Consider the following 112,903-nt stretch of genomic DNA (forward strand, 5'->3'; position numbering starts at 1 on the left):
GGTTGCGGAACGACCGCGCACCCTCGACCAGCGCCGGGTCGGGCGACACGACGGCGCCGCCCTCGGCCGTCGTCAGGTTCTTGGTCGGGAAGAAGCTCAGCGTCGTCAGGTCGGCGAGCGCCCCGACCGGGCGGCCCTGCCAGGTGCCGCCGACGGAGTGCGCGGCGTCCTCCAGCAGCAGCGCGCCCGCGTCGTGGGCGAGCGTGCGCAGCGGGTCGGCGTCGATCGGGTGCCCGGCGTAGTCCACCCCGGCGACGACGGTCGTGTGCGGGGTCAGCGCCATCTCCACCGCGGCCGGATCGAGGTTGCCGGTGTCGGCGTCGACGTCGGCGAAGATCACCCGGGCGCCGTGCAGCGCGGCCGCCGACGCGGTCGCGACGAACGTCAGCGGGGACACCACGACGTCCTGACCGGGGCCGACGCCGGCCGCGGCGTAGGCGACGTGCAGCGCCGCGGTCCCGCTGGTGACCGCCACGGCGGGGTTTCCGCCGCAGACGGCGGACAGGTCCTCCTCGAAGCGGGTCACCGCGGGACCGGTGGTCAGCCAGTCCGTGCCCAGTACCGCGGTGACGGCCTCGACGTCGGCGTCGGAGATCGACTGACGGCCGTACGGGAGCATCAGGGCAGCGCCTCGACCATCTCGCGCAGCTGCTGCGGGGACAGCCACAGGTCGTTGGTGTCGGAGCGGTAGGCCTCGCCGTCCGGGACCGGCTCGCCGTCGGCGGGCGAGGTGTAGCCCCAGCCGGCGATGTAGGGCTCGACGACGTAGCGGTCGGGCAGCTTGAGGGTCCGCCGCGAGTCGTCCCCGGCGATCATCTCCTCGTGCAGTTTCTCGCCCGGCCGGATCCCGATCTCGTGGGTCGCGGCACCGGGCGCGATCGCCTCGGCCAGGTCGGTCATCCGCATCGACGGGATGCGCGGCACGTACAGCTCGCCGCCCTGCATCATGTCGAAGGAGTCGATCACGAACTGCACGGCGTCGGGCAGCGTGATCCAGAACCGGGTCATGCGCTTGTCGGTGATCGGCAGCGACTCGCCCTCGGCGGCCAGCCGCTTGAACAGCGGCACGACCGAGCCGCGGCTGCCCAGCACGTTGCCGTAGCGGACCACGGCGAAGCGGGTCTCGTAGGCGGCCGCGTAGTGGTTGGCCGAGACGAACAGCCGGTCCGCGCACAGCTTGGTGGCGCCGTAGAGGTTGATCGGGCTCGACGCCTTGTCCGTGGACAGCGCGACGACCTTCTTCACCCCGGAGTCGATGGCGGCCTCGACGACGTTCTGCGAGCCCTCCACGTTGGTCCGGATGAACTCGAACGGGTTGTACTCGGCCGTGTCGACCTGCTTCAGCGCCGCGGCGTGCACGACGTAGTCGACGCCGTGCATGGCGCGCTTGAGCCGGTCACGATCCCGCACGTCACCGAGGAACCAGCGCAGCCGCGGGTCGTTGTCGAACAGCTGACGGCACTCGTACTGCTTCAGCTCGTCCCGGGACAGGATCACCAGACGGCGGGGGTTGTAGCGGTCCAGCATGGCGCGCACGAACGCCTTGCCGAAGGACCCCGTCCCACCCGTGACCAGGACCGACGAGCCCTCGAGTACCGACATCACGCCTCCATATCAGCGGGTGTTCTCCCGCCCGGCATGATGGCACGCGTCGCTCCGGATGAAGGGAAGCAGGTGCGCGTCAACGCGGTGATCCAGGCCCGGACGGGGTCGACGAGGCTGCCCGGCAAGGTCCTGCGGGATCTCGGCGGGCGTCCTGTGCTGGACCGGGTGGTCGACGCGGCGCGTGCCGCGGACGGTGTGGACCGGGTGGTCGTGGCGACCTCGGTCGCCCCCGGGGACGACGCCGTGGCCGAGCGCGCGGCGTCGCTCGGCGTCGACGTGGTCCGGGGTTCGGAGGACGACGTGCTGGCCCGCTTCGTGCAGGCGGCCGACGAGTTCCCCTGCGACGCCGTCGTCCGGCTCACCGCGGACTGCCCGCTGCTCGACCCGGCGCTGATCACGCTGGTCGCGGCGACCTGGCGGTCCGCCCCCGAGCACGACTACGTCGCGACGACGCTGATCCGGACGCTGCCGCGCGGTCTCGACGTCGAGCTGGCGACGGTGGCGGCGCTGCGCGAGCTGGCGACGACGGCGGCCGGGCACGACCGCATCCACGTCACCTCCGGGCTCTACGGCGACCCGGACCGCTTCCACTGCCTCGGCCTCGTCGTCGCGCCGGCGGCGAACGACCTGCGGGTCACCCTCGACACCGCCGAGGACCTCGCCGCGCTGCAGGACCTGGTGGCGCTGCTCGACGGCCGCACCGGCTGGCGGGCGGTCGTGTCGACGCTGCGCGAGCACCCGGAGGTCGTGGCGCGCAACGCCCACGTCCGCCAGAAGTCGCTGTCGGAGGGCTGAGGGGTGCGGCTTCTCCTGCGCTGTGACGCCGGGCCCGCGACCGGCGTCGGGCACGCCGTCCGGTGTGCGGCGGTGGCCGAGGCGGCCGCGGCGGCCGGTCACGACGTCCTGTGGTCCGGCACCCTGGACGGTCTCGGCTGGCTGTGGGCGGGGCTGGACCTGCCCGGGCCGCCGTCGCCGCTGCCGCCCGCCGGTACCGCCGCCGATCTGGTGGCGCTGTGCCGCGAGCACCGGATCGACGCGGTACACGCCGACCACTACCTGCTCGACGACGACCTGCGCCCCGCGCTGAACGCCGCCGGGGTCGTGCTGTGCACCGTCGAGGACTTCGCCACCGGGCGGCGGCCGGGGGACGTCGTCGTCGACCCGAACCTGGGCGCGGACACCCACCCGCGGCCGGACGACGGCTCCGGGCTCCTGCTGCGCGGCCCGGCCTACGCGCCGCTGCGCGCCACCGCCCGCCGGGCCCGCACGGCGCGCGCCGCCCGGGGCGCAACCGGGGACGTGCCGCGGGTGCTGGTCGTGATGGGCGGGACCGACGCAGCCGGGTTGCTCGACCGGGTCGTCGCCGCGCTCGACGCCGCCCGTGCGCCCGCCGAGGTCGACGTCGTCGTCCCAGCCGGACGCGACCTCGACCTGCCCACCGATGGCCCGGCGTGGTTCCGGGCGATCGCGCCGCTGCCGGACCTGCCCGCGGCGATGGCCGGGGCGGACCTCGTGGTCAGCGCGGCCGGGACGACGGTCTGGGAGCTGTGCTGCGTCGGTGTCCCGATGGCGCTGGTGCGGGCCGCGGACAACCAGACCGAGGGGTACCGGACGGTCGTCGAGGCCGGGGCAGCGGCCGGGCTCGGCGACGCCGGTGAACTGGCCGATCCCGAGCTCGCCGCGCCGCTGCTGCGGGCGCTGCTCACCGAGCCGGAGCAGCGGGAGGCGCTCGCCGACCGTGCCCGGACGGTCGTCGACGGGGGCGGGGCCGCACGGATCGTGGCCGCGGTCGCCGGTGCCGCCGGACCGGCACTGCGCTCCCGCCCGGTGGTGCTCGGCGACGCCGAACGCCTCCTGGCCTGGCGCAACGACCCAGAGACCCGTCGCTGGTCACGGTCGGCCGACGAGATCGACCTGGCCTCGCACCGCCGCTGGCTGGCCGGGTCGCTGGAGCGCGACGACCGCCTGCTGCTCGTGGTCTCCGACGACGACGGCGACGTCGGCACCGTCCGCTGGGACCGCGAGCGCACCGGCTGGGAGGTGTCGATCACCGTCGCACCCGAGCGGCGCGGCGCCGGGCTCGCGGCGCCCCTGCTGCGGGCCGGCGAGGACGCCCTGCGGGAGCACCTCGGGGCGGGCACACCGCTGGTCGCCGTGGTGCACCGGGACAACACGGCCTCGGCCCGGCTGTTCGCCCGCGCCGGGTACGCCGAGGGCGGCACCGGCCCCGACGCCGACGGGTTCCGGACCCTGCGCCGGACCCTGTAATCGCACGTCACGGCCCCCGCACAGGCACCGGTTCCGGCGTGGAACCGGCCTCCCGGATCGCCCGGCCACGCGCACCGTGACCTAACCTTCGGCGGTGCCCGAGTCCCGACCAGCGCTGCCCGCCGCCGACCTCGCACGGATCGTGGTGTTCGCCGCGTTCATCGCCGTCCTCGGCCTGTTCCCCGGGTTCGGGGGCGTCGCCGGTGTCCCGATCGTCCTGCAGAACGGCGCCCCGATCCTCGGGGGCGCGCTGCTCGGTGCGCGGCGCGGGTTCCTGTCGGTCGCGCTGTTCCTGTTCCTGACCGCGCTGGGCCTCCCGCTGCTGTCCGGCGGCCGGGGCGGGCTCGCACCGTTCGTCGGGCCGAGCGCCGGGTTCGTCGTCGGCTGGCTGCTGTGCGCGACGCTGACCGGCCTGATCGTGCAGCACGCGCGGCGCCGGAACCTGCCGGTCCTGCTGCTGGCCTGCTTCGTCGGGCTGCTCGGCCAGTACGCGATCGGGATGCCGGTCGTCGGGCTGTTCGTCGGGGACCTCGGTGCGGGGATCGTCCAGTCGCTGGTCTTCCTGCCCGGCGACCTGATCAAGGTCGTGCTGTCGGCGGTGATCGCCGGGCTGGTGCATCGTGCGCTGCCGGATCTGCTGCCCCCGCGGGCATCCGTCGCCCGGTGAGCACCCTCGACACCACCGTGGAGACGCCGGTCGTCGCCCCGGAGCGCCTCCCGGCCGGCCTCGCCGCGGCGATCGGGCAGGTCCCGCGGGGATCCGGCGCCCGGGTCGTGCTCGACCCGCACCGCACCCGCTGGGACGTGCTGCCGGATCTGCTGGCCGCCGACCGGCGCGGCGCGGCGTGCCTGGTCGCGGATCCGGGCTGGTCGGCCCGCGAGCGCGCCGCGGTCCTCGCCGACGTCGGCGACCTCACCGAGCCGCTTCCGGGCCGCCCGTTCCTGCTCCCGACGACGTCGGGCAGCACCGGCCGTCCGGGCGTCCTGGCCCGTACCCGGGCGTCGTGGTGGCTGGGGTTCGCCGCGCTGGGCCCGTTGCCGGGTCCGGTACTCGTGCCGGGGCCGCCGTCGTCGACGTTGTACCTGTTCGGGGCCCTGCACGCGCTGCACCACGGCCTGGAGCTGCGCACCGCGGACCGGCTCGACCCGGCCGAGATTCCCGGCGGCGGGACCGTCCATCTGGTGCCCGCGCTGCTGTCGACGCTGCTCGACCACCGCGAGCGGCACCCCGGCGGCCCGGCCCCCGCGGTGATCGTCTGCGGTGGTGCGCACGTCGCCCCCGCTCTGCGCGAGCGCTGCGCGCGGCTGCTGCCCGGCACGACGCTGCTGGAGTACTACGGCTCCGCCGAGCACTCGCTGATCGCGATCCGCCGCGACGGCGGCCCGCTGTACCCGGTCGACGGCGTCGAGCCGGTGCTGCGCGACGGGCTGCTGTGGGTGCGCAGCCCGCAGTCCGTACTCGGCCGGCTGAGCGGCGGTGTCCTGGAGCCCGCCGGGCCCGGGGCGACGTCGGTCGGCGACCGCGCCGAGCTGCACGCCGACGGGTCGCTGACCGTGCTCGGCCGCGACTCCGCGACGATCTCCACCGGCGGCACGCTCGTCGCCGCGGAGGAGGTCGAGCAGGTGCTGCGCGCGGTGCCCGGGGTCGCCGACGTGGTGGTCGCGGGGACGCCGCACCCGTCGCTGGGGGCGCTGGTCACCGCGGTCGTCGAGGTCTCCGGCGGCGGGCCCGGCCGTGCCGCACTGCGTGCCGCCGCCCGCACCGGGCTCTCCCCCGCCAAGCGTCCGCGCCGCTGGCTGGGCGTGACCGCGCTGCCGCGGCTCGGCTCCGGCAAGCCCGCCCGGGCCGCCGTCGCCGACGGGCTCCGCGACGGCACGCTGGAGGCGGAGACTCTGTGACCGGCGAGAACACTCCGGTGGTGATCGCCGCCCGGCGTACCCCGATCGGCACCGCGGGCGGTGGGCTGCGCGCGTACACCGTCGACGCACTGGCCGCGCCGGTGCTCGCCGCGCTCGCCGCGCAGGCCCCCGGCCCGATCGACGACGTGCTGCTCGGCAACGTCATGGGGCCCGGCGGCAACCCGGCCCGGGTGGCCGCGCTGCGCGCCGGGCTCGGCGACGCGATCCCGGGGATGACCCTGGACCGGCAGTGCGCGAGCGGGCTGTCCGCGGTCGTCGCCGCGGCGTCGGCGATCCGCGCCGGTGACGCGCAGGTGCTGCTCGCCGGGGGCGCCGAGTCGCCGTCGACCGCGCCGGCCCGCACGTGGCCGGACGGCACCGTCTACACCCGCGCACCGTTCGCCCCAGCCGGCAGCCCGGACCCGGACATGGGGCCTGCCGCCGACGTCGTCGCGGCGCGGGCCCGAATCTCCCGGCCGCGCCAGGACGCCTTCGCCGCCCGCAGCCACGCCCGCGCGATCGCCGCACAGCGCGCCGGCACGTTCGACGCCGAGTTGGTCCCGCTCGGGCACGTGGCCGCGGACGAGCGCCCGCGGGACCGGTTCACCGTCGAGCGGCTCGCACGGTTCCGGCCCGCATTCGGCATCGGCGGCACCGCGACCGCCGCGAACTCCTGCGGGGTGAACGACGGCGCCGCGGCCGTGCTGGTGGTGTCCGAGCGGCGCCGCCGCGAGCTGGGCGTGCCGGGACTGGCGCTGGAGGCCGCCGCCACCCGCGGCTGTGCCCCGGAGCTGCTGGGGCTCGGCGCCGTGGACGCGATCGACGCCGTCGCGCACGGCACCCCGGACGCCGTCGAGTTCACCGAGGCGTTCGCCGGTCAGGTGCTCGCCTGCCTGGACGCCACCGGGATCGACGAGAAGACCGTGAGCCCGGACGGCGGCGCCATCGCACTCGGGCATCCGTGGGGCGCCTCCGGTGCCGTGCTGGTCACGCGGCTGTTCCACCGGCTCGTCGTGCAGGGGCGCGGGGAGACCGGGCTGGCGGCGCTGTCGTCGGGCGGCGGGATCGGTGTGGCGACCCGGTGGCGGGTGGTCCGGTGATCGAGTTCGACGGCGTCGGGCACCGCTACGGCGAGCGCGTCGTGCTCGACGGGGTGTCGCTGCGCCTCCCGGAGCGCCGCGTCGCGCTGCTGGGCGCGAACGGCTCCGGCAAGTCGACGCTGGCCCGCACGGTCAACGGCCTGGTCGCACCGACCACGGGCACCGTGCGCGTCGACGGCCGCGACCCGGCCCCCCATGGCGCAGCGGTGCGCCGCCGGGTCGGGTTCGTGTTCTCCGATCCGGACTCCCAGATCGTCATGCCGACGGCGGTCGAGGACGTCGCGTTCTCGTTGCGCCGCACCGTCCGCGACAAGACCGAACGGAACCGGCTGGCCGCAGCGACGCTCACGGAGTACGGCCTCGGGGACCACGTCGAGCACCCGGCGCACCAGCTCTCCGGTGGGCAGAAGCAGCTGCTGGCGCTGTGCGCGGTACTGGTGCTCGACCCGGACGTCCTGGTCTGCGACGAACCGACCACCCTGCTCGACCTGCGCAACAAACGCGCGTTCGCCGAGCGGCTCGCCGGGCTGCGCCAACAGGTGCTGCTGGCGACCCACGACCTGGACCTGCTCGACGGCTTCGACCGGGCAATCGTGCTCGACGGCGGCCGCGTCGTCGCCGACGACGAGCCGGGCCCCGCGGTCGCGCACTACCGGAAGCTGTGCGGGGCGTGACCCCGCTCGGCCTCTACGCCCCCGGGACCAGCCCGCTGCACCGGATCCCGGCGGGGCCGTCGCTGCTGGTCGTGCTGACGTTCACCACGACCACCGTCCTGCTCGACGACCCGTGGTGGCTCGGCGGGGCGTGCCTGCTCGTCGCGCTCGGGTTCGTGCTCGCCCGGCCGCCTGCCGACCGGGTGTGGCCGCTGCTGCGCACCCTGCTGGTGCTGCTGGTGTTCGTCGGCGGGATCCAGTGGTGGCTGCTCGGCCCGGACCGGGCGTCGGTGATCGCGCTGCGGCTGGTCGCGGCGATCTCCGCGGCCAACCTGTTCACCCTCACCACCCGGATCGACGACCTCGTCTCCGCCGTCGAGCGGGCACTGTCTCCGCTGTGCCGGTTCGGAGTGGATCCGCAGCGTACGGGGCTTCTCGTCGGGCTGACGATCCAGTCGATCGGGACGTTGTCGGCGGTCGCGGGGCAGGTCCGGGAGGCCGCGCGGGCCCGGGGCGCCGGGGGGTCGGTCGTCGCCTTCGCTGTGCCGTTCACGGTGCGGACGATGCGGCACGCGGACTCACTCGGGGAGGCGCTGGCCGCCCGCGGCTGGGGCGATCCGGTGGACCCCGACGACCCGGTCAGCGCCGCACCGGCTCCACCGACACCACCCGCACCCGATTCGTGAACAACGACGTCAGCTCTCCGCCCGGCGTCCCTGCGGGCGCCAGCCTCGTCGTGATCCGGTAGTCCAGCGGCGCCGCCGCGGGGCGGTCGAAGCGGGCGTAGTTCAGCTCCAGCAGCGCCCGCCCGACCGGCCCCGACGACGCCAGCTTCCGGTCCAGCAACGGCACCAGCCGTCCGCGGTCGGCGAACTGGTCGACGACGCGGCAGTCGCAGTACCAGGCCAGCGTCCCGATCTCGCCCGGTGACAGGACGGTCGCGCGGCGCGGGAGCCGGGCGGCCAGCACGGCGTACTGCGCGGGGGTCGCCCAGTTGAAGGAGACGGGTGCGAACCGGTCGCGGGGCAGGCCGTCGTTCATCCCGGTCCAGGCCGTGCCGAGCAGGTAGATCCCGGCCAGGACCGCGACCAGCCCGGCGACGCCGCGACCGGACACGAGCACCCGCGCGGTCGCCGCCGCGCCGAGCAGGCCCAGGCCACCGAGCCAGAACGTCGAGTGCCAGAAGAACGGCCCCGGGTGCAGCAGCGACATCGTCACGTAGTGCACGACGGCGGCCCCGGCCCACACCCACGCCAGGCGCTCACGCCACCACCACGGCAGTGCCAGGACCCCGGCGAGCGCTGGGAGGACCGAGAGCGCCGTCGGCCCGGGGAGGACCGAGTAGTAGTGCGGCACCGAGTTCCAGAACGACGTGCCGCCCCACGACTCCGCACCCTTGATCACGACGGTGTCCGGCACGGCGGAGCCGAGGAACCACCAGGAGACCGCGAACCACGGCACCGTCACCGCGACGGCGGCACCGAGCGCCCGGAGCCGCCCCGCGGTGAGGGCGGCGACCGCGACGAGCGCGGCCGGTCCCAGGTCCGGGCGGGTGAGGACGAGCAGCCCGGCGAGCGCACCCGCCGCGACCGGTCGCCGGGTCACGACAGCCCATCCGGCCCCGGCCAGCAGCGTCAGCGCGAGCTGGCTCTCCAGCCCGTAGGAGGACATGAGCAGCGGGTTCACCGCGAGCATCGCCAGTGCGAGCGGCGCGAACAGCCACCGGCCGAGCCCGAGCCGGACGGCGACGCCGTGCAGCCAGTACCCGGCGATCCCGAACTGCGCGGTGGTCGCCACCGCGACCGCGAGCGGCGCCGAGCGCAGCACCGCGGTCAGGCCACCCAGCAGCAGCACCGAGAGCGGGCTGGTGGCGGTGTTCGACGGCAGCCCGTCGACCATCCCCCAGTTGCCGTGCAGCCCGAACTGGCGGGCGAAGTCGAGGGTGATGAAGGCGTCGTCGACCGGGACCCGGTGCATCAGCCAGGACACCCACGCGCCGAGCAGCAGCCCGGCGAGCACCGCGGCGACCGGCGCGAACCGGTCCGGCACCCGCGGGCGGGCGGGTGCGGAGGGCCAGACGACCGTGGTCACGGGCCGACCTCCGGGAACCGCTGCCTCAGACCAGGTCCCAGGTGAGCGGAGTGCCCCGCTCGACGTCACGGGTGAAGGTCCGCCCCACGACGGTGCCGATCGTGTCGGTCGGCAGCCCGCCGGCCGGGCGGATCGAGCGGACGTTGTCCTCGGTGACCTTGTCCCCGGCGCGGACGTCGGCGACGACCCACAGCGAGCGTCGCAGCGCCAGCGTGTCCTGCTCGGAGTCCCGCGGGCCGAACCGGGCGGGGCCGAGCGCGCGGCGGGCGACGTCGGTCTCGGTGACCAGCGCGGCCAGCTCGGCGGGCTCGAGGGAGAAGTCGGAGTCGACGCCGCCGTCGTCGCGGGCCAGGGTCACGTGCTTCTCGATCGCGACGGCGCCGAGCGCGACCGCGGCGACCGGCACCCCGATGCCCGGGGTGTGGTCGGAGAGCCCGACCGGGACACCGAACGCCTCGCGCAGCGCCGGGACCGTCTGCAGGTTGGCGTCCACCGGGTCCGCCGGGTACGACGCCGTGCAGGCCAGCAGCACGATCGCGGTCGCGCCGCCCTCGCGGGCCGCGGTGACGGCCGCGTCGATCTCGCCGAGCGTCGCCATGCCCGTCGACATGATCATCGGCTTGCCGGTGGCCGCGACCCGCCGGATCAGCGGCAGATCCACCAGCTCCGCCGACGCGATCTTGTACGCGGCGGCGTCCAGCGACTCGAGCAGCTCGACCGCCGTCGGGTCGAACGGGCTGGAGAACGGCACGAGACCGTGCTCGCGGGCCCGGGCGAACAGCGGTTCGTGCCACTCCCACGGCGTGTGGGCCTGCTCGTAGAGCTGGTAGAGGTTCCGGCCGCCCCACAGCCCGTGGTCGTCACGGATGCGGAAGGCCGGGCCGTCGGCGTCGATGGTGATCGTGTCGGCGCGGTAGGTCTGCAGCTTGACGGCCTGGGCTCCGGTCCCGGCGATCGCGTCGACGATCTCCAGGGCCCGGTCCAGCGAGCCGTTGTGGTTGCCCGACATCTCCGCGATGACGAACGGCCGCTCCCCCGGCCCGATCCGGTGGCCGGCGATCTCGATCGGGTCCGGTGCGCGCATGGGGCCCAGCCTACGAGCGGCGGGCGAGGACCATCACCTCGGACACGGTGCCTTCGGAGTCCTGTCCGTAGAGACCCGCGTCGCAGTCGACGAGCTCGTAGGCGTCGAAGAAGTCCAGGTAGTACTGGCGCAGCATGGGTTCGCGGACGTTCGGCTTGCCGGTCGGGGAGTTGCGCAGCAGCAGCCAGCGCGCACCGAGGTCGGTGACGAGCTTCGCGTAGTTGCGCACGACGTCGGGCTCCATCTCCTGGAAGGAGATGAAGTTGGCGAACAGGTCGACACTGCCGGTGAGCTGCGGGAGCTGCCAGGAGCACAGCATGGTCGCCGGGGTGTCGAGGTCGGCGATCCGGATCTCGTCGCGATCGCGGGTGTCGGCGTAGTCGGTGACCCCGTCGGCGCCGAAGACCTGCTTCAGGTAGTGCGTGGCGACGGCTGCGACCGGCGGGATGTCGACGTCGATGTAGCGCAGGCCCGGGTTGCCGCCCGCGAGGATCTCGCCGAGCGTGCCGTAGCCGCCGCCGATCTCCAGCACCGTCGACACGTCGAGGTCGGGCACCGCGCGCTTGAGCATGACGAGCCCGCGCAGGTAGTTGAGCGCCGACCGGCTGAACCGGTTGCCGTCGAACACCAGCTGCTCGGTCGGTGCGCCCGCGGCCGACTCGGAGAACTCGTGCAGGTAGGGCCTGCGGTCACGCGGGTCGAGCGCCCGGACTGCCGCGTGGTGGCCGCGCGCGACCGGCACCTGGTCGATGCGCTCGGCGAGCAGCCTGCCCGGGGTGCCCGCCTTGGCGAACGCCTGCGACAGCAGCGCCGCGGGCCGCGAGACCGGGGCGTAGCGCGGTGCGTAGAAGAACGTCGCCGACGGGTGCCGGCGGAAGTCCTCGAAGCCCCGCTCCCGCAGGTCTGCGACGACCTTCTCCAGGCCGGTCTTCCAGAAGTCGGTCGGCCGGTACAGCTCCGGAGCCGACTCGAGGTCGGACAGCATCAACTCGAGCAACGCAGGCGATTCCACGACCCAGGACGCTACCGAGAGTTCCCACCGGACCGGGATCCAGGCGCGACACGGCCGTGACGCGATCGTGTCGCGGGGCCCTCCCGCGGCGGCGAGTCCCGCGCGGTGCCGGGTGTCGTCACCGGATAGCCTGTACCGCGGATCGACCGGCGACGAGGGAGTGACCGTGCCCGACACCGGGACGTGGGTGGTGATCCCCGTGTTCAACGAGCAGACCGTGATCGCCGACGTCGTCACCGAGGTCCGCACCGTCTTCCCGAACGTCGTCTGTGTCGACGACGGCAGCCGCGACGACTCCGCCGGATGCATCGCCACCACCCCGGCGCACCTCGTGCGGCACCCGATCAACCTGGGCCAGGGCGCGTCCCTGCAGACCGGCATCGACTACGCGCTGCGCCGCGGCGCCGAACGGATCTGCACCTTCGACGCCGACGGCCAGCACGACGTGCAGGACGCCGCGCGGATGGCGCAGATCGTGCGCGACGGGCAGGCCGACGTCGTCCTCGGCTCGCGGTTCCTGGAGTCGACCGAGCCGGTCCCGCCGCTGAAGCGCCTGGTGCTGCGCACGGTGGCGGCGCTGTCGCCGGCCAGCCGCAAGCTCGAGCTCACCGACGCGCACAACGGCCTGCGGGTGCTGTCCCGCGCCGCCGCCGAGCAGCTGACGATCACCATGAACGGGATGGCGCACGCCTCGGAGATCGTGGCCGCGCTGGCCCGGTCGTCGCTGAAGGTCGTCGAGGTCCCCGTGACCATCCGCTACACCGAGTACTCCCGATCCAAGGGCCAGTCGCTGTTCAACGGGGTGAACATCCTGTTCGACCTGTCGGTCCGCCAGAGGTGACCCCGTGACGTTGCAGATCATCCTGGTCCTCGCCGCACTCGGCGCGCTCGCCTACTTCGTGCGCAGCGGCCAGACCGTCGGTGTCCGGGCCAGCAAGCGGCTCGCGTTCTTCGGGTTCGTGCTGCTCAACATCTACGCGGTGCTGCGCCCGGACGACGTCACGATGGTGGCGCGCCTGCTGGGCATCGGCCGCGGTACCGACCTGATCGTCTACCTGCTGGTCGTGGCGCTGCTGTTCGCGACGCTGAACTCCTACCTGCGGGACCGCGAGATCAGCCAGCACCTGACGAACCTGGCCCGCCAGGTCGCCGTGCGCGACGCGGAGCTGGACCGCCGGGAGCAGGAGCTGGCGGAGCGGCTGGAGGCCGTGGAGCGCCGGCTGCACGACGGTGGTTCGGTGCCGGTGACCGACGTGCGGCAGAACGGCAGCCCGGTGGCTGCGCCGGTGGACCCGAACGGGTCATCGCACTCCTGATCGCTCACGCGGAGCGCAGAATCGTCGCTGGTCGGGACCTCCTGATCTGGTGACGCAAAGGGGGCGCTAGTCTTCGCCGGGTGCAGCTGAGGTGCAAGGAAGCTCCCCACGACGACACCGGCCGCTCGATCACTCGCCTCGCGATACGAGCACGGCGATGACCTGGGCGGTCGCGGTACCGGTCGCGCTCGTCGCGGCGATGTGGACGGTGCTCCCCGGCCTGATCGTGACCCGTGCGCTGGGGTGGCGAGGCATCGCCGGCTGGGGCACGGCACCGCTGTTCTCGGTCGCGCTCATCGCGACAACGGCGGTCGTAGCCGGAAAGCTAGGCGTCGCCTGGGGTCCGTGGCCGGTCGTCGTCGCGACAGCACTCGCGACCGGTGCGGTGTGTGCCGGCCGGATCGCGATCGGGCGGCCACCGTCGCTCCGGTGCTGGTCTCCGCGGGCGACCGGGCGGACGCTCTTGCGCGGCGACGGGCCGGACGGTCGCTACGGAGGACTCGCACTCGTCGTCGGCACGGCGGTGACCGTCATGCTCGGCGGGGTGACCCTGGTCCTCGCGTTGGGCCGGCCGGACGCGATCTCGCCGACCTACGACGCGGTGCACCACTACAGTGCGGTCGCCCGGATCCTCGACGTCGGCGACGGCTCCACGCTCACGCTCGGTGAGCTGACCGCCCCCGGCCGTCCAGCGGTCTACCCTGCGGCGTGGCACGACGTCGTCGCGCTCGTGGTGACAACCGTCGGGACCTCGATACCCGCCGCGTCCAACCTGGTCGCGTTCGTCGTGGCGGCGGTCGTCTGGCCACTGTCCTGCGTGCTCCTGGTCCGCCAGCTGGTCGGTAGGCGCCCGGGCACCTTCGTGGCCGCCCCGGTGCTGTCCACGGCGTTCACTGCGATGCCGTGGATGCTGATGACCTGGGGGGTGCTCTGGCCGAACCTGCTCGGCCTCGCGCTGCTCCCGGCCGGGCTGGCCGCCGTGGTGACCCTGCTGAAGCTGACTCGAGAGCCCGCGTTCGGACCACGGGGCGCACTGCTGCTCGGCGCCGTCGCACTGCCCGCACTCGGTCTCGCCCACCCGAACGCCGCCGTGAGCCTGCTGGTGCTCGGGGTGTCACCCGTCGTGTGGGCCGCCGGCGCCGCCGCGGCCGGGTTGGTCCGCAGTCGACGGTGGCGGTGGGTGCCGGTGCCGGTGCTCGCCGCGCTCGCGACGGCGTCGGCGGTGCTATGGCTGCTCGCCTGGTCGCCGTTCCTGGCGGCCGTCCGGTCCTACGACTGGCCGGCGTCGCGGTCACCGGGTACCGCGGTCGTCGAGCTGGCGGGGAACGGGACGAACGGACGGCCCGCTCTCGTCGTCGTGTCCGCACTGGTCGTCGTGGGCGCCGTTGTCGCACTGCGTCGCGCGCGGACCGGCTGGCTCGTTCCGGCCCAGCTGACCTCGGGATTCCTCTATGTGCTCGCGGTGGCCACCGAGGGCCGGCTCACCGAGGCTCTGACCGGCGCCTGGTACAACGACTCCTACCGGCTCGCCGCGATGGTGCCGGTCACCGCGGTTCCGCTGGCCACGCTCGGTGTTGTCGGGCCCGTCGCCGCTCTGACTCGTGCGCTCGTGCGGGTACGCGCACCGGAGATGCCGGTCGAGCGCCGCAGGCTGGTCGCGACGGCGACTGTCGCCACGACCGCCGCCGTCCTGGTGCTCGCCACCGACGGTTTCCGGATCGGCGTGCACGCCATCACCGTGGCGAAGACCTACCAGCACGAGGCCACGTGGATGCTGCAGCCGGGACAGCGCGAGTTCCTCGAGGCCGCGGGTCGGGCTCTCCCGGACGGAGCGGTCGTGGCCACCAACCCGTGGGCCGGGAACTCCCTGCTCTATCCGCTGACCGGGCACCGCGTGATGTTTCCGCACATGAGCGGTAGCTGGACCCCCGCGCAGCAGGTCGTCCGGAACCGGCTGCGCGACGCCGCAAGCGACCCGGCAGTCTGCCCGGCCGTGCGCGAGACCGGCCTCGAGTACGTGATCGACGGCCCGGTCTCCTACTGGCCGTCGCATGCGAGCGCGCACAGCTACCCGGGGATCACCGGCATCGGCACGCGGGCCGGGTTCGAACCTGTGCTCTCCGGCGGCGGCAGCACGCTCTACCGCGTCACCGCCTGCGGACCGCTGGGCGATGGGGCCACGCCGTAAGGCCGACATGGTCGGAGCCGGGGCGGCGGGGTACCGCCGTCCCGGGTCGGCGGCCGACCGAGGACGATGACACCAGCCGCCATCGCACCGACCGGAAGGCACTCATGCGCGCGCTCGTCACCGGCGGAGCCGGTTTCATCGGCTCCACCCTGGTCGATTCCCTGCTGGCCCGCGGCGACGACGTCCTCGTCGTCGACGACCTCTCGACCGGGAAGCGGGAGAACCTGGACCCCGCGGCCGAGCTCGTCGTGCAGGACATCCGGGACGGCGAGGCCCTCACGAAGATCGTCACCGACTTCCGGCCGGACGCGGTGTTCCACCTGGCCGCGCAGATCGACGTCCGCACCTCGATGGCCGACCCGGTGCACGACGCGTCGGTGAACGTCCTCGGCACCCTGTCGGTGCTGCAGGCGGCCCGCGCCGCGGACGTGCGGGCGGTCGTCGTGTGCTCCACCGGCGGCGCGATCTACGGCGACGACGCCCCGCTCCCGACCACCGAGGCCCAGCCGGCCGCGCCGGAGTCGCCGTACGGGCTGAGCAAGCTGGCCTCGGAGCAGTACACGCGGTTCTTCGTCCGGGCCCACGGGCTGCCCGCGCTGGTGCTGCGTTTCGCCAACGTCTACGGGCCGCGCCAGCACCCGGCGGGCGGCGCCGGCGTCGTCTCGCTGTTCTGCGACCGCGCCCGGGCCGGGATCCGCCCGACCGTGTTCGGCGACGGCGGCCAGACCCGCGACTTCCTCTACGTCGGCGACGTCGCCCGGGCCGCGCTGGCGGCCGCGGACCGGCTGGCCGCGGGCGACCTGGCCGGGGAGACGTTCAACGTCGGCACCGGGACGGAGTCCTCGATCGTCGAGCTGGCCGCGGAGATCGGCCGGATCGCCGGGCTCACCCCGGAGGAGTTCGCGCCGGTGTTCGAGGCGGCTCGGGCCGGAGAGATCCGGCGCAGCTGCCTGGATCCGTCGTACGGGATCGCCTCGCTCGGCCTGCCCGCCCCGACGACGCTGGCCGACGGCCTGGCCGAGACCTGGGCCTGGCACACCTCGCGCTGATCCAGGGCGCTGATCCAGGGCGCTGATCCGGAGGGCCGATCCGGGGCGCAGCCGTGGACACCACCGGCCCGGGACACACGTCGGGCCCGGCCCCACGCGGGGAACCGGGCCCGAGGGGCGGAGCGTGGTCAGCTGTAGACGGCCAGCGTCAGCATCGCGATCCACGCCACCGCGAGGACCTGCAGCGCACGGTCGCCCAGCGCGATCTCCTCGGGCGCGCCGCCGGTGCCCCGGTCGACGTCCACCGAGTAGCGCAGCACGGCGATCACGAACGGCACGATCGACAGCACCGACCAGACGGTGTTGTGGTGCGCCTCGCGGATCTCGAACGCCCACAGGCTGTACGTCATGATCATGACGGTGGCCGAGAGCGACCAGATGTAGCGCAGGTAGGACGCGGAGTAGGCCTCCAGCGCCTTGCGGATCTTGGCGCCGGTCTCCTCGGCGATGCGCATCTCCGCGTAGCGCTTGCCGGCCACCATGAACAGCGAGCCGAAGCCGGTGACCAGCAGGAACCACTGGGACAGCGGGATCGCGGTGGCCACACCACCGGCGATCGAGCGCATCAGGAACCCGGACGCGACGATGCAGATGTCGAGCACCGGCTGGTGCTTGAGCCACAGGCAGTACGACAGCTGCACCGCGACGTAGACGGCCAGCACCACGATCAGCTGCCAGGTCACCGCCACCGAGATGGCGATGGCCCCGGCGAACAGGACCGCGGCCGTCACGAACGCCAGCGGCACCGGCACGATCCCGGCCGCGATCGGGCGGAAGCGCTTCTTCGGGTGCACCCGGTCGGCCTCGACGTCGAGCGCGTCGTTGACCAGGTAGACACCGGACGCGGCCAGCGAGAACGCGGCGAACGCCAGCAGACAGTCGATCAGGACGGGCAGGCCGAACAGCCCGCCGCCGACGAACGGTGCGGCGAACACCAGCACGTTCTTGACCCACTGGCGCGGGCGCATCGTCTTGAGCAGGCCGCGGGCGGTGCGGGCCGGGGTGCGCTCGGCCGCGGGGACCGGCGCGGCCTCGGCCTCGGGTGCGGCGGCGTCGCCGAGGTCGTCGGGGGCGCCGACGTCGTCCGGCTCGAGCGGCTCGACGGACGGCTCGTCCGCCTGCGCCACCTTCACCGGCTCCTTGTCGGCCTCGGTGCGGTCGGTCCTGGTCATGCGCTCACCCTTCGGGGTCGGGGTGCGAGGAGATGATCCGGCGGGCACCCAGGGCCACGGCGGCGCCGAGCGCGGAGCCGGTGGCGACGTCGCTGGGGTAGTGGACGCCGAGTACGAGTCGGGACAGTGCCATCAGTCCGGCGGTCGCGGTGCCCGCGACACGGGCCGGCCTGCGGCCGACGAGACCGCCGTAGAGCACGGCCGCCGCGGTCGTCGAGGTGGCGTGCGAGGACGGGAAGCTCAGCCGGCTCGGCGTCCCGACCAGCACCCGTACCGACGGGTGCTCGGGGCGACGGCGCCGGACGACGCGCTTCACGCCGATCGAGGCGCCGTGCGCCAGCGCGACCGCGCCTGCCGAGTACAGCCACTCACGACGGCGCTTCCGGTCGACGAGCGCGCCGATGGCGCCGATCGCGAGCCAACCGGCCGCGTGCTCGCCGAACAGCGACATGCCGCGCGCCACCCGGACGGTCTCCGGGGTCGCGAGGGCGTCCTGCACGGTCGCGAGGACGACGACCTCGCCGGTCGCCGGCAGCGTGACGGTCGGGCCGGCGTCGCTGCCGGAACCGCCGGAACCCGCCGGCGGGGTCGGACCGGATCGGTCCAGAGTGTCTCGATTGTCGGCCACGGGGGGTGGAGCCTCCAGGCGTGCCGCTGGCACCCGGCTCGTCCCGGGCGATGACAGCCCGTCATGGTACGCGCGGCCCCCGTGACACCCGGTCCCGGGGCAGCCGTGTCGCGCCCCTGTGAGCTGCCGGTGAACGGGCGTCGAACCCCGCTCGACCAGGAGCTTCGATCTTCGTTCCGCAGCGGTGCCCCGCCGCGGCGCGTGCCGGCTCAGAGCCAGCGTTCGAGAACCTCGGCGAGACCGTCGTGCGTGTGCGGGGTGGTGACCTCGTCGGCGATCCCGGCGAGCTCGGGGTGCGCGTTGCCCATCGCGACGCCGAGCCCGGCCCAGCGCAGCATCTCCCGGTCGTTGGGCATGTCGCCGAACGCGACGGTCTCCGCGGCGGTGACCCCGAGGCGCCGGGCGACCTCGGCCAGCCCGGTCGCCTTGGTGACGCCGGGGGCGGACGCCTCGATCAGGCCGGACGGGTGCGAGAACGTCAGGTCGGCGAGCCCCTCGACCTCGGGCCCGAGACGGCTCATCATCTGCTCGCTGGTCAGCTCCGGGGAGCGGACCAGCAGCTTCGTCGCCGGCCGGGACAGCAGCTCCTCGCGGGAGGCCGCGCCGCCGTCGTGGGCACCCCAGGCGTGGACGTAGCCGGGTTCGGTGCGGAACTCGTCGGCGCCGCCCTCCGACGCGGTCCCGACCCGTTCGACGCCGAGGCCGCAGCCGGGGAACAGGTCGGTCGCGAGCCCGGCGAGGCGGCGCACCGCGTCCGGTGACAGGGTGTGCGCGTCGAGCACGACGTCGTCGGCGGCGTCGTAGAGGACGGCGCCGTTGGCGCACACGCAGAGCTGCACCAGGCCGTCGGGCAGGGCGGCGGCGACCGGCGGGATCCAGCGCGGCGGACGGCCGGTGACCAGGACGAACGACGCCCCGGCCTCGACGAGACGGGTGATGGCCGCGACGGTGCGCGGGGAGACGGCGTCGCGGTCGTCGAGCAGCGTGCCGTCGACGTCGGTCGCGACCAGCCGGGGCGGTTTCCGGTCGATCACGACCGAAAGCCTACGTGGCCCCCCGACGGCGCTCCGGCGGCTACGCTCTCGGGGTGCGCGTTCTGGTGGTCGCCGCTCCGTTGCCGGGGCATCTGACCCCGCTGTTGCCGCTCGCGCACGCCCTCTGGGACTCCGGCCACGAGGTGCTGCTCGCCGCGGGCGCGGAGTCCGTCAGCCCCGGTACCGCCGGGCCGCTTCCGTTCATCGACGTCGCCCGCAACGTGCGCGTCGGCCGGGCCGCCGCACGTTCGGTACTGACCCATCCGGTCGCCGCGCGGGCCGAGCTGGCCGGGCAGGGTTCCGACTCCGGGCTGCGGTCGCTGTTCGGGCCGGTCAACGAGGAGCTGTCCGACGCGGTGGTGACCGTCGCCGAGCAGTGGGACCCCGACGTCGTGGTGCACGAGCCGCTGGCCGTCGCCGGGGCGATCGCCGCAGCACGGGCCGGTGTGCCCGCGGTGCTGCACGAGAACGGCCTGCACGACGGCGCGGCACTGTTCCGGGCGGTACTGGACTCGCGCCCGATGGACCGGGCGCGGCGCCGGCTCGGGGTGACCACGGTGCCGCCACCCGCGGTGATGCTGACGATCGCACCGTCGAGCCTGGTCGGGATCCGCGACGGGCTGCCGGTGCGTCCGGTGCCGGCCGCGGTCGTGCCGGGTGGCGAGGAGGTGCCCGGCTGGCTGCAGGCGCCGTCCGAGCGGCCCCGGGTCCTGGTGACGCCGGCGGGCGGTCCGGTGCGCGGGAACCTGCAGTTCTCGGCGTTGCGGGCCGCGGCGGAGCTGGACTGCGAGCTGGTGCTGGTCCGGCCGCATCCGCGGATCGCGCGACGGGCCGGCCCCGGCGTGAAGATCGTCGGGCGGATCCCGGCGGAGGACCTGCTGGCGACGTGCGCGGCCGTCGCACACGGGGGCAGTGCGCGCAGCGTGCTGGGCGCGCTCGCGGCCGGGATCCCGCAGCTGGTGCTGCCCGGGCCGGGCGACCGGCGACTCAACGCGCAGCTGGTGGAGGCGCGTGGCGCCGGTATCGCCGGGCCGGTCACCGCCGAGTCGCTGGACCGGTTGCTGCACGACGGCGAGCTGGCCGCCGCGGCACGTGAGGTACGTGGGGAGATCGCCGCCATGCCGCCGCCGCAGTCGCGGGTGGAGGTCGTGACCACGCTGGCGTGACGGGGCCGCGGCCGTTACTGATCGGATGCCCGGTCTGTCCGGTGCCCGGCGCGTCGGGTCCTCGGTCCGTCCGGTGCCCGGTCTGTCGGGTGCCCGGCTCGGCGAGGGCCCATGATCGGCGTTCTGCCGGTCTCGCCAGCTGCAGGGCAGCGCGCGTGCCAGTCCGCCTCTGTGTGAGCACGGCAGAGGACGCGGTCGAGGCCGCGAACCCGACCCAGTAGCCCCTCACGTCCCCGTCATCGTCCGCGCCTGCCCCGTTCAACGGTCGGATCCCTGCGCCGAATGACCGCAACTTTTACTGGAGAACTGACTGCACACTCCGGTAGAATCGAACACGTGGTCGACACAACGGTCGAAGAGGCACTCGCCGCGCAGATGCTGCCCGGCGGTGCCCTCGCCGCGCTGTGCGAGGCCACCGCCGCCGTACCCGGCGAGCTGTCGGATCGTGAGTTGCTGAAGACGGTCGAGGCTGCGGTGCAGCTGGAACGCTGGGCCGGTGCGGTCCGCACCCGCCTGCTCGGCGCCCTGGTCGAACGACACCCACCGGGCAGCACCGCACCCGTCCCCGACGCCACCGGCAAGACACCGGTACCGGTGGCCCGCTGGCTACCGTCGCAGGTCGCGATCGCCACCCATCTGACCGAGGAGCAGGCCCGCGGCGAGCTCGGCATGGCCGAACGCCTCTACCGGGTCCTGCCCGAGACCCTCGCCGAGTGGGAGGCGGGCCGGATCGGGGAACGTGCCGCGGAGGCGATTGCGGAGTCCACCCAGGTCCTCGACGACGATGCCGCCCGTGCGGTGCAGGCCGCGATCCTTCCAGGTGCCTCCACGATCACCCAGACCCGGCTCCGGGCGCGGTTGCGCACGGCGATCCACCGCGCCGACCCCGACGGCGCCGCTCGCCGTCATCAGCGGGCGTTCGACGACCGCGAAGTGACGATCAGCCGCAGCGACAACGGCATGGGCTCACTGTGGTTGTCCGGGTCCGCGGCGCAGACCGAGGCGTCCTGGAACTCTCTGGATCGTCTCGCTCGCTCGTTGGGTACCGAGGATCCGCGGACGTTGGCGCAGCGCCGCTGCGATCTGGCCCACGAACTGCTGCAGGGCACGGTGACGATCACCGACCTGACCTCGGTGATGACCGCGGTGAGCACTGTGGCCAACAGCCGCCCCGCGGCCGGCACCGCGACGAGCGCCGGCACCGCGCAGGCCGCCGAGGCAACAACCGGCACGGAGACCACCGCAGCGACCGGCACACAGGCCGGCACAGCGACCAACGCAACAACCGGCGTAGCGCTCGACGAGCCGACCCGCGTGGACGCCGAGGTCATCGCCACCGCCGTCGCCGAGATCCTGGCGTGTAAGCCCGACCCCAACGCCACGATCGGCCGCAAGCCCTTGATCCAGGTCGTGGTCAGCCTCGACACCCTGCTCGGCGGTAGCCGGCCCGGGGAGATCACCGGCCACGGCCCCATCTCCGCGACCACCGCCCGCGCCCTCGCCGCCGGTGGTGACTGGAAACGCCTGGTCACCGACCCCGCCACCGGGCAACTCCTCGACTACGGACGCAACACCTACCGGCCCCCGGCGAACCTGCACGACCACGTCCACGGCCGCGACGGCACCTGTCGTGGTCCGGACTGCGAACGCCGCATCCGCGACCTCGATCACCACCAGGACTGGGGCAAGGACGGCCACACCGTCGAGGACAACCTGTTCGGGTTGTGCCAGCGCCATCACAAGCTCAAGGACGTCACCGGCTGGCACGCACTGGTGCGCCCCGACGGTGGACTGACCTGGATCAGCCCCGACGGGTACCAGTCGACGACGTATCCGAAGGACTACCGCGTCTTCACCGAGGACACCGTGGTCACCGAGGGCGTCGCGGACCGGCGAGTGATCAAACCCGACACCGATACCGGCACCGACGTGTCCAGCGTGCGGACCAGGTTCACTCGCCTCGCGGGCGAAGGGGAGCTCGCGATCCCGGAACCCCGCGACGGCGACGACGACACCCCCGCACCGTTCTGACGATCACCGCACGTCATCCGGCCCCCGCCACGTCCGAGGCGGCCACGCGGGGTGGATACGGGCCGCACGCCCGCTGCGCCCGTCGATGCGGGAGGGCCGGCGGACCCGGCCGGCACCTCGCTGCCCGGCGGGACCAGCTCGCGGGACCACCCCGGCGGGCGCCCGGCGGGACTCAGCCAGCGGTGCCAAACCCGACAGGCCCAGGCCGGCGGGACCGGTCCAGTGGTGCCAACCCGGCAGGACCAGCCCGGCAGGACCGGTCCAGCGGGACCAACTCGGCGGGACGAGCCCAGCGGGACCAGCGCAGTAGGAGTAGGACCGAACGCGCGAGATCAGCACGGCGGGACCGGCCAGGTGCGGCCGGCCGGTGGGACCAGGCAGGCCGGTCGGACCAGACGGGTGGCCAGGCGGGTGGGACCAGGCGGGTGGGACCAGGCGGTCCGGGTAGTCCCGTGCCGATGAGTACCGAGGACACCGGCAACGCCCGGAACATCGTCGCCGCGTTGCTCGACCGCGCCGGAACCACCTACGCCACGGAAGCCGGTATCACGCTGCGTGACACACCGGCCCCGCTGTACCGGGTCCTGGTGCTCGGCACGCTGCTCTCGACGCGAGTACAGGCGTCCCTGGCCGTCGCGGCAGCGCACGCCCTGGTCGAGGACGGAATGGGCACACCGGAGAAGATGCGGGACGCGCCCTGGCAGCACCGCGTCGACGCCCTGGACCGGGCGCACTACACCCGCGTCGACGAGCAGATGGCGACCGCTCTCGGTGACGGAGCGCAACAGCTCCTCGACACCTACGACGGCGACCTCCGCCGCCTCCGCACCGCGGCCGGCGACGACGCGGCCCGGATCCGCGACCTGCTCACCGCGTTCCCGCGGGTCGGTCCGACCGGGGCGTCGATCATCACTCGTGAGCTGCAGGCGGTGTGGCCCGAGCTGCGTCCGGCGCTGGACGGCAAGGCGCTGCAGGGCGCGGAGCGCCTCGGGCTGCCGACCGATCCGGACAAGCTCGCCGGCCTCGTCGACGGCGACGATCTCGCCCGCTTCGCCGCCGCGCTGACCCGAGTCGGCCTGGACCGTTCCCTGGCCGAGGAGATCGCACCATGATCCACCACGCCGCGGAAGGCCCGGCCGCGACCTTGAGCGAGCCGCTCCTCGGACCGTGAAAGTCGGGTGCCCTCCCCCGCGTCCTGGGCAACCATGAACGTCCGCTGATGAAGGAGGCGATCATGCAGACCCTGGGCGGTACCCGGGCGCCGATCCGCATGTGGACGGATCCGGACACGGTCGAGCCCGGAGCGCTCACCCAGCTGCGCAACTGTGCGGAGCTGCCGTGGACGCACGGCGTCGCCGTGATGCCCGACGTGCACCAGGGCTACGGCGCGACGGTCGGATCGGTGATCGCGATGCGCGATGCGGTGTCGCCGGGCGCTGTCGGTGTGGACATCGGCTGCGGCATGTCCGCGGTGCGCACCGACCTCGTGGCGGCCGACCTGCCGGACTCGCTGGCGCGGGTCCGGTCGCAGGTCGAGCGCGACGTCCCGGTCGGCCGGGCCGGGCACCGGGACGGACCGGACCTGGCCCGCATCGGGCTGGCGGCCGGGCAGGGCTGGGACACGTTCTGGGACGGGTTCGAGAACCTGCACCAGCTGTCCGACGCGTCCTGGACGACGGCGGACAAGCTGCGGGCCAAGGCACACGAGCAGCTCGGCTCGCTGGGCTCGGGCAACCACTTCCTGGAACTGTGCCTCGACGGCGACGACCGGGTCTGGCTGATGCTGCACTCCGGCTCGCGCGGGATCGGCAACATCCTCGCGAACCTGCACATCGAGCGGGCGAAGGAGCTGCCGCACAACGCCGAGCTGCCCGACCGCGACCTGGCCGTGTTCCTGTCCGGGACGCCGCAGATGGACGCCTACCGGGCCGACCTGTACTGGGCCCAGGACTACGCGCGGCGCAACCGGCAGGTGATGATGGAGCTGTTCAAGCAGGCCCTGTCCCGGGCGCTCGGTCGCACTGTCGGCTTCGACCCCGAGGTCAGCTGCCACCACAACTACGTGTCCGAGGAGACCTACGACGACGTCGACCTGATCGTGACCCGTAAGGGCGCGATCTCCACCGCCGACGGCCGCCGGGGCATCATCCCCGGCTCGATGGGCACCGGGTCGTTCATCGTCTCCGGGCTCGCGAACCCGGACAGCTACTGCTCGGCCTCGCACGGAGCCGGACGGAGGATGTCCCGGTCGCGGGCACGCAAGCAGTTCTCGGTCGCCGACCTGCAGGCCCAGACCGAGGGCGTCGAGTGCCGGAAGGACGCCGGGGTGATCGACGAGATCCCGGGTGCCTACAAGGACCTGGACACCGTCATGGCGCAGCAGACCGACCTGGTGCAGGTCGACCACCGGCTGCGCACGATCCTCTGTGTGAAGGGCTGACCCCGCCGGGCTACGCTGACCGCTCCGTATCCCGGACCTCGGAGGAAGCCGTGGTGCGACTGCCCGTGCGGTGCCGGTTGCTTCTCGCGACCGCCGGTGCCGCCGTCGCGCTGACGGCCGGCTGCGGTGCCGAAGCCGCTGCCCCGGCATCGAGTGGGCCGTTCCCGCCTCGGCCGACGTCGATCGACGTGTCCCGCCTCGATCCCTGCTCCGGGGTGACGCCGGCGGAGGCGGAGCGGTTGCAGCTGCCCGAGCCGTTGCGGCGAACTGCCGATGTCGGTGGCGCGCCTTCGCCGACGTGCTCCTGGGATGGGTTGAGCGAGGGACGCTACTCGTATGCAGCGCAGTTCATCCCGGTCAGCGCCGCCGAGGCGGCACAGGACCGGGGTTCCGAACTCGACGTCATCGACGGGTACGGCGCAGTTCGCGGCTCCCCCGCGAGCATTCACAACGTGGAGAACGGACCGGCCGGCTGCCAGTTCGCGGTAGATGTCGCCGACGGGTATACCCTGCGAATCCAGGTCTCCAGCGGCGCCCTGAGAACAGGAAACGATCCGAAGGAATTCCGCAAGGTCTGCGCCGAGGCACGGCGCTTCGCCTCCGCCTACCTCGTCACGGTGCGGGGCTGAGATCAGCTGTGTTCACACACGCGAAGAAGTCATCGCGATCGTCTTCGGGGTCCGACGGCACCTTCTAGCGTCAGGCCCATGAGCACACCCGCCCATCTCCCACGTGGCACCGAGTCCGACTCGCTGCTCATTCAAGTGAACATCGACAACGTGCTGCAGATTCACAACGTCCTGCATCGCCAGGAACTCGACGTGACGGCGATTCTCTTACGGGCAAGGGAGGAGACCACTCTCCGGCAGTGCGGTGAGGACCTGATCTCCATCGACGTCACGCCGATGTTCCAGGCCAAGATCGATGAGATCATCAACATCCATTGGGCACACGTTGCCGAGCTCCAGGAAGCGACGAAGAGGCTGCGGGAAGCCGCACGGCACTACGGCTTCACCGACGATGACGTCCAGAACTCGTTCGTTGCGCACGACGAGGCCACCCCGGCGATCGTGGACCGCGCCGCCTGGCGACGGTCGCTTCCGCTGGGCGGTACGTCGGTCTGAACCCTCAGATCACCGCGACGGCGACGATCAACCCCAGCGCCACGTGCACCGCGGCGACCACCTTCGCGGCCGGCCTGGGCTCGGTGTCCTGGATGACGTCACCGATCTCGATGCCGGTCACCCATTCCAGCAGCCGCACCGCGCCGACCTGGGCGACGATCCCGACCAGGCCGAACACCAGGGACGAGACCACCCCCTGCAGCAGCGACCCCGACGACGACCAGATCGCCAGCACGATGATGAACGCCATCGAGAGCATCCCGGCGGCGGTGATGACGACCGCGTTGGGCAGGCCGGCACGGACGAGCTGCGGGAGCTTCCCGGGCGTCGTCAGGTCGATCGCCCAGAAGCCGACCAGCATCATCAGGGTGCCGATCACGGCGTAGAGCAGGATCGCGCCGACGCCGCGGCCGAGATAGCCCCAGTACGTCGCGTCGAGTGCCTGGGCGAGGATCACGAAAGGCCTCCGTGCACGGTTCGGGGAGCGGGCGGTGCCGGGTGGGAGAGCAGGTCAGGACTCGGGGATGCGGTGCGGGACGAAGGCGGCGCCGTCGTCGGTGATCAGGCCTGCGGTCTCGCGGATGCCCATCCCGGCGGCCGTGTCACCGACGACCCAGGCCCCGAGGCAGGGCCGGTAGCCGTCGAACTCGGGCAGCGGGTCGAACATCTGGTAGACGAAGCCCTCGTCGCCGTAGACACCCCCGGTGGAGGTCTCGTAGCCCGGCGCCACGATCTGGATGTTGGAGCCCTCGCGGCCGAGCAGCGGCTTGCGGACGTACTCGGTGAGCAGACCGGGGTTGCCGAGCGAGGCCGGCAGCAGGTTCGGGTGCCCGGGGTACATCTCCCACAGCACCGCGAGCAGCGCCTTGTTCGACAGCAGCGTCTTCCACAGCGGCTCGAGCCACAGCGTCTCGGGCAGGCTCTGCACCACGTGCTTGCCGAACTCGTCGCTCAGCACCCACTCCCACGGGTAGAGCTTGAACACCGCCGCCATCGGGGACTCCTCGAGATCCACGAAGCGGTCCAGCGCGGAGTCCCAGCCGATGTCCTCGATGGCCAGCCCGACGGTGTCGAGCCCGGCCTCCGCAGCGGTCTCCTGCAGGTAGCCGACGGTGATGTGGTCCTCGCCGCTCGAGTCGGCCCCCGACCAGGTGAAGTGGATCTCCGGCGACGGCAGGCTCGCCCGGATCCCACCCCACCGCTCGACGAGCTTCTCGTGCAGCGAGTTCCACTGGTCGTCGCCGGGACTGGTGTCCTGCAGCCAGTACCACTGCAGGATCGACGCCTCGAGCAGCGACGTGGGGGTGTCCGCGTTGTACTCGAGCAGCTTCGCCGGGCCGGAGCCGTCGTAGCGCAGGTCGAAGCGGCCGTAGATGTGTGGGTCGGACCGCTTCCAGGAGTCGGCGACGGCCTGCCAGGACCACTCGGGCAGCCCGAAGTCGCGGAACCGCTCGGTGGTCACCACCTGCTCGACCGCGGCCAGGCACATCGAGTGGAGGACCTCGACGTCGGCCTCCAGCGAGAGGATCTCGTCCATCTCGAACGTGTAGTGCACCGACTCGTCCCAGTACGGCCGGGCGCCGCCGGAGCCGTCACGGCCCGGGGTGCCGAAGACCAGCCCCTGCTCGGCGACGATCTTCTCCCAGCCGGGCCGGGGGGTGCCGTGCTCGCGCTTCACCCGCTCAGCTCCCCGAGGACGAGCCGAAGCCGCCCTTGGACGACGACGAACCGCCACCCACCCCGAGGCCACCTCGCGAGATCGTGCTGCCCGACGTCCCGCTCTTCACGGTGGTGCCGGACGACGGCGGCTGTACGCCACCCCCGGTCGCGACCTGCCCGACGCTGCCGGTACCGCCGTAGTTGTAGTGGTACTGGCGCCCACCGCCGCCGAGGAAGATCGGGACGAACATGAAGCCGCCGTGGCCGTCACTGACCTGGGCCATGCCCTGCTCGCTACGGCACTGGTCGTCGGGGGCGACGACGCCCCGATCGTCGACGCAACGGGCCTCGACCTCGTCCGGGGAGGACGCGGCGTAGACCGCGGCGATCAGCGCGACGACGCCGATGGTGGCGCCGGCTCCGATGAGGACCCGCTTGGTCGTCCTGGACCGGGCCTCCTTGAGACGCACGGCCTCCCGGTCGCGGGCGAGCTTCTGCTCCCGGGCCCGCTTCTCGGCGAGGCTGGGCTCGCGGGGGGCGGTGCTGCCGTCCTGCTGCCGCATACGGCCGCGGGGCGCGGCACCGGGCTGCTGCGCCGGGTCGTTCGCACCGGGGTGCGGGTACTGCGGCGGCACGGGCGCCGGGGTGGTCGCGGGGTCTGCGCCGTGCCCCGCAGCAGGTTCCGAGGAGCGGGGTTCCGGGGCGGAGTGCGCACCGGGACCGCCGGCGCCCGGGGTGCCGCTCGGCGGCGTGGCTCCGTCCTGCGGAACTGCCCCGTCCTGCGGAACTGCGCCGGGCCGGGCTTCCGGCCCGCGGGACCCGTCGTCACCCACGGGCTGCGCGCCTGCGCCGGACGGCTCCGCAGCCGGATCACCTCGGTGCCTGCCGGTCGCGTCTCCGCCACCGGGCATCCCGTCGGGACCCTCGCGGTTCTCGCCGGTCATCGCCGACCCTCCATGGCCGGAACCCCCTTGCCGTACGTGCCGTTCCCCCACCGCAGCGTAGCGGTCGTGACGGTCGTTCCGGGCGTTTCCGGCGTGACGATTCGGCACCGGATCCGGGACGGCGCCGGGCTCCGGCGCCCCGGGCGGCGAGTGGGACGAACGGTCGTCCAACACCCCCGGACCCGCCGTCACCTGCGCGTTCACAGCACATCGGCGACCGACCGGCGCGTCGTCGGGGGACGCCAGGTGAGTCGTCGTGCGGTGTCGCTGCATGATGGTCCCGCCATGGATGCCAGCTCCCCCGCTCCCCGGCCCCGCCGGCACGCCGCTCCCGAGACCGGCGCCGCAGACGCGGCGCACGGTGCTCCGAACGACGCCGCGGCAGGCCACGCGCCGGACGCGGGTGCGGCCACCTCGGTGCTGACGCGTCCCCGGCCGCCCGCCGACGACGCCACAGCCGCCGCCCCGGTGCAGCCGCGGCGCAGGCGCGCGCCGGGCCCGGGAGGGTCGGGCGCCCGGCGCGTCGGGATCGGCATCCTCGTCGGCGCCGCGGTGATGCTGCTGGTGGCGACGCTGGACTCGGTGCTCGGCACCCCGGTCCCCGTGCTCGGCTCGTTCGCCGCACCGCCCGGGTCCCCCTCGGCCACCCGCGAGCAGGCCGAGCCCGCCCCGGCGCCGCCGCCGGACACCGCGGGCACCTGTCTGACCTGGAGCCGCGACGACGCCGCGGACACCGCCGCGATCGACTGCGCCCGGCCGCACCTGTTCGAGCAGGCCGGACGCGTCCAGCTCGCCGACCAGCCCGCCTTCCCCACCGACGACGGCTGGCAGAAGCTCGTCACCGAGCGCTGCACCCCGCTGGTCACCAAGTACCTCAACGGCCGCTACGACCCCGACGGCCGGTTCCGCGTCGGCGCGCTCAAGCCGTCGCAGTCCCGCTGGGACGACGGCGACCGCGGCATGCGCTGCGGCCTGCAGAGCGCCTCGCGCAGCGGCGCGATGCTCCCGATCAGCGGCAAGGTCGCCCAGCAGGACCAGTCGGCCGTGCAGCCCGCGGGCACCTGCCTGGGCATCGACGGCCGGGCCGTCGGCGACCCCACCGACTGCAGCGGGCCGCACGCGGTCGAGACCGTCGGCGTCGTCGACCTGGGTGCGAAGTTCAAGGACGACTTCCCGTCCGTCGAGGACCAGGACGGCTTCCTGCAGCCGGCCTGCCAGAACGTCGCGAATACCTACGCCGGCAACCCGCAGACGATCGGGTCGAAGGGCCTGACCGTCTACTGGAACAACCTGTCCGAGGCGTCCTGGAAGGCCGGCAGCCACCGGGTGAACTGCAACGTCGGCACCCTGCTGCCCGACGGCAGCGGCTTCGCCGCGATCACCGGCTCGCTCAAGGGGCAGGTCTCCGTGGCGGGCAGGCCGGGTGGCGCGGCACCGTCGACCGGCCAGGCCCCGGACGGGGGCGGCGACTCCGGTGGCTCCGGCACCTCCGGGGACTCCGGCGACAACGGCGGCTCCGGCGACAGCGGGGCGACCGGGCAGGCGCCCGCGCCGCAGACCCCGGCCGCACCCCGGCCGCCGGCGCCGTCCAGCCAGGACGGTGACTCCGAGGCCCCGGTACCGCAGCCGGCGCCGCAGCAGCCCGCCGCTCCCGACGCGGGGGCCGGCGGAGCACCGAACGTCCCGAGCCCGCTGCGGATCAACCCGGCCCTGCCGGGGCTGGGCAACTGAGCCCGCCGATGCCGGTCGAGATGCCGCACGACCGGTTCGACGACCTCGTCGGTGAGGCCCTGGACCTGGTCCCGGACGAGCTGGCGCAGGCGATGGACAACGTCGTCGTGCTCGTCGAGCCGCGCAACGGCGAGGAGCCGGACCTGCTCGGGCTCTACGAGGGTGTCGCGCTGACCGAACGCACGTCCGACTACGCCGGCGAGCTCCCGGACCGGATCACGATCTACCGCGACGCCGTCCTGGAGTTCTGCGAGGACGAGGACATGGTCGTCGACGAGGTCGCGATCACCGTGGTGCACGAGGTCGCGCACCACTTCGGCGTCTCCGAGGAGCGCCTGCACGAGCTCGGCTGGGGCTGAGCGGCCGACCTCAGGAGCGCTTGCGCGGCAACGGGTCCCACAGCTCGACGGTCCAGCCGTCCGGGTCCCGTCGGAGCACCACGCGTCCGGAGTTGGGGATCGGGTGGTCCTTGCCCGCGGCCGCGTCCGGCCGCTCGGTCCCGGAGCCGTCCACCCCGCTGAGCAGGGCCATGGCGGCCAGCCGGATCGCCGCGCCGTGGCTGACGACGACCACCGCACCGGTCCGGCCGGACTCCGCGCCCGCGGTGACCCGCGCCAGGTCGGGCAGGAACCGCGCCCAGACGTCGCGACCGGACTCGCCGCCGGGCATCGCCCGGCCGGGGTCACCGGTGAACCAGGCCGCGAAGGTCTCGTCGAAGACCGCCCGCGACGCCTCGTCGGTGGCCATGTCCAGCTCACCGGCGAACACCTCGTGCGCGCCGGTCAGCAGCTCGACGTCGAGACCGAGCGCCGCTGCGACCGGCGCCGCGGTCTGCTGCGCCCGCGCGGCGCGCGAGGAGTAGACGGCGTGCACCGGCCAGCCGGTGAGCAGACCGGCGACATCGTCGGCCTGGGCCAGGCCGCGGTCGTCGAGGGGCGCACCGGGCAGCGCGGTGTCCAGGGCGTGCCGCACGTTGGAGTCGGTACGGCCGTGGCGCACCAGGACGAGGCGGAACCGGCCGTCGTCGGGCGGGACGGCGGCGCCGCGTTCCCCGCTCCCGACCGCGGAGAACGCCGTGGCCCCGTGCTCGGCGGTGTCCCCGTGCCCGGCGTCCCTCTGCTCGGCGCCGGTCCCGTGCTCGTCGGCAGCGGAGTCGAGGTCCTGTCCACCTGCGCTCACGTCGCCGCTCCGTCCCGGACCGCGGCCAGCCAGCGCAGGGACTCCGCGTGGCTCTCCAGCTCCGGCGGGACGACCGAGCTGCCCGCGCCGTCCGGGCGGCCGTCGGGGCGCTCGTCGGAGCGGGGGAAGGAACCGAGGAACCGCAGCCGGTCGCAGCGCCGGTGCAGCGCGGCCAGCGCCTCACCCATCGCCGGGTCGGCGGCGTGCCCGGAGCAGTCCAGGTGGAACCAGTAGTCGGCGTGCCGGTCCTTCATCGGGCGGGACTCGATCCGGGTCAGGTCGATCCCGCGCACGGACAGCTCGGTGAGCAGGCCGAGCAGGGTGCCGGGCCGGTTCGTCGTGGTCGCGGCGAGGGTGGTGCGGTCCCAGCCGGTCGGCTCCGGCAGCGGCCCGGGCGGGGTGACCAGTACGAACCGGGTCACCGCACCCGGGTTGTCGGCGATGTCGTCGGCCAGCACGGCGAGCCCGTGCTGCTCGGCGGCGAGCGGTGCGGCGACGGCCGCGTCGACCTCGCCGCGGGCGACCTGCGCGGCGGCCTCGGCGGTCGAGGAACTGACGCGGATCTCGGCGCCGGGCAGGTCGGCGGCGAGCCGGCCACGGACCTGGGCGATGCCGTGGCCGTGCGAGGCGACCGACCGGACGTCGGCGAGATCGGTACCGGGCCGGCCCAGCAGGCAGAACCGGACCGCGATGCGGGCCTCCCGGACGATCACCAACGGCGGCTCGGCGACCAGCCCGTCGAGCACCGGCGGCACCGCGCCCTCGACGGTGTTCTCGATCGGGACGCAGCCTGCGTCGACCGACCCGTCGCGGACGGCGGCGAGCACAGCCGGTGCGCCCGGCAGGGGCACCAGCTCCGCGCCCGCGCTCTCGGGCAGGGTCCACAGCGCCTGCTCGGTGAAGGTGGCGTGCGGGCCGAGGAACCCGATCCGGCGCGGCTGGTCCACGGTCAGTCCAGCAGCCCGAGGGCGACGAGGTCGGCGATCGGCACCGGGTCCGGGTCCACGCCGCAGCGGGGCAGGACCGTCCGGACCTGGTCGACGGCGGCGTCGGGCAGCTCGTCGAGCTCGCGGGCCAGCGACTCGCCGTCGGTGCTCTCCAGCGCGTCCTCGACCGGGTCCGGCGACGCCGACACCCCGGCCATCCGCGCGACGGCGACGATCAGGTTGAGCAGCCCGTGCCGCCCGGTGCCGTCCTCGGTGCGCGGCGCCTCGCGGACGATCCGGTCGAGGCCCTGCGCGCTCATCGCGCCCTTGCCGCTGCCGAGACCGGCCTGCAGGAAGCGGTGCACGTCGGCGATGGTCGGGACGTCGGAGGCGCGCGGGCCGCCCATCCGCAGCTTCGGGGTGCAGCCGTGCTCGGCGACCTTGCGGACCGCGGCCAGCCAGGCCTCGGTGCCCTCGTCGTCGCCGGCGACCGGGCGCCGCGGCTCGACCACCGGGGTCACCTCGTCCGGCACGAACTCCGAGACACGCTCCAGCCAGATCCCGTCGACGTCCGGCGGGGCGGCGCACTCGACGGTGCTCGGCACGAGCAGGCTCGAGCGGGAGAACACGGTGGACAACGCCTTGGGCACCGCGCCGAGGCCGGTGTCGACGACGAGCGCGAGGTCGGCCGGGCGCGACGGCGCCGACCGGGCCAGTTCGGTGACCACGGCGGGGAGCTGGGACGCGGGGCAGACCAGCCGTCCGACCAGGCCTCCGTAGTGGCCGTCACGAGCGGCGAGGAAGCGCGACACGACGGCGTCCACACCCGGTGCGACGGTCCGGGGCTGCAGCAGGCTGGTGTCGTCCACCAGTCCGGCCAGCAGCGGTCGGATCGGCCACGGGTCGGCTGCGGAACCCGAGGGCACGGTCATCACGACCAGGAACGCTAACGGTCCGGTCACGGCGCCCCGACAAGGGGGCCGGTCACACCCGGACGACGACTATGGACAGGACCACCCCACCTTTGCTTAGGTAAGGGTTACCTAATGGAGGTGAGAGTGGGAACCACCCGGATGCGCCGCCCCCCGACGCCCGCCGTCGCCGAGCGAGCTCGCAGTCTCGTCACCCGTGGCGGCTCCGCCGCGCTCGTCGGTACCGGTCAGCCGGAACCGGTGACGCCGCTGATGCACCACACGTGGCCCGACGGCACCACCGACCTGCTGCTCGGTGACGACCACCCGGTCCGGACGGGCACGCGCCGCGTCCTGGGCGGGATACCCGTGATGCTGGAGCTGACCGGCACCACGCCGGTGCCGCTGCAGGAACCCGTCCGCGAGCTGTTGTGGCTGCTCGGACGCCTGCACGAGGCCGACCCGGTGACCCGCCGGGACCGCGCGCTGCGGCTCGCGGAGGTCGCCCCGCACCCCAACCTGCTCGACGCCGGGCGGGGCGCGACGCTGCTGCGCCTGCACCCCGCGTCGGCGGTCTACTCCGACGCCGAGGGCTGCGCGTCGGTGTCGCCGTCCGAGCTGGCCGCCGCGGACCCGGACCCGTTCTGCCGGGTGGAGCACGCCTGGCTGGAGCACCTGGACCAGGCGCACCCGGAGATGCTGTGTGCGCTGCGCCGGCACCTGCCCGAGGCCCTGCGCGGCGCGGAGGGCCGGATCCGGCCGATCGGCGTCGACCGGTGCGGGCTGCGGGTCCGGGTGCCGGACGCGACCGGGAGCCGCGACGTGCGGCTGCCGTTCTCCGCGGAGGCGACCACCCCCGCGGAGCTGCAGGCACGGTTCGGCGAGCTGGTGGGCCGTCCGGAGACGGCGAGCCGGCCGGTGCCGCCCGCCGCCTGAGCGGCGACACCGGACGTCGGGGTCACCCGGCGGAGAGGTCCGGCAGGCCCGTGGAGCGGGAGCGGCACCCGCTCCACGGGCGCGCTCCCGGGCCAGGGCGTTCCGGGCCGCGACGACCCGTTCCCGCAGCTCAGGCGCTCGGCGTCAGGTGTTCGGCGACGACCTTGTGCGTCACCTTGCGCTCGGCGACGAACGACGCGATCGGGATGGTGCCCGCGGCCAGGATCAGCACCGCGAACACCGGCTTCCACCGGCACCGCTCGGCCAGGATCAGCGTGCACACGATGTAGATCATGTACAGGAAGCCGTGCACCATGCCGATGACGGCGACGGGCCGCGGGTCGCCGAACAGGTACTTCGCCGGCATCGCGTAGAAGGTCAGCAGCAGCAGGCCGACACCGGTGACCCAGGCCGCGATCCGGTAGGCCGTGAGTGCTCGGGCGACGGTCACGTCGTCTCCTCCCGGTCCCGCTCGGCGAGCCGGGCCAGTTCGTCGTTGTAGGCGCGCAGCTGCGGGTCGCTGTGCCGGGCCATCTCCACCCCCGCGGGCCGCGGGGTGAACGGCGAGCGGCGCGCGGGCCGGGACGCCGCGCCCACGGATGCGGTGCCCTCCGGCGACGCGGGCTCGGACTCGGAGGACTCCGGCCGGGCGGACTCCGGCTCGACCTGCACCGGCCGTCGCGCCTCGGGGACCTCCGCCGTTCCGTCCTGCGGGGCCTGCTGCGGCGCAACCGGTTCCGCCTGCTTCTCCGGCAGCGTGGCGATCTCCATCCTCAGGAACCGCCACCACATGTAACCGAAGAACACCGCGAACAGCGGCCACTGCAGGCCGTAGCCGACGTTCACCGCCGACCCCATCGCGGAGCCGGCGCGGCCCCACTGCCACGCGGCCAGGAAACCGCAGGTGACCATCGCGCCGAGCGTGCAGACGTGCCAGGTCAGCCACTTCGGGGAGAGCAGCAGCCGCAGCACGGCGTCCAGGGTACGCACGCGGCGGGGCCCGCGTCCGCCGCTCCCGGCCGGGCCGGCCGTCCCTGCGGCGGGGCCCTGCCATGATCGGGGCGTGACGACCCTGCGCGACTGGCTGGCACCGCCGCGTCCGGCGTCGCCGGAGCCCCTCACCGACCCCCGCGAACGACGGCTGGCCGGGCTCGAGATCGCCGTCGTCCTGACCGTGACGCTGGGACTCTCGGCGCTGCGCAGCGCGTTGTCGCTGGTCCAGGCACTACTCGCGCCCCGCCCGCTGGCCGATCAGCAGGTCACCCTCAACGCGCCGGCGTCCACCGACGCCTGGCTGGACCTGGCGTTCCAGCTGGTCCGGGCGCTGCAGCTGGCCGGCTGGGGCGCGCTCGGCGCGTACCTGCTGCTGCGTGCCGGGTTCGCGCTGCGCCGGGTCGGGCTGGACGGGCGCCGCCCGTGGCGGGACGCGGCGTCGTCGGCGGGGCTGGCCGCCCTGATCGGGATCCCGGGCCTGGCGCTCTACCTGGCCGGGCGCGCGCTGGGCATCACTCCGGAGGTGCAGCCCAGCACCCTCACCGACGTCTGGTGGCGGGTCCCGATGCTGGTCGTCTCGGCCGCGGCGAACGCGTGGGCCGAGGAGGTCGTGATGATCGGCTACCTGCTCACCCGGTTCCGCCAGCTCGGGTGGTCGGAGAACCGTTCTGCGCTGGCCGCCGGGGTGCTCCGCGGGAGCTACCACCTTTACCAGGGGGTCGGCGCGTTCGTCGGCAACCTGGCCATGGGGCTGGTGTTCGCGCGGTACTGGCAGCGCGGCAACCGGCTGTGGCCGCTGGTCGGCGCGCACCTGCTGATCGACGTCGTCGCGTTCGTCGGCTACGCCGTCGCGGGCCCTCTCCTGGGGTTTGCGTGAGGGTATGCCAGAGGGTCTCCCCTGGACCTCCTGGGCGCGCATGAATCGGCCCTCACCTGGGGAAAGGCAAACCTGACCAACTGAGACGGACGCCAAATCTGGAACGGGTCCAGAAAGCGCCGGGAGCCGGTACAGTGGATGCCATGACCGACGAGACCAAGTACCAGAAGCTGCTCCGCGAGCAGATCCGCAACGAGTTCACCTCGAGCCAGCAGTACACCGCTGTCGCGGTGTGGCTGGACGACGCCGACCTGCCTCAGCTGGCCGCGCACTTCTACGCGCAGGCCGTCGAGGAGCGCAACCACGCCATGATGATGGTCCAGTACCTGCTGGACAACGACCTCAAGGCGACCATCCCCGGCATCGGCGACGTGCAGACCGAGTTCGAGTCCGTCGAGGAGGTCGTGCAGCTCGCGCTGACCCAGGAGAAGCAGGTCACCGAGCAGATCGTCACCCTCGCCCGCACCGCCCGCGACGAGGGCGACTACCGCGGCGAGCAGTTCATGCAGTGGTTCCTGAAGGAGCAGGTCGAGGAGGAGTCCTCCATGACCACGCTGCTGACGATCGTCCGCCGCGCCGGCGACGACCTGTTCCACGTCGAGGACTTCGTGGCCCGCGAGATGGCCCCCGAGGCTGCCGACCCGACCGCCCCGAAGGCCGCCGGCGGCGCTCTCTGAGGGACCTCCCCCAGCTCGTCCGGTCCTGACGGCACCCGGGCGCGCACCATCCGGTGTGCGCCCGGGGCCCGACCGGCTAGCGGAGGGTGATCTGCTTGCCCGCGAGCACGTCGCGGGCCCGGCGCTCGGCGTCGGTGAGCGGGGTGGCGTCCAGGCTCGCGACGGCGTCGTCGAGACGCTTCGCGAAGGCCTCGACCCCCGCCGACCACTCCGACGAGTGCATCTCCCGGTCCACGTCCCAGACCGGCACCAGCAGCCCGTGCGCCCGGAACGACCCGGCGTAGCGGGACCCTTCACCGAGCTCCAGGCCGTCCTGCTCGGACAGCCGGGCGAGCGCGGCCATCAGCGTCGTCTCGTCCTCGGTCCGCACCCAGCGGATGTGCGCCTTCGAGCCGGTGTCCACCCAGTACGCGCCGCGCACGCCCGGTGCGGTGACCGCCTCGGTCGGCATGATGACCGCGTTCGCGCGCTCCAGCATCGCCGCCGTCTCGGCGTCGTCGTTCCCACCGGGCACCCACCACGCGAAGTCGGCGTGCACCTCGGGCTCCAGCGGGACGTCCGGGTCGAGCACGTCCTGCAGCCGCTCCCCCGTGCGCCGCTCCGGCCCGACGACCGGCAGCGCCGAGCCCGGCTCGGCCTCACGAGCCCAGGCCAGGGCACCGGCGAGGTCGGCGGAGAGATCTCCGGATCGGGTCTGGACCTGCATGCCCAGCAGGATCGTGCCGTCGTCGCGGACCAGGGCCGCGGACGCGCCGGGCAGCACCGACGCGAGCGTGACCGGGGCACCGGAGCGCACCGGCAACGCCGCCGTCGCCGACGGGAGGAACTCCCGCATGGCGACGAGGTCCGGCTCGGCGGCGAGCCCCTCGAACGGCCGGACGACGATCACGTCGTCGCCGGACCCGTGACAGACCTTGTACCGCTTGCCGGACCCGCACGGGCACGGCCGCTTCGGGTTGTCCCCGGCGGTCGCGGTGGCGGCGGCTCGATTGCGCGTCTTCTTCCCCATCACCTGGCAAGGTAGCGGGTCGTGCATGCGTTCGACCCGGCCGACCCCGCGTTCCTCGCCGACCCCTACCCCGCCTACGCGGCGTTGCGGGCCGCCGGGCCGGTGCACTCCCACCCCGGCCTGGGCCTGCCGGTGGCGGTGACCCAGGCGGCCTGCTCGCAGGTGCTGCGCGACCGCGGGCTCGGCCGGATCTGGGCCGACGTGCCCCCGGAGCACGAGTTCACCGCGTTCAACCTGCTGCACCGCAACTCGCTGCTCGAGCGCGAGGGCGAACCGCACACCCGGCTACGACGGCTGGTGGCCTCGGCCTTCGCCCGCGGGCACACCGAACGGCTCGCCCCGCTGGTCGCCGACCGTGCCGACCGTCTGGTCGGCGACCTGGTCGCCCGGATCCGGGACGGTGCCCCGGCCGATCTGGTCGCCGACGTGGCCGAGCCGCTGCCGGTGCAGGTCATCGCCGACCTGCTCGGGGTGCCCGGGTCGATGCACGGCCCGCTGCGCGCCTGGTCGGACGCGATCGTCCGGATGTACGAGCCCGACCCCGGCGACGACGGCCGACGCGCCGCCGAGGCCGCGGCCGCGGACCTGGTGGCGATGCTGCGCGACCTGGCCGACGGGCACACCGGCGGCGGGCTGGTCGCGGACCTGCTGTCGGTGCGCGACTCCGGGGACCGGATCTCCGCCGACGAGCTCGTCGGGACCGCAGCACTGCTGCTGATGGCCGGGCACGAGGCGACGGTGAACGTCATCGGCAACGCGGTCCACGCCCTGCTCGCCCACCCGGACCAGTGGTCCCGGCTGCGAGCCGACCCCGCGCTGCTCGGTACGGCGGTCGAGGAGCTGATCCGGTTCGACGCGCCGCTGCAGCTGTTCGAGCGCACCGCGCTCTCCGACACCACCGTCGCCGGGCACCCGGTCCCGGCCGGCACCCGGATCGGGGCGCTGCTCGGCTCCGCGGGGCGCGACCCGGCCGCGTTCGGCGACGACGCCGACCGGCTCGACCTGGGCCGCTCCCCCAACCCGCACCTGGGTTTCGGCGCCGGAGTGCACTACTGCCTCGGCGCGCCACTGGCCCGGGTGGAGATCGCCGCGGTGCTGCGGGCGCTGGCCCGCGAGCTGCCGGACGCCGCCGTCGCCGGGCCCCCGGTGCGCCGGGAGCGGTTCGTGATGCGCGGCTGGGCGGAACTGCGACTCACGACGGCGCCGTGACGGCCACACCATTCCGCCGAAAAGAGCAATCGAAGGTCCCGTAACCGACTCGCGTGCATTCCTGTCCCGTCATTTCCGTTCCGGAGAGAATTGTCGGCGGGGTGGGTGCGACGGAGCCGCCGGGCCGTGCTGAAATCCTCGGCAATGGATTCCTGGCCGGATGCTCTCGCCCGGGTGCTCGACGTGCCCGGCGCCCGCTGGGCGTGCGTGGACGGCCCCGGCGCGGTCGCCGCGGGACCCGGCGCCCCGGACCGCGCTACCGTCGACGCCCTCGTCGCCTGGGCCCGCGCGGAGCACGGGCGGCGGCCAGGCTTCGAGGACGCGATGATCACCACGGAGCGGTCGCACCACCTGCTGCGCGCGCTTCCCGGCGACGCCGTCGGTTATCTCGTACTGGACCGTGAGCAGGGAAATCTCGCGCTGGCGCGGCGTGCGCTGGCCGAGCTGGCAGGCCCCGGCACCACCGTGGCACCGGCCGCCGTACCGAGCCGGGCGGCGGCCCCACCGGCCGCCTGCGTGCCGCTCCCGGCCCCGCGTCGCCCCCGCCGGCCCAGCGCCGCCGCCGTCGCCGGAGTCGCCGGGACCGCTGCGGCGGTGCCTGCACCCCGCGTGCCCGGTGCGGTCCCGGCCCCGCCGGGCGGCCGCTGGGCCGACGACCTCGCCACGCTCGCCCGGGTGCTCACCGCACTGCGCCGAATGGATCCGTGACCTTCTACCCGGGTTGACCGTGCACCGTTTCCCGCTATTGTTTCGGGCCTCGCGACCGATTCCCCGACCGGCCGCCCACCCTGTTCCCGGCCGCACCGTCCCCGGCGGAATGCGCGGCCGAGTGCCGTCACGTGCGGAGGAAAAACGTGAACAACATCGAGCGCTCGCTGGACATGGCCGCCAACATCAAGGGCGCGTTCGCCGTCGCCGTCGTCGACTTCGACAGCGGCATGACGCTCGGCTCCCGCGGCGGCAGCCCGGAGTTCGACCTGGACGTCGCGGCGCCGGGCAACTCCGACGTCGTGCGCACCAAGCTCGAGGTCATGTCCAAGCTCGGCCTGCACGAGAACATCGAGGACATCCTGATCACCCTCGACAGCCAGTACCACCTGATCCGGATCATCCGCGGCACCGACGAACAGCTGTTCTTCTACCTGGTGCTCAACCGCGCCCAGGCGAACCTCGCGATGGCGCGGCGCGACCTGCGCGTCATCGAGCAGCAGTTCACGATGACCACCCCGCAGGCCGTACCGCAGCAGCAGGGCCAGGCGTTCTTCCCCGCCCAGCAGCGCTGAGACCGGTGGTGGCCCGGCACCGGCACACCGTCACGGTCCGCACGGACGGCCTCGCCGCCGTCCTCGGCACGTTGCTGCGGGATGCCCGGGTCCGTTCTGCCGCGCTGGTCGACGTCGACAGCGGGATGCTGCTCGACGCCTGCGGCCCGGACGTCGCGCACGACGCCGGGCAGCAGGACGGCTGGGCACCGAACGACGGCGTGCCGAACGAGGAGGCGCGTGCCGCCGCGCACGCCGAGCTGGTGCGGATCGGGCTGGATCCGGCGATCACCGGCCCCGGTGCCCCCGACCGGCCCGCGCTGGTGCTGGAGGCCGGACCGGAGCGGCACGTCCTGCAGACGGTGCCGGACCCGGCCGGTGGCCGGCTGGTGCTGGCGGTGGTGGTGCGCGGATCCGGCCGCGTCGTCGCGAAGGTACGACGGCGGCTGCGCGACATCCCGTCCGAGGCCCTGACCGCCGGACCGTCGGTCGCGGTGCGGCCCGGGTCGCCGGGCTGGGCCGTGGCGCGGGCCCCCGGCCCCGCACCGGCGGGAATCGAGGACACCGTGCGTCCCCGGGCCCCGGTCAGCCCTCGGCCGCTCCCGCCGGCACGGCTGCGCCGCCCCGGCCGTCCGGTGCCGCCGTCGGCGCTGCCTGCCCCGAGCGCGCATCCGGGGCGGAGTCCGGCTCCGCCGACGCCCACTCCGGCCTCGCCGGGCCGGCTCCCGGCCCGACCAGCAGCTCCCGCGGACCCCGCGGACCCGGCTCGAGCAGGCCGGTGATCCAGCGGACGACCCGGCGGGTCCACCACGCCGTGACCGCGGCCAGCACGTCCAGCCAGGCGTGCAGGACGACGCCGTCGGCCATGGCCTGGGTGCCGCCACGCAGGGACCAGAGCAGCGTCACCGCGGCCAGCACCACGCAGGCGCCCCAGAGCGCCCACCAGACCAGCAGCGTGCGCGACGGCCGCGGCCGCTGCGCCGGCGGCAGCCCCAGGGCGGCGTGCTCGGTCTCGGCCAGCAGCGACCCGGGCGCGACGAGGTTCCAGCCCGGCACGAGCCACCCGGCGACGACGACCGCACGCGACCGGCTCGGGCGCGTCCCGGAACGGCGGGCCGCCGCCCGCGACGCGGCGAGGCTCCACGGCACCAGCAGCACCGCGACGGCGATCGTCGCGACCAGCGAGGCCCAGCCACCGAACCGTACGAGCGCGTCGGACCAGCCCACGGCCGTCGCGGACAGCGCGTCGGTCCGGCTGGCGAGCAGCAGGCCGTAGCGCCAGATCTCGGCGAGCGCGGCGACGACCGCCGACCCGGCGGCCACCCACAGCACCGGGCCGAGCTGCGCGCCGAGCGAGCGGGCGCGTTCCGCGGGCGCGGCGGCCCCGGCGTCCGGCTCCGGCGCGCGCCACGGCCCGACCGGCAGACCCCAGCGCGGGATCCGGCGGTAGTGCGGCGGCCCGGCGTAGCGGGCGCGGCGCGGCGCGGCGGCCCGCGGGCGCACCGAGGCGGGCAGCGTCGCCGGGTCCGGCGGGGTGGCGACCCAGTCCAGAGCGGCGAGGTAGCGCCCGCACCAGGGGCAGAACGGGCCGGTGCCCGGCGGCGCGCTCCGGCCGCAGCGCGGGCACGGCGGCGGTGCGGGGGGCACGCTCACCGTGGGCTCAGGCGATCCGGGGCGCGCTGCCGTCGTCGGTGACGACCTCGCGGCCGGCGGCGGCCCAGTCCTGCATGCCGCCGTCGACGTTCACCGCGGGGAAGCCCTGCTGGGCGAGGTAGGCCACGACCCGGCCGGAGCGCCCGCCGGAGCGGCAGACGACGTAGAGCGGGTCGTCCTGCGGCACCTCGTTCATCCGGGCGGCGAGCTCCGACATCGGCAGGTGCCGGGCGTGCGGGGCGTGCCCGGCCGTCCACTCGTCGAGCTCACGGACGTCGAGCAGCGGGGTCTCGGAGGGCAGGTCGGCCACGCCGACGGTGGGCACGGGCTCGGACATGCATCCATCCTGCCACGGCACCCCGTCAACGCCCGGTGAGCCGACCCACCCGTGAACGGCCGACGGCCCGGCCCAGGGAAGCCCGGGCCGGGCCGTCGGAGTACACGCAGACGCGGGTCGCCCGCTCAGTACCCGCGGTCCTCGCGGTAGAGCGAGCCGTGCGGGATCGTCGTCTCGTTGGCGTCCGGCGGCGGCACGGCACCCCCGGCGCGCTTCGGCAGCGGCGGACCGTCGGTGCCCGGCCGGTTCTGTGGCAGCGCATCGGTGCCAACCGCCTCGTGCCGCCCGGTGGTGAACAGCTCGCTGCGCTGCGGCGCGCCGTCCTGGGCCTGCTCCGCAGGCTTCGGCGCCGTGGCGCCCCGGGTCGCGCGGACGGCGTTCGCGCCGGTCAGGGAGCGGACCTCCATCTCCGCGTAGCGGGCGGGGTCGGCGACGTCCTTGCCGAACAGCGTGCCGAGCACACCGAACAGGAACGACGCGGGAATCGAGATCAGCCCGGGGTTGGCGAGCGGGAAGATCGCGAAGTCCACACTGGTGATCATCGACGACGGCGAGCCGGAGACCGCCGGGGAGAAGATGATCAGCAGGACGCAGAGGGCCACACCGCCGTAGATGCTGCAGAGCGCACCGGTGGTGTTGAACCGCTTCCAGAACAGCGTGAACAGGATCGTCGGCAGGTTCGCCGACGCGGCGACGGCGAAGGCCAGCGCCACCAGGAACGCGACGTTCTGGCCGTTGGCGATGATGCCGCCGATGATCGCGACGACACCGATGCCGACCGCGGTGCCACGGGCGACCCGCACCTCCGACTCGGCCGAGGCCTTCCCCTTGCGCAGGACGTTGGCGTAGACGTCGTGCGCGAACGACGCCGATGCGGTGATCGTCAGACCGGCGACGACCGCGAGGATCGTCGCGAAGGCGACCGCCGCGATCAGGCCCAGCAGCAGCTCGCCGCCGAGCTCGAAGGCCAGCATCGGCGCGGCGTCGTTCTGGTTCTCCCGGGTGATCGTCCCCGGCGGCAGCATCGCCGTCGCGCCGTAGCCCAGGACCAGGGTGAACAGGTAGAAGATGCCGATGATCCAGATCGCCCAGACCACCGAGCGGCGGGCCTCCTTGGCCGACGGCACCGTGTAGAACCGCATCAGGATGTGCGGCAGGCCCGCGGTACCCAGCACCAGCGCGAGGCCCAGCGAGATGAAGTCGACGCCGCTGGTGTACTGCAGGCCCGGGTCGAGGATCCGGTCCCCGGAGACGGAACGCTCACTGGCGTGCTGCAGCAGGTAGGACAGGTTGAAGCCGTAACGGCCGAACACCCACGCGGTGAGCACGGCGGCGCCGACGAGCAGCAGCCCCGCCTTGATGATCTGCACCCAGGTGGTGCCCTTCATGCCGCCGAACAGCACGTAGACGACCATCAGCGCGCCCACCACGACGATGACCAGTGCCTGGCCGAGGCCGTCGTCCTTGGGAATCTGCAGCAGCAGCGCGATCAGTCCGCCGGCGCCGGCCATCTGCGCGATCAGGTAGAACAGCGACACGACCAGCGTCGACGTCGCGGCGGCGGCCCGGACCGGGCGCTGCCGCATCCGGAACGCGAGGACGTCACCCATGGTGAACCGGCCGGTGTTGCGGAGCAGCTCCGCGACCAGCAGCAGCGCGACCAGCCAGCCGACCAGGAAGCCGATCGAGTAGAGGAAGCCGTCGTAGCCGTAGAGCGCGATGGCACCGGCGATGCCGAGGAACGATGCCGCGGACAGGTAGTCGCCGGCGATCGCGATGCCGTTCTGCGGGCCGGTGAAGGAGTGCCCGCCGGTGTAGTAGTCGGTACGGGTCGAGTTGTTGCGCCCGGCGCGCAGCGCGATGAACAGCGTGATCCCGACGAACAGCACGAAGAAGATCACGTTGGCGGTGACGTTGCCGAGCTTGTCGGCCTGGGCGAGGACGGCGACCGGCTCCGGCGCCGCGAGCAGCGGTGCGGTCATGCGCCGGCCTCCTCGACGCGGGCCCGCAGCGCGGCGGCGGGGCCGTCCATCTCCCGGCCGGCGAACCGGACGTAGAGCGTGGTGATCGCGAACGTGCTGACGAACTGCAGCAGCCCGATCAGCAGCCCGATGGTGATCGCCCCGCCGACCCGGATCGACATGAACGCGGGGGCGAAGCTCGCGAGCGCGATGTAGAGCAGGTACCAGCCCAGGAACACCACCGTCATCGGGAAGATGTAGCGGCGGATCCGGCCGCGGAACTGCTGGAACTCCGGACTGGCCTGCACCTGCTCGTAGACGGTGCCTGCCGGGGGGCCGGCCTCGTGCTCGGCGGGACTCATGCGCCGGTCACCGGTCCTTTCTCGTCGTGCGGGGGGAATGTCGTGCGCGGGGGGCGGGGGGAATTGCGCGGAGCGGGGCTGTGCCGGCTGTGCCACACCTGTCCGGGCAACTGTCCTCGGTACAACGAGGGCGGGGGAAGCCAGGGCACGCGATCCGTACGGACCGGTCGGGACACGCCCGAGGTGGATCAACGACACGCCGTAGAAGGTCACGCGGAGTAGTTCAGCTCGTCACCCGTTCAGGCGTTCTCGTCGAGCCGGTCACGCATCAGCCCCAATCTCTCGGGGGCGTGGAGACGGAGAAGCACCTGGCCTGCATCGACCGGGCGACGCTCGCGGGTGGCCCGGCTGACGAGCACCATCACCAGGAACGCCAGCGGGACGCTCATGATCGCCGGTCGGTAGAGCAGGACGTCGATCCAGCCGCCTGCGCCGTCGTCGGCGGCCAGGCGCACCCCGGCCAGTGCGAGCACCACCGAGCCCGCCGAGACGATCCCACCGGTCAGCACACCGGCGATCGCGCCGACGTCGGTCAGGCCGCGCCACCAGATGCCGAGCACCAGCAGCGGGCAGAACGTCGACGCGGCGACGGCGAACACCAGTGCGACGGCCTCGGCGAAGTTCACCCCGGTCGGCAGCAGCGCGACGACCGTCGGCGGGATCCCGGCGATGACCGTGGCCAGCGGGAAGCGGCCGGACATCTTCCGTCGTCGCGGCAGGATGTCGGTCGAGACCACGCCGGCCAGGCTGACCAGCAGGCCCGACGCCGTCGACAGGAAGGCGGCCCACGCACCCGCCGCGACGAGGCCGCCGACCAGCGCGCCGAACAGGTTGCTGCCCAGGATCGCCGTGGGCAGCAGCAGGATCGCCGAGTCGCTGCGGCCGTTGACCAGCAGCTGCGGGGTGTAGACCCGGGAGAGCACGCCGAGCAGCGACACCATGATGTAGAAGCCGCTGAGCATGGCCAGGACGACGACGGCGCTGCGCCGCGCCGCCCGGCCGTCCGGGTTGGTGTAGAAGCGGCCCAGCACGTGCGGGAGCCCCATGGTTCCCAGGAACGTCGCCAGGATCAGCGAGTACGTGGCCAGCACCTGGTGCGGCTCGGAGCCGGTGAACGGGCGCAGCCAGCTCTCGTCGTCGGTGGGGGCGCCCGCGGTGACCGGCACCGGGGCGCCGGCCCGGAAGCTCAGCGAGGTTCCCGGCGCGACGACGTGGCTGGTGCCCGCGACCCAGCGCTGCGGACCGTTCGCGGGGCGGCCGTCGACCGAGCCACGGGCGACGACGTCGACGGTGAGCCGGACGTCGAGCTGCACGGGGGTCTCCACCGCGACCGTGGTGTCCTCGCGGAACTCCGGGGGCTCGTCGCGGGAGAAGGTGTGCCCGTCGCCGAACCACACCGCCAGCCCGATGATCACCGGGATGGCCAGCGCGGTCATCTTGAACCAGTACTGGAACGCCTGCACGAACGTCACCGACCGCATGCCGCCGAGCGCGACCGTGGCGATCACGACGACGCCGGCGGCGGCCGAGCCCACCCACTCCGGCAGGCCGGTCACGATCGCGACGGTCAGCCCGGCGCCCTGGAGCTGGGGCAGCACGTACAGCCAGCAGATGAGGATGACGACGACCGTGCAGACCCGGCGCAGCTTCGGTGAGGCGAGGCGGGCGTCGGCGAAGTCGGAGACGGTGTAGGCACCCGAGCGGCGCAGCGGGGCCGCGACGAACAGCAGCAGCGCCAGGTACCCGGCGGTGTAGCCGACCGCGTACCAGAGCCCGTCGAGGCCCTCGACCAGGACGGCACCGGCGACGCCGAGGAACGACGCCGCCGAGAGGTACTCGCCGGAGATCGCGCCCGCGTTCAGCCGGGACGGCACCGAACGCGAGGCGACCAGGAAGTCCGTGGTCAGCCGGGTGCGGTGCCCGATCGAGCCGATGACGGCCGAGACCACGGCCACCAGGACGATCGCGGTCAGCGAGGTGATCGCGGTCAGCGTCACCGGTCGGTCACGTCCTCGGCGAACTCCTGCTCGACGGTCTCCGAGGACGTCACGTACCACCAGCCGAGGCCGAGCAGGAACGGGTAGACGGCGAACCCGAGCAGCAGCCAGGGCAGCCGGATCCCGAGCACCGAGACCGCACCGAGCGCCGGGAACGCGACGAACAGGGCGGGCAGCAGCCCGAGGCCGGCCACGGCGACCATGCAGACCCGCAGCGCGAGGGCGAGCTGGTTGCGGACCAGGGAGTTCCGCAGCAGCGTGCCGACGGGGCCCGGGTCCTGCACGTCGGACAGGCCACGCGAGGAGTGGGCGGTCGACCGGCGCTCGGACAGCACGACGCGGACACGGCCGCCGCCCGGGCCGTCCTGGGTCTCGACGGCCTCGGTCGGCGGCTCCGGGTCGGTCGTCGGGGCGTCGACGAACCGCCGGGGCCGGACGCCGGTGTACGGCGCGGGTGCGGACACCCCGGCGCCGATCGGGGTGACCGCCGGTATCGCGCCTCGGGAGCCGCGGTCCGGTTCCGGCTCGTCCTCGATGCCGGGGGCGCGCCAGATGACCTGGGTGTGGTCGTCCAGGTCGTCGTCGTCCAGGTCGTCCAGGTCGTCGTCGTGCAGGTCCGCGTCGTCGTCCTCGTAGTCGGCGAGGTGGTCCGGGACGGGGGACGGCGGCTCGTCGTCCGCCGGAGCGGCCGGGGCGGCGGCGATGTGCCCGTTCAGCGGGACGGGGACGGGGCCGGTGTCGCCGGTCGCGTCGGCGGTGGCCGGGTTGCTGCCGGCCGGGTCGTCGGGGGTCGGGGCCGGGTCGTTCGTGGCCGGGCCGGTCGGGGTGGGGCCGGGCGGGGTCGGGCCTGTCGGTGACGCCGGGCCCGCGGGCGCGAGTGGGGCGACCGGGCCGCCGTTCAGCGCGGTGCTGTCCGGGGCCCACGCCGAGCGGGCCCAGGTGGTCGCGCCGGGGACGCGGCGGGGCAGCTCCGTCGCGGCGGCCTCGGCCGGGCGGCCGTTGGGCGGCCACTGCTTACCGGTTCCGACGGTGCCGGAGTCCGCGGTACCGGGAGGTATGGCGCCGGAGTTCCGGGGGCCGGGTCGCGGACGAACGCGCTGCGGCAGCGGAGGCTCGCCGGTGTCCGTGCCGGCGGCCGCGCCGGTGTCCGCGCCGGTGTCCGCGCCGGTGTCCGCGCCGGTGTCCGTGCTCTTGGCGGCGCCGGGGGCCGCGTGGGTGTCCGCACTGGCGGTCGTGTCGGTGCTCGTGGTCGTGGCCGTCTCGTCGTCCGCAGTGGTGGTCGCGCCGGTGTCCGCGGTGGTGGTGGTGGGCGCGTCCGTGCCGTCGTCAGGCGGTGTGTCCTCCGTGGACCCCGTGGAATCCGCTGCCTTTGTGGACTCCGCTGCCTCTGTGGACGCGGCGTCCGCGGCGCGGGCATGCCGACCGGTACGGCCGGAGCCGCTCGCCATCCGCCGGCGGATCTCCTCCTGCACCCAGGACGAGCCGCTGCCGGAGTCGTCGTCGGTGCGGCGGCGCCGCGCGGCCGGGGGCTCACCGGGGGTGGCCGGCTCCGGAGCGGGCGCCTGGGCGTGCGGTGGTTCGCCGGGAGCCGGGGGCCCGGCGGCGGCGTGCGGTTCCGCGGAACGCCCGGCCGCGGCGTGCACCGGTTCCGCCACCGGCCGTTGCCCGGCCGGGCGCGGCTGCCCTGCAACGGGCCCCGGGGGGACGGCCGGACGGGGCACCGAGTCGGAGTTGTACGCGGGACGACGCGGCGCCGGCACGCCCTCGGCCGCGGGCCGGGGGCCCGCGTCCGGGGCCGGATCGTGCGCAGCGGTCTCGCGCGCCACCGCACCGTTCGGAGCAGCACCGTTCGGAGCAGCGCCGTTCGGAGCAGCACCGCCGGGGGCCGCACCGTTCCGGGCCGCACCATCCAGGGCCACACCGTTCGGGGCTGCACCATTCGGGACGGAGCCGTGTGCCACCGCACCGTTCGGGGCCGCACCGTTCGGGGCCGCACCGTTCGGGGCCGCACCGTTCGCCACGGCGCCGTTCATGACAGCACCGTTCGGCATGGAGCCGTTCGTGACAGCACCTTTCACCGCGGAACCGTTCGGCACGGCGCCGTTCGCGGCGGCACCGTTCGCGCCGGAAGACGAGCCGTCCGGGGCCTGACCGTCCGGTGGGTGCCCAGGCCCCACGGGCCCGGCATCCGTCCGGTCGCCCCGCTCCGCCGCCGGTGTGGGACGCACCGACGGCTGGACGCCGCCGGTGGGTCTGCTCACCTCTGGCTCCACGCCTGCTTCGTCGCTCTGACCAGACGATCCTTCAGCTCACGCGTGTGCCGGCGGCTGACCGGCAGCTCGGCGGTCTCCGGGCCGGACCCGATCCGGACGACGTACCCGGACCCGGCCAGCCGCAGCTCGGTGACCAGCGGCAACGACACCAGGAACGAGCGGTGGATGCGGACGAAACCGGCGTCGCGCCAGCGCTCCTCGAGCACCGACAGCGGTATCCGGACGAGGTGGCTGCCCTCGGTGGTGTGCAGGCGGGCGTAGTCGCCCTGGGCCTCGACGTAGCGCACCGACGAGCGGGGCACGAGCTTGGTCGTACCGGCCAGCTCGACCGGGATGACCTCGTCGTCGCCGCTGCCGGACTCCTCGGGCCGGACGGCCTCGGCCACGGCACCCTGTCCGCGGGTGGCGACGATCCGGTCCAGCGCGGCGGACAGACGCTCGGAACGCAGCGGCTTGAGCAGGTAGTCGATGGCGCCGACGTCGTAGGCGTCGACGGCGCGGTCGTCGTGCGCGGTCACGAACACGATCGCCGGCTGCACCGTCATGTTCTTGAGGACCCGCGCCAGCTCCAGGCCGTCGAGCCCGGGCATACGGATGTCGAGGAAGACCGCGTCGATGTCGGTCTGCTCGGCGAGGTCGACGCCACCGGCGGGCGCACCGGCACCCGCGGGTGCTCCGGCACGGCGACCGTTCAGGATGCGGAGCGCCTCGGTGGACTCACCGGCCTTGAGGACCGTCTCGACCCGCGGGTCGTCGTCGAGCAGGAACGCCATCTCCTCCAGCGCGGGCTGCTCGTCGTCCACCGCGAGCACGACCAGTCCTCGCGTGGTGTCGTTGCTGTCCACGATCTCCTCATCCTGCTTCCCGGCCCGAGCCGGGAAGCCCATCGAGTCGATGATCGCCCGGCACAGCGACCATGGTGACGTGCCGACGCGCCGAGTGCCAGGGCACGAACCGTATCGGTGACGGGACCACCACGCCGCGCATCCACCGATCGGGTACTGCCGGGACTCGGCTCACAGCCCGTAACGAGCCCAGGCGGCCCTGGTCTCGAGTGCGGCCATGAGCTCGTGCGCCACACCGTCGGCGTTTCCGCCGAGCCCCGGGAACGACGCGGCCCCACCGCCGGCGCCCAGCCGGGCCAGCAGCGGCTTGCGCTGGTCGACGGGGCGCTGCTCGGCGTCCGGGAAGCGCTCGGTGAGCACCTCGTGCGCGGTGCCGATGCCGTCGACCAGGCCCAGCTCCCGGGCCTTCTCCCCGAGCCAGACCTCACCGTCGAACAGGTCGGTGCCGCTCGCGAGCCGGTCGCCGCGGCGCGCGGTGACCCAGGCGGTGAAGCTGTCGTGCAACTGTTCCTGCAGCCCGGTGAGCCAGGCGACGTCCTCCGGCTTCTCCGGCTCGAACGGGTCCAGCCGCGCCTTCGCCTTGCCCGCGGTGTGCAGCCGCCGGGTGATGCCCCAGCGGTCGATCAGGCCCTCCAGGCCGAACCCCGAGCTGACGACGCCGATCGACCCGACGATCGAGGTCGAGCAGGCGTAGATCTCGTCAGCCGCGCAGGCCAGCCAGTACCCGCCGGAGGCGGCGACGTCCTCGCAGAACGCCAGCACCGGCACGTCCTTCTTCGCCGCCAGGCCACGGATACGGTCCGCGACCAGCTGGGACTGCGCCGGCGAGCCGCCGGGCGAGTTCACGACCAGTGCGACGGCGGCCAGCCTGTCCGGCGCGAACGCGCGCTCCAGGACCTTCTCCAGCGACGCCAGGTTGATCACCTGGCGGGGCACCGGCGCGGCCTGGCTGCTGATCACGCCCTGCAGCCGCACCACGGACACGACCGGGGTACCGGTCGCGGCACCGAGCGTCTCGCCGAGCCCGCCCGGCAGGCGTGACGTGAGTGCGGCGGGAAATCGCAGGCCATCCATGCCGCGACACCGTACGCGGGCGCGCTGAGTGACGGAGGGCGACCGGTCCGGCACGGTGCGGACACCCGGGCGGGCACCCGGGCGGCGCAACGCCGGGACCGGTCAGGCGCGGATGCCGGCGCGGAACTTCGGGACCCGCAGGGTGATCTTCATGCCCGCCCCGATGTTGGTGTCCACCACCAGGCCAAAGTTGTCCCCGAAGGCCGATCGCATGCGGTCGTCGACGTTGCCGAGGCCGACGTGTGCGCCGGACAGGTGGGCGTCGTCGAGGTCCTCGTTGAGCCGCGCCGGGTCCATTCCGACCCCGTCGTCCTCGACGACGATGACGCACTCGGACCCGGCGTTCTCGGCACGGATCGTGACCGTCCCGCCGTTCGGCTTCCCGGACAGGCCGTGCCGCACCGCGTTCTCCACCAGCGGCTGCAGCGCCAGGAAGGGCAGCACGACGTTCTGCACCTCCGGGTCGATCTGCAGCTGGATGTTGAGCCGGTTGCCGAACCGGGCCTTCTCCAGCACCACGTAGCGCTTGATGTTGTCGAGCTCGTCGGTCAGCGTCGTGTACTCGCCTGCGGACCGGAACGAGTACCGGGTGAAGTCGGCGAAGTCGATCAGCAGCTCACGGGCCCGGCCGGGGTCGGTCCGGATGAACGAGGCGATCGTGGTCAGTGCGTTGTAGACGAAGTGCGGCGAGATCTGCGCGCGCAGCGCCCGGACCTCGGCCCGGTTGAGCCGGGCACGGGAATCGTCGAGCTCGGCGAGCTCCAGCTGGCTGGAGACGTAACGGGCGACCTCGCCGGTGGCCCGCAGGACCGGCGGGCCCGCCGTCGTCGGGGTCAGCGCACCGAGCGTGCCGATGATGTTGCCGTCGCTCTCCAGCGGGACGACGACGATGCCCCGCACCTCGCATCCGGGCTGGTTGCACTTGATGGAGGTGTGACTCATGATCTCCATCCGGCCCGTCCGGACGACGGTGTCGGCCAGCGTCTGCACGTCCTGCTGGTGCTGGTCGGCGGAGCCGTCCCAGCCGATCACCGTGCCGCGCCCGTCGGTCATCGCCATCGCCGTGGTCTCCAGCAGCTGGCGCAGGTAGGGCAGCGCCTGCGACGCCGAGCGCTCCGAGAGACCCTCCCGCAGCACCGGCGCGGCCAGCGCCACCGTGTGCAGCGCCGAGAAGGTGGCCTTCGCCAGCGGCGTCACCATGTTGTCGCGCCGGTTGCGGTGCCACCAGAACCCGAACGCGACGCCGAGCAGCACGAGCACCACGCCGACGATCGGCAGGACCAGCACGGGATCGACGAGCGCCCCGCCCTCGGCCGCCAGCACCTGAACCACCTGCACCTACCTCACCAACCGGGACAGCCGGCGGTCGGCGAGCGGCTTGCCACCGGTCTGGCAGGTCGGACAGTACTGGAACGATCTCTCGGCAAACGACACCTCACGGACGGTGTCCCCGCACACCGGGCAGGGCAGCCCGGTGCGGGCGTGGACGCGCAGGCCGGAGCGCTTCTCGCCCTTCAGCGTGGCCGCGGCCTGGCCGACCGAGCGGTCGACGGCGTCGGTCAGCACGGCGTGCAGTGCCTCGGACAGGGCGTCGCGGCGGGCCTCGTCGAGGCGGGACGCCGTCGCGTACGGGGAGAGCTGCGCGGTGTGCAGGATCTCGTCGGAGTAGGCGTTGCCGATCCCGGCGACCGTGGTCTGGTCGGTGAGGACGGTTTTGAGCCGCCGCGAGTCGCCGTCGAGCAGCTCGTCGAGACCGGCGCGGGAGAGCTCGAGGGCGTCCGGGCCGAGCCGCGCGATTCCGGGGACCTCGGCCGGGTCGGTCACCAGATACACCGCGAGCCGTTTCTGGGTTCCTGCCTCGGTGAGGTCGAAGCCGGGGCCGCCGACCTCGTCGAGGTGCACGCGCAGCTGCAGCGGGCCCCGCCCGGGCCGCGGCGGCGTCGCCGACGCCTGCTCGTGCCAGCGCAGCCAGCCGGCCCGCGACAGGTGGGTGACCAGATGCAGCGCGGGTTCGTCGGCGCGGTCGGCGAAGTCCACCGACAGGAACTTCCCGAACCGGCTCGCCCCGGTCACGACCCGCCCGGCCAGCACGGACACCGGCGGGTCGAACGTCTTCAGGGCGCTCATCGAGGCGAGGTCCACCCGGGCCACCGGGCGGTACACGGCGTGCTCGCGCAGATGGTGGGCCAGTGCCTCCACCTCGGGCAGTTCGGGCACCGCGCCTCCCCTAGTTGATCGGCTGGAGCGGGCTGTCCGCGTGGCCGGGGGTCGAGCGGTTCTTCAGGCTGCGGACGACGACCCGGGTCTCCTCGCGCGCCGACGCGATCCCGCGGACCATCCCGCTCCAGTGCTCGGCCGGGAGGTCGTAGCCGCCCTGGGTCTTCGCGACGATCGTGTACGGGCGGCGCAGCAGCCAGCGGCCCGGGAAGAACGCGAGCCCGGCGATCGCCACGACCCAGTAGAACCAGGGGAAGTAGACGCCGTCCGGCGTCCACACGATCAGCATGACCCAGAAGAACACCAGCACCGACAGGATCAGCACGACGGCGCCGCGACCGCCGTCGACGTCGTGCTCGAACTCGTCACCGATCGCCGGCGACGTCCACTCGATGTTGCGCTGTACCTGCCACTCGCGGTTGTCCGCCGCGATGACCGTCTTCGTCCCCATCGATTCCGCTCTCCCGTGCCCGTCCGGTGAGAAATCGTCCCACAACGGACCGCGGTAACCGAGGATCCGCGCGGGTCGTGACCCGGCCGCGACTCAGCAGGCGGACTCGCCGGGGGAGCGCTCGGGCTGGCCGGGGGTGAGCAGCTCGGAGCGGGTCAGGACGATCGGCGTCGGGCCGTCGTTGCGCAGCTCGTAGGACTGGCCGTTCTGCACCGGGAACGCGCGGCCCGGCCCGTAGGTCTGCGGCTCGCAGCGCCCGATCGTGCGGATGGTGACGGTGCCCTGGCGGACCGCGGTGATCACCGAGCCCGGGTGCTTGATCCAGCCGGTGTTCTCACCCGCGTGCAGGACCTCGGTCTTCACGACCAGCTGCGCGGGCCCGCTGGAGTCCATCTTCACCGGGCCGTCGACGGCGGCCAGCGTGTCGGCCGAGGCCTTGTCGCCGAAGCCCGGCGGCTTCGGCGGGGTGTCGCGCGGCTCCTGGCCCGCCGACGGGTCGGGCACGCCCGGCAGGCCCTCCGCGCTCTGCCCGTCCTGCCCGCCCTGGGTCGGGCTCGGCCGGCCCGCTCCGTTCTGGCCGGGTGCACCACCGTTCTGCGGGCCACCGTCCTGGCCACCGCCGTTCCGGGGACCGTCCGGAGCGGGCGCGGGTGCCGCCGGGGCGTCGCCGGACCCGCCCTCGTCACCGGACCCGCCCTGGGAGGCTCCGGGGTCCGCCGGCGCCGAGCTGCCCGAGCCGTCCCGGTCCGGGGCGGGCAGCTCGTGCCCGAGCTCGCCGGGCTGGGCGCAGCCGGCGAGCACCGCTGCGGACGCGACCAGCAGCGCTCCGGCGACGAGGGGCGAACGGACGGGACGGGCAGCGCGCACGGGGTCCTCCCGGTGGTGGCGACGGGGGATCCGGCTCGGATCCGACCTGCAACCTAGTCGGGACGCGCCGTCCGAGGGGCCCGGGGCACGTACGTCCACTGATCCGTGTCGTCCTCCCCGCCTCCGGAGCGCCTGCCGGGCCCCGCCGGGGAGTGACCACCGTCATGCCGAACTCGTTTGCGTCATGCAACCAACCGGGAGCATGCTTGCACTCAGCATCTAGTTGCGTGATACACACACCGCGAGTCGACGGCCGGTCACGGCCCGCCACCACCGCGGCGTCGCGCACCACCTGCGCACCACGGGACCGCTACTGGAAGGAGTGCTCGTGAGCACTGCCGAACGGGCGAGCTCGGGGCCGCGTGAACTGAGCGAAGCAGACCTGGAGCTCGCCGACACCGTCGTCCGTGATCTCTTCCAGCTCATCCGCCAGGTCAAGCGGTCCGCCGAGCGGCACCGCCCCGAGATGATCGTCGACATGGCCGGCTACCACCTGCTGCACCACCTGCACTTCAACGGTGCGCAGCGAGCCGGGGAGATCGCGGCGACGTTCCACTCCGATCCCTCCACGATCAGCAGGCAGGCCGCCGCGCTCGTGAAGTCCGGCCTGGTCGAGCGCCGGGCCGACCCGGGCGACGGACGCGCGTCGCTGCTCGCGGCGACCGACGAGGGCGTCCGCGTGATCGAGGCCGAGCGCCGCCGCCGCGCCCGCACCATCGCCGCCGTCCTGGACGAGTGGGCCCCCGCCGACCGCACCGCCCTGACCACGCTCCTCGAGCGGTTCCTCGACGACTACCAGACCTTCGAAGCACAGGAGAACGAATGACCACCGCAGCCGCGGCTCCTCCGTCGCGCGCCGAGGGGGAGCTGACGCACCGCCAGATCCTCACGGTCCTGGGCGGGCTGATGCTGGGCATGTTCCTGGCCGCCCTGGACCAGACCGTCGTGTCCACCGCGATCCGCACGATCGCCGACGACCTGCACGGCCTGTCCATGCAGGCGTGGGCCACCACCGCGTTCCTGATCACCAGCACGATCACCACGCCGCTCTACGGCAAGCTGTCCGACATCTTCGGCCGCAAGCCGCTGTTCATGACCGCCATCTCGATCTTCCTGCTGGGGTCGATCGCGTGCACCCTGGCCTGGTCGATGTACTCCCTGGCCGCGTTCCGCGCGCTGCAGGGGCTCGGTGCCGGCGGCCTCATGTCGCTGGCCCTGACCATCCTGGGCGACATCGTCCCGCCGCGTGAGCGGGCCCGCTACCAGGGCTTCTTCCTCGCCGTGTTCGGTACGTCCAGCGTCATCGGCCCGGTCATCGGCGGCCTGCTCTCCGGGGCACCGACCATCGCAGGCTTCGAGGGCTGGCGCTGGATCTTCCTGGTGAACGTCCCGATCGGTGCCGTCGCGCTGATCGTCGTCTACAAGGTCCTCAACATCCCGCACGTCCCGCGCAAGGCGCGGATCGACTGGCCCGGCGCGATCGCGCTGACCATCTGCCTGGTGCCGCTGCTGCTGGTCGCCGAGCAGGGCCGCGAGTGGGGCTGGACCTCGGTCAACTCGATCGTCGCCTACGTCGTCGGCGCCGTCGGCCTGCTGCTGTTCCTGGCCGCCGAGCGTGCCTACGGCGACGACGCGCTGCTGCCGCTGCGGCTGTTCCGCACCGGCGTCTTCTCGCTCTCGTCGGTGATCAACCTGTTCATCGGCATGGCACTGTTCGGCGGGATCGCGCTGCTGCCGCAGTTCCTGCAGATCGTGCACGGCGCGACGCCGATCGAGTCCGGCCTGATGATGCTGCCGCTGATGGCGGGCATCATGATCGCCTCGGTCGTCTCCGGCCAGCTGACCTCGCGGACCGGCCGCTACAAGATCTTCCCGGTGATCGGCACCGCGTTCATCACCATCTCGATGGTGCTGCTGTGGCTCACCGTCACCCCGGAGATCCCGATCTGGCAGCTCGACCTCGAGATGGGCCTGCTCGGTCTCGGCCTGGGCCTGTGCATGCAGACCCTGGTCCTCGCCGTGCAGAACGCCGTGCCCGCCCGCGACATGGGCGTCAGCACCTCGACGGTCACCTTCTTCCGCCAGATGGGCGGCACGCTGGGCACCGCGATCTTCCTGTCGGTCGTCTTCTCGACCGTCGGCGACCGGATCGGCACCGCCCTGCGCAACGCCATGGGCACCGACTCCTTCCGCAGCGCGCTGACCGACCCGGCGGTGCTCGCGAACCCGGCGAACCGCGACGTCGTGCAGGGCCTGCGGTCCGGCGAGCTCGGCTCCTCGGTGCTGACCGACTCCTCGTTCCTGCAGCAGATCGACCCGCGGCTGGCCGCACCGTTCCAGACCGGGTTCACCCAGTCGATGACGCTCGCGTTCTTCATCGCGGCCTGCGTGGTCGCGGCGGCGTTCGTGCTGGTGCTCTTCGTCAAGGAGCTGCCGCTGCGCACCGTGTCCGGTGCGCAGGCCGCGGCGGCCGAGGCGGCCGTCGCCGCCGAGGCCGGCGCGGGAGACACCGCTCAGGGCTCCACGGACCGGGGCGCGGTCCCGGCCGGGGGCACCACGACCGACGTCCCGACCGAGGCCATCGCCGCGGTCACCCCGGCCGCGGGTGCCGCAGTCGGTGCGACGGCGGCCGGTGCCGCCGCGGGACTCACGTCCCGGCCCGGGGCGGACCACGACGGCCGGGGTGAGCCCACCCCGCCGACCACGCCGCTGCAGACCGTCGGCCGCACCGACGGCACGAACCGCAACGGCGGCAACGGTCATGGCGCCGTGCGGGACCAGGGCGCAGGCCAGGGCTTCGGCTCCGGTCCGGGTTCCGGCCTCGGCTCCGGTTCCGGGTCCGGTTCCGGCCGCGGCTCCGAGCCGGCGTTCGCGGCCGCGGGCGGTTTCGCCGCGCACCCCGGTGACGGCCCCGCCGTCGACGGCCGGGTGCAGCGCGGCGACGGCGCCCCGCTGGCCGGTGCGACGGTGACCGTCACCCGGCTCACGGGTGAGCAGGTCGGCCGCACGACCGCCGACGCCGAGGGGCACTACCGGGTCGCGCTGCGCGAGCCGGGCCGGTTCCTCGTCGTCGCGGCGGCCGGGAGCCTGCCTCCGCAGGCCGCGACGGTGACGGTCGGCTCCGCGCCGGTACGGCACGACGTCCGGCTCACCGGCGGCAGCGGGGTCCGCGGCACCGTCCGCGACTCCGACGGCCACGGCGTCGGCGGCGTGACCGTCGCGCTGATCGACGGCACCGGTGACGTCGCCGCATCCGCGCGGTCCGGTGAGGGCGGCCTGTACGCACTGGCCGGGGTCTCGGCGGGCACCTACATCCTCACCGGTGCCGGTGAGGGCCTCGACCCGGTCGCGATCGGTGTCCAGGTGCCGCCGGCAGGCACGGTCGATCAGGACCTGCGGCTGCCGCAGCGTTCCCGGCTCACCGGGCGGGTCACCGCGATGCCCGACGGGAACCCGGTTCCGCAGGCACTGGCCACGCTGATCGACTCCGACGGCGCCGTCGTCGGGTCGCGGCTGTCGGAGGTGGACGGCACGTTCACCTTCGACGGGCTGGCCGCCGGCACCTACACCCTCGCGACCAGCGGGTACGCCCCCGTCGCGACGGTCGTGGCGCTGGAGCCCGGCCGGGTGACGCACTCCGACGTCGAGTTCCCGCACCCGCTGGAGGGCACCGAGCAGCCCCGCGGCACCGGGGCGGTCCCCGCGGGCCGCGGCACCGGGCCCGACGGCCGGCACGAGCGACCCTCGCCCGGGCCGCGCTGAGGGTCCCGGTGTCGGGCCCCACGGCCCCGGATCGGATGATGTTCCACGTGGAACGCCCGGTACCCGCACTCGCGGGTGCCGGGCGTTCTGTGTTGTCCGGGGCTGTCGCCGTCCGGCGTCGTCATCCGGGGTCGTCGCGTCCGGGGTCGTCGTTGTCCGGGTTGTCGGAGCGGGCGCTCCGGGGTCAGACCGCGATCGCGCCGCCGACCCCGGAACGCGGGTCGACCGCGGCGTGCAGGGCGATGCCACCGGGCGCCGGGAAGCGGCCTGCCGCGCACATGCGGCCGAGCGCCCACGGTCCGGCGTCGGTGACGTCGTGGCCGCGCCGTCGCAGGTAGGCCAGGGTGTCCGCACCCAGCCGGGACTCGACGACGAGCCCGTGCGGCTCCCAGCCGCGCGGCGCGAACGAGGCCGGGAACGCGGTCGAGTGCCAGGTGGGGGCGTCGATCGCGCCCTGCAGCAACGACTCCGGCGCGAACCCGCCGTACACCAGCGCGAGCAGGAAGCAGAGCTGCCACTGGTCCTGCTGGTCCCCGCCGGGGGTCCCGAACGCGACGGCCGGTTCCCCGTCGCGCAGCGCCAGTGACGGCGACAGCGTGGTGCGCGGCATCCGGCCCGGCACCAGCGAGCTGGACAGGCCGTCCTCCAGCCAGAACATCTGCCCACGGGTGCCCAGGCAGAACCCGAGCGCCGGGATCGTCGGCGAGGACTGCAGCCACCCGCCCGACGGCGTCACCGAGACCATGTTCCCGGCCGCGTCGACGACGTCGACGTGCACGGTGTCGCCGCGGGTCGCACCGTCCCGGGCCACCGTCGGCTCACCGCTGCCCGGGCCCTCGGTCCCGGTGCCGCGCCCGGCCCCGGGGGTGGCCGCGTAGGCGCCGAGGACCGGGGTGCGTCCGCCCGGTGAGCCGGGGCGCAGGGTGCCGTCGGACTCCGGGCCGATCAGCGAGCGGCGCTGCGCGGCGTAGGCCGGGGCGAGCAGATCGTCGAGCAGGTCCCCGGAGGCGGCGCCGGGTGAGTCGCCGTACCAGGCCTCCCGGTCGGCGAACGCCAGCTTCGCCGCCTCCGCCGCGGCGTGCACGGTCTCCGCGGTCGCGACCCCGCCGGGCAGCTGCGGGTCGCCCAGCAGCGCGAGCTGCTGGGCCAGCACCGGGCCCTGCGACCAGGGCCCGCACTTGGCGACCGACCAGCCGCGGCCGGCGTCGGTGAGCACGGCGGGCTCGTAGTGCGCCGACCAGCGGTCCAGGTCGTCGGCGGTGAGAAGGCCGGTGTGCGCGGTGCCGGTGCCGTCGTGGACCGGGGTGGCGCAGAACCGCTCGATCTCCTCGGCGACGAAGCCGCGGTACCAGGCGTCGCGGGCGGCGTCGATGCGTGCCTCGCGGGTCGCGCCCACCGCCTCGTCGAGCAACCGCCGCCAGGTCGCGGCCAGCGTCGGCAGCCGCAGGATCTCCCCGGCCGCCGGGACGCGGCCGCCGGGCAGCCAGGTCTCCGCCGACGACGGCCAGTGCGCCCGGAAGTGCTCGGCGACCGCGCCGATGGTGACCGGTACCCGCGGGACCAGCGGGAACCCGTGCTCGGCGTAGCCCAGGGCCGGACCGAGGACGTCGGCGAGCTCGCGGGTGCCGTGGTCGCGCAGCAGGGTCAGCCACCCGTCCCAGGCGCCGGGGACGGTCGCGGGCAGCAGCCCGGTGCCGGGCACGATCGCGCAGCCCTCGGCGCGCAGCCGCTCGGTCGTCGCCGCGGCCGGGGCGACGCCCTGCGCGCACAGCACCTGCGGGGTGGGATCGGCTGCGGTGACGAACACCGCGGGCAGCTCGCCCCCGGGACCGCACAGGTGCGGCTCGACGACCTGCAGGACGAACCCGCAGGCCACGGCGGCGTCGAAGGCGTTGCCGCCGTCGGCGAGGACGGCGGCCGCGGCGGCGGTGCCGAGGTGGTGGGTGCTGCTGACCGCGCCGCGCGGGCCGATCCGGTCGTAACTGGGGAGCGCCACCGGAGCATCCTCTCCCGGCGCGGCGCCCGCGTCACGGGCGCGGAAGGAGCGGAAGGCCCCGTCAGGACGGGCCGGCCAGCTCGCTCACCAGCGGCACCTCGAGCACCCGGTCCGAGGACATCCACTCGCGCAGCACCTGGGTGGCCATGACGTCGTCTGCGTTGTAGCCGAGCAGGCGATCACGTTGTGCCGCATCGGGTTCTCCGCCGTCGAGGGCGACGGCGTCGCGGTACCAGCGCATCGAGTTCTCCCCGCCGGCCTCCGGGTCCCGCCAGGCGAACCCGGCCGCCGGGGCGATCTTCTTCAGCCCCTTGCCCTGCGCGCACAGGAACCAGGTGGAGACGACGCCGAACAGGTCCACCCAGCACGGGTCCTCGACGAAGGCCCGCACCTCGGCCTCGCCCGGGACGCCCGGGACGTCGGCGAAGCGCTGCGCGGAGGCGATCATCCAGCGGTTCTCGGCCTGCTCGTTGTAGCAGTACGCGGCGAACGTGCGCCCGGACGCGAGGGCCCGCTCCCGGACCCCGCGGAACCAAGTCCAGAACTCGGCGAACGAGCGGCCCTCGTCGCGGGTGGGGAGCGGCTCCCAGGTCGCGAACGCCCGGTAGCCGGGCTCGGGGTCGCCGTCGCGGGCGCCGCCGGGCAGCGTCAGCAGCGCGCCCCACAGGTAGGCGCCGGACTCGCCGAAGCTCTCCATGTCGACGTCGACCTCGACGTCGGCGCGCGGGACCGGCACCCGCGGCACCCGCCGGGCCACGGCCAGCCCGGCGCGGCGGGCCCGGGCCAGCGCCACCAGGTCGGTGAACGGCGGGCCCGGCAGCGGCGACGGCAGCGCGGCAGGCGGGACGGCCGGGTCGAGGTCGGCGAGCCCGGCCACGGTGCCGACGCCGATCTCGCGCAGCAGGCCCGAGGTGGCCCCGTGGGCGACGAGGCTGACGTCGTCGGTGCGCTCCAGGTCGGCCTCGCAGGTCGGCCACCAGGGGCACCGCCGGCACTCGGTGATCCGGGACGGCTCGGCCAGCGCCGGCGCGCCGGTCGCGGCGGCCCGGGCGACGGCGGCCCGGTCGGCGAACCGGGCGTCGTACTCGTCCAGGGTGGAGCGCTCGCCGGGCCAGTGCCCGGCACGCAGGTCGTGCCAGACGACCACGTCGGCGTCGAGCCCGACGACCCCGCCGACCCGCGGCGCGCCCTCCGGCGGCGCCCACCCGGCGGACTCCAGCATCCGGGTCAGCTGGGCCAGCGCGAGCAGGTCGCGCGGCTGGGACCGCACCTTGCGGTGCGGGTCCTCGGCGGCGTGCTCCGGCCAGGGGTCGGTGACGGCGCTGGTCCGGGCGCCGCCGCCGGGGTCGGTGATCCGCCGCCGGACGACCAGCAGCGGCACGTAACCGCCTTGCGGCCCCCGGACCAGCAGCTCCGCGGTGCCGCGCCGGTCGCCGTCGACGGGCAGGACCGCACCCCAGATCATCGGGGCCCCGGCCGCGACGAGCTCGGCGGTGCGGTCTGCCCGCTCGCCGCGGGACACCCACGGCCCCTCCCCCTCGGACGGCGGCCCGGACGCGCCGCCGGGCCAGGTGCTCGCCCAGGCCGCCCCCGCGGCCCCGGCGAGCAGGTCGCCGATCCGGGCGCGGTGCGCGGCGGCGTCGGCACGGCGCTGCTCGATCGCCGGGTCCGGCAGCGCACGCGGTGCGTCGGCGGCGGCCGGGTCGTGGTCGAGGTGCACCCGGCGGCGGCACCCGGTGAGCGCCGCCGCGTCCAGCAGGACGCGCGGTCCGGCGGCGCGCTGCGGTGGCCGCTCTCCGGTCGGGGTGTGCACGGGGCCGAGGGTAGAGACCACCCCCGACAGCATCCGCGTGCGGCGTCCCACGTCACGCGACGGTGTCGGACCTGCGCCTGCGGTGGCGAACACCCTAGGCTGCGACGACGATCAGCCCGATCATCGTGGCGAACCGGACCCGGGAGGACGCGAACATGGGACTGCGGCGCACGAAGCCGGACACGGGCGGACGGGCCGCGTCGGCGACCCTGGAGGTGAAGGCGGCCGAGGCCGCGACCGACGCCTCCGTCCGGACCCCCCAGGCGGTGGCCGATGCCGCCCGCAAGCTGCAGGACGCGACCGCGAGCACCCGCGTGCGCGCGGACAAGTCGGCCGAGAAGCTCCAGAGCAAGGCCTCGAAGGCCCGTAAGAAGGCCGAGGCGGCGAACAAGCGCGCCGAGAAGGCCGGCAAGAAGGCGGGCCGCAAGGCGCGCAAGGCCGGCAGCGGCCCGGCCGAGGCGAAGGCCAAGGCGACCGCCGCGGACCGCAAGGTCCGCCAGAAGGCGGCCAAGGCCGACGCGGGCGCCCGCAAGGCCGAGGCCAAGGCCGCCCAGGCCCAGGAGAAGGGCCGGGTCAAGAGCGAGCAGCTCGCGATCAAGGAGATCGAGAAGGAGCGCGCCGCCAAGGAGTGGAACGCCGCCCGCGTGAAGCGCTACCTCGGCATCGCCAAGATCCTCGCGCCGGTGCTCGCGCCGTACGCGATCGCCGCCGCAGGCTCGGCCCGGCACCGCTGGGACGACCACCGCTCGCGCCAGCTCGGCGTCGCCCCGCACGAGGTCGGCACCTACTCCGGCACCGGCGGCAAGCTGCACGCCCGGATGTCGCGCATGTCGCGGACCATCGACGAGCTGCGCAACGACGGCACCGTCGACCGCGACCCGAAGGCGAAGAAGTTCGCCGACGAGAGCGAGACCCGGCTGCACGACCTGGCCGCCGCCGTCCGGACGGCGGAGCAGATGCCCGCCACCCGGCGCAAGGCCGCGTTCCGTGCCGTGTCGACCGACCTGGACCGCATGGAGGTCGACCTGCTCGAGCACCTGGGCGTGCAGCCCTGAGCGGTGCCGCGGGCACGGCCTACTCCTGGCGGTAGGCCTCCAGCAGACGCAGCCACACCTCGCTGATCGTCGGGAAGGCCGGGACGGCGTGCCAGAGCCGGCCCAGCGGCACCTCCCCGACGACGGCGACGGTGGCGGCGTGCAGCAGCTCGGCGACCCCGGGCCCGACGAACGTCACCCCGACGAGAACGTCGCGGTCGGCGTCGACGACGGCGACCACCCGCCCCGACCAGCCGTCGGCGGTCAGGGCGGTGCCGGCGTTCGCCATGTCCATGTCGACGACGTGGACGTCGAGGCCGTCGGCCCGGGCCGCGGCAGCGGTGCGCCCCACCCAGGCGACCTCGGGGTCGGTGAACACGACCTGCGGGACGGCGTGGTGGTCGGCGGTGGCCGCGTCCTCGCCCCACGCCGCGGTGTCGAGCTCGCGCCCGGCGGCGCGGGCGGCGATGGCGTGCGCGGCGATCCGGGCCTGGTACTTGCCCTGGTGGGTGAGCGGGGCGCGCCCGTTGACGTCGCCGACGGCGTAGAGCCAGTCGCCGTGCGCGAGCCCGGTGTCGTCGACGACGACCGCGCCCTTCTCCCCGGTGTCCAGGCCGATCGTGTCGAGCCCCAGACCGTCGACGGCGGGCCGGCGCCCGGTCGCGACGAGCAGCTCGTCCACCTCCACGGTGCCGCCGCTGCCGGCCGCGCCGCCGGTGTACAGGACGACCGTGTCCCCCGCACCGGCCGACACCTCGTCGAGCCCGGTGCCGAGCCGGACGTCGACACCGGCCTCGGCCAGCCCCGCGGCGACCTGGTCGGAGGCCACCGGCTCGGCGTTGGGCAGCAGCCGGTCGCCACGGTTCAGCAGGGTCACCCGCGAACCGAGGCGGGCGAAGGCCAGGGCGAGCTCGCAGCCGACGACCCCGCCGCCGAGCACACCCAGCCGTCCCGGGACGGTCGTCGCCGAGGTGGCCTCACGGGAGCCCCAGTGCCGCACCGAGTCCAGGCCGGGCACCGGCGGGGTGACCGGCACCGAGCCGGTCGCCAGCACCACCGCCCGGCGTGCGGTCACAGTGGTCTCGGCACCGCTGCCGTCGGCGACCACGACCGTGCGCTCACCGGCGAGGCGGCCGCGGCCGCGCAGCAGCGTCACCCCGGCGCCCTGCACCCAGTCCGCCTGGCCGGTGTCCTGCCGGTCCGAGGTGAGGCTCGTGCGCCGGGACAGCACCGCGGCCGGGTCGGATCCCGCATCCACCCCGGGCAGCCGCCGCGCGTCGGCGACGGCCTGCGGGGTGCGCAGCAGCGCCTTCGACGGGATGCACGCCCAGTAGGAGCACTCACCACCGACCAGCTCGTCCTCGACGATCGCGGCGGAGAGCCCGGACTGCACGGCGTACCCGGCGACGTTCTCCCCGACCGGCCCCGCGCCGATCACGACCACGTCGAACGCGGTGCCGTCGAACCCGGTGCTGTCGAACCCGGTGCCGGACACGGGGCTCAGGCCCCGAGCGCGGCGACGGCGTCGGCGATCGCGACGTCGCCCTCGCGCAGCTCGAGGGTGGTACCTGCGGTGGCGTCCGGGCCGAGCAGCAGCGCGGCGATCACCGCGGCGGTGTCGTCGCGGGTGACCTCGGCGCGCTCCACCGGCGGCGGCGCGAGCAGCACCTTCCCGGTGCCCGGGTCGTCGGTCAGCTTCCCGGGGCGCAGGATGGTCGCGTCGAGGCGGTCGTCGGCGCGGATCGCGTCCTCGGCGGCCTTCTTGGCCCGGATGTAGGCGGCCCACACCTCGCCCAGCTCGGGGTCCGGTTCGGAGTCGACCCCCGGTGAGGAGACCAGCAGGTAACGGCGGATCCCGGCGATCGCGGCGGCGTCGGCGAGCAGGGTGGCGCCGTCGCGGTCGACGGTCTCCTTGCGCGCGGCGTCGCTGCCCGGACCGGCACCGGCCGCGAACACGACGGCGTCGGCGCCGGTCAGGTGCTCCGCGAGCGCGTCGGCGGTGGTGTCCTCCAGATCCGCCACCACCGGCTCGGCACCGGTCCCCCGCACCTCCTCGGTGTGGCCGGGGTTGCGCACGATCGAGCGCACCGTGTGTCCCTGCCCGGCCAGCCGTGCGGCGAGCCGCATCGCGATCTTCCCGTGCCCTCCGGCGATCACCACGTCCATACCGCGAGGCTAGGGGCGCCCGGGTGGTCCCGCGCGGTGCGCACTCACCCGGTCGGCTTGAGCGTCCACACGATCGTCATGGCGCCGGTCTGCGTGCCGCTCGGGTCCGTGATCGTGACGTCGACGCCGAACTCGGGCCGCCGGCCGCCGTCCAGCTCGGCGAGTACCTCGTCCGCCGGACGGGTGAGCACGGCGTCGGCGCGCAGGTCCCCCTTGGCGAGCTTGAGATATCGGATCTCGGAACGGACGACGAGCGGCACGGCCCGGTCCCCGGCCGCGGCGAACGCGGCCAGCCCGACCGCCCCGGAGGCGGTCTCCCCCAGCCCGAACATCACCGCGGCGTGCGGCCCGCCGACGTGGTTGTGCTGGTCGGGGCGGTCGGGCAGGAACGCCTCCGCCCGCTCGGTGGTGATCTCCCCGAAGGTGATCCCGGCGGTGCTCACCCACGGGACCGCCTGGGTCATCGCGGCGGCCACCCAGCTCGCGTCGTCTGCCATGCCCCGGACATTACTCGCCGGTAACCCACCGCGGGAGTCCCACGACGTCTGCCCGAATCATCTGTTTTATCGGTGAGCGAGAACGAACCCCCTTGCCCGTCGTCGACCGCAGGGTTGTGATCGACGTGACGGGCGACACACGTCCCATGTCGTCCGCCGAACCACCACCACCGACGCGCGCAGCAGCGCGTCCGACGCGGAGGAGGTGCCGCGGTGAAGGCGGTACGGGTGCACGCGTACCAGAAGGACCCCCAGATCGACGACATCCCGGAACCCGAGATCCAGGGACCGCTCGACGTCATCGTGAAGGTCGGGGGCGCGGGCGTCTGCCGCACCGACCTGCACATCATCAACGGCGACTGGGCCGACATCCAGGAGCCGGCGCTGCCCTACGTGATCGGCCACGAGAACGCGGGGTGGGTGCACGCCGTGGGCGACGCCGTCACCAACGTGGCCGTGGGCGACACCGTGATCCTGCACCCGCAGCCGTCGTGCGGGCTGTGCCTGGCCTGCCGGGCCGGACGCGACATGCAGTGCACCGGCAACGCCTTCTTCCCCGGCCTGTCCGACAACGACGGCGGCATGGCCGAGTACGTCCGCACCACCGCCCGGGCCTGCGTGAAGCTGAACCCGGACACCGATCCCGCGGACGTCGCCGCGCTCGCCGACGCCGGCATCACCGCCTACCACGCGGTCCGCAAGGCCGTACCGCTCCTGTACCCGGGCACCACCGCCGTCGTACAGGGCGCGGGCGGGCTCGGGCACATCGCCATCCAGGCACTCGCCGCGCTCACCGCCACGAAGATCATCGTGGTGGACAAGAACGTCGAGGCGCTCGAGCTGGCGCGCACGATCGGCGCCGAGAAGGTCGTGCCCGCCGACGGCAACCACGTCGAGACCGTCCAGGAGATGACCGAGGGCGGCGCGACCGTCGTGTTCGACTTCGTCGCCGAGCAGGGCGCCGAGCTCGACGCGTGGGCGATGACCGGCCCGGCAGGCTACGACTTCATCCTCGGCTACGGCGGCGAGTTCCGGGCGCCGACGCTCGACTTCGTCGCGGGCGAGAAGAACGCGATCGGCAACATCGTCGGCACCTACAACGACCTGGTCGAGCTCATGGTCCTGGCCCAGGCGGGGAAGGTCACCCTGCACACCGAGCGATACCGGCTCGACCAGGCGCTCGACGCCCTGCGCGATCTCGACGCGGGCAACGTCCGCGGCCGGGCGATTCTCGTCCCCTGACACCGGATCCGGGGGCGACTCCCGGATCCGTCGACAACTGCAGACAGCACGTACGCAACGTTCTCTCTCACCACCACCGATCGGCCTCAGCGCCGAGTCGAGGAGGAACACCATGTACGAGAAGGATGGCGAGAAGTACTTCGTCGTCGACTCCCACTGCCACTTCTGGGATGCCGCCCGGGAGAACTGGGTGGAGGGCCGCGAGCAGTACGCGAAGGGCTGGATCGACTGCTTCTACGGCTATCACCAGCTCGGTCCGCCCGAGACCCACTGGGACTGGGAGAAGTTCCTGAAGGTCTCCGCCGACGACTTCGAGCGCGACATGTTCGTCGAGGGCCACGTCGACGTCGCGGTGTTCCAGTCGACGTACCTCAAGGAGTGGTACGCCGAGGGCTTCAACACGATCGAGCAGAACGGCCGGCTCGTCGACCGGTTCGGCGACCGGCTGATCGTCAACGGACGGTTCGACCCGCGCGACGGCGACGCCGGCCTGCGCCAGTTCGAGCAGGACCACGCGAAGTACGGGTTCACCGGAATCAAGCTCTACACCGCGGAGTGGAACGGCGACTCGCGCGGCTTCAAGCTGACCGACCCGGAGTGCTACCGGTTCCTGGAGAAGGCCCAGGAGCTCGGCGTCAAGAACGTGCACGTCCACAAGGGCCCGACGATCTGGCCACTGGACAAGGACGCGTTCGACGTCGCCGACGTCGATCACGCGGCCACCGACTTCCAGGGGCTCAACTTCATCGTCGAGCACGTCGGCCTGCCGCGGATCGAGGACTTCTGCTTCATGGCGGTGCAGGAGCCCAACGTCTACGCCGGCCTGTCGGTCGTCATCGGCGGTCTCATGCACGCCCGCCCGAAGTTCTTCGCCAAGGTGATGGGCGAGCTGCTGTTCTGGGTCGGCGAGGACAAGATGCTCTACGGCGGCGACTACAACATCTGGACGCCGAAGTGGCAGGTCGAGGGCCTGGTCGACTGGCAGATGCCCGACGAGGAGCAGTTCTCCGACTACCCGCGGCTCACCACGGCGTCGAAGAAGAAGATCCTCGGCCTCAACGCCGCCAAGCTCTACGACATCCCGGTGCCGGAGGAGTGCAGGCTGCCCGAGACCACGGCCGGTGAGCCGATGGCGCCGGGTGAGGAGCTGGTCGACGACGTCGCGGGGGCCCAGGCGTGACCGCGGGGCCTGCTGCGGGGACCCTCCGGCAGGCCGTGTGGTCCGCGCTGGGGACGGTGCTCGACCCGGAGCTGGACGAACCGATCACCGATCTCGACTTCGTCGAGTCGTACACGGTCTCCGACACCGGTGAGGTCGCCGTCGGGCTGCGGCTGCCGACGTTCTTCTGCGCGCCGAACTTCTCGTTCCTGATGGTCGCCGACGCCTACGACGCGGTGACCGCGGTTCCGGGGGTGCGCCGGGCGTCGGTGTCGCTCGCGGACCACCACGCCTCCGACGAGATCAACGGCGGGGTCGCCGCACACGCGGGGTTCGTGAAGTCGTTCGAGGGCTCGCTCAACGGCGAGGCCGCGGCCGAGCTGGACGAGCTGCGCCACACGTTCCTGTCCAAGGCCGCGCTGGCCGGGCAGGACCGGGTGGCCCGCCCGCTGGTCGACGCCGGGGCGGGGCCCGACGAGCTGGCCGGGCTGACGCTCGGTGCGCTCGCGGGCACCGCCGCCGACACCGACGAGCTGGTCCGGATGCGCCGCCGCCGGGAGACGATCGGGCTCCCGGCCGGTGACGACGCGCCGCTGCTGGTGCACTCCGACGGCTCGCCGGTGCGGGTCGAGCAGGTGCCGCTGCACCTGCGGCGGGCGCGGCTGCAGCGGGTCGGGATCGAGACGAACGGCGAGTACTGCAAGTCCCTGCTGAAGATCCGCTACGACGAGACGCCGGCCGCGGCCGGGCACTGAGCAGCGCTGACAGCGCTGACAGCACCGGGCAGCACCGGGATGCCGATCGCGCGGGGCGTGTCCCTCCCGGACACGTCCCGCGCCGGCATGTCTCAGGCCGGAGTGGCGTCCAGCAGCCGGACGGTGTCGACGAGCCGGTACCCGGTGCCGTCACGGTGGGGCTCCAGCGCCGTGAGCAGGGCCTCGCGGACGGCGGCCGGTCCCGCGGCGCGGGCGGCGTGCCGCCCCGGTCCGGACGCGAGCACGCCCGCGACCAGATCGTCCGGGTCGTCGTGCGCCACCGGCACCCGGATCACGGCCACCTCGGCCACGGTGAGCCCGGCCGCGGCGGCGAGCGCGGTGAGCGCAGCCGGGTCGGTCAGCGCAGCCGGGTCGGTCAGCGGGGTCGCGCCGCCGCCGCTGCGGTCCGAGGCGGGCGGGTTCCGGCGGGGTGCGGGGGCTGCGCCGGTCAGCGAGGCCAGGGCCTCGCCGATCACCGCCGCGTCGCACTCGTCGGGGGCGCCCCAGACGGTCGCGCGGACCGCGCCGCCGGGCCGGCAGACCCGCCCGGCCTCACGCAGCGCGCGCTCCGGATCGGGCAGGTGGTCGAGCACCTGCACCAACGTGACCAGGTCGAACGCGTCGTCGTCGAACGGGAGGTCGCAGGCGCCTGCGGGCTGGAACGCGGCGCCGGGTGCGGTGCGGGCGGCGATCTCCACGGCGCGGGGCTGCGCGTCGACCCCGGTGACGACGAGGCCGTCGGCGAGCGCGCGGGCGCAGAACTCCCCGGTGCCGCAGCCGACGTCGAGCAGCCGGGCTCCGGGCGTGGCCCCGGTGAGGAGCCGGTCGAACAGCGGGGTGCTCATGTCTTCGGCGGCAGGGTGCGCACGAACGCCACGCCCTCGGTGACCCAGCCGGCGAGCTCGTCGCCGTCGAGGTCGTCGATGTCCGGGGTGCCGGACACCCGAAGCCAGCCGGCCATCTCGCGGCCCCCCATCACCATGCGTTCCACCCGCGGCCGGGTGAGCAGCTCCGCCGCGCGTTCCGGGTCGACCCGCACCATCAGCCCGCCGCCGCGGCTCACCGCCACGGTCATGTGCCCGCCGAGCAGGAACGCCAGACCGCCGAACATCCGCTTCTCGGTGAGCGCGGGCTCGTCGGCGAGCAGGGTGCGGACGCCGGCGGCGAGCCCCTCGTCGTAGGCCATGCGGGTTTTCTAGCGGCCCCAGACGTCCTCGGCCACCGCGACGACGAGCTCCAGCTTGCGCTTCTGGTCGTCGACGGTCAGCTCGTTGCCCTCCACGGTGGAGGAGAAGCCGCACTGCGGGGACAGGCAGAGCTGGTCGAGCGGCACGTAGCGGGCGGCCTCGTCGATCCGGCGCTTCAGCTCGTCCGGGTCCTCCAGCGCACCGGTCTTCGTCGTGACCAGGCCGAGCACCACCTGCTTGCCGGCCGGGACGTACCGCAGCGGGGCGAAGGTGCCGGAGCGCTCGTCGTCGAACTCGCAGAAGATGCCGTCCACGGCCAGCTCGCCGAACAGCGCCTCCGCGACGTGGTCGTAGCCGCCCTCCGCCGCCCACGACGACCGGTAGTTCCCGCGGCACAGGTGCGTGGTGACGGCCATGTCGGCCGGCCGGTCGGCGATGGCGGCGTTGATCTGGCGGATGTAGCGCAGGTGCTGGGTGTCCGGGTCGTCGCCCTTCTCCCGCAGCTGCTCGCGGTGCGCCGGGTCGTTGAGATAGGCCAGCGCGGTGTCGTCGAGCTGCAGGTAGCGGCAGCCGCGGTCGTGGAGGGCGCGGACCTCGTCGGCGTAGGCGGCGGACAGGTCGGCCCAGAACTCCTCGACGTCCGGGTAGACCTCCTCGGAGATCACCGCCCGGCCGCCGCGGGCGTAGACCATGCTCGGCGACGGGATCGTCAGTTTCGGGACCGCGGTCGTGACCTGCGCCTTCAGATAATCGAACGCGTCGGCGAAGATCGGCTCGTCGAGCCGGACGCGGCCGGTGACCGCCATCCCGGCCGAGGTGAAGCTGGTCTGCCCGCCCGCGTTGCGCATCGACACCTCGACGCGGCCGTCGGTGCGGCTGACGCCGCCGAGCCGGTGGATGAAGTCCATGTGCCATGAGGTGCGGCGGAACTCGCCGTCGGTGGCGTCGCGCAGGCCGACCGACTCCTGCAGCGCGACGACGTCGGAGACCGCGGCGTCCTCGGCCGCGCACAGCCCGGCGTCGTCCAGCTCCCCGGCGGCGTACCGCTGACGGGCCGCGAGCAGCGCCGGTGGGCGCAGCAGGCTGCCGACGTGGTCGGCGCGGAACGGCGGGCTGGTGCGGACGGCCGGCGTCGACTCCACGGTGTCGGGCATGCCCCGAACGTATCGCCGTCCACGCATGTCCGCCCGGTTACCGGGCCCGCCACTGCGGCGGACGCTTCTCCCTCGCCGCGGCCGCGCCCTCGGCGGCGTCGTCGGTGGCGGCGACGACCTTGCGCATGGTCTCGCCGAACCGGATGGCCTCGGTGGTGCCCAGCTCGGCGCCGCGCACCGCCATCTCCTTCACCGCCCGCTGCGCCAGCGGGGCGCCCGCGGTGAGCCGCTGCGCGAGCGACCGCGCCCGGTCGAGCAGCTCGTCATGCGGGACGACCCAGCCGGCCAGCCCGATCTCGTGCGCACGGGCGGCGTCGATCGTCTCGCCGGTGAGCAGCAGCTCCATCGCGTACTGCCGGTCGATCATCCGCGGGAGCCGCAGCGCACCGACGATCGTCGGGATGCCGAGCCGGACCTCGGGGAAGGAGAACGTGGCCTCCTCGGACGCGATGACGAAGTCGCACCAGGTCAGCAGGGTGACGCCGTAGCCGACGGCCGGCCCGTTCACCGCCGCGACGATCGGCTTGAAAATCTCCCAGCCGCTCTCCAGCGAGTTCACCGTGGGCCGCTCCCAGAAGCTGCCGGGGAAGTCGCCTGCCGGGTTACCGGTGGTGGAGCCGGTGTCGGCGCCTGCGCAGAACGCCTTCCCTGCGCCGGTCACGATCGCCACCCACGCCTCGTCGTCGGTGCGGAAACGGTCCCAGGCGGTGTTGATCGCGCGGCGCATGGCGCCGTCGATGGCGTTGCGCTTCTCCGGGCGGTCGTAGGTGATCGTGACGACGTGGCCGTCGCGCTCGTAGCGGACCGGGCCGGAGCCGGTGTCGCGGCCGGCGGCTGCATCGGTGTCGGGGTCGCTCATCGGGTCATCCTCGTGCCGTGGGCCAGCGCCCGCCCGAGCGGCTCGACGGCGTCGCGCAGCGCGCCCTCCAGCTCCCAGCGCCTGCTCGCGAAGTCCGCCCGGCTCACGACGACCGCCAGCGCCGTCGCGTGCGGCGCGCCCGGCACGGTCAACGCCAGCCCGGCCCGGCCCCGGGCCTGCTCCTCCACCTCGACCGCCACCCCCGCCGACCGCACCCGCAGCAGGTCGCGGCCGAGCAGGCGGCGGTCGGTGAGGGTGTGCGGGGTGAGCGCGTCGAGCGGGCCGGTGCCCAGGACGTCGGCGAGCGCGCCGGGGTCGAGCCCGGCCAGCAGCGCCTTCCCGGCCGCGGTGGCGTGCGCGGGCAGCCGTTCACCGGCGACGTCGGCCGGGCCGGGGTGCGCCGGGCACGTCTCGGTGTGTGCGACGACGACGTCGTCGCAGCGCAGCACCCCCAGCACCGCCGCCGCACCGACCCGGACGTGCAGGTCGGCGAGCAGGTCCCGGGCCGCGGGCGGCGGCACGATCGGCCCGGTCAGCCCGCGGTAGAGGTCGACGACCCGGTACCCGAGCCCGTAGCCGCGCGCGGCGTGCAGCCGGACCAGGTAGCCCTGTTCGACCAGTGACCCGAGCAGCCGGTAGCAGCTGGGCAGGGGCAGGTCGAGACGCCGGGCCAGCGCCTTCGCACTCACCCCGTCCCCGGCGTCGGCGACGGCCTCCAGCACCCGCAGGGCCCGGTGCAGCGCACCGGATCCCGCCCCGGAGTCCGTCCCGGGGGCGGCACCGGAATCTGCACCGGGATCTGCACCGCCCTCCGACGGCGTCCTCGGCGTCACCCGCCTAGTGTCGCCGCTCCACGGCACACGGACCAGCATCGGAGGAGGACGGGTGGCGGGAGCGTTCCGGCCGGTCGACCGCGACGGCCTGGCCGCGCACGTCGTCGAGCGGGTGCTCGCACTGCCCGGGCGGGTGCGGATCCTGGTCGACGGGGCACCGCCCGCCGGGCCGGTGGCGCTGGCGGCGACGGTGGCGGAGCGGCTGCGCGCCCACGGCCGCGACGCGCTCGCCGTCGACGCCGACGACTTCCTGCGCCCGGCCTCGGTGCGCCTCGAGCACGGCCGCACCGACCCGGACATGTTCCTCGACGGCTGGCTGGACGAGCCCGCGCTGCGCCGCGAGGTGCTGGGGGCACACGGCCGGGTGCTGCCCCGGCTGCGCGACACGGCCCGCGACCGCGCCTACCGCGACGACCCGGTCGAGCTGGCCGGGGACGGCGTCGTGCTGCTGGCCGGCGGCCGGCTGCTCGGGCGGGGCCTGCCCGCGGAGCTGACGGTGCACCTGCGGATGAGCCCGGCGGCGCTGCGGCGGCGGCTGGACGACTCGCTGACCTGGACCGCGCCCGCCTACGACCGGTACGAGGCCGAGGGTGACCCGGGTGCGTACGCCGACGTCCTGGTCACCGCGGACCACCCGGAACGACCCGCACTGCGGGCGGACTGACCGGGAAACGGGCACACAGCGTGGCCCGCAACCCGATCGGGGGACCAGCTGTGATCGATCACGTGATGGCGGACGGCCACCATGCGTAGAACAATCGGGGCGGACACGCACCCGAACCCCCGGGAACCGGAGGAGGATGAAGAAGATGGTGGGCGAGGAGGGAGTTGAACCCTCACGTCCTTTCGGACACACGGACCTGAACCGTGCGCGTCTGCCATTCCGCCACTCGCCCGAGCGACAGGAAGAAAGTTAGCACCCCGCTCGTCGGCCGTTCACAGGGGGGTCCCCCGTGACGTCCGGTGGGCGCCCGCGGTGTGGCCGGACCCGGCTCGGGCCCGGCGTGCGGGACGGGAACGCGAACGGGACGACCGCCGCGTACTCGCCGGGGTAGCACAGATACGATCGGTCACACACCACCGACACGCCGGTAGTAACGGAGGAGATCAGTTGGGCCGCGTGGACCGCTTCGAGCGCCGTCTCCAGGGGATGGTGGGCGACGCCTTCGCGCGGGTCTTCGGGGGCAGTGTCGTCCCACAGGAAGTCGCACAGGCACTGCTGAGGGAAGCCGAGGACAACGTCGAGCAGCTGGCGGGAGGGCGTCTCCTGGCGCCGAACCGGTTCACCGTGCTGCTCAGTCCCAGTGATCTCGACCGGATGGCGGGCGACGAGGACGGGGTCGCACGATCCCTGTCGTCGCACGTCTCGAAGGAACTCACCGACCAGGGCTGGGACACCTACGGTGAGGTCGTAGTCTTCCTGGAGCGCTCCGAGGCGCTGCACACGGGACAATTCCGCACCCGCTCCGCCGTCGATCCCGACGCTTCCCGCCGGGCCGCCGCCGGAGCACGCACCGCAGGAGAAGCACCCATGAGCCAGCAACCGGGCCACCCCGAGGAGAACGGGCAGTACGGCTACGACCGGAGCGCCCCCGGCGGGTACGGCCAGCAGCAGACCTACGCCCCGGAGCAGCAGGGCCAGCAGGCCCACGGCGGCCAGCCGGGTTACGACCAGTACGGCCAGCCCCAGGGCTACGGCCAGCCGCCCCAGGGCGGCTACGACCAGTACGGGCAGCCGCAGGGCTACGGCCAGCCCCCGCAGGGCGGCCACGACCCGTACGGCCAGCAGGGCTACGGCCAGCCGCAGGGCTACGGCCAGCCCCCGCAGGGCGGCCACGACCCGTACGGCCAGCAGCAGGGCTACGGCCAGCCCCAGGGCGGGTACCAGCCCGGCTACCAGCAGGGCGGCTACGAGCAGGGCTACGACGGCTACGGCCAGCCCCAGGGCTACGGCCAGCCGCCGCAGGGCTACGGCCAGGGCTACCCGCAGGGCGGCTACCAGCAGGGTGGCTACGAGCAGGGCTACGACGGCTACGGCCAGCCCCAGGGTTACGGCCAGCCGCACGACGGCTACGGCCAGCCCCAGGGCTACGCCGGTGGCTACGACCAGCACCCCGGTTACGACCAGGGCGGGTACGACCAGGGCGGCTACGGCGGCGGCGCCTACCCGGCCCAGGGCGGCTGGGGCGCCCCGCAGCAGCTGACCGCGATGCTCGTCCTCGACGACGGGTCGAACCGGACCTACCAGCTGTCCGAGGGCACCCACGTCATCGGCCGCGGCCAGGACTCGAACTTCCGGCTGCCGGACACCGGGGTCTCCCGCCGGCACCTGGAGGTCACCTGGGACGGCCAGGTCGCGACCCTGAACGACCTGGGCTCGACCAACGGCAGCACGGTGAACAACTCGCCGGTGCAGTCCTGCCAGCTGACCGACGGCGACGTCATCCGGGTCGGCCACTCCAGCCTGGTGTTCCGCACCCAGGGCTGACCGCCGACCGGCGACCGCGAACTCCTGCGACGGACGCCCGCCCGGACTCCCCGGGCGGGCGTCTCGTACCGTCGCACGGCGGTGGGACCCCATCGCTGCGGTGCGACACGTCGCCGCGGTGCACGACACGAACACGGAAGCGAGCGGGCGAAGTGCCGGAACTGGTGCTCCAGCTGACCAGAGGGGCGTTCCTCGCCCTGCTCTGGCTGTTCGTCCTGCTCGCGCTGCAGGTGGTGCGCTCGGACCTCTACGCGGCGTCCGGGCTCAAGGGCGCGGCGAGCGGCCGCTCCGGGAAGGCCGCACGCGGTGGCCGGGGTGCCGGTCGCAACCGCACCGCCCGCCAGCTCCTGGTCACGCAGGGGCCGCTGGCCGGCAGCCGCATCACCCTCGACTCGCGCCCGATCCTCATCGGACGGGCCGACGACTCGACCCTCAAGCTCGACGACGACTACGCCTCGACCCGCCACGCCCGCATCAGCCAGCAGGGCGACGAGTGGTACGTCGAGGATCTCGGGTCGACGAACGGCACCTATCTGGAACGTAATAAGGTCACCGGGCCCACCCGGGTCCCCCTGGGGACACCGGTCCGCATCGGCAAGACGGTGATCGAGCTGCGATCGTGACGGCCGCGGGAACGACCATGACGGATCGACCATGAGCCTGCCGCGACCGTCCGCTCCCCCGGCGCCGCGGCCGTCCGTAGCCCCCGTACGGACCCGCGGTCCTCGATCGCCCCGACGTGCCCCGACCGAAGCCGGAGCCGCCCCGTGACACTGGTGCTGCGCTACTCGGCCCGCAGCGACCGCGGACTGGTCCGGCAGAACAACCAGGACGCCGTCTACGCCGGCCCCCGCCTGCTGGCCCTCGCCGACGGCATGGGCGGCCACGCCGCGGGCGAGGTCGCCTCGTCCCTGGTCATCTCCGCGCTGGCCCCGCTCGACGAGGACGTCCCCGGTGACGACCTGCTCGCCGAGCTCCGCGACGCGACCCACGAGGGCAACGACGCGATCTCCCGGCACGTCGCCGAGGCTCCCGACCTCGAGGGCATGGGCACCACGCTGACCGCGATCCTGTTCGCCGGGTCGCGGCTGGGCATGGTGCACGTCGGCGACTCGCGCGCCTACCTGCTCCGGCACGGTGAGTTCCACCAGATCACCAAGGACGACACGTTCGTCCAGTCGCTGATCGACGAGGGCCGGATCACCGAGGAGGAGGCGCACACCCACCCGCAGCGCTCGCTGCTGCTGCGCGCCATCACCGGCCAGGACGTCGACCCCTCGCTGTCGATCCGCGAGGCGCGTGCCGGCGACCGTTTCCTGCTCTGCTCCGACGGCCTGTCCGGCCCGGTCAGCGACGAGACCCTGCAGCACACGCTGGAGGACTACGCCGACCCGCGCGAGTGCGCGGACCGGATGATCGAGCTCGCCCTGCGCGGCGGCGGCCCGGACAACATCACCTGCATCGTCGCCGACGTCGTGGACGTCGACTACGCCGACGACGCCCCGATCATCGGCGGCTCCGCCGGGCGCAACCCGCGCAGCGACGACGGCGACTACCGGCACGACGAGCGCTCCCCCGGATCCTCCGCCCAGCGCGCCGCGGCGAGCACCCTGCCCCGGACCGAGCCGGTGCGGCTGCAGCCGGACCGGGCACCGGCCCCGGCCGCACGGCGCGGGCTGCGCCCGCTGCTGGCGGTCGTCGGCGTGCTCGTCGTGCTGGCCGCCGGTGTGCTGATCGCCCGCTCGCTGGTCCTGCAGCAGTACTACGTCGGCGCGGACCAGAACCAGGTGGCGATCTACCAGGGGGTGCGCGGCAGCGTGCTGGGCGTACCGCTGCAGCGCGTCGTCGAACGGTCCGACATCGGTCTCGACGACCTCCCGCAGTCCGAGCGCACCCAGGTCAGCGACGGCATCGTCGCCGACGACGGCGAACCGGACGCGCACGGCACGATCGACAAGCTGCGCTCGAAGATGCTCCCGCTGTGCTCGACGCTGAACCCGCCGCCGAAGCCGGTGGTCACCCCGCCTGCGGCGCCGGGTGCACCGCCGGTCACCACGACACCGCTCCCGACGGTGGCCCCGGACCCGGGCAAGAACTGCCGGACCGACGGCTGATGGCCACCCGGGACCAGAGCGCTCGGGGCACTGCGGGCGCGACGCCGGCCACCGGCGCGGAGACGACCACGCCCACCGGGCGGGGCATCGAGCTGCTCATGCTCGGCCTCGCCGCGGTGCTGACGACCGGCGCGCTGGTGCTGGTCGAGGCGAACCAGGAGCAGACGCTCACCACCGACCTGCTGTTCGTCGGGCTGGCCTACCTGGTGCTGTTCGCGCTGGCCCACCTGGCCGTGCGGAAGCTGGCTCCGTACGCGGACCCGCTGATGCTGCCGTCGGTGGCGCTGCTCAACGGCATCGGCCTGGTGATGATCCACCGGCTGGACCTGGCCGCGGCGGCGCGCGCGACGTTGCTGGGCAAGGAGATCCCGGACGGCCAGATCGCCCCGCAGATCGCCTGGACCGTGCTCGGGCTGGTGCTGTTCGCCCTGGTGCTGTTCTTCCTGCGCGACCACCGCGTCCTGGCCCGCTACGGCTACACGGTCGGCTTCGTCGGGCTCGTGCTGCTCGCATTGCCGGGCCTGCTGCCGTCGTCGATCTCCGAGGTCAACGGCGCGAAGCTGTGGATCCGGCTGCCCGGGCTCGGTGGCATCCAGCCCGGCGAGTTCGCGAAGATCCTGCTGACGATCTTCTTCGCGGCGTACCTGGTGCAGAAGCGCAACCTGCTCTCCACCGCGGGCCGCAAGTTCCTCGGCATGGAGCTGCCCCGCGCCCGTGACCTCGCCCCGCTGCTCGCGGCCTGGCTGCTGTCGATCGGCATCCTGGTCATCGAGCGCGACCTCGGCAGCTCGTTGCTGTTCTTCGCGCTGGTCCTGGTGCTGCTCTACACCGCGACCGAGCGGGTCTCCTGGATGCTCATCGGCCTGCTCTTCTTCGCCGCGGGCGCGATCATGGCCTACCAGCTGTTCGGCCACGTCCAGGTCCGCGTGCAGATCTGGCTGGACCCGTTCTCCGACTACGAGGGCGGCGGCTACCAGCTGGGCCAGGCGCTGTTCGGGATGGGCACCGGCGGGGTCGGCGGGACCGGCCTGGGTGCCGGGCGCCCGGACCTGGTGCCGTTCGCGTCGTCGGACTTCATCTTCTCCTCGCTCGGCGAGGAGATGGGCCTGATCGGGCTGGCGGCGATCCTCGTCGTCTACCTGGTGCTGATCACCCGCGGCCTGCGCAGCGCGCTGGCCGTGCGCGACACGTTCGGCAAGCTGCTCGCGACCGGTCTGTCGTTCTCGGTCGCGATGCAGATCTTCGTGGTCATCGGCGGGGTCACCAAGCTGATCCCGCTGACCGGCCTGACCCTGCCGTTCCTGTCCTACGGCGGGTCGTCGCTGGTCGCCAACTACGCGCTGGTCGCGATCCTGCTGCGCATCTCGCACGTGGCGCGCGCGCCGCTGCCCAAGCGCCCGGCCGCGCCGCGGGCTCCCATCGCGGAGGCCAGCACCGAGATGGTCCGCCGGCCCGATGCGCAGAACGGCGCCGCCGCCCGCACCGAGAGGAGTGACTCGTGAACCGCCCGGTCCGCCGCGTCGCCCTGGCGGTGATGGTCATGGTCGTGATCCTGCTCGGCAACGTCACCTACGTGCAGGTGGTGAAGGCCGGCGAGTACCGCGACGACTCCCGCAACCAGCGCACCCAGATCGACGAGTACTCGCGCCCGCGCGGCCAGATCACCGCGGGCGGGCAGGTGCTCGCGCAGAGCATCGACACCGGCAAGGGCCGGCTGCGCTACCAGCGCCAGTACCCGGAGGGCCCGGCGTTCTCGCCGGTCACCGGCTACCTGTCGACCTTCTACGGCAACGGTGGGCTCGAGCGCTCCTCGGACGCGGTGCTCTCCGGCACCGACGACCGGCTGTTCGTCCGCAGGCTGTCGGACCTGATCACCGGGCGGGACCCGGCGGGCGGCAACGTGGTCACCACGATCGACCCCGAGGTCCAGAAGACCGCCTACGACAAGATGAACGAGGAGGGCTACACGGGCGCGGTCGTCGCCCTGAACCCGCAGACCGGGGACATCCTCGGGATGGTGTCGACGCCCTCGTACGACCCGAACCCGCTGGCCTCGCCGGACTCGGGCAACCAGCAGGACGCCTGGAAGAAGTACGGCAACGAGGAGCCCTCGCCGCTGGTCAACCGGGCGATCGGGGACATCGAGCCACCGGGGTCGACGTTCAAGCTGGTCACCACCGCGGCGGCGCTGCAGAACGGGTTCACCCCGGACAGCCAGCTCACCGCGGCGAAGAACATCCAGCTCGCCGACTCGACGACGACGCTGGAGAACTACAACGGGACCCCGTGCGGCGGCGGGGCGACCGCATCGCTGCGCGAGGCGCTGGCCCGGTCCTGCAACACCGCGTTCGCCCAGCTCGGCGGGCAGCTCGGCGGGGACAAGCTGCGCGCCCAGGCCGAGGCGTTCGGGGTCGGCCGCACCGACCTGCAGATCCCGATGCCGGTGGCCGCGTCGCAGGTCGGGCCGATGGCCGACACCCCGTCGGTGCAGCAGTCCGCGATCGGCCAGCGCGACGTGCGGCTGACCCCGATGCAGCTGGCGATGATCGGCGGCTCGATCGCGAACGGCGGTCAGACCATGGCCCCGCACCTGATCAAGGAGATCCAGAGCGCGCAGCTCGACGTCGTCGACACCACCGAGCCGGACCGGATGGCCCGCTCGATGCCGGCCGACACCGCCCGCACGCTGACCGACCTGATGGTCGGGTCGGAGAACCGCACCCAGGGCGGCGGCAAGATCACCGGTGTACAGATCGCGTCGAAGACCGGTACCGCCGAGCACGGCACCGACCCGAAGAACACCCCGCCGCACGCCTGGTACGTGGCGTTCGCGCCTGCCGAGAACCCGAAGGTCGCCGTCGCCGTGCTCGTCGAGAACGGCGGCAACCGGGCCCTCGAGGCGACCGGCGGGTCGGTCGCGGCCCCGATCGGCCGAGCCGTGATCGCCGAGGCCCTCCGGGACGCGCAGTGAGCGCCCCGGCCGGGCCCCGCGCGGCACAGCGGGCACACCGCCCGCTGATGACCGGATGAGCGGGCTCGCGGCCGGTGAGCTGATCTCCGACCGCTACCGGCTGGACCGGCGGATCGCCGTCGGCGGCATGGGCGAGGTCTGGGAGGCCAGCGACACGCGGCTCGGCCGCAGCGTCGCGGTCAAGATCCTCAAGTCCGACCTGTCCGACGACCCGGAGTTCCTGCACCGCTTCCGGATCGAGGCCCGTACGGTCGCCTCGCTCGGCTACTCCGGCATCGCGGGCGTGCACGACTACGGCGAGGACGACGGCCCCGCCGGCGGCGGCCGCACCGCCTACCTGGTGATGGAGCTGGTCCGGGGCGAGCCGCTGTCGGCGCGGATCGCGCGCGGCCCGATTCCGGCCGACGAGACCCTCGACATCCTCGAGCAGTCCGCACGGGCGCTGCAGGCCGCGCACGAGCGCGGGTTCGTGCACCGCGACGTGAAGCCGGGCAACATCCTGCTGCGCGAGGACGGCGTCGTGAAGCTGACCGACTTCGGCATCGCCAAGGCCGCCGACGCCGCACCGGTCACCCGGTCCGGCATGGTCATGGGGACCGCGCACTACATCGCTCCCGAGCAGGCGTCCGGCGAGGACGCAGGCCCGGCCGGTGACGTCTACTCGCTCGGCATCGTCGGCTACGAGTGCCTGGCCGGGGTGCGCCCGTTCCGGGCCGAGAGCGCGGTGGCCGTGGCGATGATGCAGGTCCGCGACGACCCGCCGCCGCTGCCGGACACCGTGCCCGCGCACGTCCGGGAGCTGATCGACTCGGTGCTGGTCAAGGACCCCACCCGGCGCTACGCCGACGGCGGCGAGTTCGCCGAGGCCGTCGCCGCCGTCCGGCGCGGGCACCGGCCCCCGGTCGCGGGCACCCCGGCACCGGCCGGGGACGGCCCCTCCCTGCTCGCCGGTGGCGACGCCGCCGGGACTGCAAGGACTGCCGGGGAGGTCCCCGACGAGGCGTCCCGGCGCGGGCGGCACGGCCGCCCCGACACCGGCGACGAGGGCCGGGCCGCCCGGTGGACGCCGGACGTCCCCGGCACCGGCGGGTCGCCGGTGTCCGGCGCGGCACCGGTCGCCGAGCCACGGGACCCGGCTTCGCCGCGCGGCGGAGTGCCCTCGGGGCAGGCTCCCGCCACGCCGCCGCCGTCGACCCCACCACCGTCCACACCGCCGCCGTCCACTCCACCGCCCGGGTCGGCGCCGCCGGGACCCGCTGGTGGCCCCGGTGCACGGCCGGGACCGCCCAGCGGTGCGTTCCCCCGCCCCGGTGCCGCACCGGGCTCCGGTCCGGTGCCGCTCCCGCCGGGGCAGCCGCCCCGGGGCAGGCCCGGTACGCCGCCGCGCACCCCTGCTGACCCGGCACCACCGTCCGCGCCGTCCCCGCCCGGCGGGCAGCCCGGGGTCCGTCCGCCCGGCGACGGCCGTCGCGCACCCGGCGCCCGACCGGCGCGTCGTGCACCCGACTCCCCGCCGCACGGGGCGGCGGCCCGCCCCCCGGCCACCCGGCGGTCGTCCGAACGGGGGCCGGAGGTGCATCCGTCCGGCCCGCTGGATCTCACCCCTCGGCGGTCCGGACGGGTGAAGGCCTGGCTCGCCGTCCTGTTCCTCCTGTTGACGGTCGCCGCGGTCCTGCTCGCCGTCATGATCCTGCGTGACTCGTCGCAGACCGGGCTCGGAGCGGGGGTCGCCAACCCTGCGACCGGTACCGTGGCGTGGCGGACGCCGGCCGGCTCTCGACCGGTGGGCGATTCGTGGCCGCTCGCCGCGCGCGACGTCGCCGGAGCAACGGACGCTCCCCGGTGATCCCACGGAACCGGCGACCCGGCGCACGCGAGCGTGAAACGACCGTGCACGACCGCAGCGACCGGCATGATGAGTACGCCTCCGACCCCGGGAACCAGTGAACCGATGACGACACCGCGACTGCTCTCCGAGCGCTACGAGCTGGGCGACACGCTCGGCTACGGAGGCATGTCCGAGGTCCACCACGGCCTGGACACGCGGCTCGGCCGCGACGTGGCGATTAAGGTTCTGCGCGCCGACCTGGCCCGCGACCCCCAGTTCCAGCTGCGGTTCCGCCGCGAGGCACAGAACTCCGCGTCGCTGAACCACCCGGCGATCGTCGCCGTCTACGACACCGGCGAGATCGAGTCCGAGGTCGGGCCGCTGCCGTACATCGTCATGGAGTACGTCGACGGCCAGACCCTGCGCGAGATCGTCAAGACCCAGGGTCCGCTGTCCCAGCAACGTGTCGTCGAAGTCATGGCCGACGTGTGCGCCGCCCTCGACTTCTCGCACCGGCACGGGATCATCCACCGCGACGTCAAGCCCGCGAACGTGATGATCAACAGCGTCGGTGCGGTCAAGGTGATGGACTTCGGCATCGCCCGGGCACTCGGCGAGGGCCAGAACGTCACCCAGACCGCCGCGGTCATCGGCACCGCCCAGTACCTCTCACCGGAGCAGGCGCGCGGCGAGGCCGTCGACGCCCGGTCCGACGTCTACGCCGCGGGCTGCGTGCTGTTCGAGCTGCTCACCGGGGAGCCGCCGTTCACCGGTGACACCCCGGTCGCGGTGGCCTACCAGCACGTGCGGGAGGACCCGCGGGCCCCGTCGGAGCTCAACCCGTCGGTGCCGCCCGCGCTCGACGCGATCGTGCTGAAGGCACTGAGCAAGAACCCGGCCAACCGCTACCAGTCCGCGGCCGAGATGCGCGCCGATCTGGTGCGGGTGCGCAACGGCGAGCCGGTCGAGGCCCCGCTGGTCATGACCGAGCAGGAACGCACGGAGATGATGGCGCACGACGCCGCCACCGCCGCCGTGCCGACCCGCCGGATGAACGGCTCGGGCCCGGCCACCGGGCGGCACACCCTGCCCCCGGGCCACCCCGACCACGACGACGAGCGAGGCGGCGGCCGCGGCCGGAAGGCCGCGCTGTGGGCGGCCGGCCTCGTCGTGCTGGGCCTGCTGGGTTTCCTCGGCTTCCAGTTCTTCGGCAACTCCTCGCCGGACCGCGTCGGCGTGCCCGACGTGCTCGGCCAGCAGCCCGAGCAGGCGCGCGCCACGATCACCCAGGCCCACCTGCTCTACTCGCAGAAGAACGAGCCCTCCGACGTCACGCAGGTCGGGAAGGTCGTGCGCACCGACCCGGGCGGCGGCAACCAGGTGGCCGAGAACAGCACGGTGACCGCGTTCGTCGGGACGGGTCCGGACCAGGTCACGGTGCCCACGCTCGCCGGGCTGTCCCCGCAGGACGCCGACGGCCAGCTGCGCGGCAAGGGCCTGCGCCTGGGGCAGACGACCGAGCAGGAGACCTCCGACTCCGACGAGATCGGCAAGATCATCTCGTCGACGCCGGGCCCCGGTGAGACGGTGCCGGGCAACTCGCCGGTCTCGATCGTCGTCGGCAAGGAGCGGACGACGGCCGTGGTCCCGTCGGTCTCGGGGCAGAGCGCCACGCAGGCGCAGCAGACCCTGCGCGACGCCGGCTTCGCCTCGGTGACCACCAGCCAGGTCGACGGCAGCGGTCAGCCCGGGTCGGTCGTCGGGACCGACCCGTCGTCCGGGACCCGGGCAGGCACCAACCAGACGATCACCATCCAGGTCAGCAAGGGCAACCAGAAGCAGGTGCCCAACGTGACCGGTCAGCAGGTCGACGCCGCGGTGAAGGCGCTGCAGGCCGCCGGTCTGTCCCCGAGCATCAAGACCACCGACGTCTCCGACTCCTCGCAGAACGGCAAGGTCCAGTCCCAGTCGCCGTCCGGTGGCTCGCAGTCCACCGAGGGCCAGACCGTCACCCTGACCGTCGGCCGCGCCACGGGTGGCGGCGACGGCGGGAACGACGGAGACAACAGCGGCAACGGCGGGAACGGGAACAACGGCGACAACGGCAACGGCGGGAACACCGGCGACAACGGCGGAACCGGGAACAACGGCAACGGCGGCAACAACGGGAACGGCAACCCCGGGAACACCGGCAACCCCGGGAACACCGGCGGCAACGGTGGCAACGGCGGGAACGGGAACAACGGCGGCGACGGTGGTACCGGGTCGAGCGGGTTCCCCTTCAACTGACGGTTCCGCTTCAGCTGACGGTTCCGCACCCGCAGGCCGCCGAGCGGCCATGATCGGAGAAGGAGGGGTCGTGCGCGTCCTCGTCGTCGACAACTACGACAGCTTCGTCTACAACCTGGTCCAGTACCTCGCGCAGCTCGGCGTCGAGCCGGTGGTGCGGCGCAACGACGAGGTCGAGCCCGACGAGCTGGACGACGTCGGCGCCGTGCTGGTCAGCCCCGGCCCCGGCACCCCGGAACGGGCCGGTCGCAGCGTCGAGGTCATCCGCCGGGCCGCCGGGAACGGCACCCCGCTGCTGGGTGTGTGCCTCGGGCACCAGGCGCTGGCGACCGCGTGGGGCGGCGTCGTCGAGCGGGCCCCGGAGCTGCTGCACGGCAAGACCTCCGAGGTCCTGCACGACGACGTGGGCGTCCTGCGCGGGCTGCCGTCGCCGCTGACCGTGACCCGCTACCACTCGCTGACGATCGCCCCGGACGGGCTGCCCGCCGAGCTGGAGGTCACCGGGCACACCGAGTCCGGGCTGATCATGGCCGTCCGGCACCGGGAGCTGCCGATCGCCGGGGTGCAGTTCCACCCGGAGTCGGTGCTCACCCGCGGCGGGCACCGGATGCTCGCGAACTGGCTCGCCGACGCCGGTTTCACCGTGCCCGAGGAGCTGGTGGAGCGGCTGTCCACGGAGCTCGACGAGCTGGTCGCCGGCGTCTGACGCCGCCCCGGTCCCGTCCTCCGGGGTCGAAGTCGCTGCGTACCCGCCGAACGGTTCCCGGTCCGCGATACGGTGGCAGCGGACGTCCACCGCCCGCACCAGCCCGCACGAGGTCAGCACATGCCGAAGTCGAAGGTCCGCAAGAAGGCGGCGTACACGCCGCCGCCGGTCAGCCGCACCCCGCAGAAGGTGCAGGGGCCGACGCATCCGGCCTACATCGCCGTGATGCTGGCGTTCGGGATCCTCGGCCTGGTCTGGCTGGTCGTCAACTATCTCGCCGGCCCGCAGATCCCGTTCATGGCGGCGCTGGGCAACATGAACTTCATCATCGGCTTCTCACTGATCGTGATCGGCCTGCTGATGACCATGCGCTGGCGCTGAGCAGCGCAAACACATCGATGTGAGTTGTCCTCACTGTGGATGAAGGCTGTGGATCGGCGGATTCCGGCACCGTGAGTGATCATCCGGAGCGCCGGTCCTGGTCGACACCGGGCGGCGTCGTCGCCGCTCTGTGGGTGCTGGCCGTGCTCGCGCTCGGATGGCTCGTCCTGCTCGTCGCGCGCGGGGCGGACCCGACCGGGGCGCTGCTCGCCGGGGTCGCCGCCGTCGGGCTGGGGCTCTACGCAGCATCCGGGACGAAGGCACGGCCGCGGCTGGAGGCCGGGCCGGAGGGCATCGTCGTACGGCGGCTGACCTGGACCCGGCACGTGCCGTGGTCGCGGGTCGACGACGTCCGTGTGCTGCGGATGCGCCGGTTCGGGCGCGAGTCCTCGGTGCTGGAGCTGGACCTGCGCGACGTCGACGACAGCGAACGGCTCGTCGTGCTCGGCCGTCCGGAGCTGGGCAGCGACCCGGAGGACGTCGCCGAGGAGCTGGAGCTGCTGCGCCCGCTCCGGTGAGCTCCGGCGGTCAGAGCCGCGCGACCGAGAGCGCCAGCAGCGCGAGCACCACGGCTCCGACCGCGCCGAACGCCACCGCGGGCGAGCGGGGCGCGCTCCCGCGGCGCGGGATCAGCGCGGCGGCGGTGACCGCCCCGGTCACCAGCCCGCCGAGGTGTCCCTGCCAGGAGATGCCGGGGATCGTGAAGCTGATGAACACGTTCACCGCGATCACCACGAACACCTGACCGGCGGGGATCCGCATGCGGCGCAACAGAACCGCAAGTGCACCCATCAGCCCGAAGACCGCGCCGGACGCTCCGGCCGTCCCCTCCGAGGCCGTACCGAAGAACATCACCGCGGCGGACCCGCCGAGCAGGGCCAGGGCGTAGACGCCGAGGAACCGGCCACGGCCGAGTGCGGTCTCGACGTCGCGGCCGATGATCCACAGCGCGAACATGTTGAGCGCCAGGTGGATCGGGCCGATGTGCAGGAAGCCGGACGTGACGAGGCGCCACCAGTCACCCGCACCGACGAGGTTCGGGACGAGCGCGCCGGCGTCGAACAGCGCGGAGTCCGCGTTGTCGTTCAGGCTGCGTGCCTGCACGACGGTCAGGACGAAGACCGCGACGTTGACCGCGATCAGCGCCGGCGTGATCAGCGGCCGCGGTGGGGTGTGCACCGGCGGGCCCGGCGGCGGCCCGGGGTGCTGCGGACCGGGATGGTTCTGCGCCGCGGGGTGAACCGGTGGAGCGGGGTGCTCCGGCGGCCCGGGCCGATTCGGCGGCCCGGACGGATCGCCGTACCCCGGCCCCGGTCGGTCCCACGCGGGCGCGCCGGCCGGCTGCCCGTAGGCGTCGCCGGCCGGTCCCGCGCCCGGATGCCCGGCCGGTTCCCCGTTGCCCGGGTCGCCGGTGGGCTCTCGTGGTGTGCTCAGGGCGGTCTCAGCCCTTCTCGATCTCGACCTTCTCGATGACCACGTCGGTCAGCGGGCGGTCCGCCTGGCCGGTGGCCGTCTGGCCGATCGCGTCCACGACGGCCCGCGACTCGGCGTCGGCGACCTCACCGAAGATGGTGTGGCGCCGGTTCAGGTGCGGGGTCGGGCCCAGCGTGATGAAGAACTGCGACCCGTTGGTGCCGGGGCCGGCGTTCGCCATCGCGAGCAGGTACGGCCGGTCGAACTTGAGGTCCGGGTGGAACTCGTCGCCGAACTGGTAGCCCGGGCCGCCGCGACCGGTACCGGTCGGGTCACCGCCCTGGATCATGAAGCCGCCGATCACGCGGTGGAAGATCGAGCCGTCGTAGAACGGACCGGAGTCGCCCCCGCTCGCGTTCGGCCCGGTGTACTCCTTCGTCCCGTCGGCGAGACCGACGAAGTTGGCGACCGTCTTCGGGGCCTGGTCGTCGAACAGTTCGACCCGGATATCACCCTCGGAAGTGTGCAGAACGGCCGTCGTCTTGGCGTTTCCTGGTTCCGTCACGACTACCATCGTGCCAGTAAGGGGCCGTAGCGGCCGCACCGGCAGGAGGGCAGGTCGTGTCGATGAGCGTCACGGGCACTGAGATCGCTGCACAGAAGAGGGCCGAGGCCCGCCGCGACGCGGTGGACGCCGTGCAGGCACTGGCCGAGGCCGGCCGGATCGTGGGTGGTCAGGTCGTCGGATCCGTCGGCAGCGTCGTGTCGTCCGGAACCACCGGTCTGTCCGGGCGTGTCGAGGGTGCCCGCAGCGCCCTCGCGGAGGCGATCGATCCGTCGCCGGAGCCGGTCGTGGTCGCCGTGCGCCGCTGGCCGTGGATCGTGGCGCTGATCGCGGTCACCGGCCTCGCCGTGTGGGGCTGGGCGACCGTGCTGCGCCGCGAGCGCCCGATCGACCCGGGCACCCCGGTGTCGACGGTGCCGCCGTCGGACGAGCAGCTCGAGGGCAAGCCCGTGGGCCGGGCGCCCACCACGCGTACGACCGAGTGACCGGCTGGGTGATCAGCTGAGCCGGTCACCCCTCCCGGAGGGCGGCCCGCAGGAAGCCGGTGACGGCGAGCGCGTAGCCCTCCGGGTCGGCGTTCCACCCGGCGGTGTGCTCGGTCCCGGTGAACTCGCGGTAGGTCACCGGCCAGCCCCGCCGGTGTGCCGACGCGGCCAGGTCCCGGCTCAGCGCCACCGGCACCGCGGTGTCCCGGTCGCTGTGCAGCAGCAGCGTCGGCGGGGTGACGGCCGGTGTGTGCCGCAACAGGTCGAACCGGTCGAGGTCGATCCCGATCCGCTGCTCGGCGAACAGGGCCGCCACCCCGGACAGCGACGGCGGCAGCCCGCGGTTCGCGGCCTGCCGGCGCAGCACGCGTCGCCAGTCGAGCATCGGGGCGTCCCAGACGACCGCGGCGACGTCGGCCGCGTACCCCGAGCGGTCCAGGAACGCGCCGCCGATCGCCGCGCCCATCGACCAGCCGACCAGCACGAACCGGCGGGCGCCGCGCTCGCGTGCCCACGCCACGGCGGCCTCGACGTCGCGCCACTCGGTGTCCCCGAGGTGTGAGCATCCGTCCGGCGGTGCCGGGGCGTCGGCGTCGCCGCGGTAGGCCGGGACCAGCGCGTGCAGCCCGAGGTCGTGCAGCGTGGGCAGGATCCGCAGGGCCTCGCGCCGGGTGCCGCCGCGGCCGTGCACGCAGATCGCCCAGACGTCGTCGTGCGGTGATCCCGTCGGAGCCGGGACGTCCCAGGCCGCGGCCGGGCCGAGCTCGGTCGGGATCTCGACCTCGGAGAACCCGAGGCCCCGGTCGCCCGGATCCGGATCGAACGGCCCGACGTCGAGCACCGCGGGCCCCTCGGCGGGCTCCGGGCCGTCGAGCAGCCGCCGGACGACGACCTGCCGGTCCCGCCGCAGCACCTCGCCCACCACCGACAGCCCCGCCGGGCTGCGCAGGCCCCACACCCCGGGCTGGGCGCTGAGCCGGGTGCGGCGCAGGGTGACGGCGTCCGGGCCGCCGTGCAGCACGCGTTCGGGCAGGCCGGGCTTCCACGACGGATGCAGCAGCACCGTCGAGTAGTGCCAGGCGATCGACGCCGCTCCGGTGGCGAGCAGCCCGCCGGCGAGCAGCGAGACGGCAGGCAGACTCCGGACGGGACCGGTGGGTACGGGGCGCACGCCGAGCATCCTCCTGCACCGCAGCTTCCCCCGACGCGGAGGAGTGCCATGCCCACCCACGGTCATCACAGCGCCCCCCGGCGGCGACCACGCTCCAGGTTGCCACCCGTTCGAGTGAACATCGCACCGAGTCGACTCCGCTGCGAAACCGGGCGCGCCGGGCATCGTTGCGCCGTTCGGAGGGCCCCCGTCCTCCGGCTCCCCCGACTGCAGGAAAGGACGCGCGAATGAACTCGCTCGCCCGCAACGCCCTCCGGCTCTCCCTCGCCGGCGCGGGCATCGCCGTACTCGGTGCCGGCGTCGCCGGTCAGGCCTCCGCCGCCGAGCTCCCCGACACCCCGGACCTCGACACCTCCTCCCTCTCCGACGCCGCCGACCAGCTGCCGGACGCCACCGAGTCGCACTCGGTGAAGAGCGACGGCGTGAACGTCACCGTCGGTGGCGTCGACGCCCCGGAGGTCAAGACCCCGAAGGCCCCGAAGCTCGAGGCGCCGAAGCTCGAGACCCCGAAGCTGCCGGCGACCCCGAAGGCTCCGAAGCTCGAGGCGCCCAAGGCCCCGACCGCCTCGGACATCGCCTCGCTGGCGAAGCTGCCCGACGCGCCGAAGGCCCCGTCGCTGAAGGCCCCCTCGACCGACGCACTGCCGAAGCTGCCGACTGCCCCGAAGGCGCCCGCGGCCCCGAAGCTGCAGGCCGCCGACGCGGGCCTGCCGTCGCTGCCGAAGACCCCCGAGGTGCCGTCGACCGACGCGCTGCCGAAGCTCCCGAAGGCGCCGTCCGCCGACGCCCTGCCGAAGCTGCCCTCGGCCGACTCGCTGCCGAAGCTGCCGTCCGCGCCGTCGACGAGCGAGCCGGCCTCGGTCAACATCCCGCACGTGATGTACGTGGAGTCCCCCACCGTCTCGATGGGCTGATCTCCGCAGATCTCCGTATCAGCGGCGCCGGGCTCCCGAACCCACAGGCGCCGAGCGACGACCGTCCGCACGACGAGGTGCGGGCGGTCGTTGTCTGCTGCGCGCGGCATCCCCGTTCAGCGGAACGGATCCCGCCGCGGACTCAGCGGAACCGACCGCGCCGCGGACTCAGCGGAACGGACCGCGCCGCGGCCGGGGCGGCGGGGCCGGTGCCACCGGTGCCCGCACGAGCAGCTCGAAACGGTCGAAGGCCTGCTCGTCGTCGACGACGTGGCGCACGAACCGGAACCCGGCCCGCCGCGCGACCCCGATCGACGCGACGTTCGCCGGGTCGACGTCGATCGCGATCATGTCGATGTCCCCGCGCTCGGCGAGGTACCGCGCCGCCAGCCGGACCGCACGCGTCGCGAGGCCCTGCCGGCGGAAGCCCGGGTAGACGCCGTAGGCAAGCCCGGCCCGCCGCGACCCGGGGACCGGGTCGAAGTCGGCGTCGATCGTGCCGGCGAGCACCGAGCCCGACCGCACCCGGATCCCGAAGCTCAGCTTCGGCCCGTCCTCGGCCCACCGTTCGATCGCCCGGCGGACGTGCGCGCGGACCGTCGCGCGGGTGCCGGGACCACCGTTGAGCCAGCGCACCAGCTCGGCGTCCTCCCCCGCGAGATGTGCCTCCACGTCGCCCCAGCCGAGCGGGCTGAGGACGACGACGCCGTCCGACAGCGTGTTCGGCGGAAGGGGCACGCAGCCATCCTGCCCGACCCGCCCGGCGGCGACGCCGAGCCCTCCCCGTCCTGCGCCGAGCGGGTTCCCGTCAGATCGACGATTACGTTGTGGGCGTCGCGCGGACCCGGTAACGCATGAGCAGCGTGTCGTCGCCGGTGACCACGCTGAGCAGCTCCAGCCGGGCCGGGTCCATGCCCGCGCCGTGGGCGATCCGGCCGGCCTCCCCGGACACCAGGAACGGCGCCAGGGTCAGCCGGAGCTCGTCGACCAGACCCGCCTCGGCGAGGCTGCCGAACAGCGACGGCCCGCCCATGCAGTTGACCCGGCGCAGCCCGCGGCGCTCCAGCTCGGCCAGCGCGACGGCGAGGTCCACGCCCTGCTCACCGGTCACGACGACGTCGGCACCGGCGTCGGCCCACTGCTTCCGCAGGTCCTGCGGTGCGGCCTCGCTGGTCAGCACGATCGTCGGGATCACGGTGTCGGTGAGCACCGGCGCGGACGGGTCGAGCGAGTTTCCCGTCGAGGTGACGACAGCGGTGCTCGGCAGCTCCGACAGGCCGAACCGGCGACGCCGGTCGTCCATCCGGTCGTTGTGCTCGACGCCGGTGAAGCCCTCGGCGGTCGCGGTGCCGCCGGCGACGAGCACGACGTCGGCGAGGTCGGTGCCCAGGTCCAGCACCGCGCGGTCCGGCGGCGTGGACAGCCCCGCGGAGCTGCCCTCGACCTCGACGGCGCCGTCGGCGCTGGAGACGAAGTTGACGCAGACCCGCATGCGGTCGTCGGGATAGGCGTAGAGGTTCTCGAGATCGGTGGCCGACAGCGCCCGCGCGTCGGCGGCCGGGAAGATCTGGTGGATCGCACTCACGCGAGCAGTCTCACCGCACGCGACGGGTTCCGCTCGCCGCGCACCGTCGCGACCATCTCGCAGGTCTCCCGGGTGGCGCGGGCCTGGTGCGCGCGGACCATCGCCACGCCACGGTCGACGGCGAGCGCGGTCGCGGCCAGGGTGCCGGTGAGCCGTTCCTCCAGCGGCACGCCCAGCGACTCGCCGACGACGGTCTTGTTCGACATCGCCAGCAGCACCGGCCAGCCGGTCGCCACCATCGCGTCGACCCCGCGGAGGACCTGCAGGCTGTGCAGGGTGTTCTTGGAGAAGTCGATCGCCGGGTCGATCAGGATGCCCTCGGCGGGCACCCCGGCGGCGACGGCCTTCTCGGCGAGCGCGACGGTCTGGGTGACCACCGTGCCGACCACGTCGGCGTAGCGGGGGCGGTGCGGCTCGGTGCGCGGCGCGACGTGGTCGGTGTGCGCGCTGACGTAGCCGGCGCCGTAGCGGGCGGCGACGTCGAGGATGCCGTCGTCGGCAGCCGACCAGTTGTCGTTGACCAGGTGCGCACCGGCGGCACAGACGGCGTCGGCGGGACCGGCGCGGAACGTGTCGACGCTGATCACGACGTCCGGGAAGGTCGTCCGGGCCCACTCCACGGTGGGCACCACCCGGTCGATCTCCTCCTGCTCGGACACCTCGGTACCCGGGCTGGCCGGGACACCACCGATGTCGATGACGTCGGCACCCTCGCGGACCACGGCGGCGATCCGGTCCCGAGCCGCCTGCTCGGCGAAGGTGACCCCGTGGTCGTAGAACGAGTCCGGGGTCCGGTTGACGATCGCCATCACCATCGCCCGGTCCCGGTTCCAGGTGCGTCCACGGAACGTCAGGCTCGGCACGGATCCTCCTCGCGACACGGCCCGGGCCCCGTCGGAGGCCCGGCTCGGGCTCCATCCTCCCCAGCCGGTGCCCCACCTGCCCACAGGGGCCGCGGTCGTGTCCGGTTCGCCCCGATCAGCCGCGGGCGTACTCCCTCAGCGGCGGCTCGGCCGGCGCCCGCGGCTCGGTCGCGATGCTCGACGCGAGCTGTGCGGTCAGCCGGGCGCTGTTCGCCGGCAGCTGCGTCCGGTCGACCGCCGGCATGACGTCCTGCAGGCAGACGCCGCGGTCGACGCGGCCAGCCTGCGCCGGGCCGTCGTGGTCCAGGGCGTCGGCGACGACGGCGTACCCGACCGGGTCGGTCGTGCCCATCGAGAGGTGATCGGCGCCGTGCACCGGGCAGATCGACTGCACCGCGACGTTCGCGACCCGGCCCTGCCCGCCACGCAGCTCCGAGCTCGGCGCCGGCGGCAGGTTCGGGACGACGACCTCGTCGGTCAGGGTGTAGACGACCGTGTAGTCGATCCCGGCGAACGTCTCCGGCCCGTCGTTGAGCGCGCCGAGGAACCGCGACCCGCTCTGCTGCTGCCAGAACGCGGGGACGCAGCCGGGCCCGCAGGCCGGGTAGGCGTCGAGCGTGCCGTGGTTCGACGGGTCGATCCCGATCATGTCGCGGACCATCCCGCGGGTGTCCGGCCAGTACTTCAGCGCCCAGCGCGGCACCATCCCGCCCTGGCTGAACCCGACCACGGAGACCTTCCCGCCGGACCGGTCGTGCATGGTGCGGATCGCGTTCACGACGTACTCGGCGGCGGTCTGGATGTCTCCGGTCGCGTGCCGGGGCAGCTGCACGGTGCAGTAGCCGCGGCCCTGCCCGGCGAACGCGCGGGCGTAGTTCCAGTCGAAGTTGACGTCCGGGTTCAGCAGTGTGCCCGGGACCAGCAGGACCGGGTCGCCCGTGGAGCGGTCGGCGAGGTCGCCGTGGCAGCTCAGGCTGTCGGCGAGGCCGGGCGCGGTGAGCTCCGGGCCGGTGGCCGTGGGCTCGGGAGCCGCACTGGCCGCCCCCGCGGCGCCGAGGAGCAGCGCCGCAGCAACGGCACCGGCGAGCAATACGGACCTCGTCGTGCTGGGCATGCGCGTCTCCGGAGTTCGATCAACGGCTTCACTCCGGTGAACGACCCGCGTGCGGGCCGGGTGACGTGCACGGACGGGTGCCGGCCCCGCGGGAGGTCGGCCAGGGTGCAGCACGGCGTCCGCGGGACCGCTGAACTCATCGGACCGCGCTCATCGGACTGCACTCATCGGACCGCCGGGGCGAGCGCCGCTGCGAGGAGAGGGGCGCCCGGACCCGCCAGCCAGTCGTCGAAGCGCAGCAGCGACGGGAACTCCGCGCGGAGGGCGTCGAGGTCCGCGTGCCCGGCGAGCCTGCCGTCCTCGAAGAGCGCCGCCAGCCTCCCGAGGGCCTCGTCCTGCGCCGGCAGCGACGCGGTCAGGCGGCTGTACTCGATCGGACGGCCGGCGGCCCGGGTCAGCTGCTCGGCCAGGCCCCTGCCGGCGATGGCGTCACCGGCGATGTCGAAGGTGCGGCCCGCGTAGCGGTCGGGTGCCCCGAACACCCCGGCGACGATCCGTCCGATGTCCCGGACCGCGATGACCTGGAAGACCCGGTCCGGAGGTGTCAGGAAGGACACCCGGCCCGCGTCGAGCCCCGCCCCGGGGGCCACCAGGAGCTCCATGAACGTGGCCTCGCTAGAACCTGACACCCACGTCAGGTGCAAGCCTCGGACGGAGATCGACACGGGAGGCCGGGTGCGGATCGGAGAGGTCGCCGCCAGGTCGGGCGTCAGCGTGCGGTCGCTGCGCTACTACGAGGAACAGGGTCTGCTGCAGTCCACCCGGAACCCCGGTGGCCAGCGCCGCTACCCGGAGGGCGCCGTCGACCGGGTCGGGCTGATCCAGAAGCTCTACGCGTCGGGCCTGCCCAGCAGGGCCGTCCGCGAGATCCTGCCGTTCGCGGACTCCGGCGAGGTGTCGTCCGAGCTGCTGGATCTCCTGGTCGCCGAACGCGACCGCCTCGACCGGCGGCTCGCGGAGCTGCAGGAGGTGCGCGACCGGCTCGACCGGTGCATCGGCGAGGCGCACGGGCAGGTCCCGCGCGACTCCTGACCGGCCGCCGAGGCCGTACCGCTCAGGCCAGGTGCCGTCCTGAGATCGCGCGGGCGATGACCAGCTGCTGGATCTGCTCGGTGCCCTCGAAGATGTCGTAGATCTTCGAGTCACGATGCATCCGCTCCACCGGGTGCTCGCGCGAGTAGCCGGCGCCGCCGAGGATCTGGATGGCGCGCTCGGTCACCCATACCGCGACGCGGCCGGCCTTGAGCTTGGACATCGAGCCCTCACCCGCGGTGAACGGGACGTTGTTGCGGCCCATCCAGGCGGCCCGGTGCACCAGAAGCCGAGCGGCATCGATCTCGGTGCGCATGTCGGCGAGCAGGAACGAGATGGCCTGGTTGTCGATGATCGGGCAGCCGAACGCGACCCGATCGCCCGCGTACTGCAGGGCGTACTCGTAGGCGGCACGGGCGATACCGACCGCCTGTGACCCGACGGCCGGGCGGGACAGCTCGAAGGTCTGCATCGCGGCGGACCCCTTCGACCGCACGCCCTCGCGGGCGCGGGCGAGGCGCTCGTCGAGCTTCTCCTTGCCGCCGAGCAGGCAGGATCCGGGGAGCTTCACGTCGTCGAGGAAGACGTCGGCGGTGTGCGAGGCGCGCAGCCCCATCTTCTTGATCTTGCGGGTGGACTCCAGCCCCGGCGTGCCCGGCGGGACGACGAACGCCGCCTGCCCCTTGCTGCCCAGCTCCGGGTCGACGACGGCCTGCACGACGTGGATGTTCGCGATGCCGCCGTTGGTGGCCCACGCCTTCTGCCCGGTGAGGGTCCACTCGTCGCGGGCCTCGTCGTAGACGGCGCGGGTGCGCATCGCCGAGACATCCGACCCGGCCTCGGGCTCCGACGAGCAGAACGCGCCGACCTTCGGGTCGGCCGCGTCGCCGTAGCACTGCGGGATGAACTCGACCATCTGCTCGGGCGTGCCGGAGGCGAAGATGCCGGCCACCGCCAGCGTCGTCCCGAAGATCGCCATGCCGATGCCGCCGTCGCCCCAGAAGAGCTCCTCGTTCACCAGCGGCAGCGACAGCCCGGACTCGTCACCCCAGAACGACGCGAGGGTCTCGAAGTTGTAGAGCTCGATCTTCGCGGCCTCCTGCAGGATCGGCCACGGCGTCTCCTCGCGCTCGTCCCACTCGGCGGCGGCCGGGCGGACGACGTCCGCGGCGAAGCCGTGGACCCATTCCTGCAGCTCACGGTGCTCGTCGGACAGCTCGAACGAGGTCATCGCACGTCCTTCTCGTCAGGCGGACGGGATCACGAACATCTTGGGCAGGGCGGTCGCGAACCCGACGTCACCGGCGACCTTGAGCTTGCGGGTCATGAACAGCGTGACCGGGTTGGCGTTGCTGGTGGCGATCTTGAGGAAGTCCGTGCCGGACATCGTGAGCGCCGTGCGCGGGTCCTCGTCGGTCTCCGAGGTGACCGTGCAGACGCCGCCCTGCATGACCGTCTGGAAGCTGTCGGTGCGGTGCTTGTCCTTGATGTGCCAGTGCACGACCTGCCGGCTCGCGCCCGACCCCTTGGACTCGTAGAACTCGCCCATCCGGCCGAAGATCGCGTCGAGGACAGGGCCGCGGACGTCGGAGGACATCACCGCGTCGAGCTGCTTCGGACCCGCCTTCTGGACGAGCCGGGCGAACAGCGACGGCTCGACGTCGGCCGGGTCGCCCTCGCGCAGGGCGTGGGTGAGGGTCTCGATCAGCTCCTTGTCCGACAGGGACTTCGGGTCGACGCTGCGCCCCAGCTCGTTCACATCGATCGTCTCGCTCATCGCTCCACCTCACCGTGGGGGCGTGCCTGCTACCGGCGGTAACAGTTCGTTCGGTCGTTACTTTACGCAGCAGTAGATAGAGTGTCGAGGGTGACCGCACCGGAGAGTCGTCGCGCGCCGCAGCGACGGCGCAGGCTGCCTCCCGAGCAGCGCGAGCGCCAGGTGCTCGACGCGGCGGTGCAGGCCTTCTCGCGCCACGGGTTCCACGACACCTCGATGGACGACGTCGCGGAGCTGGCCGGGGTGTCCAAGCCGATGGTCTACACCCACGGCGGCGGGTCGAAGGAGGAGCTGCTGCGCCGCTGCATCCGGCGGGAGGCCGACCGGCTGCTCGGCTCGGTGTCGCAGGCGGCCGGGAGCCGGGAGGCCGGCGGCTCCGGTCCGGAGGCGCGGCTGCGGGCCGGTCTGCGGGCGTTCTTCGCGACGCTTTCCTCGCACCGCGACGGCTGGTCGGTGCTCTACCGGCAGGCCCGCACCGGCGTCGTCGCGGCGGAGGTGCACGAGGCGCGCGGCCGGATCGTCGGGCGGGTGGCGGAGCTGCTGGCCGCGGAGTTCGGCGGTGCGGACGCCTCGGCCACGGCGCCGACAGCCGCGACGCTGGTCGGCGCGGCGGAGGGGCTGGCCGAATGGGCCGCCGCCGGGAACGGCGGCGGCGACCCGGACGAGCTGGCCGGGACCCTGATGGCACTGGTCTGGCCGGGACTGGACCGGTTGCGCGGCTGAGGATCCCGCTCCCGCCGCGCGGGGTCAGCGCTCGGTGGCCGGGCGGGTGACCAGGCGCCGGGAGCGGTCCGGGAGCCGGTCGACGATCCGGCCGATCCGCTCGGTCGTGCCCTGCAGCGGCGCGAGCGCGTCGGCGAGGACGCTGATCTGCCGGTCCAGGGCGTCGATCCGGGCGGCGACCGAGCGCAGGTCCGGGGCGACGACGGTGAGCTGGTGCGCGGCCTGCGCCAGGTTCTCGTCGAGCGCGGCGAGGCGGGGCGCGGTGCCGTCGTCCGTCTCGTCGGCGTCGGCGACCGCGGCGGCGATGCTCGATACCGGGCCGTTCTCCCCGACCGCGGACGCCAGCGCGGCCAGGTCGGCGCGCACGGTAGCGAGGTCGCGCAGCGGGCCGACGGCCTCGGACAGCCGCGCCAGGTCCTCCCGCGTGCGGGCGAGCTCGCGCAGCGGCTCCACCGCGCCGGCCAGCGACGCCAGGTCCTCACGGGTCCGGGCCAGCTCGCGCAGCGGCTCGACCGCACCGGCGAGCGAGGCGAGGTCGGAGCGGGTGCGGGCCAGTTCCTGCAGCGGCTCGACGGCCCGGGCCAGGGACGCCAGATCGTCGCGGACCTGCGCGAGGTCCTGCAGCGGTTCGACAGCGCCGGCCAGCGTGGCGAGATCGGCGCGGGTGCGGGCCAGCTCATCGAGCGGACCGACGGCGCCCGCCAGCGCGGCCAGGTCCTCGCGGGTGCGGGCCAGCTCGCGCAGCGGCTCGACGGCCTCGGCGAGCCGGCCGAGGTCGTCGCGCGCGGTCGCGAGTTCTCGGACGGCGGGCACGGCCCCGGTGAGCTCGGCGAGGTGGGCGCGGGCCTCGGCGAGCTCACGCAGCGGGCCGACGGCTCCGGCGAGCTTGCCCAGGTCGTCGCGCGCGGTCGCGAGGTCCTGCAGCGGCCCGACCGCGCCGGACAGCTCCTGCAGCGCGGAGACCGCGCCCGCGAGTGCCGCCAGGTCGTCCCGGGCAGGGGCGAGCTGCTCGAGCGGGCCGACCGCCCCACTGAGATCACGCAGCGGCTCAACGGCAGTGGACAGCTCCTGCAGCGGCCCGACGGCGGCACTCAGCGCACGCAGCGCCTCGACAGCGGTGCTGAGCTCCTGCAGCGGCTCGACCGCGGTGCTCAGGTCCCGCAGCGGCTCCACGGCCGTGCTCAGGTCCCGCAGGGGTTCCACCGCCGTGCTCAGATCCCGCAGGGGCCCGACCGCATCGCTCAGCTGCTGCAGCGGTCCGACCGCGGTGCTCAGGTCCTGCAGGGCCTGCACTGCGGCACTCAGCTCGCGCAGCGGACCGACGGCCTCGCTCAACTCCCGCAACGGGCCCACCGCGGTGCCAAGCTCCCGCAACGGCTCCACGGCGCTGCTGAGATCACGCAGCGGCTCGACGGCGGTGCTCAGGTCACGCAGCGGCTCCACCGCGGTGCTCAGGTCGCGCAACGGTTCCACGGCCGTGCTCAGGTCCCGGATCGGCCCGGCCGCGGTACCCAGCTCGCGCAGCGGCTCGACGGCCGTCGACAGCTCCCGCAGGGCCTCGACCGCACCGGCGAGCTCACCCAGCGGCCCCGCGGCACCCGCCAGCTCACGCAACGGCCCGACGGCACCGGCCAGTTCCCGGAGCGGATCGGCGGCGGTCGCCAGCTCGCGCAGCGGTCCCGCGACATCGGCGAGGGTGCGCAGGTCGTCGCGTACGAGGGCCAGCTCCCGCAACGGTCCGACGGCCTCGCTGAGATCACGCAGCGGCCCCACGGCGTCGCTCAGGTCACTGAGCGGACCGACGGCGGTGCCCAGGTCACGCAGCGGCTCGACGGCACCGGCCAGGCGCCCGAGGTCGTCGCGGGCGTCGGCGAGGTCGGTCAGCGGCCCGGCGGCTCCCGCCAGCTCGATGACGGCCTTGGTCAGCTGGTCCACCCGCTCGACGATCTGCGGGTCGTCCCACAGGGTCGTGACCCGGCCGAGGACGTCGTTGAGGACCGGGCCGATCCCGGTCAGCGCGGCCTCGACCCCGGCGATGCGCCGCGGCAGCGTCGCGATCTCCCCGGCGACGGCGGGCACGACCTCGACCGCACGCGGTGCCCCAGCCAGCCAGACCGGCACCTGTCGTCCGATCTGGACTGCGGCGCCCGCGGTCCCGATGGCCGCGCCCAGGACCGTCCCGGTCACCCCGGCCACGGACCAGGGGTTGGGGAGGCGCTGCTCGGACATGGAGGTCCTTCCGGGATCATCGGCGTCGTCGCCGGACCAGCTTCGCACGTCAGTGGCCCGCACCCCAGTCCGACGCAGCACCCGGACGGGCATCGGTCCGGTATCGGTCCTGCTGCCGGAGCGGCTCAGTACGAGCCGGTGTCCACCCGCGCCGCGGCGTCCGAGCCGGTCTCGCGTGCGGCGGCGTCGTCGAGGATGGTCGCGGTGCCGCTGGTGCCGAACCGGGTGACGCCCGCGGCGTGGAAGGCGAGCACGGTGTCCAGGTCACGGACCCCGCCGGAGGCCTTGACCTGCACCGACGGCCCGACGGTGCGGCGCATCAGGGCGACGTGCTCGGGTGTCGCGCCGCCGCCGGCGAACCCGGTGGAGGTCTTCACGAACGCCGCGCCGGCCCGCTCGGCGGCCTCGCAGCCGGCGACAATCTCGTCGTCGGTCAGGAACGCCGTCTCCAGAATGACCTTGACGACGTGCTCCCCCGCCGCCTCGACGACGGCCCGGATGTCGGCCTCGACGTCGTCGGTCAGGCCGCTGCGCAGCAACCCGATGTTGACCACCATGTCGAGCTCGGCGGCGCCGTCGGCCAGCGCCTGCCGGGACTCGGCGACCTTGGCCGCGGTGCTGGTCGTGCCGTGCGGGAAGCCGATCACCGTGCCGACCGCGACGCCGCTGCCGGCGAGCCGGGCGACGGCGTGCGCGACGTCGCCGGGGCGGACGCACACGCTGAAGATCCCGTAGCGCGCGGCCGTGTCGAGCTGGGCGTCGACGTCGTCGCGGGTGAGCTCGGGCTTGAGGATCGCGTGGTCGATCATGCCTGCGATCTCGGCGGCGGTGAGGGTCGGAGCGCTCACGAAGGTCCTCGCAGGATCGGCGGTGCGGGTACCGGCAGGGTACGCGGGGCGGCGGGGCCGGGGGCTACCGTCGGTACCGACGGGTGGGACGGGAGGTCGGCATGGCGCTCGACCGGTGGCGGGGCGGACGCGTCCGTCCGGCTGCGGTGCTGCTGCCCGCGCTCGTGGTCACCGCGGTGCTGGTTGCGGCGAACGTCCCCGCCGCCCGGGACGACCCCGGCACGCCATGGCCGGCGACCGGTGCGCTGTTCGAGGGGCCGGACGGGCCGCCCGGCACGCACTTCTGCACCGGCTCGGTCGTCGACTCCCCCGCCGGGAACCTGGTGGTCACCGCGGCGCACTGCGCGTCCGAGGGCGACGGCGCCGCGCCGAGCACCGACATCAGCTTCGCCCCCGGCTACCACGACGGCGTCGCCCCGTCCGGGACGTGGCGGGTCACCTCAGTGCTGCTCGACCCGGCCTGGGCGAACGGCGCGGACCCGGACCACGACGTCGCATTCCTGCAGGTCGAGCGGGACGACGGCACCCCGGTCCAGGAGGTCACCGGTGCCGACCACCTCGTGTTCGGCCCGGCTCCCACCGGCACGAGCGTCACCGCCGTCGGCTACCCGGTCGGCGCCGAACGCCCCGCCGCGGTCACCGGGCGGGTCGACGAGCTCTCCCCCACCCAGCTGCGCCTCGACGTCCCCGGCCTGCCCGACGGCACCAGCGGCGGTCCGTGGCTGGCCGGGCCGCACGGCACCGATCTCGTCGGGGTGACGGGTGGGTTCGAGGAGGGCGGCTCGACCGCCGACACGTCGTTCGCGGCGGTGCTGTCCGACGACGTCCGCGCGCTCTACGCCCGGGCGACGGTCACGCCCGCGAGTTGAGCCGCGCCGCCTGCCGGGTCAGGTGCACCCGCTCCGCCCGGTCCGACGCCGCGTGCGCCGCCTCGGCGTAGAGCCGGGCCGCGGTCACCGGGTCGCCGTCGCGTTCGTGCAGGTAGGCGGCCACGGCGGTGTGCCGCGGCAGCGAGTCGTCCAGCTCCGCCAGCGCCGCGAGACCGGCGCGCGGACCGTCGGCCTCACCGACCGCGACGGCCCGGTTGAGCCGGACGACCGGGCTGTCGGTGAGCCGGACCAGCTCGTCGTACCACTCGACGATCTGGGGCCAGTCGGTCTCCTCGGCCCGGGGCGCGTCGGCGTGCAGGGCCGCGATCGCGGCCTGGGCCTGGAACTCGCCGAGCCGGTCGCGGGCCAGCGCGGCCTGCAGGATCGCGACGCCCTCGGCGATCGCGGCGGTGTCCCAGCGGCTCCGGTCCTGCTCGGCGAGCGGGACCCGGCTGCCGTCCGGTGCGGTCCGGGCCGCGCGCCGCGCGTGGTGCAGCACCATCAGCGCGAGCAGGCCCCGTACCTCCGGATGGTCGATCGACGACGACAGCGCCCGGGTCAGCCGGATCGCCTCGGCGGCCAGGTCGACGTCACCGGAGTGCCCCTCGTTGAACACCAGGTAGAGCACGCGCAGGACGGTGCCGACGTCGCCCGCCCGGTCCAGCCGCACCCCGGAGACGGTCCGTTTGGCGCGGCTGATCCGCTGCGCCATCGTCGCCTCCGGCACCAGGTAGGCCTGGGCGATCTGCCGGGTGGTGAGGCCGCCGACGGCCCGCAGCGTGAGCGCGACCGCCGACGACGGCGTCAGCGACGGGTGCGCGCACAGGAAGTAGAGCGCCAGGGTGTCGTCGGCCGGCGGCGCCGGACCCGGCTCCGGTTCGGCGTCGATCAGGTCCTCGCGACGGCGGCGTGCCTCGTCGGACCGCACCGCGTCGAGCCACCGGCGCCGGGCGACCGTGACCAGCCAGGCCAGCGGCTCCCGCGGCGGGTCCGACGGCCACACCCGCAGCGCCTCCACCAGCGCGTCCTGAACGGCGTCCTCGGCCGTCGCGAAGTCGGCTCCGCGACGGACGAGGATCGCCAGCACGCGCGGGGTGAGGCTCCGCAGCAGCGCCGCATCCACGCCTGCCCCACCGTCCACGCCTGCCTCGCTGTCCACGCTCACCTCACCGTCCACGCCTGCCTCACTCCTGCACGGTCGGCGGCTCGGTCATCACCGGGCGCAGCTCGAGCCACTCGCGGATCGGCTCGCCGCCTGCGCCGGGTGCCGCGGACAGCTCCGCCGCCAGCTCGAGGGCACGCTCGTAGCTGTCCACGTCGATGATCATCCAGCCGGCGATCAGGTCCTTGGTCTCCGCGAACGGGCCGTCGACGACCGGCGGGCGCCCCTCGCCGTCGTAGGCGACCCAGGTGCCCTCCGGCGCGAGCGCCTGCTCGCCGACGAACTCACCGGTCTCGACGAGCCGGTCGGCGAAGTCGCGCATGTACCGGATGTGATCGCTGACCTCCTGGGGCGTCCACCGGTCCATCGGCACGAAGCCCTCCGGGGTGGGCGCGCCGCGGTAGTGCTTGAGCATCAGGTACTTGGCCATCGTGTTCTCCTCGTGTCGGTGCGGCCCGGTGTGGCCGCGTACACCAGGGAGTCGGAGCCGGCGACACGTTCTCGACATCGACGACCAGGATTCTTCCCAGTTTCTTGTACTCGCCGGTAGGTTCCGGCCATGCCCCGAGCGACGTCCGTCCGCACCGTGCCCGACCCGCCCGACACCGTGTGGGCGGCGCTCGCCGACCACGAGGGGATGGCGACCTGGCTACCGGGCCTGAAGGTGCAGGTCACGAAGCCCGGCAACCCGGAGCCGAACGGCGTCGGCGCGATCCGCAAGGCCGGCATCGGCTCGCCGGGCCCGATCGTCGAGGAGATCACCGCGTTCGAGCCCGGGCACCGGCTGGCCTACCGCGCGCTGGCCGGGGTGCCGCTGCGCAACTACCGCGGTGAGGTGACCCTGCGCCCGTCCGGATCGGGCACCGAGATCAGCTACGCGATCGAGACCGACCAGCGGCTGCCCATCGGTGAACCGCAGCTGATCAAGGGGATGGCGAGCGTGCTGCTGGGCGGGCTGGTGCGCGGGGTGAAGGCGCGGTCCTGATGGCGCGTGGCGACAGCAGCGGCGGCAGCAGCACCGACAGCGACCTCACCGACGTCGTCGGGCATCTCGGGCCGGCCGACGCCGTGGTGGGCTGCCGGAGGATGCGGACCGCGTTCCGGGTTCCGCCGATCACGCCCGAGCACGCGCTGCTCGCGCTGGCCCACGTCACCGAGCTCGACGACGTCGGCGCCGCCGGTCCGCTGCACGCCGCGACCACCGCCGACGACCCTGGCCTGGCCGACCCCGAGCTGCGGAAGTTCGAGGCCGTGTTCGGGCGGGACTCGCTGCGGGTGGAGCAGTTCATCGGCGACCACTTCCCGCTGCTGCGCCGCACGACGATCGAGACACTGGCCCGCGGTCAGGGCATCCGGCACGACGCGGCGAGGGAGGAGGAGCCCGGCAAGATCCTCCACGAATGGCGCGACCCCGACGACCCGGTGGCCCGCGCCCTGACCACGAGCAACGGCTGGGGCTGGCCGTACTTCGGGTCGGTGGACACGACCGCGCTGTTCGTCAGCGCCGCGATCCGGTACCTCGACGACTGCCCGGACGCCGCCGAGGACGAGGTCGAGCGACGCGACGGCAGCCGCCGGACGCTGTCCGCCTGCGTCGACGAGGCCGTCGCCTGGCTGTGCCGGCACGTCGACGACGATCCCGACGGCCTGCTGACCTACCGGCGGATCAACCCCGGAGGCCTGGAGAACCAGACCTGGCGGGACTCGCCGGACGCGCTGAGCCACGCCGACGGCTCGCTGCCGGACTTCGACCGGCCCGTCGCGGCGCTCGACGTCCAGGCGGCGGTCTACGACGCGCTGCGCGCCGCGGCCCACCGGACCTCGGACGATGCACTCACCGAGCGCGCAGACCGGCTGCGCCGCAGCGTCTTCGACCGGTTCTGGATCGACGGCGACGACGGCCCCGGCTTCTTCGCCGCCGCGCTCGACCACGGCCCGGACGGGGCACGACGGCCACTGCGCACCCGGACCAGCGACATGGGCCACCTGCTGTACAGCGGGCTGCTCGACGGCGCCGACGCCGCGCCGTACCGCGACGACGTCGTACGGCAGCTCTTCGGCCCGGGCCTGCTCTGCTCGGCGGGGCTCCGGACCCTGCACGCCGACGAGGTCCGGTACTGGCCGGGCGGCTACCACACCGGGAGCTCCTGGCTGTGGCAGAGCCTGCACGTCGCCGACGGCCTCCGGCGCCACGGCTTCCACGCGCTGGCCGAGGAGCTCCGCGCCCGGTGCCGGCGCGTGCACCGGGTCACCGGGCTACTGCCCGAGTTCGCCCGCGGCGCCGAGGACCGCGGCGTGCTCAACGACCGGATCGTCGACGTGTGGCAGGACGCCGACCAGCGGGAGAACCGGCTGGAGCAGCCGCCACAGGAGGTGCAGGCGTGGACGGCCGCCGGGCTGTACGCGGCGGGCCGGGCGTCCGCAGACGCCTCGGCCCCGTCACCGTTCGAGGCCGCGATCCTCGCGCAGCTGGGGTAGGGATACGACGATCGGCCCTGATCCATTCGGTCGCCGTTCAGCTGTCAGGATTCTCCGGAAGCGGCAAGACCCGTCGTTCCCGCGCCTCACGAACCGCGACGTGATAGGTAACTGGTGACGCCGCCAGAACGGTATCGATCATGGTTGTGAAGAACTGCGGTGCGGCGATGTCATCGGGTACCACGTCCTCGATGACCGACGTCCGTATCGCCCCCTCCTCATCCGTGGTCCAGTCGACCAGCAACAAAGCCGTGGCGGAGTATCCGTTCACGTCGCCGGCGGCGCGGAGCTTCCGGACCATGTCGATGGTGCGCTCGAACGCGGCGGGCTCGTCCCGAGTGATCGTCGCGCGTTGGACGAAGAAGTAGCCGACGGCGGCCAGCGGGTAACGCCCACGCAGATTGCCGGCGTCGCCGTAGGACTCCTCGAACCTATTGGGCAGGTTTTTGCCGAAGCTGGACAGCTGCGCCTTCGTGCTGATGAGCACCTCGGGACCACGGTCCCACCGCGCGATGGCGACGTCGACCTGCTTCTCATAGGCACGTCCGAGCACCTTCGCATCGACCGGCGCGATCGCCGGCATCCCGGCGATCCGGGGTGCCAGATCATCGCGGAGCTTGGGCGGAAGTGACTCGAGGAGCATCGCGAGTTCACGCGGGAGGATGCGGGGACGGGTCGGGCGGGGCCAGACTTCATCAGCACTGAAACCGGCACGCCGAAGCTCGTGGGCGATCCAGACGTCGATGCCGTTGGCGAAGATTCCGCTCTGCCTGACACTGCCTCGCTCGACTGCGACCGCGAGAATCTTATTCAGCGTGTCGTATGACGGCTCATAAACCGGGGAATCCCCTTGGTCATGAGCCCACGGCTGCGATACATCGACGTCGAGAAGGACGTCATCGAACGGGCTGAAGGAGTCCTCTTTCGCAGCCATCAGGACCGCCGCTGGGACGACAGCGTTCTCATCGCACTGATCCTCCCACCCATGCCCCGGCTACTTCGCATCCCGACCACGCGCAAAGCGACGTGCCGTCAGCCCGGCGTGAGCCTCGCGTAACGCGGCGATCTCGGAACGAGCCACACCAAGTTCCCCTTCGAGCAGGACATCGTCGATCAGCGCGGCTGCTGCGACCACTCCGGACTTGTTCGCGAGCAGTGAGGCGATCTTGGGCCGGACCCGTTCGAGTGCAGGCTGTGCTGCTCGAACGACATCCGGATGCGGAACCGGGAGCTGGTCAGCCTCCTTGGGCTCCAGCTTGAGCATGCCTCCGCCGTAGGAACGTCCGACGGTCTCGGCGCCGACAAGTGTCATCGATGTCAACGAGGCCAGCGGCAGGAGACTCGTGCCGAGCGCACGTAGATCCGGGGACAGGTAGAGGCCGTGCACTGAGTTGAGGTGCCGAACTCGTGCGATATTGCTGGTCAGCCGAGGCGTGTCGGCGTTCATGTACGTGACCAGCATGTCGGCCGGTTCACTGATCGGTACCCGCCACCACGGCGTCCGAACCCGACACTTGTACGCCGTGTGGACATCGTCGGCCTCACCCGCGGCGATGTAGTCCCACCCAGCCCGCGACGGCTCACCGGACGGGCGGAACAACCAGGTCGCCGAACCAGTCTCGCCCAGCTGCGACCACGTCGCGGGAGAGAACTCGAGCTCGCGCAGGTGGCGACTCCCCGGCGGGCACAGGCGTTCCAGGTCGCGCGCCTCCAGCCCGAGCTCGGCGACACGTTCCGGTGACAAACAGAACCAACGGTTGTTGCCGGTCACCATCCCCAGGGTCGTGTCACCCCACGCCTCGAGCGGAACGAATCCGCCCCCTGAGAGGAGACCGGCGTAGGCGCCGAGGGCATCTTCGGGCAGCAATGACGGGGTCCACTTGTCCTCGGCGCGCACCGGCTGCCACACACGTACTTTGGTGTCGAGGGCAGCGAGCGCCCCGGCGTTCTGCGCATATCGAACTGTGGCCTGCTCGGTGGGCCCCTGACGGTATCCCTCAGCCAGAAGCAGAACGACATCTTCGAGCACTCCGGGGAACACTCGCTCGTTGAATAGAACCAGCTCGACCCGCTCGAACGAATCGAGCAGGAATCGGCGGATCTCGGCAGCGTAGTTCACGCTCAGAAGCTCTGCCGGAAGGACCAGTCCCATGCGACCGCCGGGCCGCAGGAACAATGCAGAGTGCACCGTGAAGGCAGCCCAAGACGACGCAAGCCGCGAAAGGGCGACACCGGCACGCAACGCAGCCTCTCTGGACCGAGTGCGAGCCTCACCGGAGAAATCCTGATAGCGAACATAGGGCGGGTTGCCGATGACGACGTCGTAACTACCTGTCGGTTCGCAGCAGAAGAAGTCGCCCGTACTGATCCGAGCGTCAACACCGACCCTCGACAGGATCTCTTCCGCAGCCCGCGCGGAATCGGCATGCAACTCGATACCGTCGAGGTGTCCGAGATCGGAGTCCTCCGCACCCGGAGCACGCAGCGCCGCCAACCGGTCGACCGCCGCGAGCAGGAACGACGCCTCGCCACACGACGGCTCCAGGATCCGGTCAGCCGTGGACCGGACCGCCCAGTCCGTTATGTGGCGAGCTACCGGCTCGGGGGTGAAGAACGCTCCCCGGGACTTGCGCAGCTCCGCCGTGTCGAGAGCACTATCCGGAGCCGCCACGGCCAGCATCCTGCCGCAGGCGACATCGTCCGCTGCGCGCGGCATGCCGTGGTCGAACAGACCGAGTTGCATCAGCACACCTCACAGAACACACCCAGTAGTCGAACTAGCGTTCGATACATCGAGGATGCCCTGTTCAACGCGGCGGCGCAACCGACGTGTTGACATCGAGGTCGGCGTGCTGGGCACTGCCGTAGGCACGGGCCTCGGCTTAGCGAAGGGCGATGATCGCGGTGTCGGTGTTGTCGGTGAAGAACCCGTCGACCCCGGCCTTGCGGTGGGCGTCGTAGAGGGCGAAGACGTCGCCGTAGTCGTCGTCCCCGCCGGGGCGGCGCAGCTTCGGCGGCAGGAACGCGTTCTCGTTGCGGAACGTGTACGGGTGCACGAGCAGCCCGGCCGCGTGGGCGTCGGAGACGAGCGAGGTCGGGTTCCCGAGTCCGCCGTCCGGGGTGACCGGGACGACCTGCGTCGTGGCGGGCCCGACGGCGTCGGCGTAGGTCGCGACCTCACGCAGCCCGGCGGCCGAGGTGATGTCGGCCCAGGTCCGCGGCTTGCCTGCCGCCTTGAGGTCGGCGGGGCCGCCGGTGGCGTCGGTGAGCTGCACCAGCCGCACCTTGAGCCGGCTGCGCAGCCAGCGCAGGTTGCCCACCTCGAAGGACTGCACGAACACCGGCGCACCGTGCCGGTTGAGGCCCGACCGGTTGAAGATGTCGAGGAACCGCTGCTCCAGCGGCAGCCCGATGCTGCGGAAGTACGTCGAGTGCTTCAGCTCGGGGTAGATCCCGACCTCGCGCCCCAGCTCCTTGGACAGGCGCGTGCGCAGCTCGAGGACCTCCTCGAACGTCGGGATCTGGAAGCGTCCGTTGTAGAGGGTGTTGTGCGGGCGCTCCTTCGGGACCCGCTCGTTGGCACGCAGCGTCCGCAGCTCGGCGAGGGTGAAGTCCTCGGTGAACCAGCCGGTGTACGGGGTGTCGTCGATGGTCTTCGTCCGCTTCCGCGAGGCGAACTCGGGGTGGTCCGCGACGTCGGTGGTACCGCCGATCTCCGGTTCGTGCCGGCAGACGAGGTGCCCGTCCTTGGTCGGCACCAGGTCCTGCTCCATGAAGTCCGCGCCCATCCGGGCGGCGAGCTCGTAGGACGCCAGGGTGTGCTCGGGCCGGTAGCCGGACGCCCCGCGGTGCCCGACGATCAGCGGCCGCTTGTCCTTGCGGCCCTCGGCGGCCGGCTCGGCCGCTTCCGCGACCGACGACGGCACGACGACCGCGGCCCCGGCCAGCGCGGCGGCCGCGCCGGTGGTGGTGAGGAACGCACGCCGGTTCACCTGCCCGGACTCCGCAGTCGTCTCGTCCGGCGACGAGGTCCCCCTGGCACGCGAGCCCCACAGATTCATGATCACTCCATCGGATCCGTCGAGGTGACGGGTACACGGCAACGCAACCCGCCGATCATGTCCCGTACCGGCCGTGATGTGGGACGACAGGCCGGGGTGGAACGCAGATGTTGATCGTCTCGTCGAGTGATCGTCACCCTCCGTTACCCGAGGTCCTCTGGGGTGAGCCTCTCCCACCACGCGAATGAGGCACGCATGACCTCTCTGCACGATTCCCACCACGCCGGTACGAACCACACCGACACCGACGGGCTCTCCCGGCGCTCCCTGCTCCGCGCGTCCGCGCTGGCCGGCCTCGGCATCGGTCTCTCCGGGACCGTCGGCACCCTCGCCTCCCCCGAGGCGTTCGCCGACCCGTCGCCGGCCGCCGGCTACGGGCCGGTGGTCGCCGACCCGCGCAAGCTGCTCGCCCTGCCGCGCGGCTTCCGGTACACCGTCGTGGCCGAGGCGGGGGTGACGAGGCTGACCGACGGCGGCGAGCCGACCCCCAGCGACACCGACGGCACGGCCTGCTTCCCGGGCCCGCGCAACGGCTACACCCTGGTCAACAACCACGAGATCGGCGGCGACGAACCGCACCGGGTCCCGAATCGTCCCGGCCTCACCTACGACCCGGCGGGTGGCGGCGGCACCACGAACGTCGACGTCGGACGCGACGGCACGCGGATCGGCGAGTACGTCAGCGTCGCCGGGACGCACAACAACTGCGCCGGCGGCGTCACCCCGTGGGGGACCTGGCTGAGCTGCGAGGAGACCGAGGCGAAGGCAGGCACGTCCGGCCTGACCAAGGACCACGGGTTCGTGTTCGAGGTCAGCCCGCGCGGAGCGGAGAACCCCGGCAACAGCCCCGTCCCGCTGAAGATGCTGGGTCGTTTCTCCCACGAGGCCGTCGCGGTCGACCCGCGGAACCACACGATCTACCTCACCGAGGACGCGGCGGGCCCGAACGGCCTGCTCTACCGCTGGATCCCGCCGAAGGGTTTCCACGGCGCCACGTGGGCGCTCAAGGCGATCGCCGAGGCCCCCGGCGGCAGCACCGCCGGAACGTTCCAGGCCATGCGTGCGACGTGCGACGGCCGGCACGTGCGCGACCTCTCGGAGGCGACGAAGGTCGGCACGACCTACCGGGTCGAGTGGTCCGACGTCCCGGACCGGCTGGCCGCGAGCGTCTCGACCCGCAAGCAGCTGCCTGAGGACCGGATCACCCGCAGCCGCAAGTTCGAGGGCGCCTGGTGGGGCGACGGCGGCGCCTACATCGTCGCCAGCTACGCCCGGCTCGACGACGGCAGCGTGCACCCCCACGACGGCCAGATCTGGTTCTACGACCCCGCGAAGCAGACGATCACCCTGAAGGTGATCTTCCCGGTCAACACCACCCCGGACCAGGACGGCTCGAACTACGACGGCCCGGACAACATCACCGTGTCGCCCTATGGCGGCGTCGTGGTCGCCGAGGACGGCGAGGGAGTCCAGCACCTGCTCGGGGTGGACGGCGCCGGACGGCCGTACACGATGGCCCGCAACGACCTCAACGGCAGCGAGTTCACCGGTCCGAACTTCAGCCCGGACCGCGCGTTCCTGTTCGCCGGCATCCAGAGCCCGGGCCACGTGCTCGCGATCACCGGTCCCTGGCGTTCCACCCGCGGCTGAGCCGCACCCGGAGCCGGACCCGGTTGCCCGCGGCGACGAGCAGGCGAGCACTGCGTCATGCCCGACCAGAGCGGACAGGACGACCCGCTCGTCGCCGCTCGGTGACCTCGCGTAGAAGAGGCGCCGTACAGGCCGGCCCCCTCGTACCGAGGCCTGCGCAGGGAGTAGACGGCGTTACCAGGTATGCCTAACCTCATTACCGTCGCAGTCATCGTTCCGGGGGGAAGCCGTTGTCTGCAGGGTCGGGAACTGCTGGGCGGGACACGCGGTCCGGGGTCAGCCGCCGGACGTTCGTCACCGGAGGCCTGTCCGTGGCGGCGCTGCTCGGTCTGACCGCGTGCTCGGGCGGCGAGCCGTCCGCCGCATCGGGGAACGAGGAGCAGTCCGCTGCGCCGGTCCAGCACAAGTACGGGACGACCACGGTGCCTGCGCAGGCCCAGCGGGTCGTGACCGTCGGCTACACCGACCAGGAGCCCGTTCTGGCACTCGGTGTGGCCCCGGTCGGTGTGGTCGACTTCTTCGGCGAGCGGCCCTACGGGAGCTGGCCGTGGGAGAAGGCGCTGTGGAACGGCACGGTCCCGGCGATCGTCGGGGAGCGCGACGAGTACCAGCTCGAGAAGATCGCGTCCCTGCACCCGGACCTGATCATCGGCCTCTACTCAGGGATGACACAGGCGAGCTACGAGGCGCTGACCCGCATCGCGCCGACGGTCGCGCAGCCGGTCGGGTTCGCCGACTTCGCCGCTCCCTGGACGGTGCAGACCGACATGGCCGGACGCAGCCTCGGCCGGCAGCCGCAGGCCCAGAAACTCGTCGACGACGTGAACGCGCAGGTCACTGCGGCGCGGCAGGCGCATCCGGAGTGGGCGGGAAAGACCGTCGCCGTCGTCGAACCGGCGGCGACCGGGGAGTGGGCCGTGTTCGGAGCGGCCGATCCCAAACTCCAGTTCCTCGAGGGGCTGGGCTTCACCGTCGCGCCGATCGTCCGGCAGCTCGAGGCCGGCGGGGACGTCGCGCAGCTCAGCACCGAGCGTCTGGACCTGCTCGAGGTGGATCGGCTGGTCCTCCTGATCGACCCCGGTGACCCGACCGAGGCGAAGGTGCGTGCGAACCCGCTGTTCAGCCGGCTACGGGTGGCCCGGGAGGGCCGCGCGTTGTTCCTGCCGTTCAGCCCGGCACCGTCGTCCGGAGCGGCGATGGCGTTCAACTCCGTCCTCAGCATTCCCTACGGTCTGCAGCAGGTGGTGCCGGCGCTGGCGCGATAGCCGCGCTTCTCCGCGTGGGCGCGATGAGCGGTTCGACCGGCACCTCGCCGACGTCCCTGCGATCATCGTTGTCATGTCGCTGACGCAGTACCGGATCGAGCGCGACGGTGTCGATCGCCTGCTCTTCCTCATGCACGGATACACCGCCGAGCAGCATCACCTCGCCTCGTACGTCCCCCTGGTCGACCCGGATGAACGGTTCACCGCCATCGCCCCTCGAGGGCCGCTGACGATGCCCGACGGCGACGGCGCCGGATGGTGGCCGCTGGACACCGAGACCTTCGAACACGATCTCTCGGGCGTCGCGCCGGCGCTCACGGCACTCGACTCGTTCATCGCCGAGGAGGCCGAGAAGGCGGGCGTCCCGCCCGAGCGCTGCGTCCTCGCCGGGTTCAGTCAGGGCGGCTACCTGGCGCTCGCCCTGGCCGGCAAGGCGGACGCGCCCCGTTACGCGGGTGTGTGGGCCATCTGTTCCGGCCCGCCGAGCACGCTGGGCCTGGACATCGACCTGTCCGGCGGAGACGGCCGTCCGGCGCTGTTCCAGTGGGGTACCAAGGACCCGGTCATCGGCCCCGACCAGCCCCGCGAGGTGATCGCCGAGCTCGAGGCCGGCGGGTGGGACGTGAGCCACTACTCCTACGACATGGCACACAGCCAGACGATCGAGATGATGGTCGACGCGCGGGCCTGGCTCGCAGAGGTGCTCTGACAGCGGACCCCGTAGATCCTCGGCCGGGTGGTCGAGGACGGGCCGCTGCCTCGCAGTCCGGCCGAGGGGGTGCCGCCCTCTCGGCCGGGGCTGTCGCGGCACCGCAGCATCTCGACCATGTGCAGGTCACGGCGCTCGCCGACGTGTGCGGGAACTACAGCGCGCTGATCCGGTTGCCGGTGCGAACAGGACTGCGCTGGGGCGAGGCTGCCGCGATCGGGGCGGTGAGGGTGCCCCGGATGCGCCCCAGGACAACCGGGACGGGGAGTGACACGCGGTGTTTCTGCTGGTGGAGACGAGGGGAATCGAACCCTAACCCCCGCCTTGTAAAGGGACGGATCGTGTGAGCTGCGTTGCATTTCGCTGGTCAGCGCAGTCTGGCACGTGGATGCGGTGTCTGTGATGTCGGAACACGGTGGCCGCTCATTGCCATCGTCAGTGTCATTCCGTCTGAAGCAGACACCACACCCTGAGCTCCGGCTTCGCCCAGGCGAGCTGCCCCTGCTCCCTTGTTGCATCGACGCCGTGATCCGACCGTGTCGACCG

109 protein-coding genes and 1 tRNA gene (2 of these 110 only partly in view) are annotated in these 112,903 nt (G+C 73.5%); 52 read left to right on the top strand and 58 right to left on the bottom strand.

The genetic code is table 11. The features are described from left to right. Window positions 1-619 carry the 5' portion of a DegT/DnrJ/EryC1/StrS family aminotransferase gene (locus tag ACLE50_RS09790; protein ID WP_410943118.1) on the bottom strand. 515 nt of this gene lie to the left of the window's left edge, so 619 of the gene's 1,134 nt are visible here — the first part of the coding sequence; its start codon is at window positions 617-619; its stop codon lies beyond the left edge, outside the window. Then, on the bottom strand, window positions 619-1,602 hold the full coding sequence (pseB, locus tag ACLE50_RS09795; protein WP_410943119.1) for a UDP-N-acetylglucosamine 4,6-dehydratase (inverting): 984 nt from the start codon (window positions 1,600-1,602) through the stop codon (window positions 619-621). The genes ACLE50_RS09790 and pseB overlap by 1 nt, the downstream gene beginning before the upstream one ends. 72 nt (window positions 1,603-1,674) lie before the next feature. Here pseB and ACLE50_RS09800 point away from each other — a divergent pair, with 72 nt between their 5' ends. The 7 genes from ACLE50_RS09800 (at window position 1,675) to ACLE50_RS09830 (ending at window position 8,211) form a co-directional block, all read left to right on the top strand. Beyond that, a complete protein-coding gene (locus ACLE50_RS09800) occupies window positions 1,675-2,400 on the top strand; it encodes a cytidylyltransferase domain-containing protein (RefSeq protein WP_410943120.1) in 726 nt (241 codons plus the stop codon). Between the two features lie 3 nt (window positions 2,401-2,403). Further along, a complete protein-coding gene (locus ACLE50_RS09805) occupies window positions 2,404-3,873 on the top strand; it encodes a GNAT family N-acetyltransferase (protein WP_410943121.1) in 1,470 nt (489 codons plus the stop codon). A gap of 94 nt (window positions 3,874-3,967) precedes the next feature. Then, window positions 3,968-4,540, top strand: a complete 573-nt coding sequence (locus ACLE50_RS09810; RefSeq protein WP_410943122.1) for a biotin transporter BioY — start codon at window positions 3,968-3,970, stop codon at window positions 4,538-4,540. Then, window positions 4,537-5,772: an AMP-binding protein gene (locus ACLE50_RS09815; protein WP_410943123.1), complete on the top strand. Its 1,236-nt coding sequence runs from the start codon at window positions 4,537-4,539 to the stop codon at window positions 5,770-5,772. Before ACLE50_RS09810 ends, ACLE50_RS09815 begins: the two co-directional genes overlap by 4 nt. After that, complete coding sequence (locus ACLE50_RS09820; RefSeq protein ID WP_410943124.1) at window positions 5,769-6,872, top strand: thiolase family protein; 1,104 nt, start codon at window positions 5,769-5,771, stop codon at window positions 6,870-6,872. Before ACLE50_RS09815 ends, ACLE50_RS09820 begins: the two co-directional genes overlap by 4 nt. Further along, the gene (locus ACLE50_RS09825; protein ID WP_410943125.1) at window positions 6,869-7,546 is read left to right on the top strand and encodes an energy-coupling factor ABC transporter ATP-binding protein; all 678 of its coding nucleotides are present in this window, start codon (window positions 6,869-6,871) and stop codon (window positions 7,544-7,546) included. The genes ACLE50_RS09820 and ACLE50_RS09825 overlap by 4 nt, the downstream gene beginning before the upstream one ends. Next, on the top strand, window positions 7,543-8,211 hold the full coding sequence (locus tag ACLE50_RS09830; protein ID WP_410943126.1) for an energy-coupling factor transporter transmembrane component T family protein: 669 nt from the start codon (window positions 7,543-7,545) through the stop codon (window positions 8,209-8,211). Before ACLE50_RS09825 ends, ACLE50_RS09830 begins: the two co-directional genes overlap by 4 nt. Here ACLE50_RS09830 and ACLE50_RS09835 read toward each other — a convergent pair. From ACLE50_RS09835 to ACLE50_RS09845, 3 genes are read right to left on the bottom strand one after another with little or no spacing between them, the layout of a single operon-like run. Next, the gene (locus ACLE50_RS09835; RefSeq protein ID WP_410943127.1) at window positions 8,165-9,616 is read right to left on the bottom strand and encodes a hypothetical protein; all 1,452 of its coding nucleotides are present in this window, start codon (window positions 9,614-9,616) and stop codon (window positions 8,165-8,167) included. The two genes, ACLE50_RS09830 and ACLE50_RS09835, sit on opposite strands and share 47 nt — an antisense overlap. Window positions 9,617-9,641: 25 nt before the next feature. Beyond that, window positions 9,642-10,700 carry a pseudaminic acid synthase gene (pseI, locus tag ACLE50_RS09840; RefSeq protein ID WP_410943128.1) on the bottom strand — a complete coding sequence of 353 codons (1,059 nt, stop codon included), beginning with the start codon at window positions 10,698-10,700 and terminating at the stop codon, window positions 9,642-9,644. A 10-nt stretch (window positions 10,701-10,710) separates the two neighbouring features. After that, window positions 10,711-11,712, bottom strand: a complete 1,002-nt coding sequence (locus ACLE50_RS09845) for a putative sugar O-methyltransferase (protein ID WP_410943129.1) — start codon at window positions 11,710-11,712, stop codon at window positions 10,711-10,713. 166 nt (window positions 11,713-11,878) lie between these two features. Here ACLE50_RS09845 and ACLE50_RS09850 point away from each other — a divergent pair, with 166 nt between their 5' ends. The 4 genes from ACLE50_RS09850 (at window position 11,879) to ACLE50_RS09865 (ending at window position 16,265) form a co-directional block, all read left to right on the top strand. Further along, window positions 11,879-12,553, top strand: coding sequence for a glycosyltransferase family 2 protein (locus tag ACLE50_RS09850; protein WP_410943130.1), 675 nt, complete (start codon window positions 11,879-11,881; stop codon window positions 12,551-12,553). Window positions 12,554-12,557: 4 nt separating this feature from the next. Then, window positions 12,558-13,028 (top strand): DUF2304 domain-containing protein, encoded by a 471-nt coding sequence (locus ACLE50_RS09855; protein WP_410943131.1) that lies wholly within the window; start codon window positions 12,558-12,560, stop codon window positions 13,026-13,028. 157 nt (window positions 13,029-13,185) lie between these two features. Next, window positions 13,186-15,216: a DUF6541 family protein gene (locus ACLE50_RS09860; RefSeq protein ID WP_410943132.1), complete on the top strand. Its 2,031-nt coding sequence runs from the start codon at window positions 13,186-13,188 to the stop codon at window positions 15,214-15,216. A 104-nt stretch (window positions 15,217-15,320) separates the two neighbouring features. Then, window positions 15,321-16,265, top strand: coding sequence for an NAD-dependent epimerase/dehydratase family protein (locus ACLE50_RS09865; protein WP_410943133.1), 945 nt, complete (start codon window positions 15,321-15,323; stop codon window positions 16,263-16,265). 128 nt (window positions 16,266-16,393) lie between these two features. Here ACLE50_RS09865 and ACLE50_RS09870 read toward each other — a convergent pair whose 3' ends face one another. The 3 genes from ACLE50_RS09870 to ACLE50_RS09880 form a co-directional block, all read right to left on the bottom strand. Further along, window positions 16,394-17,437: a decaprenyl-phosphate phosphoribosyltransferase gene (locus ACLE50_RS09870; RefSeq protein ID WP_410943134.1), complete on the bottom strand. Its 1,044-nt coding sequence runs from the start codon at window positions 17,435-17,437 to the stop codon at window positions 16,394-16,396. Between the two features lie 4 nt (window positions 17,438-17,441). After that, window positions 17,442-18,065: a phosphatase PAP2 family protein gene (locus ACLE50_RS09875; RefSeq protein WP_410943135.1), complete on the bottom strand. Its 624-nt coding sequence runs from the start codon at window positions 18,063-18,065 to the stop codon at window positions 17,442-17,444. A gap of 209 nt (window positions 18,066-18,274) precedes the next feature. Next, a complete protein-coding gene (locus ACLE50_RS09880; RefSeq protein ID WP_410943136.1) occupies window positions 18,275-19,099 on the bottom strand; it encodes an HAD family hydrolase in 825 nt (274 codons plus the stop codon). 53 nt (window positions 19,100-19,152) lie between these two features. On the opposite strand from ACLE50_RS09880, the gene ACLE50_RS09885 reads away from it, so the two are divergent. The 6 genes from ACLE50_RS09885 to ACLE50_RS09910 all read left to right on the top strand — a co-directional run bounded on the left by ACLE50_RS09885 (window position 19,153) and on the right by ACLE50_RS09910 (window position 25,860). Then, complete coding sequence (locus ACLE50_RS09885; RefSeq protein WP_410943137.1) at window positions 19,153-20,265, top strand: nucleotide disphospho-sugar-binding domain-containing protein; 1,113 nt, start codon at window positions 19,153-19,155, stop codon at window positions 20,263-20,265. A 336-nt stretch (window positions 20,266-20,601) separates the two neighbouring features. Then, window positions 20,602-22,296 (top strand): HNH endonuclease, encoded by a 1,695-nt coding sequence (locus ACLE50_RS09890; protein ID WP_410943138.1) that lies wholly within the window; start codon window positions 20,602-20,604, stop codon window positions 22,294-22,296. Window positions 22,297-22,754: 458 nt separating this feature from the next. Further along, the gene (locus tag ACLE50_RS09895) at window positions 22,755-23,408 is read left to right on the top strand and encodes an endonuclease (RefSeq protein WP_410943139.1); all 654 of its coding nucleotides are present in this window, start codon (window positions 22,755-22,757) and stop codon (window positions 23,406-23,408) included. A gap of 119 nt (window positions 23,409-23,527) precedes the next feature. Next, window positions 23,528-24,736, top strand: a complete 1,209-nt coding sequence (locus ACLE50_RS09900; protein ID WP_410943263.1) for an RtcB family protein — start codon at window positions 23,528-23,530, stop codon at window positions 24,734-24,736. A 53-nt stretch (window positions 24,737-24,789) separates the two neighbouring features. Further along, window positions 24,790-25,365 carry a DUF3558 family protein gene (locus tag ACLE50_RS09905; RefSeq protein WP_410943140.1) on the top strand — a complete coding sequence of 192 codons (576 nt, stop codon included), beginning with the start codon at window positions 24,790-24,792 and terminating at the stop codon, window positions 25,363-25,365. A 78-nt stretch (window positions 25,366-25,443) separates the two neighbouring features. After that, window positions 25,444-25,860, top strand: a complete 417-nt coding sequence (locus ACLE50_RS09910) for a hypothetical protein (protein ID WP_410943141.1) — start codon at window positions 25,444-25,446, stop codon at window positions 25,858-25,860. Between the two features lie 4 nt (window positions 25,861-25,864). Here the strand turns inward: ACLE50_RS09910 and ACLE50_RS09915 are convergent, their stop codons facing one another. From ACLE50_RS09915 to ACLE50_RS09925, 3 genes are read right to left on the bottom strand one after another with little or no spacing between them, the layout of a single operon-like run. Further along, entirely contained in the window at window positions 25,865-26,317 is a 453-nt protein-coding gene (locus ACLE50_RS09915) for a DUF350 domain-containing protein (RefSeq protein ID WP_410943142.1), read from the bottom strand. 54 nt (window positions 26,318-26,371) lie between these two features. Next, window positions 26,372-27,538, bottom strand: coding sequence for a glutathionylspermidine synthase family protein (locus ACLE50_RS09920; protein ID WP_410943143.1), 1,167 nt, complete (start codon window positions 27,536-27,538; stop codon window positions 26,372-26,374). Between the two features lie 4 nt (window positions 27,539-27,542). After that, window positions 27,543-28,154: a hypothetical protein gene (locus tag ACLE50_RS09925; protein WP_410943144.1), complete on the bottom strand. Its 612-nt coding sequence runs from the start codon at window positions 28,152-28,154 to the stop codon at window positions 27,543-27,545. Window positions 28,155-28,748: 594 nt separating this feature from the next. Between ACLE50_RS09925 and ACLE50_RS09930 the strand changes: the two genes are divergently transcribed. Continuing rightward, entirely contained in the window at window positions 28,749-30,194 is a 1,446-nt protein-coding gene (locus ACLE50_RS09930) for a septum formation family protein (protein ID WP_410943145.1), read from the top strand. 8 nt (window positions 30,195-30,202) lie between these two features. Beyond that, window positions 30,203-30,553, top strand: coding sequence for a metallopeptidase family protein (locus ACLE50_RS09935; RefSeq protein ID WP_410943146.1), 351 nt, complete (start codon window positions 30,203-30,205; stop codon window positions 30,551-30,553). A 10-nt stretch (window positions 30,554-30,563) separates the two neighbouring features. Here ACLE50_RS09935 and ACLE50_RS09940 read toward each other — a convergent pair whose 3' ends face one another. From ACLE50_RS09940 to ACLE50_RS09950, 3 genes are read right to left on the bottom strand one after another with little or no spacing between them, the layout of a single operon-like run. Beyond that, window positions 30,564-31,373, bottom strand: coding sequence for a histidine phosphatase family protein (locus tag ACLE50_RS09940; protein WP_410943147.1), 810 nt, complete (start codon window positions 31,371-31,373; stop codon window positions 30,564-30,566). Beyond that, window positions 31,370-32,320, bottom strand: coding sequence for a prephenate dehydratase (gene pheA / locus ACLE50_RS09945; RefSeq protein WP_410943148.1), 951 nt, complete (start codon window positions 32,318-32,320; stop codon window positions 31,370-31,372). Before pheA ends, ACLE50_RS09940 begins: the two co-directional genes overlap by 4 nt. 2 nt (window positions 32,321-32,322) lie before the next feature. After that, the gene (locus ACLE50_RS09950; RefSeq protein ID WP_410943149.1) at window positions 32,323-33,261 is read right to left on the bottom strand and encodes a hypothetical protein; all 939 of its coding nucleotides are present in this window, start codon (window positions 33,259-33,261) and stop codon (window positions 32,323-32,325) included. Window positions 33,262-33,357: 96 nt separating this feature from the next. Here ACLE50_RS09950 and ACLE50_RS09955 point away from each other — a divergent pair, with 96 nt between their 5' ends. Next, window positions 33,358-34,146 (top strand): DUF2470 domain-containing protein, encoded by a 789-nt coding sequence (locus ACLE50_RS09955; protein WP_410943150.1) that lies wholly within the window; start codon window positions 33,358-33,360, stop codon window positions 34,144-34,146. A 130-nt stretch (window positions 34,147-34,276) separates the two neighbouring features. On the opposite strand, the gene ACLE50_RS09960 is transcribed toward ACLE50_RS09955, so the two are convergent. Next, window positions 34,277-34,597 carry a DUF3817 domain-containing protein gene (locus tag ACLE50_RS09960; RefSeq protein ID WP_410943151.1) on the bottom strand — a complete coding sequence of 107 codons (321 nt, stop codon included), beginning with the start codon at window positions 34,595-34,597 and terminating at the stop codon, window positions 34,277-34,279. Further along, complete coding sequence (locus ACLE50_RS09965) at window positions 34,594-35,136, bottom strand: hypothetical protein (RefSeq protein ID WP_410943152.1); 543 nt, start codon at window positions 35,134-35,136, stop codon at window positions 34,594-34,596. The genes ACLE50_RS09960 and ACLE50_RS09965 overlap by 4 nt, the downstream gene beginning before the upstream one ends. A gap of 73 nt (window positions 35,137-35,209) precedes the next feature. On the opposite strand from ACLE50_RS09965, the gene ACLE50_RS09970 reads away from it, so the two are divergent. After that, a complete protein-coding gene (locus ACLE50_RS09970) occupies window positions 35,210-36,016 on the top strand; it encodes a CPBP family intramembrane glutamic endopeptidase (protein ID WP_410943153.1) in 807 nt (268 codons plus the stop codon). Between the two features lie 143 nt (window positions 36,017-36,159). Continuing rightward, a complete protein-coding gene (locus ACLE50_RS09975; RefSeq protein ID WP_410943154.1) occupies window positions 36,160-36,693 on the top strand; it encodes a ferritin in 534 nt (177 codons plus the stop codon). A 76-nt stretch (window positions 36,694-36,769) separates the two neighbouring features. Here ACLE50_RS09975 and ACLE50_RS09980 read toward each other — a convergent pair whose 3' ends face one another. Then, complete coding sequence (locus tag ACLE50_RS09980) at window positions 36,770-37,702, bottom strand: DUF5926 family protein (protein WP_410943155.1); 933 nt, start codon at window positions 37,700-37,702, stop codon at window positions 36,770-36,772. Window positions 37,703-37,723: 21 nt separating this feature from the next. Between ACLE50_RS09980 and ACLE50_RS09985 the strand changes: the two genes are divergently transcribed. The 3 genes from ACLE50_RS09985 (at window position 37,724) to ACLE50_RS09995 (ending at window position 40,194) form a co-directional block, all read left to right on the top strand. Continuing rightward, window positions 37,724-38,911: a cytochrome P450 gene (locus tag ACLE50_RS09985; RefSeq protein ID WP_410943156.1), complete on the top strand. Its 1,188-nt coding sequence runs from the start codon at window positions 37,724-37,726 to the stop codon at window positions 38,909-38,911. Between the two features lie 144 nt (window positions 38,912-39,055). Continuing rightward, window positions 39,056-39,619: a hypothetical protein gene (locus ACLE50_RS09990; protein ID WP_410943157.1), complete on the top strand. Its 564-nt coding sequence runs from the start codon at window positions 39,056-39,058 to the stop codon at window positions 39,617-39,619. A 146-nt stretch (window positions 39,620-39,765) separates the two neighbouring features. Continuing rightward, window positions 39,766-40,194 carry a hypothetical protein gene (locus ACLE50_RS09995; RefSeq protein ID WP_410943158.1) on the top strand — a complete coding sequence of 143 codons (429 nt, stop codon included), beginning with the start codon at window positions 39,766-39,768 and terminating at the stop codon, window positions 40,192-40,194. A gap of 564 nt (window positions 40,195-40,758) precedes the next feature. Here the strand turns inward: ACLE50_RS09995 and ACLE50_RS10000 are convergent. The 12 genes from ACLE50_RS10000 to ACLE50_RS10055 form a co-directional block, all read right to left on the bottom strand. Next, window positions 40,759-41,826, bottom strand: coding sequence for a DUF4328 domain-containing protein (locus ACLE50_RS10000; protein ID WP_410943159.1), 1,068 nt, complete (start codon window positions 41,824-41,826; stop codon window positions 40,759-40,761). 7 nt (window positions 41,827-41,833) lie between these two features. Beyond that, complete coding sequence (locus ACLE50_RS10005; RefSeq protein ID WP_410943160.1) at window positions 41,834-42,163, bottom strand: rhodanese-like domain-containing protein; 330 nt, start codon at window positions 42,161-42,163, stop codon at window positions 41,834-41,836. Between the two features lie 125 nt (window positions 42,164-42,288). After that, the gene (locus ACLE50_RS10010) at window positions 42,289-44,145 is read right to left on the bottom strand and encodes a solute symporter family protein (RefSeq protein ID WP_410943161.1); all 1,857 of its coding nucleotides are present in this window, start codon (window positions 44,143-44,145) and stop codon (window positions 42,289-42,291) included. After that, window positions 44,142-44,486: a DUF485 domain-containing protein gene (locus ACLE50_RS10015; protein WP_410943162.1), complete on the bottom strand. Its 345-nt coding sequence runs from the start codon at window positions 44,484-44,486 to the stop codon at window positions 44,142-44,144. The genes ACLE50_RS10010 and ACLE50_RS10015 overlap by 4 nt, the downstream gene beginning before the upstream one ends. Window positions 44,487-44,725: 239 nt before the next feature. Beyond that, window positions 44,726-46,483 (bottom strand): sodium/solute symporter, encoded by a 1,758-nt coding sequence (locus tag ACLE50_RS10020; protein WP_410943163.1) that lies wholly within the window; start codon window positions 46,481-46,483, stop codon window positions 44,726-44,728. Beyond that, window positions 46,480-48,138 (bottom strand): hypothetical protein, encoded by a 1,659-nt coding sequence (locus tag ACLE50_RS10025; RefSeq protein WP_410943164.1) that lies wholly within the window; start codon window positions 48,136-48,138, stop codon window positions 46,480-46,482. The genes ACLE50_RS10020 and ACLE50_RS10025 overlap by 4 nt, the downstream gene beginning before the upstream one ends. 602 nt (window positions 48,139-48,740) lie before the next feature. Then, a complete protein-coding gene (locus tag ACLE50_RS10030) occupies window positions 48,741-49,601 on the bottom strand; it encodes a LytR/AlgR family response regulator transcription factor (protein WP_410943165.1) in 861 nt (286 codons plus the stop codon). Between the two features lie 171 nt (window positions 49,602-49,772). After that, on the bottom strand, window positions 49,773-50,675 hold the full coding sequence (locus ACLE50_RS10035; protein ID WP_410943166.1) for a S49 family peptidase: 903 nt from the start codon (window positions 50,673-50,675) through the stop codon (window positions 49,773-49,775). 102 nt (window positions 50,676-50,777) lie between these two features. Then, window positions 50,778-52,013 carry a sensor histidine kinase gene (locus ACLE50_RS10040; protein WP_410943167.1) on the bottom strand — a complete coding sequence of 412 codons (1,236 nt, stop codon included), beginning with the start codon at window positions 52,011-52,013 and terminating at the stop codon, window positions 50,778-50,780. Then, the gene (locus ACLE50_RS10045; RefSeq protein ID WP_410943168.1) at window positions 52,014-52,892 is read right to left on the bottom strand and encodes a DNA-formamidopyrimidine glycosylase family protein; all 879 of its coding nucleotides are present in this window, start codon (window positions 52,890-52,892) and stop codon (window positions 52,014-52,016) included. Window positions 52,893-52,902: 10 nt separating this feature from the next. After that, window positions 52,903-53,343: a hypothetical protein gene (locus ACLE50_RS10050; RefSeq protein WP_410943169.1), complete on the bottom strand. Its 441-nt coding sequence runs from the start codon at window positions 53,341-53,343 to the stop codon at window positions 52,903-52,905. Between the two features lie 93 nt (window positions 53,344-53,436). Then, the gene (locus tag ACLE50_RS10055) at window positions 53,437-54,210 is read right to left on the bottom strand and encodes a cupin domain-containing protein (RefSeq protein ID WP_410943170.1); all 774 of its coding nucleotides are present in this window, start codon (window positions 54,208-54,210) and stop codon (window positions 53,437-53,439) included. Window positions 54,211-54,538: 328 nt separating this feature from the next. On the opposite strand from ACLE50_RS10055, the gene ACLE50_RS10060 reads away from it, so the two are divergent. Continuing rightward, on the top strand, window positions 54,539-55,036 hold the full coding sequence (locus tag ACLE50_RS10060; protein WP_410943171.1) for a MarR family winged helix-turn-helix transcriptional regulator: 498 nt from the start codon (window positions 54,539-54,541) through the stop codon (window positions 55,034-55,036). Continuing rightward, window positions 55,033-57,972, top strand: coding sequence for an MFS transporter (locus tag ACLE50_RS10065; RefSeq protein ID WP_410943172.1), 2,940 nt, complete (start codon window positions 55,033-55,035; stop codon window positions 57,970-57,972). Before ACLE50_RS10060 ends, ACLE50_RS10065 begins: the two co-directional genes overlap by 4 nt. Before the next feature lie 184 nt (window positions 57,973-58,156). Here ACLE50_RS10065 and ACLE50_RS10070 read toward each other — a convergent pair whose 3' ends face one another. Both ACLE50_RS10070 and ACLE50_RS10075 read right to left on the bottom strand, forming a co-directional pair. Continuing rightward, window positions 58,157-59,968, bottom strand: coding sequence for a gamma-glutamyltransferase family protein (locus ACLE50_RS10070; protein WP_410943173.1), 1,812 nt, complete (start codon window positions 59,966-59,968; stop codon window positions 58,157-58,159). A gap of 61 nt (window positions 59,969-60,029) precedes the next feature. Next, a complete protein-coding gene (locus tag ACLE50_RS10075; RefSeq protein WP_410943264.1) occupies window positions 60,030-61,814 on the bottom strand; it encodes a TM0106 family RecB-like putative nuclease in 1,785 nt (594 codons plus the stop codon). Between the two features lie 122 nt (window positions 61,815-61,936). Here ACLE50_RS10075 and ACLE50_RS10080 point away from each other — a divergent pair, with 122 nt between their 5' ends. Then, complete coding sequence (locus ACLE50_RS10080) at window positions 61,937-62,836, top strand: DUF6474 family protein (protein WP_410943174.1); 900 nt, start codon at window positions 61,937-61,939, stop codon at window positions 62,834-62,836. Between the two features lie 19 nt (window positions 62,837-62,855). Here ACLE50_RS10080 and ACLE50_RS10085 read toward each other — a convergent pair whose 3' ends face one another. Genes ACLE50_RS10085 through ACLE50_RS10095 form a run of 3 tightly spaced genes read right to left on the bottom strand, consistent with a single transcriptional unit; the run spans window position 62,856 to window position 65,478 of the window. Further along, entirely contained in the window at window positions 62,856-64,259 is a 1,404-nt protein-coding gene (locus tag ACLE50_RS10085) for a dihydrolipoyl dehydrogenase family protein (protein ID WP_410943265.1), read from the bottom strand. A 56-nt stretch (window positions 64,260-64,315) separates the two neighbouring features. After that, the gene (locus ACLE50_RS10090; RefSeq protein ID WP_410943175.1) at window positions 64,316-64,981 is read right to left on the bottom strand and encodes an SDR family oxidoreductase; all 666 of its coding nucleotides are present in this window, start codon (window positions 64,979-64,981) and stop codon (window positions 64,316-64,318) included. A gap of 44 nt (window positions 64,982-65,025) precedes the next feature. Beyond that, on the bottom strand, window positions 65,026-65,478 hold the full coding sequence (locus ACLE50_RS10095; protein WP_410943176.1) for a DUF4442 domain-containing protein: 453 nt from the start codon (window positions 65,476-65,478) through the stop codon (window positions 65,026-65,028). A gap of 213 nt (window positions 65,479-65,691) precedes the next feature. On the opposite strand from ACLE50_RS10095, the gene ACLE50_RS10100 reads away from it, so the two are divergent. The 3 genes from ACLE50_RS10100 (at window position 65,692) to ACLE50_RS10110 (ending at window position 68,634) form a co-directional block, all read left to right on the top strand. Continuing rightward, on the top strand, window positions 65,692-66,720 hold the full coding sequence (locus tag ACLE50_RS10100; RefSeq protein ID WP_410943177.1) for an NAD(P)-dependent alcohol dehydrogenase: 1,029 nt from the start codon (window positions 65,692-65,694) through the stop codon (window positions 66,718-66,720). 112 nt (window positions 66,721-66,832) lie between these two features. Continuing rightward, the gene (locus tag ACLE50_RS10105) at window positions 66,833-67,900 is read left to right on the top strand and encodes an amidohydrolase family protein (RefSeq protein WP_410943178.1); all 1,068 of its coding nucleotides are present in this window, start codon (window positions 66,833-66,835) and stop codon (window positions 67,898-67,900) included. Beyond that, window positions 67,897-68,634: an iron-sulfur cluster assembly protein gene (locus ACLE50_RS10110; protein ID WP_410943179.1), complete on the top strand. Its 738-nt coding sequence runs from the start codon at window positions 67,897-67,899 to the stop codon at window positions 68,632-68,634. The genes ACLE50_RS10105 and ACLE50_RS10110 overlap by 4 nt, the downstream gene beginning before the upstream one ends. Window positions 68,635-68,726: 92 nt before the next feature. Here the strand turns inward: ACLE50_RS10110 and ACLE50_RS10115 are convergent, their stop codons facing one another. From ACLE50_RS10115 to ACLE50_RS10135, 5 genes are read right to left on the bottom strand one after another with little or no spacing between them, the layout of a single operon-like run. Beyond that, complete coding sequence (locus tag ACLE50_RS10115; RefSeq protein WP_410943180.1) at window positions 68,727-69,479, bottom strand: class I SAM-dependent methyltransferase; 753 nt, start codon at window positions 69,477-69,479, stop codon at window positions 68,727-68,729. After that, the gene (locus ACLE50_RS10120; protein WP_410943181.1) at window positions 69,476-69,820 is read right to left on the bottom strand and encodes a TfoX/Sxy family protein; all 345 of its coding nucleotides are present in this window, start codon (window positions 69,818-69,820) and stop codon (window positions 69,476-69,478) included. Before ACLE50_RS10120 ends, ACLE50_RS10115 begins: the two co-directional genes overlap by 4 nt. 9 nt (window positions 69,821-69,829) lie before the next feature. Continuing rightward, complete coding sequence (locus tag ACLE50_RS10125; protein WP_410943182.1) at window positions 69,830-70,975, bottom strand: 5-methyltetrahydropteroyltriglutamate--homocysteine S-methyltransferase; 1,146 nt, start codon at window positions 70,973-70,975, stop codon at window positions 69,830-69,832. Between the two features lie 37 nt (window positions 70,976-71,012). Continuing rightward, window positions 71,013-71,834 carry an enoyl-CoA hydratase/isomerase family protein gene (locus tag ACLE50_RS10130; protein ID WP_410943183.1) on the bottom strand — a complete coding sequence of 274 codons (822 nt, stop codon included), beginning with the start codon at window positions 71,832-71,834 and terminating at the stop codon, window positions 71,013-71,015. Beyond that, window positions 71,831-72,667: an IclR family transcriptional regulator gene (locus ACLE50_RS10135; RefSeq protein ID WP_410943184.1), complete on the bottom strand. Its 837-nt coding sequence runs from the start codon at window positions 72,665-72,667 to the stop codon at window positions 71,831-71,833. The genes ACLE50_RS10130 and ACLE50_RS10135 overlap by 4 nt, the downstream gene beginning before the upstream one ends. 52 nt (window positions 72,668-72,719) lie before the next feature. On the opposite strand from ACLE50_RS10135, the gene ACLE50_RS10140 reads away from it, so the two are divergent. Continuing rightward, on the top strand, window positions 72,720-73,331 hold the full coding sequence (locus tag ACLE50_RS10140; RefSeq protein WP_410943185.1) for a nucleoside/nucleotide kinase family protein: 612 nt from the start codon (window positions 72,720-72,722) through the stop codon (window positions 73,329-73,331). Between the two features lie 146 nt (window positions 73,332-73,477). On the opposite strand, the gene ACLE50_RS10145 is transcribed toward ACLE50_RS10140, so the two are convergent. Then, window positions 73,478-73,563, bottom strand: a tRNA-Leu gene (locus ACLE50_RS10145). 215 nt (window positions 73,564-73,778) lie between these two features. On the opposite strand from ACLE50_RS10145, the gene ACLE50_RS10150 reads away from it, so the two are divergent. From ACLE50_RS10150 to ACLE50_RS10195, 10 genes are all read left to right on the top strand, one after another. Then, window positions 73,779-75,155, top strand: a complete 1,377-nt coding sequence (locus tag ACLE50_RS10150) for a DUF3662 and FHA domain-containing protein (RefSeq protein WP_410943186.1) — start codon at window positions 73,779-73,781, stop codon at window positions 75,153-75,155. Window positions 75,156-75,307: 152 nt separating this feature from the next. Continuing rightward, complete coding sequence (locus ACLE50_RS10155; protein WP_410943187.1) at window positions 75,308-75,778, top strand: FHA domain-containing protein FhaB/FipA; 471 nt, start codon at window positions 75,308-75,310, stop codon at window positions 75,776-75,778. Between the two features lie 144 nt (window positions 75,779-75,922). Then, window positions 75,923-77,269: a PP2C family protein-serine/threonine phosphatase gene (locus ACLE50_RS10160; RefSeq protein WP_410943188.1), complete on the top strand. Its 1,347-nt coding sequence runs from the start codon at window positions 75,923-75,925 to the stop codon at window positions 77,267-77,269. Beyond that, window positions 77,269-78,771: an FtsW/RodA/SpoVE family cell cycle protein gene (locus ACLE50_RS10165; protein ID WP_410943189.1), complete on the top strand. Its 1,503-nt coding sequence runs from the start codon at window positions 77,269-77,271 to the stop codon at window positions 78,769-78,771. Before ACLE50_RS10160 ends, ACLE50_RS10165 begins: the two co-directional genes overlap by 1 nt. Further along, window positions 78,768-80,240 carry a peptidoglycan D,D-transpeptidase FtsI family protein gene (locus tag ACLE50_RS10170; protein ID WP_410943190.1) on the top strand — a complete coding sequence of 491 codons (1,473 nt, stop codon included), beginning with the start codon at window positions 78,768-78,770 and terminating at the stop codon, window positions 80,238-80,240. The genes ACLE50_RS10165 and ACLE50_RS10170 overlap by 4 nt, the downstream gene beginning before the upstream one ends. 55 nt (window positions 80,241-80,295) lie before the next feature. Then, a complete protein-coding gene (locus ACLE50_RS10175) occupies window positions 80,296-82,086 on the top strand; it encodes a serine/threonine-protein kinase (protein ID WP_410943191.1) in 1,791 nt (596 codons plus the stop codon). Window positions 82,087-82,191: 105 nt separating this feature from the next. Beyond that, on the top strand, window positions 82,192-84,357 hold the full coding sequence (gene pknB / locus ACLE50_RS10180) for a Stk1 family PASTA domain-containing Ser/Thr kinase (RefSeq protein ID WP_410943192.1): 2,166 nt from the start codon (window positions 82,192-82,194) through the stop codon (window positions 84,355-84,357). Window positions 84,358-84,427: 70 nt separating this feature from the next. Then, the gene (locus tag ACLE50_RS10185; protein ID WP_410943193.1) at window positions 84,428-85,063 is read left to right on the top strand and encodes an aminodeoxychorismate/anthranilate synthase component II; all 636 of its coding nucleotides are present in this window, start codon (window positions 84,428-84,430) and stop codon (window positions 85,061-85,063) included. 120 nt (window positions 85,064-85,183) lie between these two features. Beyond that, window positions 85,184-85,444, top strand: a complete 261-nt coding sequence (gene crgA / locus ACLE50_RS10190) for a cell division protein CrgA (protein WP_410943194.1) — start codon at window positions 85,184-85,186, stop codon at window positions 85,442-85,444. A gap of 71 nt (window positions 85,445-85,515) precedes the next feature. Beyond that, entirely contained in the window at window positions 85,516-85,962 is a 447-nt protein-coding gene (locus ACLE50_RS10195; RefSeq protein WP_410943195.1) for a PH domain-containing protein, read from the top strand. A 10-nt stretch (window positions 85,963-85,972) separates the two neighbouring features. Here ACLE50_RS10195 and ACLE50_RS10200 read toward each other — a convergent pair whose 3' ends face one another. Together ACLE50_RS10200 and ACLE50_RS10205 are read right to left on the bottom strand one after the other, a co-directional pair. After that, window positions 85,973-86,623 (bottom strand): rhomboid family intramembrane serine protease, encoded by a 651-nt coding sequence (locus tag ACLE50_RS10200; protein ID WP_410943196.1) that lies wholly within the window; start codon window positions 86,621-86,623, stop codon window positions 85,973-85,975. 262 nt (window positions 86,624-86,885) lie between these two features. Continuing rightward, entirely contained in the window at window positions 86,886-87,431 is a 546-nt protein-coding gene (locus tag ACLE50_RS10205; RefSeq protein WP_410943197.1) for a peptidylprolyl isomerase, read from the bottom strand. 53 nt (window positions 87,432-87,484) lie between these two features. Between ACLE50_RS10205 and ACLE50_RS10210 the strand changes: the two genes are divergently transcribed. Continuing rightward, window positions 87,485-87,907, top strand: coding sequence for a hypothetical protein (locus ACLE50_RS10210; protein ID WP_410943198.1), 423 nt, complete (start codon window positions 87,485-87,487; stop codon window positions 87,905-87,907). A gap of 25 nt (window positions 87,908-87,932) precedes the next feature. Here ACLE50_RS10210 and ACLE50_RS10215 read toward each other — a convergent pair whose 3' ends face one another. Further along, window positions 87,933-89,078: an alpha/beta hydrolase family protein gene (locus ACLE50_RS10215; RefSeq protein ID WP_410943199.1), complete on the bottom strand. Its 1,146-nt coding sequence runs from the start codon at window positions 89,076-89,078 to the stop codon at window positions 87,933-87,935. Window positions 89,079-89,305: 227 nt separating this feature from the next. On the opposite strand from ACLE50_RS10215, the gene ACLE50_RS10220 reads away from it, so the two are divergent. Then, the gene (locus tag ACLE50_RS10220; RefSeq protein ID WP_410943200.1) at window positions 89,306-89,992 is read left to right on the top strand and encodes a hypothetical protein; all 687 of its coding nucleotides are present in this window, start codon (window positions 89,306-89,308) and stop codon (window positions 89,990-89,992) included. Window positions 89,993-90,160: 168 nt separating this feature from the next. Here ACLE50_RS10220 and ACLE50_RS10225 read toward each other — a convergent pair whose 3' ends face one another. The 5 genes from ACLE50_RS10225 to ACLE50_RS10245 form a co-directional block, all read right to left on the bottom strand. Further along, on the bottom strand, window positions 90,161-90,730 hold the full coding sequence (locus ACLE50_RS10225) for a GNAT family N-acetyltransferase (RefSeq protein ID WP_410943201.1): 570 nt from the start codon (window positions 90,728-90,730) through the stop codon (window positions 90,161-90,163). A gap of 82 nt (window positions 90,731-90,812) precedes the next feature. Beyond that, entirely contained in the window at window positions 90,813-91,577 is a 765-nt protein-coding gene (locus ACLE50_RS10230) for a dihydrofolate reductase family protein (protein ID WP_410943202.1), read from the bottom strand. Continuing rightward, the gene (gene folP / locus ACLE50_RS10235) at window positions 91,574-92,440 is read right to left on the bottom strand and encodes a dihydropteroate synthase (RefSeq protein WP_410943203.1); all 867 of its coding nucleotides are present in this window, start codon (window positions 92,438-92,440) and stop codon (window positions 91,574-91,576) included. Before folP ends, ACLE50_RS10230 begins: the two co-directional genes overlap by 4 nt. 115 nt (window positions 92,441-92,555) lie before the next feature. After that, window positions 92,556-93,554 carry an esterase/lipase family protein gene (locus ACLE50_RS10240; protein ID WP_410943204.1) on the bottom strand — a complete coding sequence of 333 codons (999 nt, stop codon included), beginning with the start codon at window positions 93,552-93,554 and terminating at the stop codon, window positions 92,556-92,558. Between the two features lie 164 nt (window positions 93,555-93,718). Next, window positions 93,719-94,156: a Rossmann-fold NAD(P)-binding domain-containing protein gene (locus tag ACLE50_RS10245; protein WP_410943205.1), complete on the bottom strand. Its 438-nt coding sequence runs from the start codon at window positions 94,154-94,156 to the stop codon at window positions 93,719-93,721. Between the two features lie 73 nt (window positions 94,157-94,229). Here ACLE50_RS10245 and ACLE50_RS10250 point away from each other — a divergent pair, with 73 nt between their 5' ends. Then, window positions 94,230-94,586, top strand: a complete 357-nt coding sequence (locus ACLE50_RS10250) for a MerR family transcriptional regulator (RefSeq protein ID WP_410943206.1) — start codon at window positions 94,230-94,232, stop codon at window positions 94,584-94,586. A 22-nt stretch (window positions 94,587-94,608) separates the two neighbouring features. Here ACLE50_RS10250 and ACLE50_RS10255 read toward each other — a convergent pair whose 3' ends face one another. Beyond that, complete coding sequence (locus ACLE50_RS10255) at window positions 94,609-95,817, bottom strand: acyl-CoA dehydrogenase family protein (protein ID WP_410943207.1); 1,209 nt, start codon at window positions 95,815-95,817, stop codon at window positions 94,609-94,611. 15 nt (window positions 95,818-95,832) lie between these two features. Then, entirely contained in the window at window positions 95,833-96,363 is a 531-nt protein-coding gene (locus tag ACLE50_RS10260) for an SCP2 sterol-binding domain-containing protein (protein ID WP_410943208.1), read from the bottom strand. 90 nt (window positions 96,364-96,453) lie between these two features. Here ACLE50_RS10260 and ACLE50_RS10265 point away from each other — a divergent pair, with 90 nt between their 5' ends. Further along, window positions 96,454-97,086: a TetR/AcrR family transcriptional regulator gene (locus tag ACLE50_RS10265; RefSeq protein WP_410943209.1), complete on the top strand. Its 633-nt coding sequence runs from the start codon at window positions 96,454-96,456 to the stop codon at window positions 97,084-97,086. Between the two features lie 24 nt (window positions 97,087-97,110). On the opposite strand, the gene ACLE50_RS10270 is transcribed toward ACLE50_RS10265, so the two are convergent. Further along, on the bottom strand, window positions 97,111-99,315 hold the full coding sequence (locus ACLE50_RS10270) for a hypothetical protein (RefSeq protein ID WP_410943210.1): 2,205 nt from the start codon (window positions 99,313-99,315) through the stop codon (window positions 97,111-97,113). Between the two features lie 125 nt (window positions 99,316-99,440). Next, window positions 99,441-100,163 carry a deoxyribose-phosphate aldolase gene (gene deoC, locus ACLE50_RS10275; RefSeq protein ID WP_410943211.1) on the bottom strand — a complete coding sequence of 241 codons (723 nt, stop codon included), beginning with the start codon at window positions 100,161-100,163 and terminating at the stop codon, window positions 99,441-99,443. A gap of 101 nt (window positions 100,164-100,264) precedes the next feature. Here deoC and ACLE50_RS10280 point away from each other — a divergent pair, with 101 nt between their 5' ends. Then, complete coding sequence (locus ACLE50_RS10280; RefSeq protein ID WP_410943212.1) at window positions 100,265-101,032, top strand: trypsin-like serine peptidase; 768 nt, start codon at window positions 100,265-100,267, stop codon at window positions 101,030-101,032. Here the strand turns inward: ACLE50_RS10280 and ACLE50_RS10285 are convergent. Beyond that, window positions 101,016-102,155: an RNA polymerase sigma factor gene (locus ACLE50_RS10285; protein ID WP_410943266.1), complete on the bottom strand. Its 1,140-nt coding sequence runs from the start codon at window positions 102,153-102,155 to the stop codon at window positions 101,016-101,018. The genes ACLE50_RS10280 and ACLE50_RS10285 overlap by 17 nt on opposite strands. A gap of 61 nt (window positions 102,156-102,216) precedes the next feature. Beyond that, window positions 102,217-102,624, bottom strand: a complete 408-nt coding sequence (locus ACLE50_RS10290) for a YciI family protein (protein ID WP_410943213.1) — start codon at window positions 102,622-102,624, stop codon at window positions 102,217-102,219. A 129-nt stretch (window positions 102,625-102,753) separates the two neighbouring features. On the opposite strand from ACLE50_RS10290, the gene ACLE50_RS10295 reads away from it, so the two are divergent. Together ACLE50_RS10295 and ACLE50_RS10300 are read left to right on the top strand one after the other, a co-directional pair. Beyond that, window positions 102,754-103,179, top strand: coding sequence for an SRPBCC family protein (locus ACLE50_RS10295; RefSeq protein ID WP_410943214.1), 426 nt, complete (start codon window positions 102,754-102,756; stop codon window positions 103,177-103,179). Beyond that, entirely contained in the window at window positions 103,179-104,672 is a 1,494-nt protein-coding gene (locus ACLE50_RS10300; protein ID WP_410943215.1) for an amylo-alpha-1,6-glucosidase, read from the top strand. The genes ACLE50_RS10295 and ACLE50_RS10300 overlap by 1 nt, the downstream gene beginning before the upstream one ends. A gap of 37 nt (window positions 104,673-104,709) precedes the next feature. Here ACLE50_RS10300 and ACLE50_RS10305 read toward each other — a convergent pair whose 3' ends face one another. The 3 genes from ACLE50_RS10305 to ACLE50_RS10315 form a co-directional block, all read right to left on the bottom strand. Beyond that, window positions 104,710-105,606, bottom strand: a complete 897-nt coding sequence (locus ACLE50_RS10305) for a hypothetical protein (RefSeq protein WP_410943216.1) — start codon at window positions 105,604-105,606, stop codon at window positions 104,710-104,712. A 60-nt stretch (window positions 105,607-105,666) separates the two neighbouring features. Next, window positions 105,667-107,415 carry an HsdM family class I SAM-dependent methyltransferase gene (locus tag ACLE50_RS10310; protein ID WP_410943217.1) on the bottom strand — a complete coding sequence of 583 codons (1,749 nt, stop codon included), beginning with the start codon at window positions 107,413-107,415 and terminating at the stop codon, window positions 105,667-105,669. A 139-nt stretch (window positions 107,416-107,554) separates the two neighbouring features. Continuing rightward, window positions 107,555-108,733, bottom strand: coding sequence for a glycerophosphodiester phosphodiesterase (locus ACLE50_RS10315; protein ID WP_410943218.1), 1,179 nt, complete (start codon window positions 108,731-108,733; stop codon window positions 107,555-107,557). Window positions 108,734-108,928: 195 nt separating this feature from the next. Here ACLE50_RS10315 and ACLE50_RS10320 point away from each other — a divergent pair, with 195 nt between their 5' ends. From ACLE50_RS10320 to ACLE50_RS10330, 3 genes are all read left to right on the top strand, one after another. Continuing rightward, the gene (locus ACLE50_RS10320; RefSeq protein WP_410943219.1) at window positions 108,929-110,383 is read left to right on the top strand and encodes an alkaline phosphatase PhoX; all 1,455 of its coding nucleotides are present in this window, start codon (window positions 108,929-108,931) and stop codon (window positions 110,381-110,383) included. A gap of 311 nt (window positions 110,384-110,694) precedes the next feature. Further along, window positions 110,695-111,648, top strand: a complete 954-nt coding sequence (locus ACLE50_RS10325; protein WP_410943220.1) for an iron-siderophore ABC transporter substrate-binding protein — start codon at window positions 110,695-110,697, stop codon at window positions 111,646-111,648. Window positions 111,649-111,721: 73 nt separating this feature from the next. Beyond that, window positions 111,722-112,357, top strand: coding sequence for an alpha/beta hydrolase (locus ACLE50_RS10330; RefSeq protein WP_410943221.1), 636 nt, complete (start codon window positions 111,722-111,724; stop codon window positions 112,355-112,357). A gap of 367 nt (window positions 112,358-112,724) precedes the next feature. On the opposite strand, the gene ACLE50_RS10335 is transcribed toward ACLE50_RS10330, so the two are convergent. After that, on the bottom strand, window positions 112,725-112,903 hold the 3' portion of the coding sequence (locus ACLE50_RS10335) for an SDR family NAD(P)-dependent oxidoreductase (protein WP_410943222.1). It continues 415 nt past the right edge of the window; the window shows 179 of its 594 coding nt (coding positions 416-594); its start codon lies beyond the right edge, outside the window; the stop codon is at window positions 112,725-112,727.

Source organism: Pseudonocardia phyllosphaerae (assembly GCF_046546475.1).
In the GTDB taxonomy this organism is placed as follows: Bacteria; Actinomycetota; Actinomycetes; order Mycobacteriales; family Pseudonocardiaceae; genus Pseudonocardia; species Pseudonocardia phyllosphaerae.

Excerpts from the sequence above, each read along its gene's own strand:
- pseB (WP_410943119.1), bottom strand. The coding sequence starts at position 1,602 with ATGTCGGTACTCGAGGGCTCGTCGGTCCTGGTCACGGGTGGGACGGGG.
- pseI (WP_410943128.1), bottom strand. The coding sequence starts at position 10,700 with ATGCGCGCACCGGACCCGATCGAGATCGCCGGCCACCGGATCGGGCCG.
- ACLE50_RS09860 (WP_410943132.1), top strand. The coding sequence starts at position 13,186 with ATGACCTGGGCGGTCGCGGTACCGGTCGCGCTCGTCGCGGCGATGTGG.
- ACLE50_RS09865 (WP_410943133.1), top strand. The coding sequence starts at position 15,321 with ATGCGCGCGCTCGTCACCGGCGGAGCCGGTTTCATCGGCTCCACCCTG.
- ACLE50_RS09870 (WP_410943134.1), bottom strand. The coding sequence starts at position 17,437 with ATGACCAGGACCGACCGCACCGAGGCCGACAAGGAGCCGGTGAAGGTG.
- ACLE50_RS09895 (WP_410943139.1), top strand. The coding sequence starts at position 22,755 with ATGAGTACCGAGGACACCGGCAACGCCCGGAACATCGTCGCCGCGTTG.
- ACLE50_RS09910 (WP_410943141.1), top strand. The coding sequence starts at position 25,444 with ATGAGCACACCCGCCCATCTCCCACGTGGCACCGAGTCCGACTCGCTG.
- ACLE50_RS09930 (WP_410943145.1), top strand. The coding sequence starts at position 28,749 with ATGGATGCCAGCTCCCCCGCTCCCCGGCCCCGCCGGCACGCCGCTCCC.
- ACLE50_RS09935 (WP_410943146.1), top strand. The coding sequence starts at position 30,203 with ATGCCGGTCGAGATGCCGCACGACCGGTTCGACGACCTCGTCGGTGAG.
- ACLE50_RS09975 (WP_410943154.1), top strand. The coding sequence starts at position 36,160 with ATGACCGACGAGACCAAGTACCAGAAGCTGCTCCGCGAGCAGATCCGC.
- ACLE50_RS09980 (WP_410943155.1), bottom strand. The coding sequence starts at position 37,702 with ATGGGGAAGAAGACGCGCAATCGAGCCGCCGCCACCGCGACCGCCGGG.
- ACLE50_RS09990 (WP_410943157.1), top strand. The coding sequence starts at position 39,056 with ATGGATTCCTGGCCGGATGCTCTCGCCCGGGTGCTCGACGTGCCCGGC.
- ACLE50_RS10005 (WP_410943160.1), bottom strand. The coding sequence starts at position 42,163 with ATGTCCGAGCCCGTGCCCACCGTCGGCGTGGCCGACCTGCCCTCCGAG.
- ACLE50_RS10010 (WP_410943161.1), bottom strand. The coding sequence starts at position 44,145 with ATGACCGCACCGCTGCTCGCGGCGCCGGAGCCGGTCGCCGTCCTCGCC.
- ACLE50_RS10015 (WP_410943162.1), bottom strand. The coding sequence starts at position 44,486 with ATGAGTCCCGCCGAGCACGAGGCCGGCCCCCCGGCAGGCACCGTCTAC.
- ACLE50_RS10035 (WP_410943166.1), bottom strand. The coding sequence starts at position 50,675 with ATGGATGGCCTGCGATTTCCCGCCGCACTCACGTCACGCCTGCCGGGC.
- ACLE50_RS10050 (WP_410943169.1), bottom strand. The coding sequence starts at position 53,343 with ATGGGGACGAAGACGGTCATCGCGGCGGACAACCGCGAGTGGCAGGTA.
- ACLE50_RS10065 (WP_410943172.1), top strand. The coding sequence starts at position 55,033 with ATGACCACCGCAGCCGCGGCTCCTCCGTCGCGCGCCGAGGGGGAGCTG.
- ACLE50_RS10075 (WP_410943264.1), bottom strand. The coding sequence starts at position 61,814 with ATGCTGTCGGGGGTGGTCTCTACCCTCGGCCCCGTGCACACCCCGACC.
- ACLE50_RS10080 (WP_410943174.1), top strand. The coding sequence starts at position 61,937 with ATGGGACTGCGGCGCACGAAGCCGGACACGGGCGGACGGGCCGCGTCG.
- ACLE50_RS10090 (WP_410943175.1), bottom strand. The coding sequence starts at position 64,981 with ATGGACGTGGTGATCGCCGGAGGGCACGGGAAGATCGCGATGCGGCTC.
- ACLE50_RS10095 (WP_410943176.1), bottom strand. The coding sequence starts at position 65,478 with ATGGCAGACGACGCGAGCTGGGTGGCCGCCGCGATGACCCAGGCGGTC.
- ACLE50_RS10105 (WP_410943178.1), top strand. The coding sequence starts at position 66,833 with ATGTACGAGAAGGATGGCGAGAAGTACTTCGTCGTCGACTCCCACTGC.
- ACLE50_RS10115 (WP_410943180.1), bottom strand. The coding sequence starts at position 69,479 with ATGAGCACCCCGCTGTTCGACCGGCTCCTCACCGGGGCCACGCCCGGA.
- ACLE50_RS10120 (WP_410943181.1), bottom strand. The coding sequence starts at position 69,820 with ATGGCCTACGACGAGGGGCTCGCCGCCGGCGTCCGCACCCTGCTCGCC.
- ACLE50_RS10125 (WP_410943182.1), bottom strand. The coding sequence starts at position 70,975 with ATGCCCGACACCGTGGAGTCGACGCCGGCCGTCCGCACCAGCCCGCCG.
- ACLE50_RS10130 (WP_410943183.1), bottom strand. The coding sequence starts at position 71,834 with ATGAGCGACCCCGACACCGATGCAGCCGCCGGCCGCGACACCGGCTCC.
- ACLE50_RS10165 (WP_410943189.1), top strand. The coding sequence starts at position 77,269 with ATGGCCACCCGGGACCAGAGCGCTCGGGGCACTGCGGGCGCGACGCCG.
- ACLE50_RS10175 (WP_410943191.1), top strand. The coding sequence starts at position 80,296 with ATGAGCGGGCTCGCGGCCGGTGAGCTGATCTCCGACCGCTACCGGCTG.
- pknB (WP_410943192.1), top strand. The coding sequence starts at position 82,192 with ATGACGACACCGCGACTGCTCTCCGAGCGCTACGAGCTGGGCGACACG.
- crgA (WP_410943194.1), top strand. The coding sequence starts at position 85,184 with ATGCCGAAGTCGAAGGTCCGCAAGAAGGCGGCGTACACGCCGCCGCCG.
- ACLE50_RS10205 (WP_410943197.1), bottom strand. The coding sequence starts at position 87,431 with ATGGTAGTCGTGACGGAACCAGGAAACGCCAAGACGACGGCCGTTCTG.
- ACLE50_RS10210 (WP_410943198.1), top strand. The coding sequence starts at position 87,485 with ATGAGCGTCACGGGCACTGAGATCGCTGCACAGAAGAGGGCCGAGGCC.
- ACLE50_RS10220 (WP_410943200.1), top strand. The coding sequence starts at position 89,306 with ATGAACTCGCTCGCCCGCAACGCCCTCCGGCTCTCCCTCGCCGGCGCG.
- ACLE50_RS10240 (WP_410943204.1), bottom strand. The coding sequence starts at position 93,554 with ATGCCCAGCACGACGAGGTCCGTATTGCTCGCCGGTGCCGTTGCTGCG.
- ACLE50_RS10245 (WP_410943205.1), bottom strand. The coding sequence starts at position 94,156 with ATGGAGCTCCTGGTGGCCCCCGGGGCGGGGCTCGACGCGGGCCGGGTG.
- ACLE50_RS10255 (WP_410943207.1), bottom strand. The coding sequence starts at position 95,817 with ATGACCTCGTTCGAGCTGTCCGACGAGCACCGTGAGCTGCAGGAATGG.
- ACLE50_RS10260 (WP_410943208.1), bottom strand. The coding sequence starts at position 96,363 with ATGAGCGAGACGATCGATGTGAACGAGCTGGGGCGCAGCGTCGACCCG.
- ACLE50_RS10270 (WP_410943210.1), bottom strand. The coding sequence starts at position 99,315 with ATGTCCGAGCAGCGCCTCCCCAACCCCTGGTCCGTGGCCGGGGTGACC.
- ACLE50_RS10280 (WP_410943212.1), top strand. The coding sequence starts at position 100,265 with ATGGCGCTCGACCGGTGGCGGGGCGGACGCGTCCGTCCGGCTGCGGTG.
- ACLE50_RS10290 (WP_410943213.1), bottom strand. The coding sequence starts at position 102,624 with ATGGCCAAGTACCTGATGCTCAAGCACTACCGCGGCGCGCCCACCCCG.
- ACLE50_RS10295 (WP_410943214.1), top strand. The coding sequence starts at position 102,754 with ATGCCCCGAGCGACGTCCGTCCGCACCGTGCCCGACCCGCCCGACACC.
- ACLE50_RS10300 (WP_410943215.1), top strand. The coding sequence starts at position 103,179 with ATGGCGCGTGGCGACAGCAGCGGCGGCAGCAGCACCGACAGCGACCTC.
- ACLE50_RS10305 (WP_410943216.1), bottom strand. The coding sequence starts at position 105,606 with ATGGCTGCGAAAGAGGACTCCTTCAGCCCGTTCGATGACGTCCTTCTC.
- ACLE50_RS10310 (WP_410943217.1), bottom strand. The coding sequence starts at position 107,415 with ATGCAACTCGGTCTGTTCGACCACGGCATGCCGCGCGCAGCGGACGAT.
- ACLE50_RS10315 (WP_410943218.1), bottom strand. The coding sequence starts at position 108,733 with ATGAATCTGTGGGGCTCGCGTGCCAGGGGGACCTCGTCGCCGGACGAG.
- ACLE50_RS10320 (WP_410943219.1), top strand. The coding sequence starts at position 108,929 with ATGACCTCTCTGCACGATTCCCACCACGCCGGTACGAACCACACCGAC.
- ACLE50_RS10330 (WP_410943221.1), top strand. The coding sequence starts at position 111,722 with ATGTCGCTGACGCAGTACCGGATCGAGCGCGACGGTGTCGATCGCCTG.